The sequence below is a fragment of the Psychrobacter sp. UBA2769 genome (assembly GCF_002352555.1).
GTDB lineage: Bacteria > Pseudomonadota > Gammaproteobacteria > Pseudomonadales > Moraxellaceae > Psychrobacter > Psychrobacter maritimus.
Genome location: NZ_DEIR01000022.1, coordinates 1 through 115,343, shown reverse-complemented (window position 1 = coordinate 115,343; position 115,343 = coordinate 1). Strand labels below are relative to the sequence as shown.

The following is a 115,343-nucleotide window of genomic DNA, read 5'->3' as shown; positions in this document are numbered from 1 at the left end:
GGTTGGTGGTTCGGGTGTATTGGTCAGTGATGTGGTACTTATCTCACGTAAATCAGATACGGATTTGACGCGCTGGGTCTATACCGATGTGGGCTTATTCCAAGGCTTAATCGAGACTTTGGGTGAAGCCATTAAATACCCTGTTTATACGCCTAAAATGGAAACGTCAACAAGCGAAGGCACGGTTGTATTAGCCGGTCCAACTTGCGACTCAACCGATATCATGTATGAAGAAGCCGGTTATCAGTTGCCAGAAGAGCTTGAGATTGGCGATAAAATCTTTTGGTTAACCACAGGCGCGTATACCAACTCGTATTCGTCGGTTGAGTTCAATGGTTTCCCACCGTTAGAAGTGATTTATATTGATTAGTTTTTAAACAATCAATGTCAATAAAAAAGCGCGGTACTGTGATAAACAGTGCCGCGCTTTTTTATGTCTATTTTAATATGTCCAGCGAGGTGGCATTAGTAAGAACCAGCTACTGTACCAATAGCGAGATAGGCACACTATTGCTGCTATTTATCGCGCGGTTACTGCCATAACCTGAGCTTTGGCTTTGATTATTTTGTGAGATTTGTCCAATATTAACCCACTGTCCGCGTGGTACGATGATGGTGCTATGCAATCTTTGCCCTTGCACGCTATTATTATAACCATAGCGATTATAAGAAGGATTAGCGCGCACGAGCTGTTCTTCAACTTGGGATAATGTTACTTCAACTTGCCCATTTGGCAATAGCCTTGGGGTAACGGCAATCCCTTGCGTTGTTGGTAATAATACTTGTTGCTGAATAATAATTTGCCCCGACGGGCCATGATAAATCGGATAGGCTGGATAATTTGGATAGCTATTAGCAATATAAGTTTGATTCAGCGAATACAGGGTGCCTGTACTGATACTTGCAGCACTGCCAGACAACGTTTGTACTTGATATAAATTATTGCCTTGTTGCTGACTGCTACGTTGGTTAATTACACCTGTGCCCTGAATACCGCGATTGCTAATAATAACCTGACCTTGCTGGATATTACCTTGGGATTGACTACTATTACCGACACGTACTGCAACGGTCAACGCTTGTGGCTGACCATCAATCTGGCTTAGTAATTGTTGTATGGTTTGATAATTAGCCGCAGTGGTATGCAATACTAATTTATCTTGATAAGTCGATACCGTGCCGCCGTCGCGACTAGCATTTAACTGCTGACGAACGGCTGGTAATAACGCCTCACCGCCATAGGTATGAATGACATAGGTTTGATAAACAGCTGCTTGCACGACTATTGGCACTACGGTCAAACTTAGGGTAAATACTATCGGGCGTGCATAACTTATGGTTTTGGCCGTTTTGATATTTTTAACAGTGTTAAGTATAGCCACCGTGCGACCAAAACGCGCTATTAGATTTTCACTAAACTTATTCATAACTGACCTCTAGCAATAGTTAAACGCTATTAAAAGCCATATCAAGCAGCCATTAGGCAACAAGCAAAAAAAACCTTCATAATTCAAATATTGCTCGTTAAAGCCTAGTCATTTAATCCTAAAACATCTTGCATATTATATTGTCCAACTTCCTGCTTAATAACCCAAGTAGCCGCACGTACCGCACCAGCGGCAAAGGTCATACGTGCACGCGCACGGTGGGTAATTTCAACCACTTCACCATCAGCGATAAACATCACGGTATGATCGCCGATGATTTCACCACCACGTATCGCATGAATACCAATCGTACCGGCTTTACGCTCGCCCGTTTGTCCCTCGCGGCCATAAACGGCAACGTCCTTTAGGTTTTGCCCGCGCGCTTCTGCGACCGCTTCTGCCATCATGTAAGCGGTACCCGATGGCGCATCGATTTTATGCTTATGATGGGCTTCGATGACTTCTACATCAGCATCATTGCCAAAGGCTTTTGCTGCCATACCGAGCAATTTTAAGGACAGATTAACGCCTGTTGAATAATTACCGGCATAGACGATAGCGATTTGCTTACTTGCTTCTGTTAGCACTTGCTCTTGCTGTTCATTAAAGCCTGTGGTGCCAATCACCATCGCAACCTTATTCGCCGCGCAAATTTGCATATTTTGTTCGGTCGCATCAGGCAAGCTAAAATCAATCAGCACATCAATGTCATTAATAACGGCTTTTAAATCATCGACAATCTGCACATCTAGACGACCAATCGCTGCGACTTCGCCCGCATCGGCGCCAACGAGGCTTGAACCCTGACGTTCAATCGCCGCGTTTAGTGTTGTTTGCGGGTTTTCCTGTACCGCTTCGATAAGCATACGTCCCATACGACCACCAGCACCAATAACGCCGACGTTAATACTTTGTTTATTTTCTTGCTGACTCATATAACTACCTTAGATATTTTATTTTTGATAGATTAGTTTTTAAATTTATGAGGTTAAGTTTAACAAATATAATCTATAAATGGTTTTTTATAGCATCAACAAAAAGGCCTATTGTTTCACGTGAAACAATAGGCCTTAAAATTACGTAAACAGTCGAGCTTAGCTATCAATCAAATAAATCGCCAATCTTTTTAAAGAATGATTTTTTATGTGGTGACTGCTGATGCTTGCTATCACCATCAAGCGTATCTTGGAATTGACGTAACAAGTCTTTTTGCTCGCGCGTTAGGTTCACTGGGGTTTCGATGACCATACGGCAAATCAAATCACCTTTCATCGTCGTACGTACTGGCGTCACACCTTTACCGCGTACACGCAACAATTTACCACTTTGCGTACCTTCGGCAACCTTGATTTTCACTTTGCCATCTAGGGTTGGAATTTCAACTTCTTTACCGAGTGCCGCATCGGTGATGCTCACTGGCACGTCCATATAAAGGTCGGCGCCTTGACGGGTAAAGACATCATGCGGTTTCACGCGTACTTCGACGTATAAATCGCCGTTTTGTACACCAGCGCCACCTGCCTCGCCTTCACCTGCTAGGCGGACGCGGTCACCATCATCGACGCCCGCTGGAATAGACACTTCAAGCGTACGTGATTTGTCCTTAACGCCATTACCATGACAGTCAGAGCAAGGATTTTTAATCTGTTTACCAGAGCCGCCACACTGTGGGCACGCTTGCTGTACGGCAAAGAAGCCTTGCTGCATACGTACTTGACCTTGACCATGACAGGTCTGACAAGTGACAATATCAGAGGAATCTTTGGCGCCCTTACCATCACAAGTATCACAAGGCGCAGGAGCCGTAAAGCTGATTTCTTTTTTGCAGCCACGTACCGCTTCTTCTAGCGTCAGCTCAATGACATAACGCAGGTCTGAGCCGCGACGTGAACGTCCACCGCCGCCACGCGACTGACCAAAAATATCGCCAAAGTTGCCAAAGATATCGCCAAAGATATCTTGGAAATTGCCACCGCCGCCGCCGAAACCACCACCGCCCATGCCGTTTTCAAACGCAGCATGACCCATACGGTCATAAGCTGAGCGTTTTTCTTCGTTGCTCAGTACTTCATAAGCCATCGATGCTTCTTTGAACTTATCTTCAGCATCAGGATCTTCAGAGTTACGGTCTGGATGGTATTTCATGGCCAGCTTGCGGTAGGCTCGCTTAATTTCCTTGCTATCAGCAGTCTTACTGACACCTAATACTTCATAAAAATCGCGCTTACTCATGGGCTCTCCTATCGTCTTCACAGTCCACCGGTCGGTCGATTCATCACCCCAAGTCAATCACCCTACTTATCATTCTACCTACACTCGCACTAAAAGGTTTCACATGAAACACAGCGAAATACGTGGCGGCAAAGAGGATGATTTATGAATCTTGCAAGCGAATACGGCGGGATGCTGCTTAGCCAAATCAATTTATTAAAAGTTTGCGCTATTTATGGAGATGCCAACACGATTTATCAAGCGCTTGGATGCTGAAATTCTCACTTATGAGGTTTTAAGCCTGCTAAAAAAGGTTTTATTAAGAATTGAGCAAAGGTTTTTATACCTTTATAAAGGCCGGCCATGCTAATATTTAGCGCCATATTGATGGGATTTTAAATCCTATTTTTGAGATTTACCGCCATTCCGTTTGCGCTAAGGTAGCAATTTTTATGAAAAAGCTGATTGTTTTATTGATTGTCATTGCAGTCGCTGTCTATGGCGGCTCGCCTTACTATAGCGCCTATCAGCTGAAAAATGCCTATGATGCTAAAGATGGCGCGACTATCGCGGCGGCGATTGATTATGAACAGGTACGTCCAAGTATCCAAAATCAGCTGACCAGCCAGTTTGCGCTAACCATGACCAAATATCCATTGGTTGCGGAACTTGGCGGCGCGCCATTAACGGAAGCGGCCAATGGCTTTATTATCCAAGCAGTCGATGGCGCCATTACCCCGCAAAATATCGAAAAACTGATTAATACCCAAGGTCAGGCCAATACCGCTACCAAGGAGCTTGCCGCCGCATGGGCAATCGCCAGTAATCAAGTCGATTTAAAGAACCTAATTCAAAACTTAATCATCAATCACGGCGACGTTAATGCAGTCGTCAAAAACCAGATGCAGCAAATCATGCAAAAACAAGCGGCGGAACTGGAGCAACAAGCAGCGCAAGGTACGGATAGCGATAAGCCAACACTGAGCTATTGCGGTATTAATTGCTTTACTATTAGCGGTCAGGTTAAAGGTTATCCGCTTACTATCGAGATGCAGCGAGATGGTTTGATAAATTGGCAAATCGTTGATATCGTCTTGCCGCAATAGCTGTTGCTGCAATAGACTTATAGAATCAACTGTTAAGCGCAATAAAAACCACCGCATGAATATGTTCATGCGGTGGTTTTTTAATGTGTATTTATCATGCTATGGAATTCTTAATAATCAGAGTTCTTAATAACTACTCTACACCCAAAAACTCTAAAAACTCAGGGCTCTCAAAGCTTGCTTGATACAGCACACCATCTTCACGATAAATAGCAGGCGTTGCCATTACCGCAAGCCCTGCCGCTTTTTCACGGTTAGGAGTCACATAATCGACGTTACAACTTGCTGGTGCAGGGGTCATCTCTCCCTTTAACATTGCCTTATCAAAAGCGCTGCGACGACTATCTTCATTGCTCTGACACCAGATAGCGCGCATTTGCTTAGGTGACTGCTCATATATTGGATAACCGATGGTTTTCACCGTCACACCTTTGGCATTAAGCATGGGCAGCTGTTGATGCAAGCGGCGGCAGTATGGGCAATTGACGTCATTAGCCACATAAATAACTGCTTTTTCAGCGCCGGTCGCTGGATAATTAATCAGCTGGCTTTCATCTAGAGTCGCAAACACCGATTGATTTTTACGCTTTTCAAACTCTTGATCGAGGCCAATAAACTGACCGTTTTCAATCACGGATATCTCACCATCGGTAATATACTGCGCATCATCTGATAATAAAAAAGGCACGCCCTCCAGCGTTGCGCCCCAAATGACGCCCGGCACTGCGGTATAAAAGAACGGCGTCTTGGCACTCATGTTTTTTAGCGCATCCATATTGGCGAGGATCGCAGATTTGACGCTGGCGCTAACCGGTTTACCGACTTGTGCACTGCTGCTACGCGTTGGAATCTTAGTCACTACCCGTTTGCTTGGGTTCTTTTGCAGCTCGCCTTGAATGACATATTTGCCATCTCCGGTAATATGTAGCGGCGGCTGTCCTGCCAAATTCACCTGATACATATTGGGCAATTTAGATACTACGATAGAATTGATTTGCGTTTTGATACCAGCTTTAGTCAGCAGTTGGCGTAATTGACTATCGACAGCTTTGGTTATGCTGCCAGCCGCTTGGGCGGTCTGAGGCGCTTGGCTGGTATTTTTCTTGATAGCATCAGTGGCGCTTGGCTGCGCACAAGCGGTGGTCGTCAGCAATACGGCGCTGATTAAGCTGGCAGCTTTTAATACAGGTAATTTCACAGAGACAGTCCTATTGGTTTTTAATAATAGTTGCGTAGTAATCTAAAAAGAAGAACCGCTATATTTAATAATAAGGATTTTCAAATTCACCTTATTAATAAAGACAACCATATTATGTAAAAACATAGATTAAAAATAATAAACAGACTGTAGCACATGCGATGATTTTGCAAAGCCTTAAGCCGTCAATTTTGCAAAACTGCTACTGAGCTTTAAGAGATAGGCAACACAGACAGCTGACAGAAATAACCACGGCAAACGATAAGCAGCAAAAAGCAGCACACTTTTCAGTGGCTGCTGATTTTGGAAAAATATTTTAATAATTCATTTTAATGATTTAACAAAGCTTAAATTTAGAATTTAGCCACTTCTTCTGGCGTTAGGAAGCGACTGTCGCCTTTATCCAAACCATCTAAAGTGATATGACCAATACTGGCGCGATGCAGCTCGGTGACTCTGTTGCCAAAGTAACCCATCATACGTTTTACTTGGTGATATTTACCCTGCTCTAAGGTTAAACGCGCATGGGTTTCATCGATGAATTCAAGAATCGCAGGCTTGGTTTCTTCGTGCTCGCCTTCTAACAAGATACCTTCAGCCACTTCTTTAACAGCATTGGCTTGAGCGTCGCTATCCATTGCTTCAGCTAAGGTCAGCTCATAAATTTTGGCATGCTCATGTTTAGGGCTGGTGACACGGTGCAACCATTTGCCATCATCACTGATAAGCAACGCACCCGTGGTATCGACATCGAGGCGACCCGCAATACGTAAGCTACCAAGCTCTGGTACGGCAATCAGCTCAGTAACGATAGGATGTTCTTTAACCTTTAAGGTACATTCAAAGCCTTCAGGCTTATGCAGGAGGATATAACGATTGCCAGCCGCAACTGACAATGGCTCGCCTGCCCACATTACTTCATCATTGACGATATCGACGTGCAACCCAGGGTCCTTGACCACAGTGTCATTTACCGTCACTTCACCGGCGTGCAGAATCTTTTTTGATTCTTTACGCGACAGCTCAGTGGCTTTACTCAGAAATTTATCTAGACGCATACTATTTACTACCATCCGTTTTATGTGACCCACCCTAAATCAGAAGCCAACGTCATTAGCATTCAAGCGTGACCTGCTCGTTATCTTCACTGGTTAGAAATGGTACTATAATAAAAAATTAATGAACACTGTGCCAAATACGGACCACAGTGAAAGTCAGACCAGTTTACCATATCCAACCTAAGCCTGATGAAATATGAGCTATCAAACGCTAAAACATGCCGTCACTACTCGTTTGGAAATTAAAAAATCCGACTTTATTACTTATGCTTATCCTGTGACCTCGCGTGAGCAGGCGATGTTTCACGTGGAACAACTGCGTCAAAAATATGCCGATGCCCGCCATCACTGCTGGGCGTATATCATCGGTGACCCTAATAATACCACCAGTGCAGGCTTTGACGACGATGGCGAGCCCAATGGCACCGCAGGAAGACCGATATTAAATGTCTTACAGCATAAATCTATCGGTAACGTCATTATCATCGTGGTGCGTTACTTTGGTGGTATCAAACTCGGTGCCGGTGGTCTCACCCGTGCCTATGCCGGCTCAGCGCAAGCGGCCGTCGATGAGATGATTTTGCTGCCTTATGTGCCGATGACACAAGTACAAATATTGGCAGAATTCGCCACCGAAGCCCAGTGCCGCTATGTAGTAGAAAGTTTAAATGGCAGTATCGATGATGTGACTTATAGTAAGCAAGTGACATTGACCGTAACGCTCGCTGAGGCAGATATCGACAGTTTAAAAGAACGTCTAGCGATGGATGGGCGTGTCTTAGATAAGCCATAAGAAATGTATATTTTTATTAGCTGTTTTTAACGAACTATTTTGAGTAACCATGCGTTCACTGAAAATCATTGGTTTTAACCTTGGCAGTCGGTATGATAAGTCACTGTTTTTTATAACAACTCATATAAGACTGTCCTATGCCAACTTCAAAACCAACCAAACCTTTCGCGCCCGCGCCGTTTAAACCGCCCTTTTGGCTGAGCAACCCGCATTTGCAAAGCATCTTGCCGAAGTTTTTTGCGCCCAAGACGCCAACCTACCGCCGCGTGATTAAGCAAGATTCATTGTGTGAAACTGATATCGCTTATGACTTTTACGATGCCCATCCTGTCCAATATTTAGAAGATTCAGAAAATGGCAAACTTGAGCAAACGCCATTAATCGTGCTATTTCATGGCATGGAAGGCAGCAGCGACAGCCATTATGCGCGCGCTTTGGCGTATCAGATGCATGCGCAAGGCTGGCATTTTGTCGTTGCGCACTTTCGCAGTTGTGGCGGCATTCCTGCTAACGGGCGCGTATTTTATAACGCTGGCGACACGGGCGAGGTGCATCATATGTTAGAGAACTTGCGCGAAAATTACGCGCATATTTACGCAGTGGGCGTGTCACTTGGCGGCAATGCGTTGGCAAAATATATGGGCGAATATGGCGATAACGCGCTATGCGATGGCGCAGTCGTGATTTCTGCGCCGGTCGATATGTCGTCCGCTGCGATTACCATGCATAGCTTTTTGAGCCACCGGATTTATACACCGTATTTGCTCAATCCAATTATTAAAAAAGCACTGGCTAATGATTTAAGCCAAGATGAGATTAACTCTATCAAAGCGGCCAATCGCATCAGTGATTTTGACGATATTTTCACCGCCCCGCGTCATGGCTATCGCTCTAAAAACGACTATTATCACTCATCTTCTGCCTTGCCATATCTAAGGAATGTCACGCGCCCGCTACTACTCATTAGCGCCAAAGACGACCCCTTTATTGGTTTTACCGCCACGCCAAATGATGTCTCGGACAGTGTCACTATTTTAGATACCGAACACGGTGGTCATATCGGTTATTTGCGTTATCGTTCAGACAGTCAGGCAAAAAATGCCCAATCGACTAACGCCCAATCAACTAATGATAATGCTAAAACCAAGCAAGCGGGCAACAATGGTAAAAAAGCAAAAACCTCAAAATTCGATATCAATTGGATACCCGAAACCGTCAGTGCTTATTTTAAGCATATTGGTGTAGCCTCTAAGACTTATAATAACGATTGATAATCTGGCAAACCGCAATTCTATTATTTAAACTTTAACCCTTTGAGACTGTGCTATGTATCCATTTATCCGTTATGCCAGCACCATCGCCCATGCCGCGCTGCAAGTAAAAAAAGGCAATACCTTAACGTTTAAAGATACCAGCGAGATTACCTTTCGCTGTCGTTTGACGGACATTGATAATTTTTTAGAGATGAATAACGGACGCGTACTGACCCTTTATGATTTGGGGCGTACCGATTTTGCGGTACGGAGCGGGCTTGGTAGCCAACTGCTCAAGCAGCGTTGGGGTTTGGTCGTTGCTGGTAGCACCATCCAATATCGCAAACGCATTCGCGCCTTTGATAAAGTAACGATGAAAACTCATATCGTCGGTTTCGATGAGCGCTGGATATATATCGAGCAGTCGATGTGGGTAAAGGGCAAACCTTGCTCATCGGCCCTACTGCGTACCGGCGTCACCGAAGGCGGCAAAGTCATCGAGACCTCGCGTATCTTAGCGGCGTTAGACCAAGCGGATTGGCAGCTACCGCCGAGCGGCTATGTGGCAGAATGGATAGTCAGTGATGCCGACCGCCCGTGGCCGCCGCAAGCTTAAAGCCAATTATTCAACGGTATTGGTAAGTCACAAGCAAATATTCACAACTACGTAACCTTATAGCTACTGTATAGCTACTATTTTCTAACAAGACATTATATAAATACATATAGTAAATGTTAGGATAGTAGTGAGTTCCCTACTCAACTGAATACTTTTTAATTAAAAAACAGTCTAATAAGGAAAATAACATGGTTAATAATACGGATTATGTCGGAACATTATTTGATAATAGTGACTCAAACCCAAGTAAAATCACCTTAGCCTTTACTATGGCAGGTGTCGCGCTTAAAAAAGGTCACTCTGCCTCGGTGATATTGATGGTAGATGCGGTACATTTGGCCTTACCGAACGCTTTAGATGACGTCAATATTGGCGCGCCATTTGAACCTGCGGGCGAATTGCTAGAAGCCTTTATTGAAAAAGGTGGTCAAGTATTGGTCTGCGGCGCGTGTATGAAACACAATGGTGTAGAAGAATCTGCCATTGATAAACACTTTACCGTCATCAGTGGTGATGACGTGGTTGAGCTGCTAATGAATGCGAAAGGCTCTTTGCAGTTGAATTAAGCATTTAAGCTAAGCAAATAGTTTATAAAAATGGGTCGGCTTTCTTAATTATCTTTTGATAACTTAAGAGCTGACTTATTTTTTGGCATTAAATGCTAGATTTCTGACCTTATCCCCATTTTGAACGATAAGTATTAGCAACAGTCTTATAGTCAAACCCACCCTTCCTATTCAGCAACTAAATACACATTATCTCACACGTAATCCCTTCAGCTTTGCTAAAGTAAGTCATGCCAATTTTCTCATAAAATAACAAGGAAGCCGGTCATGACCTTACTAAATACCTTTGATTTAACCTATCCTATAGTGCAAGCACCGATGGCAGGGGCCACCACGCCTGAGCTGGCAGCGACGGTCAGTAACTTTGGTGGTCTGGGTTCATTGGGAAGTGGCACGACGGCGCCAGATGTTTTAAATGACCATATTAATACTCTCAAATCGCTCACCAACCGCCCTTTTATGATTAATCTAATGGTGTTATCCGAGCATGATTCTAATACCTTGGATAGTGAAATTCCTGCTTGGCTAACTAAGTACTATCAAGAAAACAATATCGAAATGGCGTTACCTAAACGTCCTGCGCTAAGCTTTGTAGAACAACTACAAGTGCTGTATGACAATCCAGTTCCTGTCGCTAGCTTCACCTTTGGGATTATCAGCGCCGAGCAAGTGCAGAGTTTAAAAGATTTAGGCACGCGCGTCATCGGTACTGCCAATCATCCATTGGAAGCAAAAGCGTGGGCAGATATTGGCGTCGATGCGGTATGTATACAAGGCGCAGAAGCTGGCGGCCATCGCGGTGGCTGGTTGCCACAAAGCGCAAACGATCCAATGGGATTATTGACGCTGATTAGTCAAACGCGTGCTTGCACTGATATTCCTTTAATTGCAGCAGGTGGGATTATGACGGGGCAAGCTATCAAGGCGATTCAAACAGCAGGTGCTGAGCTGGCGCAAATAGGCACGGCATTTTTGACTACCGATACATGCGGTATCAATGATATTTATAAACAAGCGCTACTCGATGCCAGTCAAGATAAGCGTAGTAGCGAAACACGTTTAACGCGGCTGTTTTCAGGTAAGCAAGCACGCGGGTTGTTAAACGATTATCTGCGTGACTTTAGCCAGTTTGAGAGCGCGCATGAGCTACCGCCCTACCCACAATTAAATGCCATGACCAAAGACCTGCGTGCCCATGCGAAAAACAACCTTGATGCAGAACATCAATCTTTATGGGCAGGACAAGGGGTAGCGTTGGTCAGGCAAGAGAGCACGATTGAATTGCTAGAGCGCTTAGTAAAAGATCTATAGTTTAATTAAGGTAGGCTAAGTTTTTAACCCAGCCTACCTTAATTTAAACCAACTTATTCAATCGAGATTATTACTTATTAAGCTTCTCACGAAACGCTTTATAGTCATCCGCAGTCTTATCAAGTGCTTCGACCATCGGTACATGACCAACTTCTGGCATCATAATCACTTCTGATTGCGGGATGATTTCTTTTATCAGCTTGACCGTTTCAGGCTTGATGATCTGATCTTTCTCGCCCCACACCACTAGCGTCGGAATCTTATATTGTGCGATAACTTTGGCACGCTCTTCGACATTATCGTTGACGATTTGCTCGAGAATTTTGGCGTGCAGTTCTTTATTAGCGATACGTTCTTGGGCAAACACCGCTTTGACCGATTTTGGCAGATATGGCGGCTTATACATGACAAAATCGTACATTTTATAGAAGTCTTCATTACTATTAATCAACAGCGGATTGTTCTCTAACGTTGCGCCTGCAAGTGCTTCGTGAATACCTGCCGACCAAAACCCCGCGCTATCGACGAGCCATAAGCTTTTGACCTCTTTAGGATAAAGCGCGGCGTAAGCAACACTGATAGCGCCGCCCATCGAGTTGCCACCGACATGAATATTGGCTGCTAGGCCTTTAGCTTGTAGCAGCTCATGCAAGCGCGTTGCTTGCGCCTCCGAGCGATAATCGGTGCCCATCGGTTTGCTCGACGCACCAAATCCAAGTAAATCAGGAATGATCAGATGATAGCCTTCTAACTGACGCGCGATACGGGTAAAGTTGTCTTTATTACCGCCGAAACCATGAATCAGTAATAAAGGCTCGCCAGTGACGTTGCCGTTTTCTGCATAGACCATCTTATCGCCAGAGGCTAGCGTTAGCGATTTGATTTCTAAATCAGACTTTGAGCGCTCATATTGAATAATCTTTTGCGTGGTATTGACCGCTAAGGTATTGGGCGCAGTGGTACAACCGACCATAGAAAGACTAAAAAGCGCGGCAAGGCCTAGGCGTTTTAATAGCATTGAGATTTCCTTGTTAGCAGCTGGCAGAATGAATTAAAAATCATAATCCTAGCACAAGCTTATTTTAGACTTAAGCAGTTATAGCAATTATCCTCACCTCTAAACTGTATGACAATCATATAAAAAATGACAGTTAAATAATCATAAAGTTTGCCGAGAGTTTACAGCTCTCATACAGCTCTAGTAAAGAAGGCACAAGCTTTCTGGTTTATGATAAGCATTTTCGTTCAGTCAGCCCTAGATAACGCAAAAGGATCAACATTGAGTAAAACAAATACCTCCACTGGTAAACAGCGCGACCTCACCGAGGGGTCAATTGCCAAAACGATGCTGCTGTTTGCCTTGCCAACACTTGGATCATCAGCCCTCCAGTCGTTAAACGGCTCGATTAATGCCGTCTGGGTGGGCCGATTTTTAGGTGAAGAGGCGTTGGCCGCGACGGCGAACGGCAATATCTTGATGTTTATCCTGATCTCCTTTGTTTTTGGTTTTGGTATGGCCTCTACTATTTTAATTGGTCAGGCCATGGGTAGTCGTGACGATGCCATCGTCAAGAAAACCATGGGGACGGCGCTGGGTAGCATTATTCCGATCAGTATATTGGTGTCGGCAGGAGGGTGGATATTTGCCCCGCTGCTTCTTGATCTGCTTGGTACGCCGCCAAGTGCGCTAGACCTTGCCCTGACCTATCTGCGGATGATTTTCATTGCCATGCCCGTCACCCTGACCTTTACGCTGATAATGATGGCACTGCGCGGGACGGGCGATTCTACAACGCCGCTTTGGTTTATCATTATATCGGTGATTATTGACCTGATTTTGACGCCAGTACTGATTTTGGGTATAGGACCCTTTCCCGAATGGGGCATATTTGGCTCGGCATTCGCAACCGCCGTCGCCAACACGCTAGCGCTGATTGGCATGGTCGTTACTATGTACCTGCGGGGCTCTGTGCTGACACTTAAATTGCCAGAGCTGCGCTTTTTGCGTGCAGACCGAGACATCTTAAAGTCAATGTTTGCAAAGGGTTTGCCAATGGGTCTACAAATGATCGTCATCTCCTCAGCAGCGTTGACGATGCTATCGTTAATCAACCGCGAAGGCGTACAAACGACGGCGGCTTATAGCGCAACCCAGCAGCTTTGGACCTATGTGCAGATGCCCGCAATGGCGCTAAGTGCCGCTGCTAGTGCGATGGTTGCACAGAACATCGGTGCCAATCAATGGCATAGGGTTGCAGGTATCACGCGTTGGGGGCTTATCTTTAACGTGATATTAACGGGCGCTATGATTGGAGTGCTGAGCATTTTTGATGACACTATTTTGGGGCTTTTCCTCGGTAGTGACAGCGAAGCGGTGCCGATTGGGCGACATATCCAATTAATGGCGACATGGGGCTTTGTCTTTTTTGGCATAGCGCAAGTGCTGTTCGGTACCATGCGTGCCAATGGCTATGTGATTTGGCCGCTGATCGTTATGGTGATTTCAATGTATCCGGTGCGTCTTGGCTTTGCTTTCGGGCTTTATCCCCTACTCGGCACCGATGCGCTTTGGCTATCGTTTCCAGCAGGTATGGTAGCGACCGCTGTGATGGGGGCGGGACTATATCTGTACGGCGGCTGGCGCAAAGGCAAACACTTGGCCGCAGAGGAAGCTGCGCAAAGGTCTGAGGAGTTTCGCGCGCATACCGGCACTAGTGCATCGTTTCGTGATATTTTACCGACGACTGTGTGGAAACTGTCCCCTATACGCCGTATCACAAGATTGCATCGTCGGCTACAAAAACGCCTGCAAAAACACCGTATGAGAAGAAAGCATAAACGCTCATCGCGTGGTTTATAGGGGTTTATAGATAGTAAATTCAATGGGTTTAAGCTCAAGTGTTTTAAAATCAATGACTGAGTAAAAAATCCACCGCCGCCGCGGCATGAATAGCGGTGGTATCAAATACGGCTATTGGGCTGTCTGCTTGCTGAATAAGCAGTCCAATTTCGGTACAACCTAAAATGACGCCTTCTGCACCTTTATTGGCTAAGTCTTTAATGACTTGGCTATAATACTGGCGTGAGCTATCAAGAAATTGCCCTTGGCACAGCTCATCATAGATAATCCGATGCACCTCTGCCCGTGCATCATTTTCTGGTACCAAAACTTGCAAACCAGTATCAATAAGGCGCTGCTTATAAAAGTCCTGCGTCATGGTGAACTGCGTACCGAGTAGCGCAATCTTAGTCAAACCTTGTGCTTGAATAGCTTTAGCTGTGGCATCAGCGATATGAATAATCGGCAGATTGGTCGCGGCTTGGACGTCATCGATGACTTTATGCATGGTGTTAGTGGCAATTAATAAGCCTTGCGCGCCAGCAGCTTGCAGACGTTTGCCACTATTGGCTAATATCACGCCCATCTCATCCCACGCGCCTTGTGCTTGCAGCTCGCCAATCGGCGCAAAGTCAACGCTATGAATCAGCAAATCCGCTGAATGCAAACTACCTAACTCTGCCTTAATGCCCTCATTAATCAGCCGATAATAGCTTTCAGTGCTCTCCCAACTCATCCCGCCGATGATACCTAAGGTTCGCTGTTTTTTAGCTGCCATTTCATTGTACCCTTTATTTTTTAATCTTATTTAGCGTAGCAAAACCAAACCTCTTTAGTCTGCTGTTTTTCGAATATTATTCTTTTTAAAAACAGCAGAGTCGTCGTTAAGATATAACGAATCTTATTATTTATAATAACCATTTTACCTCGCCCCCATCACGCGATATCATAGTCGCTGACAAGCACTAGCACTGCTGCATTTCATCCTTTCTCATCGCAACACATCACGTTTACAATACTATTTAAGCGTGGCTCTCATCATGCAGGACAACAGAACGTTATGGCAAAATTCCCGACCGTCAGAATACGCACGCGGCGCAAATACTATCGGCTGATTTTCACCTTTTTAATGGCGCTGATGATGTCGACGATTATCTCGACGGCGTTGCTACTGATTAACGTAGGATTTGTCGAAGGTTTCTTTACTACCCTGTTTCATTCATGGAAGTATGCCTTTATGGTTGCTTGGCCGAGCGCTTATATCTGTGCCTATTTAATCCAAGAGCACCTGCTAAGCCGCATTGAGTTTTATTAACGCCTTTATAAAGGTTAGTAAGTTATAAAAGATGCTAAGTTATAAACTTTAGTACATTATGCCAGTATAAAAACAGCTAAGATAAGCGACAAACTGTTTTTATTCAGAGGCGACTATGAGCCAAGCACGGCGTACTATCGAGCAGTTACTACACCAAGGTCTTCTCCCTCTCGAAAATACCGAGGCGGCAGCAACGCACCTAGAAGTCTATCCAAGCAAACGCACTTGGCTGATATTTTTTGATAAAGCGCTGCTGATTATTGGCACGGTGGCGCTGGTACTATCCCTTGTGTTCTTTATCGCCTATAACTGGCAGAACATCGGCAAGATGGGTAAATTTGCCTTGGTTGAAGGGGCGCTGGCGATTACCATCGCGCTTTACGTAGCACTGTCTTTTAGGAAACTTAGACAACGGTTTCAGCTGATTCGGCAGTTATTATTGCTCATTGCTAGCATTATCACCGGTAGCTTATTGGCGCTATTTGGGCAAGTGTATCAAACGGGCGCTGATACCTGGCAGCTGTTTTTTGGCTGGGCGCTATTGATTACGCCTTGGGTGCTTATCGCTCGCTTCCCTACATTGTGGCTGCTGTGGTTAGGGTTAATCAATGCCTGTTTGCTACTCTATTTGGATGTCGCAAATCTACAACTTATCGACCATCGCCTGCAAAACGTCTCTCAAGTAGCCATCCTTGCGCTATTTAATTTCATTGCCTTTTATAGTTGGCTTATTAGCTGCGACAATAAAAAACCTTACATTGCTAGCAAGTTTTTCAATCGTATTAATCCTAAAAAGTCCACTGCTGATATAACCGCTAATGACCTTAAACATCCTCTAAATAACTCTAAAACAAACAGCTCACAAACCAAATCCAGCTTGCAATGGAGTACTTATGTCGTCGGTTTATTAAGTACGTTTTTTATGACGTATCTGGCGATTGTCACAGTCTTTGATAATGGCGATATCTGGGCAACGCTTATCGCTATCCTAGTATGGTTAGGTTGGTGCGGCTTTATATTTTGGCACTTTTATCAGCGCCGTCTTGATTTACTGATGCTGACTTATTTGTCATTTTCTATCATTACTGTGGTGATGTTTTGGGTCGGTAAATGGCTGTTGGAGGGTTTTGACGCGGGTGGGTTTTTGATATTAGCCTTGGTACTTATTGGCATGAGCTCGTCGGCAGTTATGTGGCTACGTAAAATTGCCCGTATCAAGAACGATGACACTGCTCCTCATACTATAATCAAGGGGAACAGCGATGAACAATGAGATGAATAATAATATCAACCATAACGAACAACATTATGACCTTGTACTATTACAACAGCAGGGACTCATCGACGCGCAAAACGTCAATTATAAGCTTTTGAATAATGCAGCATCTGAAGCGCGCAGCCCATGGTTTATAAGCTTACTTTTTGGTATGAGCGGTATTTTAGCCAGTCTGTTTTTTATAGGGTTTTTAACCTTGTTATTAGATAACACCGGTTTGCTGGATAGTACGCTAGCGGTATTTATTATTGGCGGCATATTAAGCGGCATTGGCGGGTTTCTATTTTATAACGCCCGCTTGCGCCATAGCGCTTTTTGGAATAGTTTAGCCTTTGCGATTACGCTAGCAGGTCAAGGTTATATTGCCTATGCTTTACTGGCGAGTGGAATTACAGAGCCACTCAATATAGTGCTATTGCTCCTTGTACAACTGTTGATGACTGTTGTAATAGCCAATTTTATCTATCGTTTATTGAGCGCAACCTTAGCCTTAAGCTGCCTATTTTACTTATTAAATTATTATCACTTATCCGAAGTAAGCTTAGGATTATTGGCATTAATCACTAGCGTGACTCATTTACAACGCTATAGGCTAGCTGCATTTATCCCACACAAATGGCGAATGAACGCTCTAGAAATCATCAATGCTATTGGCTATGCGAGCGCCTATGTTTTGCTCAATATTTCCGTCTATTTTATTGCTGCTGAATATGGCAATAGCTTTGATAGCCTTGATAGTTACGGTGAAGCCTTTAGCTATAACTACTACCTAGCACAAGGGCTATTAACGCTTGCCAGTCTTTATGCCGCTTATTTCATTTTAAAGCGCTATCACATCAAACTACTATCAGCAGCAGGACTACTCATTAGCGCTGCGATTGTATTACTTGGGATAATGTCTATTTATGTCTCAGGCTTATTGGCCACCAGTTTGATTATCATTATCGCCACTGCCAATAGCCAACGCGTGCTGTTAGGAATGGGCATTATTGCCTTGGTCGGTTATATATTTTGGTATTACTATCAGCTCGATACTTCTTTATTGGTCAAATCCACTTCCATGCTTGTCATCGGTATCGCGCTATTACTGCTGCGCTGGGTGCTTATCAAAGGCTATTTTGCGCATATAAAACCGAATGCTAACGACAATCAGGAGCGGCTGTCATGAATAATAAAATTTTGACCAAGCGCTTGATTAAGGGCACATCGAGTGCGCATTGGCTACAAAAACCGGCAGTCACGATTATTATTGCCCTCCTTGGATTGGCGCTCGTATTGGTGGTGATGACGAGGAATATTATTAAATATGAAGCCCATCTTGCGACTGGCGATACTGTCTTATTAGCGCTTGCACCTGTTGATCCACGCGGCTTTATGCAAGGCGACTATATGACGCTTAGCTATGCGCTAGAGCGTGACGTATTTGCCGCCTTAAATAGAGACCCCGGTAGCTATCCTACTAATGAAGATGGCTATGTCATTGTTGCCTTAGATAACAATAAAGTCGCACAGTTTATGCGCTTAGCGGCTAATCAGCCTAAAAATCTAGCGACTAATGAGATGGCGATTCACTATCGTATCCGTAACGGCGCAATGCAGCTTGCGACCAATGCTTTTTTCTTCCAAGAAGGTCATGGCGAAGCGTTTGAGGCGGCAGAATATGGGCTATTTCGGGTTAATGATAAAGGGGAGCCGCTACTGACCAATTTGGTCGACGACGATTTTGCAGTGATTAGTCCAAAAAATGATTAATCCAAAAAGGGATTAATATAAAGTAGCCTAATATAGTTGATTCAAGTCAAAAAGAATACAGGGCTGTTGGGATAAATTTTGCGAAGCATCGAAAAGTGCGAAGCGCACAGCAAGCAAGAAAAATTTATCCCAGCAGCAGGCTATTTTTAACGTGCCTTTTTTTATATTGAACTAACTATACAGCGCAAACTGCTAATAACTCAAAATCAATGCTGCTGTAAATGCTACCAATTGTCGCGCTAAAACCTTTATAACTGTCAATCGATGACAACCCTGCTTTACCAAAGTGATATTGCGATAAGTAAGCAGGGTTTGTTACTGTTGATGGCTGCAAATTCACTAGCTCGTTAAAAAACATTTGGAAAAGACTTAAAAATTAAAAAAGGATTTATCATGCGTAGTGCAACTTATAACGAATTTGGCAAACCAACTGAAGTATTAAGCCTCGGCGACCGCCCTATCCCAGAGCCCAAGGCTAATGAAGTCCGCGTCAAAACCATTCTCGCCTCCATTCATAACCATGACTTACTCACCATTCGTGGTAAATATGGCTTTAAGCCTGAGATGCCGGCTATCGGCGGTAGCGAAGCGTTAGGTATTATTGACGCCGTTGGTAGCGACGTTAAAGACTTAAAATTGGGACAGCGTGTGGCTGCTGCCAGTGTGCAAGCAACGTGGGCAGAGTATTTTGTCGCCTCAGCCGATATGGTCTTTGCTGTCCCTGATAGTTTAAAAGATGAAATGGCGGCGCAGTTAATTGCCATGCCGCTCAGTGCTTTAATGCTGCTGGAATTCTTAGAAGTAGAAAGCGGTCAATGGGTTATTCATAACGCCGCAAATGGTGCCGTTGGTAAATCACTTGCGATGTTGGCTGCCGCGCGCGGCGTTAATACCATTAATCTGGTACGCAGTAGCGATGCGATTAAAGAGTTAGACACCCTTGATATCAAAAATAACATCAATACCGAAGATGACGATTGGAAAGAGCAAGTCCGACAAATCATCGGCGATGATAGCATCAGCGCAGCGGTCGACTCTGTCGGCGGAGAAGCAAGCGGTGACTTATTAGCGCTGCTCGGTCATGGTGGCACCTTGGCTTCTTTTGGCATCATGTCAGGTCAGCCAATGGTGCTTAATCCGACGCATCTAATCTTTAAACAAGCCATCGTGAAAGGATTTTGGGGCAGTAAAATTAGCCAAGAGATGAGTGTCGAGAATAAACAGCGCTTAATCGATGAGCTTATCGAACGGGCAACCAGTGACAAATTGCACCTGCCTGTCGAAGCCGTATTTGACTTAGCTGATATCACCAAAGCTGTCGATGGCAAATTGCAGTCAGGCAAAAAAGGTAAGGTACTACTAAAACCTTAAACTATCATTAATTTATCATTTAGCTAGCCTTCGTTTTATTCTTCCTTTTATTGAGATAATGGCAGCGTTCTTTCTAATAAGAACGCTGCCATTTTTTATGGCTTATTTTGCGGTTATAACTCTGCACCTTATTCAGCTTGCACCTTTTTATAACATTTTACCGTTCTAAACAGCGGGCAACGTTCATTTACCAAAGTCAGGTTGCGGGTATCAAGCCCTACTTGTTAAGGTTGATGAGTGATTAATCATCATCGTTTCAAAATGAACAATCAACGATATTTATCTAACAATAAAAAAGGATATAAAGATGCGCAGCGCAACCTATAACGAATTTGGCAAACCGTCAGACGTATTAACCATCACTGACAGCCCAATGCCAGAGCCAAAAGATAACGAAGTCCGTATCAAAACCATTCTAGCTTCTATCCATAACCACGACCTCATCACTATCCAAGGTCAATATGGCACCAAGCCAAAACTGCCCGCACTTGCTGGCAGCGAAGCCGTGGGTACTATTGAGGCTATCGGCGCTGGCGTCAAAGGTATGCAAGCGGGTCAGCGTGTGGTGGTCACCGGTGTCGAAGGCACGTGGGCCGAATACTTCACCGCCCCTGCTAGCAGTGTCATCCCTATACCGGACGCCATCGACGATGAAATGGCCGCGCAGCTTATCGCCATGCCGATGAGCGCCTTGATGCTCATTGAGTTTTTAGAACTAGAAAAAGATCAATGGGTCATTCAAAACGCCGCCAATGGCGCAGTTGGCGAATCGCTTGCGATGTTGGCTGCTGAGCGCGGCATCAATACCATCAATGTCGTGCGTAGTAAAGAGTCAGCAAACGAGCTGACTGAGATTGGTATCACTGAAAACAACGTGGTGAGCGATGATGACGACTGGAAAGATCAAGTCCGTCACATTATCGGTGATGCAAAAATAAGCGGCGCAGTCGACTCTGTCGGCGGTCAATCTGGTGGTGATTTACTAAGCTTACTCGGTCATGGTGGTATCATGGCAGCGGTAGGCGGGATGTCTGGTCAGCCACTCGCGCTGAATCCGACTCATCTCATCTTTAAGCAAGCGACACTCAAAGGCTTTTGGGGTGGTGCATTGATGCAAAAGATGGATGCGGATAATAAAAGCCGTTTGATAAAAGAGCTTATCGAGCGCGCTGCCAGCGGTAAATTAAAGCTACCAACAGGCGGCATCTATACGCTGGATAATATTAAAGAAGCGGTATCTGGTAAGGTGCAATCTGGCAAAAAGGGCAAAGTGTTGTTAAAACCTTAATATAGTTCGTTATAAATCCACTCAAATAAAAGAGCAATACAAAAGGATTCAGACAATGTCGAATAACAAAACCTTTAAAGCCTTAATAGTCGAAGAAACCAGCGACGGTACGTTCGATAAAAGCATCCAAACGCGTAACGTCAGTGACTTGCCTGAAAATGATTTATTAATCGAAGTGCATTACTCATCGTTAAACTTCAAAGATGCGATGTCAGCCTCGGGAAATAAAAGAATCACCAAAAACTACCCGCACACTCCTGGTATTGATGCCGCAGGCGTGGTGGTCAGTGATAAGTCTGGCACGTTTTCTGAAGGCCAAGAGGTCGTGGTCTTTGGTTATGATTTGGGCATGGATACCGATGGCGGTCTCAGTCAAATGATATCTATCCCTGCCGATTGGGCGGTCGAATGCCCATCTTCTTTAACGCTAAAAGAAGCGATGATTTACGGTACGGGCGGCTTAACCGCAGCCTTAAGCGTGCAAAAGTTAGAGAAAATGGGCGCAAAACCTGAAGACGGACCAGTCGCGGTCACGGGTGCAACGGGCGGCGTCGGTAGTATCAGCATCGCCATATTAAGTCAGCTTGGCTATGAGGTTATCGCCTTCTCAGGTAAGCCGGAGCAAAGCGATTATCTAAAAGAGCTTGGCGCAAGCGAAGTCCGTCATCGCGATAGCATCAATGAAATCGGTGATAAACCTGTCGGTCGTGAGCTATGGGCAAACGCTATTGATACCATCGGTGGCGATTATCTAGCCAACTTGCTCAAACAAACCAAAGCGGGCGGTGCGGTTACCTCTTGCGGCTTGGCGAGTGGTGCCGAGTTTTCGATGACGGTACTGCCATTTATCACCCGCGCGGTGTCCCTACTCGGTATCGATTCGGTCTATATTCCACTGGCTGATAAAAAGGCTATTTGGCAGCGTGTCGCTACCGATATGAAGTTGCCTAATTTAGAGAATTACTGCGAAGAGATTACGTTAGAGCAGACACCTGAGTATTTAGATCGCTTTATGGCGAGTCAAACGGTTGGGCGTTATGTGGTGAATGTGCGGGGTTAAAGCTTAGGTTTTTAACAGCTAAATTTTATAAGCAGTGGCGGTGTTCTTTACTTTGGAGAGCACCGCTATTTTTTTAAATCTTATAATAGACTTTTATAAACTCCAAAAATTGCGATTTAATGCAAGAACCATAAAAACACTTATCAACTATAGTAAACTCTATTAGCTTAATAAAAAAATAAGGAAGCCATAGTGTTTGAAATAGGAAAAATCTATAACCGTCGTTCTGATATACATAGTAAATATGGAGGACAGGAACGAGGGGGTATTTCTACCCCTGCCAAATTTCCTTATATATTCATCTTTACCGGCAACAACGGTGAACAGTATGGATACACTGATGGTTATAATAAAGAAGGCGTTTTTAACTATACAGGTGAAGGTCAAGAAGGTGACATGAAAATGACCAAAGGGAATTTAGCCATTCGTGACCATCAAAAAAATAGAAAGAGTATATATCTTTTTGAAAAGGTTGAAACCGGCTACAATTTCGTGGGTCTTTGCAATTACATAGATGATCGTATAGAAAAGCTAAATGATAGAAATGGTGAGTTACGTGATGCTATTGTTTTTCGCTTAGACGTTAAGAATATTGAAGAAATAACAAGTAGTATAAATTCAGTTGAAACCCCTAAAGCCGTTTATATCACTAAGCCTAGTAAAGGTAAGTCATTACAGCAATTACGAGAAATTGCCTTAAGTTCAACACCAACCCACGCAAGCACTCAAGAAAAAATTCAATCTATTCAAAACCGTAGTACAGCAATTAAGCTGTATGCCAAAAAAAGAGCTAATGGTATATGCGAGGGATGTAATGAGATAGCTCCATTTGAAACTAAATCTGGACCTTATCTGGAAGTCCATCATCTAACTAGGTTGGCAGATGGTGGTGCGGACTTACCTCAAAACGTCATCGCATTGTGCCCTACCTGTCATCGAAAAGCGCACTACTCTTTGGATTGTTTAGAATTTAATAATCAGTTAATAAACAAAGTTGCTACTATCGAAGTAGCTCTGAGCAAGTAATATAATTAAGAGTGAACCAAAAAAAAACACCCAATCAAGTTGAGTGTTTTTTTTGTTTCAGCTAAAGATTAAGTAGAGATTATTCCCACTCAATCGTCGCAGGTGGCTTGCTCGACACATCATAAGTCACACGTGAAACTTCAGCGATTTCATTCATGATACGATTCGATACCGTCTCAATCAAATCATACGGCAGATGGGCAAAGCGCGCGGTCATAAAGTCTACAGTCTCAACCGCACGTAGCGCAATCACCCACGCATAGCGGCGGCCATCACCAACCACGCCGACTGATTTGATTGGTTGGAATACCGCAAATGCTTGCGCAGTCTTATCGTACCAGCCTGATTTTTCTAACTCTGCCATAAAGATTGCATCGGCTTGACGTAAGATATCAGCATATTCCTTTTTCACTTCACCCAAGATACGCACGCCCAAACCTGGACCTGGGAACGGATGACGATAAATCATTTTTGCTGGTAATCCAAGTGTGATACCAAGTTTACGCACTTCATCTTTAAACAAATCGCGTAATGGCTCGACCAACTCAAACGCCAAGTCATCTGGCAAACCGCCGACGTTATGATGGCTCTTAATCACGTGGGCTTTGCCTTGATGCGACTTCGCTGATTCGATAACGTCTGGGTAAATCGTACCCTGTGCTAAGAACTCAACAACTTTACCATCGCTCTGCTCGCTCACTTGACGCGCACTATCAGCGAACACGTCGATGAAGGTTTTACCAATGATTTTGCGTTTTTTCTCTGGATCAGACTCGCCTGCTAGCGCATCTAAGAACAAATCTTCGGCATCAACACGGATGACTTTTACGCCCATGTTTTCTGCAAAAACTTGCATGACCTGATCGCCTTCATGCAGACGTAGCAGACCATTATCCACAAACACACAAGTCAGCTGATCGCCAATGGCTTTGTGCAATAGTGCTGCAACGACTGAGCTGTCCACGCCGCCCGATAGTCCGAGCAATACTTGCTTGTCACCGATTTGCTCTTTTAACTGTGCCACGCGCATATCGACGATATTGTCTGGCGTCCAATCACCCGCACAGTCGCAAATCTGATGTACGAAACGACCCAATAACGCTTGACCTTGTAGAGTGTGCGTCACTTCAGGATGGAACTGTAGACCATAGTACTGTTTGGCATCATCGGCCATAATCGCAATCGGACAGCTTGGCGTACTGGCGATAATATCGAAACCTTGTGGCGCTTCGATGACCTTATCGCCATGACTCATCCACACATCTAGCTTAGCGGTGTTGCTGTCCGTCACGCTATCTTCAATACCATCAGTGAGCTGCGACTGACCATTAACTTCAATCGTCGCGGCGCCAAACTCATGGATATCACTGGCATGAACCTGCCCACCGAAACGATCTGCCATCGCCTGCATACCGTAGCAAATGCCCAGTACTGGTACACCAAGCTCAAATACCGCATCGTTGATACGCGGGCTATTCTCAGCATGCACGCTCTCAGGACCACCCGATAGGATGACACCTTTGGCACCAAAATCATGGATACGCTGAGTGTCGATGTCATAAGGGAACATCTCACAGAAAACGCCAGAATCGCGCACACGGCGAGCGATTAACTGGCTGTACTGCGAGCCAAAATCGAGAATGAGGATACGGTCTTGCTTGATAGTAGGTAATGCAGGAGTGGCAGCGGCAGTGGTCATAAATCGATGTCCATCAAGAAAAATTAGTGCCCTATTTTAACAAGTTTGCGCCCATTAATGGCTATTAGATGGTTAATTATTCACGTTTTTTGCGAGTTATTGAGGGTTATGAATATTTATTGATAGCGAATACTGATATTAAGGATTATTTGAATGTTATAAAGACAAGAGTCAAAAGAGAAAGGTAGCAATTTTAAGAGTTAATAAAGGACATAACGAGAGTTTGTTAATTCATCAGAATGCAACAATCATGCTTACCGTATGAATTTTTATTATACAAATGACGAGTTTGTATAAATTTTTCGTTTATATTGTGCTATGCTCAGAGAATAAGCAATTTGGCTTTAACACGATAGATTTAGCAGGGTTGGTTCAAGCTAATTATCAGTCGTTCAGCTATCGTTAAATTGCTCCTGATTATGAAAACCAGACCTAAATCTCACCCTAAATAAAAGTGATAGTCGGTTCAAGATAATTTGGATACAGGGAAGACGAGTGAAATGACTACAGGATAGTAGACTGCGCGCGCCTGACCCATGTCCGATTTATATAAAGTTTGACTATATAATAAATTGACAGGTATGTCCCTATGAGCAAAATAAAATCCCTTATTGGTAAAAAACCCACCCCTACCGCAGCGACTATTAATGACGCTGACAGCCTCGTTTTAGATACCCCTGCAAAAGATAACATCCTTACTGATGTATCCAATAGCATGTCCGGCAATACCCCTATTGAGCAGACACGCTGGAACGGCTGGGGCAATGTCAGTATCAATAAGAAAGTCTCGTCACATGGCGCAAAGCTGATCAAATCACATATCGGCAAAACCAAAAAACTCTCCTCTGTCAGCTTACAGCATGTGCTAAAAACTGTGCCAAAATCGCGCCTGCCTGCTGCGATGACTAAGCTTGCAACCGTATCTATCGATAAAGAAGTGAGACTCAGACACGCACGCGGTCAAAGCTTCCCAGATTGGATAGCCATGCACAGCGGCGACTTTGAAGTGTTCCCTGACGGTGTTGCTTTTCCCGAATCGACCGCTGATGTCGAGACTTTATTGAAACTGACTCACGATCACGACCTTATCGTCATTCCTTTTGGCGGCGGCACCTCAGTCGTTGGACATATCAATCCACAAAAGGGCTCACGCCCAGTACTCACCATTGCCATGAGTAAGATGGATCAGCTTATCGATTTAGATACCGAGAGCCAAATTGCAACCTTTGGCGCGGGTACACAAGGGCCAGCGGTTGAAGCACAGTTGGACGCACAGGGTTACCGCTTAGGGCATTATCCGCAGTCTTGGGAGCTATCAACGCTTGGCGGTTGGATTGCCGCGCGCTCTAGTGGTCAGCAGTCATTGGGCTACGGGCGTATCGAGCAGATGTTTGCGGGCGGTACGTTGGTCACCCCGCAGGGTGTACTTAATATCGCTGATATTCCGGCGTCATCAGCAGGGCCTGATTTGCGCGAGATGTTGATGGGTACCGAAGGTCGTGCTGGTATTTTTACCGAAGTCAAAATGCGCGTACAGCCGCAGCCTGAGGAAGAACTGTTTAAAGTGGCTTTCCTACCCAATTGGGAAGCTGGTAAAGAAGTACTTAGACAAGCCGTGCAAAAAAATGTTCGCTTGTCCATGCTACGTTTAAGTAATGCTGTCGAAACTGATGCGCATCTACATTTAGGCACGTCACCGAGCCAGTTTTTAGCCATTAGCACTTATCTAAAAGCGCGCGGGCTGAGCTCAGATAAGGTTATGCTCACTTACGGCGTATCAGGCGATAAGGCGCAGAATAAATTGGCGCTAACGCAGTTTAATAAGCTGTTGAAGCAGCACGGTAGTGTCACTGGTAAAATCACCGATATTATGGGTAGCGTGTGGGCGCATGGACGCTTTAAATTCCCTTACTTGCGTGGCACCTTATGGGACAAAGGCATCATGGTCGATACCTTTGAGACGGCAACAAACTGGAACAACATCGACGAGCAGATGCAGCAGATGCAAGAAGCGGTGAGAAACGCCTTGTCAGATGAAGGCGAAAACGTTATGGCCTTTACCCATATCTCACACGTCTATAAGCAAGGCGCTAGTCTTTATACCACCTACTTCTTTCGCGCAGCTAAAGACCACGTCACAACCTTAAAACGCTGGCAAAAAATCAAACAGGCAGCCAGTTTAAGTTTGGCCAATGGTACAGCCACGATATCGCATCAGCATGGCGTTGGCCGTGATCATGCGCCTTATCTAGCTGCTGAAAAAGGGAAGCTCGGCATTCAAGTGACTCATGATATGCTCAAAAGCCTAGACCCTGAACAGCGTATGAATCCGGGCGTTTTAATCGAAGATTAAAAGATTGAGGATTAAAAGGTGGCCTTAGCCCCATTAATTAACTTACGCATTTTATGTCATTGATTCTTTTAAATGTCATGTGAGATAGACCGTTTATGAACCCTACTAAGCCCCATCAGCAACGCCAGCAACGTCAGCAAGCACTAGCGCCTTTATCTCATCGCTCGTCTCAAGTGAAACCTTGGGATATGCTGATTATTGGTGGCGGTATCACAGGTGCTGGGATTGCTCGCGAAGCGGCACGGCGCGGTTTAGCAGTATTATTAATTGAGCAAAAAGATTTTGCTTGGGGCACGTCCAGCCGCTCTAGTAAAATGGTACATGGCGGGCTACGCTACATTGCCTCGGGTGATTACAAAACCACCTTGCTTAGCGTGCGTGAGCGTGAACGTATGCTCAGTGAAGCGAGTGGCCTTGTGAATGAGATGCACTATGTTATGCCGCATTATAAAGGCAAGTTTCCACCGCCATGGATATTCAATACCTTGCTACGAGTTTACGATAGGCTTGCGGGTAAGCGTTATTTTACCTACTTTAAAAGAGAGGCTTTTTTAAGCCTAAATCCGCATATCAAGCAAGATAAGTTTTTGGGAGCCAGTCAATTTAGCGATGCGGTGACCGACGACTCGCGGCTGGTGATGCGCGTACTTGATGAGGCAATGAACGACGGCGCGCAGGCGATTAACTACCTAAAAGCAGAATCGTTGATTACCAATGAACAAGGCTTGGTGGTAGGCGCAACACTCAAAGATACCTCTTCTGAAGACAATGCTCATAGTAATGCTCAAAGTTACGATGTTTACGCCAAAGTGGTGGTCAGTGCCACGGGCGCTTGGGCTGACACCTTACGTATGCAAGCCAGCAAGCGAACCGAACAAAACTTTCATAAACAAATCCGTCCGTCACGCGGTAGCCACTTGGTCGTAAGCAAAGAGCGTTTGCCAATTAAGCAAGCCTATACCTTTTTGCATCCTGTCGATAAAAGAGCGGTCTTTGTCTTTCCTTGGGAAAACCGTACTGTCCTTGGCACTACTGATTTGGATCATCCACCCTTGGGCGATAGTGAAGTTGGTATTACTAATGACGAGGTCGACTACCTATTAGCTGCGACTAACGATCTTTTTAGTGATGCCGACCTTAATCGAGAAGATGTCATCAGTACGTGGGCAGGCGTGCGTCCGCTGATATCTGACGGCGGTGACGGTAAGCGCGTGAGCCCTAGTAAAGAAAAGCGCGACCACAGCGTGTGGCTCGATAGTAATCTGGTGACCGTCAGCGGCGGCAAGCTAACAACCTTTCGCCTTATTGCTTTAGATGTCCTTGAAAAGTGTCAAGAAGTGCTCGCGCTCGATAAATCTGTCATTCAAAATCAAACCATAAATGGCGATCACGTCTTTAGCGATACCACACCAACCAATCCTAAATTTTCTACTTTACCAAAAGCTCTACAACAACGCTTACAAGGGTTTTATGGTCGCCAGCTTGATACTCTCCTAGAGCTAGCGCATGACGAAGAGCTGGCTTATGTCACCGACAGCAACACCATTTGGGCAGAGATTCGTTTTGCCGCGCGCCATGAGCAGGTTATTCATTTAGATGATTTATTACTGCGACGGACACGCTTGGGTTTAATCCTGCCGTATGGCGCAATGACGCCGCTTATCAGCACAAGACTAAAGCAAATATGTCAGCAAGAGCTCGGCTGGAATGAGCAAAAATGGCAACAAGAAGTTGCTCGCTATCGGGACTTGTGGCAGCGCTACTACCATTTGCCTGCAGCTTAATTTATATGACTACATAGTTAAGGACGACTATGACCACGAACCTTGATAACCCTATTTATTTCTTAGCCATTGATAATGGTACCCAAAGCGTCAGAGCGCTTATCTTTGATCAGTTTGGCAGCGAGATTGCCAAAGCCCGCGTCCCTATCGAGCCGTATTTCTCTCTCCAGCCCAATTTTGCCGAGCAACATGCCGATTATTATTGGCAAAAGCTAAGCGAGGCTTGTCAGCAACTGTGGCACACCAGCGCTATAAGCCCTGAGCAAATCGCGGGCGTCAGTCTCGCCACCCAGCGCTATACCATGATATGTCTGGATAAAGACAAGCAGCCACTGCGTCCTGCTATTGTTTGGATGGATTTACGCCGCGGCGAAACCAACGATATTGGTTTTTTAAACCCACTAACCAAAATTATCGGCATGGGCGAACTGGTACAAGAGGCGCAGCAAAAAGCCCGCTGTAATTGGCTTGCATACCATGAGCCAAAGATGTGGGCAAAGACCGCCCATTACGTCAATCTATCTGCTTACCTGACCTATCAACTCACAGGCGAATTAGCCGATTCCACTGGTCATGCCCTAGGTTATCTGCCTTATGACTATAAAGCGCAAACATGGCTAAAACCTAAAGATCTTAAATGGCGTTTATTCAGCTGTCGACCTGAGCAAATGCCTAAGATAGTGCCGCCAGGTCAGCCACTTGGTCATATCAGCGCAAAGGCAGCTAAAGCCACGGGGATTTTAGAGGGCACGCCGATGATTGCTGCCGCTAGCGATAAAGCTTGCGAAGCTTTAGGCTCTGCTGGTCTGGCAGCCGACACTGCCTGTTTAAGCTTTGGCACTACTGCGACTATCAATACCACGTCAAGCAATTACGTCGAAATCCTTAAGCATATGCCCGCCTACACTGCTGCTGCGCCGAACTACTACAATCATGAGTATATGATTTATCGTGGCTTTTGGATGGTTAGCTGGTTTAAAGAGCAATTTGCTCACTATGAAGAGCAGCTAGCAAAGACGCAAGGCATCGATACCGAAAAACTCCTCGATCAGGCAGTCAAAGATATTCCGGCCGGTTGTATGGGGCTGATGATGCAGCCGTATTGGTCACCCGGCGTCCGTCATCCGGGACTTGAAGGTAAAGGCGCGCTCATTGGTTTTGGCGATGTGCACACGCGGGCGCATGTTTATCGCGCTATCTTAGAGGGGCTCGCTTACGAGCTAAAACTGGGCTTCGATACCATTGAAAAGCGCACGGGCAAAACCATTAAACACCTGCGTGTCTCCGGTGGCGGCTCCCAAAGTGACTCAGCGATGCAGCTTACTGCCGATATCTTTGGTATGCCCGCTTATCGCCCGCACACTTACGAGGCTTCAGGTTTAGGCGCTGCCATCAACTGCGCAGTCGGAATCGGCGTCTATCCCGATCATGCGGTTGCAAGTGAGGCAATGACTCATTTAGGCGATGAATTCTTACCTATTGAGGCCAATGTCCAACTCTACAAACGCCTTTATAATGAGGTTTATCTAAAAATGTATGAGCGCCTAAAACCTTTATATCAAAGCATTCAAGATATTACTGGTTATCCTGCAAAGTGAATAAAGCCTCTAAGTTAACTTTATTACTTCTATAGACTCAAGCTTAAGATAATAATAACGGAGACTAAGCTATGACTACACCAAAGTCTGCACTCAAAAACACTCAGCATTACGTCCTAACCAAATCCGATATTGAAAATGCCCCTGCAACCAAACACATCCATCAGTCTAACGACAATGCCATTCGCCATACAGTTTCATTAAGTGATATTGTCGGTCTTACCAAATTCGGTCTGCATCTCGTACGTGTTGAGTCGGGTGATGAAACCACGCAACACCACTATCATGAAAATTCAGACGAGTTCATTTATATGCTATCTGGCGAGCTTTCACTACATTATGGCGATGAAGTTTATCAACTACATGCAGGAGATTTTATCGGTTTCCCCGCACACGGTGCAGCGCATTCTATGCGTAATAATAGTGATACGGACGCTACCTACTTAATGGGAGGCAACAGACCAGCGTTTGATATCTGCAATTATCCAGACATCAAACGCAGAATGTATACTATCCACGGCAAAAAGGAGTTTGTAGACTTAGAGAATTTAGGTCAAATAGAGCCTTGAGAACATTAAATCTCGTCTCGCTTTATAAAGCCTTATTAACCACTAAACGCCGCAGAAACTCGATTTAATCCCTCGCGCAGCAGTGCCTCAGGACACGCCACATTCAGGCGCATTTTAAGATGTCCCTCCGCGCCATATTTAACCCCCGCATTGAGCTCAACCTTCGCCTCTCTTAACTTATCATAGAGCTTCTGATTATCTTGTGCATAAGCCGAACAATCCAGCCAAATTAAATACGAGGCTTCTGGGCGCATAATCTTAATATCGGGCAAATGCTGCTCTAAAAAGCTAATGGTTAAGTCAATATTGGCTTCAATATAATTAAGCGCCTGCTCAAGCCATTCATCGCCCTCTTCATAAGCACTACGCATCACTTCATAAGCAAATAAATTGAGCTCATACTCATCATTTAACTGCTGCTGCTTGCCGATTTTTTTGATTAATGCATCGTCTTTAGCAAATATCATCGAGCCTTTAATACCTGCTATATTAAAGGTCTTGGTCATTGAGGTCAGGCTGACGACTTTATGCTCGTAACCTTTTGCTAGGGTTAAAAGGGGTGTAAAAGTATAACCACTCAAGGTTAAATCTTGATGAATCTCATCACTGACAATCGCCACATCATGCTTTTTGCAAAGTGCCAGTAACGCTTCAAGCTCCTGCCTCGTCCATACGCGCCCGCCCGGATTGTGCGGATTGCATAATAAATATAGCTTAACCTTATGCTTGATTATCTTGGCTTCGATACCAGCCAAATCTAACTGATATTTACCGTCGAATTCTTTTAACGCTGACATCACAAGCGCGCGACCATTTTGCTCGACCTTGGTCATAAAAGGCGTATAAATGGGGTCATTAACCAGTACCGCATCGCCTACTTCAGTAAATACGTTCATCATCAGCGCTAAACTTGGCACGACGCCCGGCGAGAACAAGATATTCTGTTTATCTAGCTGCAAACCATAACGACTGCCATGCCAGCCAATAATCGCCTCGTACAATCCTGCAGTCTGTTTGGTATAACCCAATATGCCATGCTGCGCGACTTGCTCAATCGCCTTTAAAATAGGCTGGGCGGCCTTAAAGTCCATGTCCGCGACCCACAGCGGGATGGTATCATCGCTATAATGCCATTTGACTGACCCTGTATCACGTCTATCTATTATTTCATCAAAATTGTATTGCACCATCAGTCTCCTAAAGCATAGATCTTTGAATTATTAACGCCCCTTAAACTCAGCCTCCCTTCTCTCTACCATCGCCATCGCACCCTCTTTCGCATCTTCTGAATGAAATAAATGTGGCAAATAGCTATGAATATTAGCCAATGCGGCGGCAGTTCCACTACGACTGACATCTTGTGCTGAGGACAGTAACCCTTGTACACCAAGCGGTGCAGCTTGGCAAATCTCTTGCGCAATAGTCATTGCTCGTTCGTATTCTTCGCCATTCGGCACTACTTCACTGACCAAATTTAGTCTATCAGCAGTTTGCGCGTCAAATGCTTTACCAGTCAGCAAATACGGCATGGCTTTTTGCCAACCTGCTGCCTGTATGAAACGTACCGTTGCCCCGCCAAATGGCATGATACCGCGCTGGACTTCCATTTGTGCAAAGTTACAGTTATCACTTGCGATGACCACATCACTATTCAGCATTAATTCAATCCCCGCGGTAAAGCACGTTCCTTGTACCGCAACGACGACAGGTTTGCTGCGTAATTTACCACCGATACCCCATGGGTCAATCTCATTATCATTAAAATCAAACGCACCTTTATCCCATTTATCTTGTAGCTCCATTAAATCAAGCCCTGCGGTAAAGTGCTCACCATGGGCAAATATGAGCGCGCAGCGTAAGTTATCGTCACTTTCATAACGCGTCAGGGCAGCAGACAGTTGCTTAATCATATGACTATCAAAGGCGTTGCGTTTATCGGCGCGATTGAGCCCAATCAGGCAGATATAGCCGTCGGTTTCATAGGTGATGCGGTTATCGATGCTGTGGTTATTACTTTCCGTTGTCATATTTTTATCCTTTTAAATTATTATTGTCATCTGCTGCGCTTATAAAATAGCCGCTTTATGTTCATTTAGCTTAGTTTCAATATAGACACCCCTATGCTATAACGCAAGGACAGATATAAGCGCACAGGCAGATTGCTATTTTTTATTCGCTATAGGTAAATCGGTCGCAATGGATAAACAGATAGAGGGACGCGAAATCTGCTAAACTGGGTGATTATATTCAAACATTGCAGTCCGAAACTATGACCAGTAAGCCCATCACCAATACATCAAACGTCCGTAGAGCAAGTGCTAATAATCATCGCAACCGCTCACCTGAGACCGCCAAAAAACTCGGCAAGCTACATCCGCGCAATCCGCACCAAGGCCGCTATGACTTTGCGCTATTGACCCGTGCCCTGCCTGAATTGGCTAAGCACACCATCACCAACCCGAATGGCGAGCCAACCATTAACTTCTCTGATAGTGAAGCGGTACGCGTCCTGAATCAGGCGTTACTCGCTCATTATTATGGTGTTAAATTTTGGGACATTCCAGAAGGCTATCTCTGCCCGCCGATACCGGGTCGCGCAGATTACATCCATTATATTGCCGACTTATTGGCGCAAACCACGCACGTTAATGACGACAATACACCGCCGACTGGTAAAGAAATTCATGCCCTCGATATTGGTACCGGTGCCAGTGCCATTTATCCAATTATCGGTAGCCAAAGCTATGGCTGGCGTTTTACCGCGAGTGATATCGACCCTATTTCGGTCAATACCGCCGCGCTTATTTGCGAGTCTAACCCGAAGCTAAAAAGCGCCGTTAAAGTAAAGCTGCAACCTGAGCCTAAATTTATCTTTAAAAACATCATCGGTCGTCAAGATTACTTTGATGTGGTTATTTGCAACCCTCCGTTTCATGCGTCATTAGAAGAAGCGATGCAAGCGAATACTCGCAAGCAGCATAACCTGCAACGACATCGCGGTAAGAATGAAAACGAGCAAATCAGCCGACATTCAACCAAGGCTGGTAACGCTGCGCAAAATCTAAACTTTGGCGGTCAGCATAAAGAGCTGTGGAGTGAGGGCGGCGAGATTGCCTTTTTGACCAAAATGATGAAAGAAAGCCAAGATTTTGCCGAGCACGTTGGCTGGTTTACCAGTTTAGTGTCAAAGTCAGAGAACGTGAAACCATTACAACTGTTATTAAAGCAGCTTGATGTTGCGCAAATGCGCATCATCGAGATGAGCCAAGGGCAAAAGAATACCCGTGTTTTAGCGTGGCGCTTTAATACTGACGACGCGTAATTAATAAAAAATAACTGTCTGAAAAACATTTATTTAAAGTTTCACGTGAAACAAAAAACCGCTTTGATTATCAAAGCGGTTTTTTTTATAGCGTAAAAGCTAAAGGTTAATAAACTAGCTAAAGAACATGACCTTTAATCCAATTAATATCAGCACCAATCCACCTAACGCCTCTGCTTTATCTTCAAGATACGTCCCTGATTTCTTACCCAAATACACACCAAAGACGCTAAAAATAGCAGTGATAATAGCGATAATTAAACAGGCCAACCACGCATTAAGCGCCAACAAATTCAGCGTAAAGCCAGCCGCCATGGCATCAATACTGGTGGCAATCGCAAGGGTAAACATGGTGCGATGATTGATATTTTTCTTTAGGCTGTCATTTACAGACACTGTCTCACTATTTATATGCAGCGCTTTATCTACCGCCTCTTCTCCATCTCCTAAAAACACTTCATAAAGCATTTTGCCACCAAGACCGATAAGAATAAAGCCACCAATCCAAGGTGCAGCAGCAGCCAACCAGCCTAATAAAGCTGCGCCCAATAAATAACCAATCAGTGGCATCACGCCCTGCGCAATACCAAAATACAAACCCGCATAAATCGCCAAACGCAGCACATAATGACGATGCTGTTTTTGTGATTTAGCCCCTAGCCCAATCGCAACAGCAAACGCATCCATCGCAAGAGCAATGGCAAGTAATACAACTTCACTCATTTTATTCTTCGCTTATTTCTGCTTATTATCATAAGTTTCACGTGAAACAACTCTAACATTAAAAAACCACCGCCTTGATTGCCAAGGCGGTGGTTTTTATTAATCAATTAATAGTCATTAAGCAACTTTTTATAGCCTATTTAGATATCTAAATTAGATACTGTCAACGCATTCTCTTCAATGAAAATACGACGTGGCTCGACATGATCACCCATCAGACAGGTAAACATATGGTCAGCAGCAATCGCATCTTCAATCGTAACGCGTAACATACGACGGTTTTCAGGATCCATCGTGGTATCCCACAGCTGATCAGCGTTCATCTCACCCAGCCCTTTATAGCGCTGAATCGCCAGACCACGACGCGCATCAAGCATCATCTGTTGCCAGAGATAATCAAAGTCGCGTACTGGGATGTCTTTAGTCGTACCTGCGGTGGCTTCACGGCGGATAAAGGCATCTTCTGCAAGTAACGTATTCCATTCAGCTGATAAGCGCAGCAGCTTGGTATACTCGCCTGAATTGATAAAGCTGGCATCTAGCAAATAATGATGCGCCAATTGATGCACATAAACGGTGATACGTGGCAACCATTGGGCTTTAGCAGACTGTGCTTCACCGTCACTATCTAACGTAGCGCCCGCTTCAGGCTCGATGACAGGTTTCATACCCAATAAATCAGCAGCAGCGGCATCCATGTTTTTTGGTTGCGGCGCATGGATATTGACCAGTTCAATCTCAGGATTTAAATCACTGCCGAAGTGCTCAAGCTGCGTCTGTAAAGAGGCTTTCCACGCTTCCATCGCCGACTTATCATAGGTCATATCGGTGCTAAGCTTTGGCGTATGAGTCAACGCATCCAATAACACCGCAGGATAACGAATCTGTAAACGCGCTTTGATAAGCTGGGTTTGGTTATAGTCGTTTAACAACGTCTCTAACGCATGACCGGTAATGGCAGGCGCATCGGCACTGATATGCAGCCTGGTATTATCAATCGTTGATGATAATAAATACGCTTTTAAGGCTTCATCGTCTTTTAGATACAGCTCTTGACGACCTTTTTTCACCTTGTAAAGTGGTGGCTGAGCAATATAAATATAACCACGCTCAATCAACTCAGGCGTTTGACGGAAGAAGAAGGTTAACAGCAGCGTACGAATGTGCGAGCCATCAACGTCCGCATCGGTCATGATAATAATTTTATGATAGCGTACTTTATCAGGATTATATTCATCCGGACCAATGCCGCAACCAAGCGCCGTAATCAAGTTACCAACTTCCGCAGATGACAGCATTTTGTCAAAACGAGCGCGCTCAACGTTAAGAATCTTACCTTTTAGTGGCAAAATTGCTTGGGTCTTACGGCTACGACCTTGCTTTGCTGAACCCCCTGCAGAGTCCCCTTCTACAATATAAAGCTCTGACAATGCGGGATCTTTTTCTTGGCAATCTGCCAATTTACCCGGTAAACCTGCGATATCTAACGTGGTTTTACGACGGGTCATTTCACGGGCTTTACGCGCCGCATCACGGGCACGGGCAGCATCGATAATTTTACTGGCAATAGCTTTACCAGTACTTGGATTTTCTAACAAATAATCGTTAAACTTATCGTGCATCGCTGATTCAACAGCGGATTTTACTTCGCTTGAAACCAGCTTGTCTTTGGTCTGACTTGAAAACTTAGGATCTGGCACTTTCACAGAAACAATCGCCGTCAACCCTTCACGCGCATCATCACCAGTCGCGACCACTTTTTCTTTTTTAAATAAGTTTTCACGGTCCATATAGCTATTTAGACCACGCGTCAATGCTGAGCGGAAACCAGATAAATGCGTGCCGCCATCGCGCTGCGGGATGTTATTGGTAAAGCACAATACTTTTTCGTTATAAGTATCCGTCCACTGTAGCGCCACTTCGACACTGATGCCATCATCTTGCTCACTGACAAAATGAAAGACATCATTGATGCCATCTTTACCAGCATTGATGTAGCTGACAAATTCTGACAAACCGCCTTTATGTTCGAACTCATGACGCTTATCGATACGCTCATCCGTTAAGACGATGCGCACACCTGAGTTTAAGAAAGACAGCTCACGTAAGCGTTTGGCTAAAATATCGTACTCAAAGATAGTACCGGTAAAGACATCATTACTTGGGTAAAAACGAATCTGGGTACCGGTTTTATCCGTCGCTTCCATCTGCTGGATATCGCCGTCTGGTACACCATCGGTATAAGTTTGATGATAATGATACCCTTCACGCCAGATATTCATCTCAAGCGTTTTAGATAAGGCGTTAACAACAGAAACACCGACGCCGTGTAGACCACCCGATACTTTATAGCTGTTGTCATCGAATTTACCACCCGCGTGCAGTACGGTCATAATAACCTGTGCTGCCGATACCCCTTCTTCTGGATGGATATCCACAGGGACACCGCGACCGTTATCCATGACACTAACAGATTCATCTTCATGAATAATGATGTCAATTTGGTCACAATGACCGGCCAACGCCTCATCAATCGAGTTATCCACCACCTCAAAGACCATGTGGTGCAAGCCGGTACCATCGTCGGTATCACCGATATACATACCAGGACGTACGCGCACCGCTTCTAACCCGCGCAATACACGAATATCTTTGGAGCTATAATCAGAGGGTAATCCTTCAGGGACAGCAGCGGGGGCAATAGTATCTAGAGCGTTGTCTGGCATCATTTGCTCGTGGTCGGTAGGTAATGAATCACTCATGTGCATTCCTTAATCTAGCCATCATCAGCTATTTGTCATCAGCTCACCACGACGGCGATACTGAATGACGTTATCTTAGAGTTAACGTTTAGGGTTAAAATATTTAGTTATAGTATTCGCTAAAACGTTATCAGATGTCGTTTAAAGGCGTATAAAACCGTGTTAAAAAAGCAGCTCTAAACATAGCCTGTTTTTCAATCACTGTTTTTCATATTCGCTTCTACTTTTTTACCCATCATTAAAGTAGAGTAAAATTAAGCGTATAATTATCAAACACTTAGATTCTTATAAGTGTTGAGAAGTCTTTAAAAAATACTGATAAAAATTTGTAAGATAACTTGCTGAGAATAGGACAAAAATAAAGCTCTATTTTAGCATTTTTTCGTCGCTAAGTCACTGTTTACTGACAGTTTTATCGATATTGAGCAAGTATTTTGGGATGGTTATTACTTTGCTAAAAATATAAGTAATATAATGATAATTGAGGGGGGATATAAGTAACATGCGCTAAGAGTTAAGCGCAAATTCAGCTGATATTGGTCATTGAAAAGACTTTTTATAAATTGTTGTTTATAAAATTGTCAAACTTCCTTGTTTCACATGAAACATCTTAGGTTCTGACCAATACTCATGCACCAACGGTAAAATATCTTCGGTTAAGCTGGTCATAAACACCTGACATGGCAGCTGCGCTAACGTCGACAATAAAATATCTATCGCCCTATCATCTAGCTCTGCCGTAATATCGTCTAGCAACACCACTGGCGTGGCTCTCGGCTTGGTATGGCTGTTGAGCACGGTATCACTATTACCGTCTTTTCCTATAGCAAGCGTGGTCTTTTCATCATTAAGTAATAACGGCAATTGTGATAAACGTAAGGCGGTGATTAACAGCTTTTTCTCACCGCGAGACAATACATTGGCCGCTTGTTCTTTTAAAATTGGTAGTTTGGTATTGAGGTCTGTGTTTGCGGTGGAATTCGAATTAGCGTCCTTTACATCGTCACTGGTCGTTTCTGATATATCACTAGAGCGCCAATGCACATGAATATCAGCGCGGTGGTTACCGATACGGGTATAACCCAGTTGTAAATCTTGTTCTAAGCGCTCGTTAAGCTGCGCCTCAAGCGCCACACTGGTGTCATAGCCGGCATTATAGCTCAGGCTTAATTGCTCAGCGTAAGCAGGCAATAATTGCGCGATACTCTCAGCAAAATAAGGCTGCCATTCTGTAAAGATACGCTCACGATAATGATGAATAAGCGCAGCATGATTACTAAGCCCTTTATCCCATGATTTTAGCTCAGCAAGCTGTACTTGGGTTAAATGGCGACTCTTTTTTAGTAAACTATTGCGCTGTTTTAGCAGGCGTTGGTAAGCCACCCATTGGGGATGAAACCCTTGTTTCATGTGAAACACTAGCCAATCTAAGAGCTGCCGGCGACTGGCACTACCCTGCTCTAACATATCCATCGTCGAGGGATCTATCAGTAGCGTGGGTAGCTGTTCAGTTAAGATGCTTTGGTTATAAACCGTGGTTTGATTCAGACGTAGAACCGTTGTCGCATCGGCTTGTTTTTGGATAGCTAGGGTACTGCTATCATTGAGCCTAGCATGCACTGTTGCTGCATTTTGATGGTGTTGAATATAGCGTTTAGGCTGATGATGACGAAAACTTTTACCTCTTGAAAGCAAAAATATCGCTTCAAGTAAGGAGGTTTTGCCACTACCATTTGCGCCAATAATGACGTTGCAAGCAGCGGACTGCAGACTCACTTGGGTTAGATTACGCAGGTGTGAGATTTGTAGACGTTCAATCATAACAGTGACAGCCGCCTATATTACCACCTATTAATTAGTAGGCAAAAGTTTATTAAAAAATAATTTTATAATAGAATCGCACTATATACGCATTGGCATAATGACATACTGGTGGAACTCATCGTTGAGCTGATTAACCAGTACCGAGGCATTTGATTGGCTCATATGCATTTGCAAATCACCTTGAATCACACCTAAGACATCTTGCAGATAAGCGGCATTAAAAGACAGCTCCATCGGCTCGCCTTGATACTTCGCTTGTATCATCTCGACTGCTTCATCTTGTTCAGCGTTATTGGCGCGTACTTCTACCATACCATCGCTAGCAAAGTTAAATACTACGCCGCGAGACTTTTCATTACTCAAAATCGCTACACGGCGCAGCACATCGGTCATTTTTTCTTGGTTAAATAACGCCAATTTATCGGTATTACTTGGCATAACGCGGCGATAATCCGGGAATTTGCCATCGATAAGACGCGCGGTAAAGGTCACCATTAAATTATCACTCACCTGCCCTGTACTATCGACATCACCAAATGGCAAGCTTACTTGCAAGAACTCACGACCGAAGCTTAGTGTGACTGCATTGTCTTTATCACCCAGCATCTTACCAAGCTCAGAAGCCAAGCGCTCAAGCTCAATTACAGCTTTACGCGGTAAAATCGCCTGCATATTTAAATCAGCACTAACGTCAATAACGCTACGCGCTAACGCCAATCTATGACCGTCGGTGGCAACTGTAGTCAGCTGCTGCTGTGAAACATCAAACAGCATGCCTGTTAAATAGTAACGGACATCTTGAATCGCCATCGCAAATTGGGTTTTATGAATCAAATCCGTCAAACGGCTACGGCTAATGGTTAAAGGTGTAATATTTTCAGGATTACCAAGACTTGGATAGTCTTCGCTAGGTAATGTCCCTAAAGTAAAACGACTTTTGCCACTGGTCAACAAGCAACGCTCGTTTTCTTGCGTGGTAAGATTGACTTGCGCTTGCGACGGCAGTGATTTGCAAATATCTTTGAGCTTAGTCGCAGGTAACGTCGTTGTACCGGCTTCAATACAAGCACCGGCAGGCAATTTCAACGTCGATGTCAGCTCTACTTCTAAATCAGATGCGGTCAAAATCAGCGCTGATTCAGACAACTGTAGCTTAATATTACCCAAGATAACCATATTATGGCGCTTATCAGCAGCCTTGGCGATCAAGTTAATAGCTTTTAGTAACGACTCTCGATTAATCGATAATTGCATGCTTAGTTACTCTTGTTTATTAGTTGCTCTTATTAAAAGGATTTTTATATGGTTTTAATTTATATAATTTTAAAATAATGGCTTAATAATACCCTGTCTACTAACGATAATCCATACAGCTTGTGTCTACTGCTACTCAAAGTATTATAAACCATATCTGCTTACGACAACATTGCGATACCACAAGCCTCTAACCCGCTTGCAGCATTAAAGCCAAGGTTTTGTAATCCTTATCAAACGCCGGATCGGCAGCGCGTAGCTCATTTACTTTATCACAAGCATGCATCACGGTCGTATGGTCGCGTCCACCAAATGACTGTCCAATCTCAGGAAAGCTCTCACTCGTTAGCTCGCGTGACAATGCCATCGCAATTTGACGCGGTCTTGCGATACTGCGTGTACGTTTGCGTCCCATCATATCTTTGATTGTAATATCATAATATTCAGCAACCACTTTACGAATATTGTCCATATTTACGGCTTGCACGCGCATCGCAACGATATCTTTTAGCGCGTATTGCACCATCTCAAGTGTAATGGGCGCGCCCGTGAGATTGGCATTGGCAAATACCTGATTGAGCGCACCTTCTAAACGTCTCACGTTAGAAACCACATTTTGAGCGATAAATAAGGCACATTCTTTAGGGAGACTCATTCCGTACGATGCCGCTTTTCTCTGTAAGATTTGTACACGTGTATCAATCTCAGGAGGATCGACCGCGACCGTCAAACCCCACGAAAAACGCGACCTAAAACGTTCGTCAAACTCCGTCATCTGTGATGGATGGCGATCTGATGCCAAAATCAGCTGTTTATCACCACTGGTAAAATCTGCAAATAAAGTCAAAAACTCATTACTACTTTTTGTCTTTCCTGCTAATACGTGAATATCATCTACAATTAATAAATCTACTTTTTTTATTTTCTTTTTAAAATCTTCTATTTTATTATTTCTTAATGAATAAACTAATTGATTAATAAATTTTTCAGAAGTGAAATAATAAAAACTTAGATTATTTTTTAAATAGCGATGTGCTACAGAGTGCATTAAATGCGTTTTTCCCAAACCAGAAGGTCCGTATATAAATAAAGGATTGTGCCGATTTTTTGATTGGCGTTTTCCAAGCTCATAACAGGCCTTGTAAGCCAGGTTATTGGACTTACCAGTGACAAAGGTTTCAAAGGTGAAGTCAGGATTTAGATAGCTTAATGATTTGGCATCGGCAGACTCGATCAGTTCTGCATGACGCATATTGGCATCAATATCTGCTCTAGCAATATTATTATGCGTGGTTTGAAAACTGTGATCTGCCGGGGGAGGGGAGGGCTTATCGTCTTCAAACAATGAGCCTGACTGTGATTGATGGCTGTCATCCATGTCACGACCCGCATTATCAACACGAACAATCACCTCTTCGATACTACCTTGGCTATGTTTAGCGACCAGCTGTTGGATATCTTGCAGATGATTCTTTTTAATGTAGGTCACAAAGTAATCATTGGGAGCAAGAATAATCAAGCTATTGGCTTCTTGATGCGCCGATAATGGTCTTAACCACATCGTAAAGACGTTGTCTTTAACGTGATAACGTAAGTCATTTAGGCATTTATCCCAAATAGTTGCTGTATCAATCATGAAAAGTACTAACCCCATAGTCCAAAATAATTGGTCAAAAGAACAACTTTTTTATTGTTAAAATCACTGAATCTTTACCTATAGAGTGAATCGTTTCTTACCTAAGAGACTCTATGGTGAGATTACTTAAAACCATACATCAGCTAGGGGGCTAATCTAACACAAACGGCCTGTGGATAACACCTTGTTTTTTGTGGATAAGACTGTGGATAGTTTTGTGGATAAGTAAACAACACGAGTTATCCATATTTCACCCACAGGTTATCCACAACCTTACCCATAGTCTAATATTTTGATATTAAAGGAAAAAACTGAGTTAGCCACAGATAATACGGCTCCCAATAACAACAATACCTATACATATTAATAGTTAATTATTATAGAGACTGACAAAAATTGTGGATAACTTTTAAAATTCAATTATCAAAATAGATGTTTTCAGTAGGTAGATTGGTATTAGAAATCAGTGTTTTTTAACAATGAATCATTAAAAAGACTATTTTCTCTGTTATAAAACTTATCTGTATAAACACAGACTTAATTAGTTTATTGACCAAGATACTATGCGGTGGTATAATCCTCCGTTATTACGAATTTAGTCCATTATTTTGATAGGTGAGTTATGAAACGTACATTCCAACCAAGCGTGATCAAGCGTAAACGTACTCACGGTTTCCGTGCTCGTATGGCAACTAAAAAAGGCCGTCAGGTCTTAGCTCGTCGCCGCGCTAAAGGACGTCATCGCCTTACTGTATAATCAGTAGATTGCGATAAGCATGGCTCATAGTGCTTGTTGTGTTTCTATTATTTATAGATTGCGATCGTCAATCATCACAACTGACACTTAGCCATATATTAAAAGCGCCCACATCGGCGCTTTTTTTGTCTCTATACTTTATGATTATTTCTACGCTACTATTTCTGCTATTGTTATCAGCTCTTATACTAGGTTGTACTATGTCTAATACTGTTTCAGCGCCACCTAATGCTCGCTTCACCAAAGCGCAGCGCTTACTCACGCCTGCAGCCTTTCGTGAGGTGTTTGATGCACCTGAGCGTAAGCTTCATCAGAGCCATTTAATGGCGTTTGTGCGTACTAATACCCATGAGCAGCCTCGAGTCGGTATGGCCATTACTAAACGTAAAGTGCCTACTGCTGTTGCGCGAAATTTAATTAAACGTCAAGTACGTGAACAGTTTCGCGTAAAAGCTAATAACTTAGAAAATAAAGATATTGTTTTTATTGTTAAACAATCTATAAAAGGTTTAAGTAATAAAGAATTGATTAATGAGATTAATAATATATTTAAAAAAATAGAAAAAAAATAAAATGAATTATTTATTAAAAACAATAAATAAAATTTTCTATAATTTGTTTTATTTTTTTATTACATTTTATCAAAAAATAATTAGTCCTATATTACCTGCTCGCTGTCGTTATTATCCAACTTGCTCAAATTACGGTAAACAAGCTTTAGCTTGGCATGGCGTTTGGTCAGGTAGTTGGCTGTTATTAAAACGTATTGGCCGCTGTCATCCTTTGGGCGGACATGGCATTGATTTTGTGCCGTTACCTTTATCCACTTATTATTACCAATATTTAGCCCCTATCGCACTTGCTGACGTCAGAGGGCAAGGTTTATATGTTTTTAGAGATACGACAAGCTATGTTTCGCGCCTAAATCATATGATGAAACGGGCCTAAATCTTATTAGCGACAGGGCTGTTGTGGATATCTATTTAGTTACCCACAAGTTATCCACACTCTTGGTATCATTTAGAGTGGTTTTTTAGTAAAATGATGAACATTTTATGTGATTGACTACTGATATTGCCGCTAGGAATACGGGTTAATACTCTGTGGTGGTCATGACACATGCCTGATTTTTCATTCCCTAATTTTTTAATCTAGGAAAGGTTTATGCAAAAGATATTTCGGGTGATGATCATCATTGCGATGCTAATCACCGCTTATCTGCTGATTTTGGCATGGCGAGATGATTATGCCGATGCGCCAGCTGTAGACACGGTGCCAAAAACTGCAACATCGGTAGGAGCGGATATTCCTTCGACCAGCGGCGCAGCAGGCGACATTCCGGTACAAACGTTACCAGTAGATACGGGTGCGGTAGCAGCAACACCTGCTGCTAATACCGGTCTTATCATGGTAACTACCGATCGCTATGACATCAAAATCAATCCAGAAGGCGGCGATATCGTTTATGCTGCACTAAAGCAGTATGATGCGACGCTCGATAGTGATAAGCCTTTTGTGTTGTTAGAAAATAATAGCAATCGCGTTTATGTCGCACAGTCTGGTCTGATTGGTCAAAATGGTATCGATACCGCAGAAGGCCGCGCTAAATACAGCCACACTGCTAACAACTATGTGATGGAGAAAGGTCAGCAAACGCTGTCAGTACCGCTTACGTATAAAAAAGACGGCGTAACGGTTACTAAGACCTTTACCTTTACCCAAGACAAATATCCGATTGATATCAGCTATCAAATTCAAAACGCTTCTGCCAATGCCTGGCAAGGGCAGATGTTTGCACAGTTAAAACGTGATGATAGTAAAGATCCTGGGATGTCTGATAAAGGCGCGCTAAGCATGGCGACTTATTTGGGCGGCGCTTGGGGCACACCTGATGACCCTTATAATAAGCTAAAATTCGGCAAGTTTAATGATGGTGAATTGACCACGACCAGCGATAAAGGTTGGGTTGGCATCGTACAGCATTATTTCGTTTCAGCTTGGACGCCTGAAAACTTTACGGGTAAATTCTTTAGCCGCGAAACGGGTGATGAGTATTTTATTGGCTTTAACAGTCAACCTGTCAATGTTGCGCCAAATAAGCAAGTGACTTTGAATGCAACCTTATATGCTGGTCCAAAAGTACAGTCTGAGCTCAAAGAAGTCGCAGTAGGCTTGAATCAAACCGTCGATTATGGCTTGTTATGGCCAATATCGAAGATATTATTTGCCGTTTTGGATGGTATTCATAAGGTTATCGGTAACTGGGGTTGGTCAATTATTTTACTGACTATCTTAGTGAAAATTGCCCTGATGTGGTTCTCAAATAAGAGCTACTATTCAATGGCAAAAATGCGTGCTATCGCGCCACGACTAGCGGCATTGAAAGAAGAGCATGGCGACGATCGCATGAAAATGTCGCAAGAAATGATGGCAATTTATAAAGAAGAAAAGGTCAATCCGATGGCGGGTTGTTTGCCAATTCTGATGCAAATGCCAATTTTCTTAGCGCTATATTGGGTGTTGGTTGAAAGTGTTGAGCTGCGTCATGCGCCTTGGATTTTGTGGATTCGAGATTTATCAGCGATGGATCCGTGGTTCATTTTACCACTGCTCATGGGTGCGTCGATGTTTGTACAGCAGCAGCTAAACCCGCAGCCAGCTGATCCAATGCAAGCGAAAGTGATGAAGTTTTTACCGATTATCTTCACCGCATTTATGTTGTTCTTCCCAGCAGGTTTGGTTCTATACTGGACTGTGAATAACTTATTCAGTATGACGCAGCAGTACTTAATCAACCGCAAAGTTGAAGAAGAGCAAAAACGTCGTACCGTTAAAGTTCTAGATTAAATAGCTTTCAAACTGAGAAAAAACCATCGCTCCGGCGGTGGTTTTTTTGTGCTAAAAAATGGCGTTTTACTCCATTCATAACCGAGGAAAATAGGCATGCGTCACGGTTTTAAAAATTGCTCATTGAAGTTTGCTTTGTCAGTGTGCATCAAGCCGTCTATAATGGGGTTTTTGCTTATTGAGAGTGATTGTGGATTCTTTAGAGATGGCACTAGCCGCTGATAATTTAGATGAGTCACCTAAAAAGTCTAATCTATCTGGCCTTCCAACCATTGCGGCGATTGCTACACCGCTTGGTCGAGGTGGCGTCGGGGTTATTCGTCTGTCGGGCGCACGTGCTTATGATATTGCTTGTCAGCTCACCGGTAAGTCGGCTTTTACACCGCGTATGGCCAGTTTTTGCCGTTTTTATCAGGCTGATGGCACGACCATTGATGAAGGTTTGGTGCTTTATTTCAAAGGTCCGCACTCGTTTACCGGCGAAGATGTCATTGAGCTGCAAGGTCATGGCGGCATGATTTTGCAAAATCAGCTGTTAGCGCGGGTGTTTGAATTGGGCGCAAAACAAGCGGGCGCAGGGGAGTTCTCTTACCGTGCCTTTGATAACGATAAACTGGATTTGGTGCAAGCAGAAGCTATCGCTGACGCTATTGATGCCACCAGTGCCGCTGCTGCCAGTAGTGCGATTCGCTCGCTTAGCGGTGAGTTTTCACAAAAAATTAATCAATTGCTTGAGCAGTTGATTCATCTGCGCTTGCACGTTGAAGCGGCGATTGATTTTCCCGATGAAGAAGACGTTGATTTTTTATCTGATGGGGTTATCCAAGATAAGCTTGAGCAAACGCAAGCTAAAATACAGCAAGTGCTAGCGACTGCTAAGCAAGGTCAGCTATTACGCGACGGCATTCATGTGGTGCTTGCTGGTAGACCCAATGCCGGTAAATCAAGCTTGCTGAATCGCTTAGCAGGACAAGAGCGTGCTATCGTCACTGATGTCGCAGGGACGACGCGCGATACGCTGCAAGAAACCGTCGTGCTTAACGGTTTGACGCTGCATTTGACCGATACCGCAGGTCTGCGTGAGACGGAAGATACGGTCGAGCGTATCGGTATTGAACGTGCCCGTACCGCTATCACGCAGGCTGATATGCTGCTGATGGTTTATGATGTGACTCGTGACCTTGAGAGTGACAGCACACCATTACAGTTGGCTGAACAGCTATTTGGTGAGTTGCCAGAAGCCAAGCGCTTACTGATTATTGCCAATAAAAGCGATTTATTAAACGATAGCAGCAGTAATGAGATAACTTCTATTTCGCAAGCAGAAATCAAGAGTCGCGGCTACGAACAGGTCAATGTTTCATGTGAAACAGGCGCGGGTATTGATGACTTAGTCGAAACCTTATGTGCTAAAGTAGGTTTTCATCCGCCAGAAAATAGCTTAATCGCCCGTACGCGTCATTTAGATGCGTTAAGAAGAACGGCTGAATATTTAGCAGAAGCTCATGAGCAGCTGACAGTTTTTAAAGCCGGAGAGTTAGTCGCAGAAAGCTTACGCCAAGCGCAGCATAGTTTGGGTGAGATTACTGGTGAATTTAGCGCTGATGATTTATTAGGTAAGATTTTCGGTAGCTTCTGTATTGGTAAATGATGTCATTATTGATGTCTTTAAGTTGCTTAGCCTCAAATTGCTTAGCCTTAAATATGTTTCATATTAATCATTAAATCTATTGTTCAGATACTATTGTTTATGCCGTAATTGCTCCTATAGCGCTTAATATTAAGACAAGGAATAGAGTATGCATTGCCCCTATTGTAATGCGTCAGATACCAAGGTTATCGACTCACGGCTGGCTGCTGAAGGCGCGCAAGTACGGCGCCGCCGCTCATGTAATAGCTGTCAGGAACGCTTTACGACTTTTGAGGTGGTAGAAGTGGTGATGCCGCGTATTATCAAATCAAGTGGCAAAATCGAACCTTATGATAATGATAAATTGCGCCGCTCGATTTTATTACCTTTACAAAAACGCCCGATTACCATTGATGAACAAGAAGCGATGATTAGCCGTATTGAAAAACGCGTACGGCAAATGGGTGAGCGCGAAGTCAGTAGTAAAGTGCTAGGTGAAATTATTATGAGTGAGCTCAAGACGCTCGATGATGTCGCTTATGTGCGCTTTGCCAGTGTCTATCGTGACTTTCAAGATATCGACGCTTTTCATCAAGAGATTGCCAATATCCGTCCTAATGAGAAATAAGCATGACTCATGCTAAGTGTTTAGCCTGCTTGCAAGTTTATATTTCTTACTCGCTCTACTCTATAAAATCTTTAATAATAATTATCAATCATTGATTAAGTCCACCTTTATGCCAAACTCAAATCATTCTAAAGATGCCAAAGACCGCTATTTTATGATGCTTGCCATTGAGCAGGCCAAGCGTGGTTTGTATACGACGCGTCCCAATCCGGCTGTCGGCTGTGTGATTGTGCAAGCAGACGAGGTAGTGGGTCAAGGTTTTCATCCTAAAGCGGGGCAGCCGCATGCTGAGGTTTTCGCCCTAAAAGATGCCGGTACGCGAGCCATGGGTGCAACCGCTTATGTGACTTTAGAGCCTTGTAGTCATACTGGGCGCACACCACCTTGCGCGCGAGCACTTATTGAATCCGGTATAAAACGTGTCGTCATCGCTGGTCTCGACCCTAATCCTCAAGTGGGTGGTCGCGGTGTGAAACTGTTAGAAGAAGCGGGCATAGCCGTAACCGTTGGCGTGCTAACCGCGCAAGCAGAAGCCTTAAATAAAGGCTTTTTAAAGGCGATGCGCAGCCAAATGCCTTATGTCAGGCTTAAGATTGCCACCAGTCTTGACGGTCGTACGGCCATGGCGTCTGGAGAGTCTAAATGGATTACGGGCACGGCTGCGCGTGAAGATGTACAGAGACTACGCGCGCAAAGTGGCGCTATTATCACGGGTAGCGAAACGGTCATCGTTGATAATCCGCAATTAAACGTACGCTCAAATCAGTTAGGTGTCGCGCCTGAGCAAGTGCCGCCGCCTAAGATAGTGATACTGGACAGACGAGTGCGACTAAAACACGATTTGCAATCTGACTATCAGCTATGCCGTCGCTCAGATACATTATATTGGCGGGAAGAGAATTTAATCGAATTATTAAAAAGCCTAGTGCGCGACTATCAATGTTATGACGTACTGGTAGAGGCAGGAGCAAGTGTCGCTGGTAGCTTTTTACAACAGCAACTGGTAGATGAGCTCATTGTCTATCAAGCGCCTTGCTTATTAGGCACGCAAGCACGACCTATGGTTGCTATCAGTCCGTTATCGTTAGCGCAGCAGCTACGTTTCGATATTCACTGTCATGAGCAATTGGGCGCTGACCTTAAGCTTACCCTATACCCTTTATAAACCTTCTGCTAGATACTCTTGTTTTTCAATGTTTTATCCACAAGATTAGACCTATTGATAGGGTATGTGGATAAATATAGTGGTTTAATGAAGGTTTCACATGAAACTGTGTATAACTTTGTTTCACATGAAACTTATTAGTGGTTATTGATAATAGTGTTTATAATTAATTTATTTAAAATCAATAACTTATGTATATTTTTTTATTTCTAATAAAAAATTAGTAAGAAATAGACTTTCTGTGGATAACTCTTTAAACACCAAGGTTTTAACCCTGCTATGTCTTGAATTATCTTTAGTTATCCACAACTTATCCCATAATTCTTCTTATTCTCGCTAAGATTAATAAATGTCATAGCTAGCATAAAATCTAATAGTTGCCATTATTGACGGATTGATTGATGGATTCACATGAAACAATAGGCTTAAATAAATATATTCTGCCTTTAACGGCAATAAAAAATGAAAAGAGGTTGATATGTTTACCGGAATTATAGAAAGCGTCGGCAAAGTAAAGTCTATGCAGCCGACTGGCGGTGATATCCGTCTAACGATAGAATCTGACGGTTTGGATTTTAGTGATGTAAAACTGGGAGATTCGATTGCTTCTAATGGCATCTGTTTGACCGTGGTCGAGTTTGGTAGTAATTACTACTCTGTTGATGTTTCACGTGAAACGATTACTCGTACGGCTTTAGCGGAATTAAAGCCAGGTCATATCGTGAACCTAGAGAAAGCAATGTTACCGACCACCCGTTTTGGTGGGCATATCGTCGCCGGTCACGTCGATGGCGTCGGTGTGGTCAGTAAGCTGCAAAAAGATGCGCGCTCTATTTATATCGAAGTTGAGATACCACACGAGCTGGCGCATTATACGGCGACCAAAGGTTCTATTACCCTTGATGGTATCAGCCTAACCACCAATTTAGTACGTGACAATATCGTTGCGCTGAACATCATTCCGCATACCGCGCAAGTGACCAATATAGCGCAGCATTGGTTGCTAGGAGCTAAGGTCAATGTGGAAGTGGATATCGTGGCGCGCTATTTAGAGCGTTTATTGAATAAATCACAAGCAGATAGCTCAAATACAACCAGTCCACAGAGCAAGATTACCGAGGCGTTTTTGGCAGATAATGGTTTTATGAAATAACGGCTAAAGTCTAAATTTATAACTGTCCTTCTGGTGATTTAGCTGTGATGCTGTCCTGATAAGGCTGGCAAATATTGCAAACGCTTACTAGGGCGTGTCCTCAATTTAATCGATGGACATCTAAATGGTCTAAAAATGGCTAAATTTTGCTAAACTTCGTCAAATAGCTGGGTAATATCCCGATATTAACTGCACTATTTTCCTTGTTTGGCTACAATTTATCTCATTTTTATCACCATTTTTAAAATGAGGACATGACCTAGTTTTTAATAAACGTTTGCAAAATCTCTTGCAGTTTAAGTTTATTAATAGGCTTGGCTAAGAACTCATCCATGCCAACTTGCAAGCAGGCGCTGCGATCCTCTTCGGTATTATTTGCCGTCAGTGCCACGATAGGAATATCATCCCCTTGCGCACGAATCGCTTGGGTCGCTTGTAGTCCATCCATCACTGGCATCCGGCAGTCCATCAAAATAAGCGCAATTTCTTGGCGCTGTTCTTTTAACTTATCTAGCGCTTGCTGCCCATCTTCTGCAACCACACTACGATAGCCAAGTTTCGCCAATATTTTACAGGCTATTTTTTGGTTGGTTAAACTGTCTTCTACCACTAAAATCAATGGCGCTAGAGTTTCGCTGCTAGCTTCATCTGTAGATGTGACTAATTGGCTACTATTTTCTTTAGTGTCCTCTTCAATATTTTCTGGTTGACTCAAAGTTTGCCTAACAGCCAAGGTCAAACGCAGTAATTCAGAGAGTAACAATGCCACATCAATTGGCTTGTTTAAAAAGCCGTCACACCTATCTAATAGCATAGACGGAATACGGCGTTCAGCTTTCATGCTAACCAATATCTTTGGCAGCGCAGTATCGGCAAGCAAACTGTTTAAAGCCTGTTGTCTATCAATATAAACAGACAATTCATCTTCCGCTTTTTTATGCAAAGCTGCTATATTTTCTGTGTTTATGCTTTTTATTTTTTCAAAGTCTATATCTTTATCACTGGCTAAGGCTTGATTGGAAAGCGCGATATTTACCTCTTCATAGTATTCATAATCTAGCAGCAAGATAGGGGCGAGGCTCTGCTTCTCTTTTGCTAACCTCTCTCTCAGTTGCTGTAGCGTGCTTCTGTCTATAAAAGTCGAGATGGTGGCTGGTATCGATAAATAGGCGCATAAACGGCGCAGATAGTCAGCACGCAGCGGTTGTTTGATTACCGCAAGCAGATGAATCTGGGTCAGATGGGGATTAAGGTGGTAGACCGGCTGATAATTTGGCCGCTTGCAAGGCAGGTAAAGATTAAAAGTACTGCCTTTAGCTACCGTGCTTTTTATTTCAATAAAACCAACCAATAAGCGCGCAAAACTATTGGCATTATTTAACCCGAGCCCTTTCTCAGTGCTGTTATGTTGAATGTAGTTAAGGTTCTGGTTTTTGCTTGGGTTATTGACTTGATGGTTGTTTTGGCTGCTTTGGCTTTGGCGGTTATTTTGATTATTGTTTTGATTAAGATAAGTCAATAGCTGATGTTGCTTCGCTATATCGATGCCTATACCGCTGTCTTTTATACTAAATCGAACCCAATCATGTGCGGCATGACTGGCGTTTTCTTTATTAATTTCAGTGTTTTCAGGCGTGTTAGTATCTTTATTTATGTCTATCAAAGTTCGGTTCTTGATGGACAATACTTCTGTATTGCTCACCGTATCAATGGTCAATGCCACGTAGCCAGCCGTGGTGAATTTGACCGCATTGTCTAGTAAATTTCGTAATATTTGTTGCAGGCGTTTATGGTCAGTATCGATACAACGTGGGCTGTCCGGTGTAAAAAAGTAAAGGAGCTCTAGCCCTTGGTTTTTCGTCCTTTCTACGACTGATTGACTGACTTCTTGCCCAAGTTTATACAGGTCAACCGCCTCAATATTTAGGCGGGTTTTCCGCACCTCTATCTCACCGATATCTAGCATGTCATTAAGCATGGTAAGCATAGAATGACTGGTTTGAATTAAAGTTGTGACAGTTTTATTTTGTTTAGCGGTTAAGGTGCTAGGGTCAATCGGCTCTAAGGTGTCAATCATCGCCTCTAACGGCAGGCGTAAATCATGACCCATCGTCGATTTAAGGGTATTAAACTCATCAAGTTGGCGTTGTAGCTGCTGGTTTCGTTGTTGTAAGTCCACACTTTGATTGACCATCTCATTGATATTATTCAGCAGTACCGTAAAGCCATGTACTTGCCCGTGCTCACCAAACCACGGGGTAATATGCAACTGATAGGCTTTTTTATTATGTAATCCATACACCAATAAGGTACGAGTGACACGTAGCTCTACCAGTTTATATAATAGTGCCTGAGTTGTTTCGTCTTCTGCAAAGACAAAATCCGTCAATTGATAATTGCTATCGCTTTGAAAGGGCGTTGCAAATACTTGCTCAAAACGCTGATTAAAAAAGCTGATTTGACCATGTCTCATAATCATCAGCATGGGCAGCGGCGCATGATCAACCAAACGCTCGAGACGATGTTTTAGGGTGGTAATGCGTCGGTGATTATTATGCAGCTGATAACTGATACGGCTAAGTGCGTGCCCTAAGCGCAAAAACTCAGCCGTGGTTTTCTTTTCAATAAACGGCGGCGTGACGTAGGCATCTTTGGCATGGCTGCTTAACTCATCGGTATAAACGAGGAGCTGTTCCCAGTTGGCACGGCGTTTGAGCGTATAGAGTAATGCCATGGTAAAAAACATGATGGCTATCATTAAAGGCAGCCAATAGCGATACGATATCCAATTGATATCGAGCGGCTTATGACGCAGGATGGTATAAATCTTATGACCACTTTCAAGCTCAATGGTGCCGATTAAGGCATTATTGTTTACCGTAGAGGCACTATAATGATTGCTACTAGAAGGCAGTGAAGCGATGACCTTGGGAAAGGTAATACCCCTAAACTCACTCTCATTAGGACGGGTATGACGATGAATATAAGTCTGTCCAGATGGCATCATAAAAATAAGCTGATAGCTGATGTCTTTTAGAAACGGTTTTTTTAAAACCTTTTTAATGTCAGTATTGTCAGGGTTGGCAAGCTCAGAAATCTCATACTGCAATGCATAAAAGCTCTCTATGCTGTCTTGCTTATTATCCTGCCTTATCTCATAAAACATGGTGAAGTAATACACTGACAACATCGCCAATAATGTCAGCGTATAAAAAATCAGCAAGCGTTGTAGAGACTGGAACTGTTGCATAAAAGCATGACCCTAAATCGACCGTAAGTCGGTGTGATGGCGCATCGTAAAATAATGATAAATCTGACAGATTTGCTTGCTATGACTTATTTGATGAATAAGTAGCTGAGCCTGCTTACTATTATAGAGATAAATAGCACCATTAATAGCGCTGGATGGCTGCTATTACAATCATGGCACAACACCACAAACTCACCTATAATAGGCAAATTAACCATAAATAATGCCTGACTATGACCACACTTGCTGCACAATCTGATATATCTATTGACGCCAATCAACCTAAGCAAACTTTTATCACTGGGGCGCAGAGTGCCGCCAGCCCTTTAAGAGTGATATTTGCCGGTACACCGGAGTTTGCTGCTGTCAGCCTTGAGGCGCTTATCAAGCAGCAAGACGCATTGAATATAGATATCGTTGCGGTTTATACCCAGCCTGATCGCAAAGCAGGGCGCGGGCAAAAGTTATCAGCCTCTGCCGTCAAGCAAGTGGCATTGGCGCATGGTATTGCGGTTGAGCAACCAGTTACCTTTAAAAAATCTAGCACAGAAGGTATGGCAGCACGTGAGAATTTACGTACTTATCAGCCTGATGTGATGATTGTCGCGGCTTATGGTCTGATTTTACCAATTGGCGTATTGACCACGCCTACTTATGGTTGTCTAAATATCCATGCTTCGCTGTTGCCACGTTGGCGCGGTGCGGCGCCTATTCACCGTGCATTACTGGCTGGCGATGCTGAGACCGGCATTACTATTATGCAGATGGATAAGGGGCTTGATACCGGTGATATGCTCCACAAGGTCAGCGCGCCTATTGAAGCCAATGATACGGCTGCGAGCCTACATGATAAAATGGCTGAGCTTGGCGCTGCGGCAATTAAGACGGTATTAAAAGACTTGGCGCATTATCAAGCGCAAGCAGTAGCCCAAGATGACAGCCAAGCCAATTATGCTGAAAAATTGGTCAAAACCGAAGGCGAAATCGACTGGACGCAATCCGCTACTGAGATTGAGCGACAAATTCGTGGGCTGACGCCATGGCCAGGTGCTTACACTTTTTTAGCAGGGCAGCGGGTTAAAATTTTAGCCAGCTTACCTGTGAACCCATCACAGCAAACCAATGAGCCTGCTGGCACTGTCATCAGCGTCGGCCGCAAAGCGATACTGGTCGCTTGTGGCAAAGAAGATGAGACCAAACAAAAAAGCAATGAAGAATCAGCCACGACTTTGGCTATCACTAACTTGCAGTTCGCTGGTGGCAAGCCGATGACTGCTGAGCAAATTTGCCATGGTAATCAGTTAAATGATGGCGACCAGTTTACGACCGATTCGAAATAACCTACGCTAAATTAAATCTGTATATTTTAATATCGGTAATTTAATACCAAATAATCCAACTTTTATCAGACGCGATCGACCAGACGTCAAGGAAATCCAATTTAATGAGACAAACCAACACTGCGCCAAGAAACAATAAGCTCAAACCATCAAGCAACCTGATTATGAATGGTAGCGTACGTGTACGGGTCATTCGCACTTTACTGGCCATTCAAAACGGTCAGTCGCTTGCCAGCGTCCTTGATCCGTTACTCAACAGTCTACATGACGGCGATAAAGGTTTTGCCCATGCGCTACTACTAACGACATTACGTCAGTGGCATGCACTGGCGCGTTTGCTCGATACCTTAGCTGACAACCCTATCGATGAAGTTGAAGTTCGAACCACCATTCAAGTGGGCTTAGTGCAGTTGCTGTATTTGGAAGTCGCTGACCATGCGGCAATTCACGAAACGGTTGAAGCGGCAAAAGAGATTGATTTTGCCCATGCAACAGGTTTAATCAATGCTATCTTGCGTAAAGTGGCTAAGAATCCTAGTAAGTTCCGTAAGAAGTGCGATAAAAAGCATAGCCTACCGAATTGGCTCGCCTATCAGCTTAAGCAAGACTGGAGCGAGCAGTATGATGAGCTGACCCAAGGTTTGCGCCAAGCGGCACCGATGTTTTTACGCGTAAACTCAGCGGTTAGCTCAGTAGAGGATTATCAGCAAGCACTTGATGGGGCAGAAATTGATGCAGACATCGTTGAGCTAACGAGTGGTTTTAATTTACCTAACTCATCAAATACAGCTATAGCAACAACGCTATCCACAAAAGGTCTCCGGCTACATCAAAGCACAGCCGTGAACGCTTTGCCTGATTTTGCTTTAGGAGTTGCCAGCGTACAAGACATGCATGCTCAACTTGCTGCGCCGATTATTAATAAAGCGTTAATGGCTAAAATAAGCACTGATAAATCTAATACAGACATTGATTCAGAAGCCAATAATAATGAGCTGCATATCTTAGATGCTTGCGCTGCACCTGGTGGTAAATTGGCTCACTGGTTAGAGCTCATAAGCGCTAATGACGAATCATCGTTGTTTCACGTGAAACAAGACGATGCTAAATCGACGCCTGTGACTGCTGATATTAAGGTAACGGCTATCGATAATGAAGCGCCGCGTATTGAGCGTATTCGTGAGAACTTACAGCGCTTAAATTTAAGTCAGCACGATTTACAGCAAGCAGAGAAAAGTGTCGCACTGAATATCGTCTGTGCTGATGCCACCAGATGGCAGCATGGGAAAAATAAAAAAGCGGCTACCAATGAGCCGGTATTTGATGCAATATTACTCGATTCTCCTTGTACCGCGACAGGCGTGATTCGCCGTCATCCTGATATCAGTATTTTGCGTACCGAAGAAGACGTTGAGCAAACCGCATTATTACAAGCCGATATTTTGCATAATTTATGGCCACAATTGAAAGCGGGTGGTTATCTATTGTATGTGACCTGCTCTATCTTAAAGCAAGAAAACGTCGAGCAAATGCAGGATTTTATCAGTCATCATAATGATGCGGTAGCGATTGAATTTACCGAAGACTGCAGTTGGGGCATCACGCAAGCAATCGGGCGTCAGTGCTTGCCGATTGATAGCGAGAGTGGTGATGGTTTCTATTATGCATTGCTTCATAAGACAATCGCATAAAACTGCTGAATAAACCGTTTTAAATATTGAATAACCTCATTATAGACAGGACAATCTAATGAAATATATCAGTACCCGTGGTCAGACAGCGCCAATGGATTTTAGTGATGTACTATTGATGGGTCTTGCGCCAGATGGCGGTTTGATGCTGCCTGAGCACTATCCAAACATTGATAGCACGACCCTTGATGAGTGGCGTACGCTCAGCTATCCACAGCTTGCCATGGCGATTATGCAGTGCTTTGCCACTGATATTCCTACGGCTGATTTGCAAGATATCATCGAGCGTACTTATACCGCTGAGATATTTGGTTCTGATGAGATTGTCCCTGTCCGTAAGCTTGAAGATGACTTATATATTTTAGGATTATCGAACGGTCCGACATTGGCATTTAAAGACGTTGCCATGCAGTTCTTGGGCAATGCCTTTGAATACGTGCTGAAAAGAAAAGACGCGCGTATTACTATTATTGGTGCGACCAGTGGCGACACGGGCAGCGCGGCAGAATATGCCCTACGTGGTAAAGACAATATCGAAGTCTTTATGCTGTCACCGCACGGCAAAATGAGCGAATTCCAGCGTGCGCAAATGTATAGTCTGACCGATGATAATATCCATAATATCGCCATCGATGGTATGTTTGATGATTGCCAAGATATTGTCAAAGCGCTGCAACAAGATGCCAAATTTAAAGCGGCTTATAACCTCGGTACGGTTAACTCTATTAACTGGGGTCGTATCCTTGCGCAAATCGTTTATTACTTTAAAGCCTATTTTGCCGTGACTGCTAACAATGATGAAAAAGTCAGCTTTAGCGTCCCATCAGGCAACTTTGGTAATATTTGCGCCGGTCATATCGCTCGCGAAATGGGACTGCCAGTTGACCGTTTAATCGTCGCGACCAATGAAAACGACGTACTCAACGACTTCTTTAATCAAGGCGCTTATCAGCCGCGTCCGACCGATAAAACTTACGTAACGTCCAGCCCATCAATGGATATCTCTAAAGCCTCTAACTTTGAGCGCTTTGTCTATCTACTACTCGACAAAGACAGCGCCCGTGTCAGCGAGTTATTTGAAGGGGTGAAATCCGGTCAAGGTTTTGATTTGTCTGACTTGATGGAGGCGGTCAATACGCGTTATGGCTTTGCTGCAGGTAAATCGACGCATAGCGACCGCTTGCAAACTATTAAGGCACTTTATGAGCAGCATGGTGAGCTAGTCGATCCGCACACTGCCGACGGTATTAAAGTTGCTAAAGAATTACAGCGCGAAGGTGAAGTGATAGTTTGTGCCGAAACGGCATTACCGGTTAAGTTTGCCGATACGATTGTCGAAGCTATTGGTCCAATAGAGATTGCTCGCCCTGCTCATACCGAAGGCTTAGAGGACTTACCGCAGCATGTGGTGGTGCTAGATAACAAGGCTGAGCTGGTCGCTGAGCAAATCCGTCAGCACGTGACGCCAAATCTTGCGTAGTCAGCTTATTTATATAAAGTATTCATTGAAATTAATATCCAATTAAAGGTTACGCTATTGTAATAAAGTGTTTATGATTGTGTTATGGTAGATATAATTGTAATATTAGAAACAGCGTCGGCGAGTCATCATCATGCTCGGCGCTTTTTTAGCAATCAAACCCGTCAATCATATCAGTCGACAACACTGAACAGCTGCTCTAGAAGCTTTATGATGGTGATACTTAAGCCTTTTATGTTTTTACTTTCTGGTCATTGTTTAATGACTAGAATGAGGTTTTAAACCTAAGTAATAGACTTAAGTAGACCAGATTCGACGCTAATAGCGCTACATATTGTGGATATAACAATGAAGATGAGCTTAAAAAATATAGCAAAAGCACTATTGGTGACGACATTTAGTGGTGCAATGCTGATGACCACTGCCCACGCTAATAATCCACCGCCGACCATTAAAGCGGATGCCCCTAATCGCTATATCGTCAAAAAAGGCGATACGTTGTGGGATATCTCAGGGCGTTATTTAGACAGTCCATGGCGCTGGAAAGAGATTTGGGCGACCAATAAGCAAATCAAAAATCCCAACCTTATTTATCCTAATGACATTCTTATTTTATGTGTGATACAAGGTAAGACTTTAATTGGCGTTGATACAGGCGAGGGCTGTGCGGGCGTTGAAAAGCAGTTGACGGGTAATGTAGTGTCTAGCACAGTTTCGGTCACTTCGACCGCTAATAGTATTCCGCCTATTCCATGGTCTGCGATTCAGCATTGGCTCGATAAGACCATCATTGTTAATCCAGCAGATTTTAATACCACGCCCTATATTTTAGCTTCTAAAAAAGGCAATTTAATTACAGCAAGCGGCGATAAAGTCTATGCTAAAGGCGTACCACTTATCGTTGGACAGCGTTATGGCATTTACCGTGAAGGCGAGAAGTATGTCGAGCCTAAAACGCAAAAAATCATCGGTTTAGAAGTCACCCAAGTTGCTACCGGTTTGGTCACGTCTACAGAGACCAATGGTGTGACTAGCTTGCAGCTGATTGACAGTTATGGCAAAGAAGTCCGTGAAGGCGATCGCGTTTTTGTAGAATTAAACAATTCTATCCCGCCGGTATTTTATCCAACGCCTGCCACCGTCAACCGTGGCGGTATGATTGTCCGCGTCATGGACTCTATCAGCTCAGCTGCTAAAGGCAGTGTGGTTGCTATCAATCTAGGTAGCACGCACGGCGCTAAACCTGGTGATGTGTTGACCGTTTATCAAAAAGGCGCGGTCATACGCGATATCAAGGACAACGATACCCCGGTACGTTTGCCAAGCGAGCCTAGTGGCATGGTCATGGTGTTTAATACCTTTGATAATATCAGTTATGCGTATGTGCTTGACTCTGAGCTACCGCTCAACGTCGGTGATCAGCTCTTACCACCGCCTTACTTATAATTGACTTGAGCGTCTATTGAGTCATTATCCCCGTCAGTTACTATGAGTTAAGCGCTTATGACCGCAGTCTCCTCTCTTTTATCCGATGAGCAGCGCGCAGTATTGGCGCTGTGGACTGAGGTCAATGCGTCGTTATCGGCTTATCATAAGCTAGTTACTTATTTTGGTAATGCCGAGCTTGCTTGGTGTGCCAAAGTAGAGGCATGGCGGCAGCTTGGCATTCATAGTACGCATCTTAAGCGTCACGAACAGCCACAGCAAACGCAAGCCACTATCGATGCCATCCAACAGGCATTGCTAGATAACAAATACGGTCTGCTATTTGCCGATCAGTCCGATTATCCTCCGCAGTTATTAGATATCTATGACCCACCGCCTTTATTGTTTTATCGTGGCGATAAAGCACGCTTGCAACAAGCGCAAATCGCCATCGTTGGGAGCCGCAAACCTACCACTCATGCCCAAAAAATCACCTTTGATATGGCGCAATATTTAGCGCAAGCCGGTTATATTATCACTAGCGGCCTTGCTATGGGCGTCGATAAGCGTGCACATCTGGGTGCTTTGGCTCAAGTTGATACAGAATATCAAGGTCGTACGGTCGGCGTGATGGGTACAGGGATTGATGTCAATTATCCCAATCATCATGATAAATTATTTAGCCAGATTATCGAGCAAGGTGGCTGTATTATCAGCGAGCTGCTACCGCATACGCAGCCACATAAGCATACCTTTCCGCGCCGCAATCGCTTAGTTGCAGGACTCAGCCTCGCGACAATTGTCACTGAAGCGACGATTCAAAGTGGTTCGCTCATTACTGCGCGCCTAACCTCTGAGCAAGGCAAGCAAGTCTTTGCGATTCCAAGTCATATCGACAATAGTAATGCCGAAGGCTGTCATCATTTAATACGTGAAGGCGCAACCTTAATTTATCATCCGCAGCAAGTACTCGAAGATATTAACAGTCAATTAGGCTATCAAAGCCATAACTACAATTCATCGGATAACGCAGAACTTAATATTGAGCAAGCAAATCTTAGTCAAAGCTCTCATTCTATAAATACAGACAACATCTCTACCACCACTATTGGTCAGTCGCCGCAGTCTAGTCTCAAATCTTCTTCCAATGCTATCGTTATTCCCGAGAATTTAACGCAGGTTTATGAGCAGCTTGACTGGCATGGACAAGATTTGGATGCATTATTAATCACTACTAATCTGACACCACCGCAATTGATTGGGCAACTCATGGAGCTTGAATTGTTAGGGGTTATCAGTGTGCAAGGTGGGCGTTATTTGCGGGTTTAGAGTTATGTTTTCTTTACTGTTAAGCTCCTCTATTTGCTAGTTTTTGAGTCTTTAGCCGAAAAGATTTTGGCAGTTTTAAACGCTACTTTTCGAGTCTTTCCGTGTCCTGTGTTATTATAAATGCTTAAATCTCTATCCTCTCGAAGCGTTTAAACCATGAAAGAATCCCTGTCATTTATTACTCATTCTGTCGTTCAAGCTGCTCAGTGGCTAAAAGAAGGCGAGTTACTTGCTTATCCAACGGAAAGCGTTTGGGGTATTGGCTGTGATGCTTATGATGAAGCGGCAGTTCAGCGCATTTTGAATATCAAACAGCGTCCACAAGCTAAAGGTATGATTGTCATTACCGATAGTGCAGAGCGTTTAGCGCCTTTATTAGACGCTTTAAAAGATCGTCAGCGCCAGCAAATCATCAAGAGTTGGCAGGCAGATAGTGACAATATAGCGCTACAATGCAAGCAAGCCCATACATGGTTATTGCCCATTCCGAGCACACTTACCACAACCATTCCTTCTTGGATAACGGGCCAACATCAGACTGTCGCGGTTAGAGTTATCGCCCATCCTACTATTCGTCAGTTGTGCCAGCAGATGGTTAGTGCTGATAACCCATTTGGGTTATTGGTTTCCACAAGTTGCAACCCGTCTGGTCATCAGCCTGCCAGTACCTTTGATGAAGCCTATGCTTATTTCGGCGAGCAAATAAGCTACTTACAGACTGAAACGTTAGGTTATACGTTACCGAGCCAAATCCGTGATGCCACCACAGGTCTAATCGTTCGTTAGGGGGTAGCAATCATTCAAACAGACAGTATTACTACTTAGTTTCACTATTGACAGAAATAAAAGAATAGCGCACTATGAGTCAAGAAGGTAGTTATAAATTATAGAAAATAGTGAGTAGATATCAATCATGAAACTAAATCCTGTGACCGAAAAGTTTATCTTACATTGGGGCGAAATGGGTTCGCAATGGGGCGTTAATCGTACCATGTCACAAATTCATGCATTGTTATATATCATCGGTAAGCCGTTAGATGCTGAAGAAATTACCGAAACCCTTGGTGTTGCTCGCTCTAATGTCTCAAACAGTATTAGAGAATTACAAAATTGGGGATTGGTACAAAAGGTTTCGATATTGGGCGACAGGCGTGATCATTTTACGACCAATACAGATGTTTGGGAGCTCGCACGTATCATTGTAGTTGAACGCCAAAAGCGTGAGCTGGATCCAACAGTACAGTTTTTACAAGAACTGATGGATAGTCCTGAGTTTGAACATGAAAATAGCGCAGTAAAAGCACGTATTCGTGATACCCAAGAGTTCGTTGATACAGTCACCACTTGGTCATCTGAGATGCTTAGACTACCGACTAACGCCCTTAAAAAAGTTTTGAAACTAGGCGCGAGTATAAAAAAGGTTCTAGGGTAATCTAACTATGTAAAAATAAAAATTTTTCAGTATATATTTCTGTTTTGACAGAAATTAATGTAAGTATGTAAGGTTTATATAAACCCCCTTTATTAGCAGTAATGACAAATGGATGTGTGAAATGAAAGCAAATAAAACACATAGTAATAAAGAGCAATCGATCAAAAATGCTGTTAGCTCAGTAGAGTGGCAAGACTTACGCCAACTGACTCGCGGCCAAATTGCTTACAACCTCATTTTGCCTTATCCGTTTTTATTGCTGTCGTGGTGGTTTGCTAGTCAATCTTGGTATGTAATGGCGTGCGTCGCGTCGTATCTATTTTTTGCTGCGGCCTTTCGCCAAGCTCACGATGGCTATCATCATAGCTTAGGTACGGGTAAACGTACGACTACCGCCATATTGCTGTTGCTTAGTGTGCTATTGATGACCAGCTTGCATAGCATTCGAGCTACTCATATGGCGCATCATCGTGACCCTCTAGGCGATAGTGATATTGAGGGCAGTTTGGCAAAAGTGTCATGGTGGCAAGCGATGTTAGGCGGCATAACCTATCGGCTCAATATCTATCGTCAAGGATTGCGTCTAAGCAGCCGTCGCAATCAAAACTTGGCTTGGTTAGAGTTTGGCTTAATTACTTTAGCCGTCTTAGTTGCCCTTGTATTGACCGCGCTTACTATCCCAACTCTTGCTATGTTAGCGCAAGTGTTGATGTATCACCTACTGACCATGATGTTGGCGAATGCTAGTGTTGGAATCATTGCTGTTTGGGGTGTGCATCATGATTGTGATGAAACGATAGCCCGCACTGAGCGTAACCCATTGGTCAATATATTGACTTTTAACTTACTCTATCACGTAGAGCATCATCTATTTCCTGCTGTGCCATCCAATCATTTACCTGAGCTAGCCAAGCGTTTAGATGCAGTAGCGCCACACCTAACCAAGCAGCATGTATTGCCCAATATATCTGCTGTTATGAACTTTATAAATAATAGATGGAACAAACTAAAAGATAATTATCACCATAGCAACGATAAGAACGGGTGTCCTATTCGTAAGCGTTTTGCATAATAGGCAGGCTATATAAAACTGAGATAATTAATTATCTATCAATTATTCATAATGAATTCACCACCCACTACCGTAGCCATATTTATACTAAGTTAATCATTAACTTTTATAGGATAAATATAATGAAAATGAATGATAAGGTTGATGCTTATCCTTATTTACAAGTCATTATCTTATTTGCAGGGATTGGTAGTGTTATTGGTGGGCTAATTGTAGAGCTGTGCGTTTTATTGATATTTAGAAAAGTATACGTACATCTTTTTTAATTGGATTTATGACATCCGAATTTTACATGGGCTCAATTGTCATCTATTTAGGCATAAATTCATGGATGGAAATGGGAGTTTCGTTCGCTTTTATGTTTATCGTAGGTCTGTTCGGCGCTGTGAATGCTACTATCGCCAGCTGTATGGCTTTACCAAAAGTATGTAAAAGTGGTTTTGATATAACATCCGAAAAGGAAGAGGATAGTTACAAAGGATTAATTTTAATTGAATGATAAGCAAAAAATACAGGGAGTAGGGCATGAATATTCTAATCAGTGGTGGCTCAGGATTCTTAGGTAGCGCGTTCAGTGAAGCCTTTATCAAGCGCTATCGAAGTGAGAATAAGGAAGTGCATATTACGTGGCTGACCCGTGATAGTAATCAGCCACATCCTGTCGATATTAAGATGATGACTTATGATGAGCTGACGAAATCTAACCAGAGCTTTGATGTCATTTTAAATCTAGCGGGCGCAGGGATTGCGGATAAGCGTTGGAGCGATGCACGTAAAGAGCAACTGCTTGCCAGCCGTGTACAGCCTACCGAAGCGTTACTTGCTTTTATAGCGCGTAGTAGCACTAAACCTAAGCTGTTGGTTAGCGGTTCAGCGATTGGCTGGTATGGCGCTCAAGGTGATAAGCCTTTAATTGAGGGCAGTGACTTTAACACTGATTTTTCGCATAAACTATGTGACGATTGGGAACAGTTGGCATTGAAAGCTACCGATTATGGCGTTCCTGTTGTTATCGTGCGCACCGGTGTCGTTATCCATCCTGAGGGCGGCATGGTTAGTAAGTTATTAACACCCTTTAAGATGGGCGTTGGCGGTCAATTGGCTGATGGTAAGCAAATCATGAGTTGGATTAGCCGTGAAGATTGGGTAAGGGCAGTTATTTTTATCATTGAGCAGCATCTTACTGTTCAGCAGCAAGTTCAGTTAAATAATACCGGCAATACTTTAAACACAGCAAGTGATACGCCAGCCGTGGTCTATAATTTAACCGCGCCTAACCCTGTGACCAATCGTACTTTTACCAAGACGCTTGGCGCGTGGCTGCATCGTCCGACGTTTTTTAATTTACCAAAACTTTTATTAAAGTTGATGTTTGGTGAGATGTCGACCTTGCTGATTGATGGGCAAAAAGTATTGCCACAAGCGCTACTCAATGCAGATTTTAAATTCAAACAGCTAACCCTTAAGCAAGCGTTAGAGCAGAAAGTATAAGCAGCAACTATAAAAAGTGAGTAGCGAAAAAATTATCTCTTAAGTATAAGACGTATCAAATGATATAAGGCATTGTTTCATGTGAAACAATATGCGCCTTAAAATAAGCTGACTTTTCGAAAAACGTTTTGTATAACTGTGATTTCTTTTAAAACCTTTATACAGTTTCAATAAAAAATGATGCTGTCTATAACAGGTAAGAATATTGGCGTACTATAAGCCGGTCTTCGTCTGATTCAATTTTATTATGTGGCTTTTTATCATCCTTACCCAGCTGCTCGCGATGATGAGTAGCGGGATATTGTACTGGTTCATCAAACCAAAACAGCGCTTGGCTAAAATTGGCCTAGTCTTAAGCGTTTTTGTCATTAATAATGCTTTTCTTATCTACGGACTGAGTGAGTTTTGGCACGAGCGCTTCCATGTCTACTTGGTTGTCAGTATTTTACAAGGCTTTATGTTCTATGCAGGCTTAATAACCGCTGTCATTACCCTAGTTTATGTCTATATCCTGAAGAAAAAATATCATCCAAAGCTCATGAGAGCCGTTGCTGCTGTGGTTTATGCTAGTCTTGTAGGTTTAGCAGTATTTAATGCTTATTCGCCTGTCGTACATCATCTGAAAGTAACGACAGATAAGCCACTCAATAAGCCAATGCAGATAGCTTTGGTGTCTGATACTCATTTAGGTAGATGGTTTGGCAATCGGCAGATAGATAAGATGGTGAAGCTGATAGATGCCCAAAGTCCAGATGTGGTGGTTATCGCGGGCGATGTCATGAACGATTCCACTGACGCTTATGACAATACCAATATGCATGAGCATTTATCAAAACTAAGAGCGCCGCTCGGTGTCTATGCTACTTTAGGTAATCACGATTATTCAGGTAATCAAGTTGCTATTTCTAAAGCAGTCGAGCGGGCAGGTATTCAGGTGATTGATAATAAAAGTGTCTGGTTGGATGACTCAGTGTTGCTGATAGGGCGTTCAGATGAAACCGATCCTGCACGCCCTGCCGCCACAGAGTTACTTAGTGAAGTGAGGGCGGATAAACCGGTGATGTTTTTAGAGCATAGCCCTGCCGATTTAGCAAAAATCAAAGGTTTGCCCATTGATTTACATTTATCAGGGCATACCCATGGTGGGCAGATATTTCCTTTAACGACATTGCTAAAATGGTTCACGCCACTAGTTTATGGCGCCAAACAACTAGAAGGCACGCAGTTTTTGGTGACTTCAGGTTATGGTATCGGCGCGGTGCCATTTAGATTGGGTACGCGTTCTGAGATTTGGCTAATTACTTTGACAGGTCAAGCTGATTCGTAGTAGCTGATTCATAGTAACTGATTAATAGTAACTAGCCGTTATGGTTATCCGTGCTTTTTATCTATCTTTTTCCAATTGTCAGTTAATGCTAGCTTTTAGCTTGTTTTAATAGCTACCCGTATTTAGCCCGTAACCCACAGCCATTATTCAGCTATTCACGCAGCCACTAACTCTTGGGTGCTGATGACCTCACGTACAAAGCTAGCAAAACCATTAATAATATGACGCGTCTCTTGTCCAAGCCCTTGATGGACGCTCATAAAATGGATAAATCCATGCGGTGCGCCATAAACAGTATAGGTTTCGACCGCAACACCATGGCTTTCTAACTGCTTAGCATAAGCAAAAGCTTCATCACGCAAAACATCTAATTCGGCCGCGACAATATAAGTAGGGCAGATATGGCTATTGTCGCCAAGCATAGGTGAGGTCAAGATATGCTGGCGTGGTAACGGGCTGTTTTCCAAACACGCGGCGTCGAATACCGCCACATCGGCATGATCTAATAGTAAACCCTCGCCATATAATTCCCAGCTAGGATAATCATTTTCAACATCCGTCACAGGATACAGAGGCATTTGCGCCATTGGCGATGGCACGCGCTGCAATATCTCAAAAGTTTTTTGACCACTAATGCCCAAATCTTGCCATGCTTCTGCCGTTGGGGTGATGACTTGTTGAGCAACCATGGTTGATAACCCGCCGCCCGCACTATCACCTGCCAGTACAATACGCGAAGGCAAAGCGCCAAATGCTTGGCAATTTTCAGCCAACCATCCATAAGCAGCAATACAATCTTGTAACGCTGTCGGTGCAGGATATTCAGGTGCTAGACGATAATCAACACTGACCACTGGCCAGCCCGTTTGATCACAGACGGCATGACAGAATTCATGATGGGTGTCGACATCACCGATACAAAATCCGCCACCATGAAAAAACAGCATCACAGTTTCATCAGGATTGCGTTTCGGTTTCTTTTTAAAGCTAAAGCCTGTTGCACTTACTTGTTTTTGATAGCAACGCATGGTCATGTCACCATCATCAGCATTGGCAATGGTTTTGTCTGCCCACTCTACGGTAGGGCTATCTTTTTTGACAAAAGGTTTAATACTATTAAATAAGGTAGAGCTTGGCTGCTGCCAAACGTTTGGCGCTTGCATCGCAACGACGTCGGTCGCAAAGCGTTTGCGCAATTCGACCATGTCTACAAGGTGTAATGGGGTTTTAAGCTTGCTATTGACTGCAAGGATTAAACGTAAATGGGCATCAACGTGTTCGTATTGCTTAGCGGTCGGTCCATCCAAATAGCCGACCAAGCTTTCTAATACTGACTCTGGTAAGCAGCCGATGCCTTTCATAGCGTAATGCAGTAGGTGCGGCTGATAGCTGGTCATTAGGTTATGATAAAGCACCTTATCTTTGATGGATAATGGCTTATCATCAGCGCTGGTTACAATCTCTGCATTCTTTATTGGCAAAGTCGGTAAGTTTTCTGGTTTATGATTGTTTAAAGAGCTATCACGTGCACTTTCAGGCTTTTCTTGAGCCAAAGCGGTCAGGTTAAGTGACCTCACTGCTTTATTAAGTAAGGTGTTGATTGATAATACTGTTGAATTAGGCATAACACCTCCTATAAATGATAGATAATATTTGCAGCCATCATATGATAAGTGGAAATAAAGTTGAGTATTCTTTGGTAATGGTTTAGGAGTGAATAGTAATTTATTTGGAATAACTGACGGTATTTTGTTGGTTTTGTTAGCGAAATTAACCACTTATTGACGATAAGCGTAAAGGCAATGCGGTTATTTTAGGGCATAGTTGGTAGGTATTATCCCGACATTAATGAATATCGAGAAAAATTCCTCAGATTAGGCTTGAAATTTGCCCTCATCACCTTTATCAAGCAGCTATCAGAAGAGGTTAAATAAGCGATTGCTAAAAATCCGTGAGTGATAAAAAAGTGAGTGATAACGGCTAGATGATTGTTAAAAGCCGATAAACCTATTAAGTAAGCAATGGAGAAAAACACAGTTTGGCTAGTCAGTAGCCGCTTTATTGCGTTTTTCAATCCATTATTATTATGTTAACAACCCCATTAATAATTATATCCCTATTAAGGAGCTATCATGAGCGAGCAGAATAATAACCACGAATCTAATGAGCAAAATATGCCACACGACAACGTCTCACACGACAACGTTTCGCACGATAATGTCGAACACGACGACAGTATTTTAAATGAAACCTTGCAAGAATTTGATCCACAAAATAATTCAGGTGCAGAGAGCACGATTGCAAACGATATCGATTTAGATACGTTTAAAGCGCGCATCGCTGAGCTAGAAGGCGAAGTCAAGCAAGCTAAAGAAGGCACCGCTCGCGCCAATGCCGAAGCGTATAACGCGCAAAAACGCATGGAACAAGAAGCCGATAAAAGCAAAAGATTTGCCCTGCAAAAATTCGCCAAAGAGCTGTTAGAGGTGGTCGATAATTTAGAGCGCGCTATCGAAAACGCCCATGCAGATGACCCTGTTACCGAAGGGGTAAGATTGACTCATAAAGCGTTGTTAGACGTGTTGAATAAAAATGGCGTTGAAGTCGTCGAGCCACAAGGCGAGAAATTTAACGCTGATTTGCATGAAGCGGTCGGTATCGATGCCGATGCGCCAGCCGATACGGTAGGTACGGTCTTGCAAAAAGGCTATAGCTTAAACGGTCGTCTGTTGCGCCCAGCGATGGTACGCGTTGGCCAGTAGCAATCAAATATAGAAGATTTAAGGTATTAGTATTTAAAAAATAAGTCTTTAATTGTACTAAACCCTATTATTAATGGGGTTTTACACAAAAAATCACACAAAAGGCAATATTTAGCTGTGGATTGACTTGAAAAAACGAAGCCTTAAACCGATATAAAGCAACAAGTGACCGACTAGATGTCGATAGTTTTCATAATCTAGGGTCTGATGATATAGATATTTTTATTTAAAAATAAATTAGGAGCAATTAATTATGGGTAAAGTAATTGGTATTGATTTAGGTACAACTAACTCATGTGTGGCAGTGATGGAAGGTGATAAAGTTAAAATCATCGAAAACGCTGAAGGTACACGTACCACGCCATCGATTGTCGCTTATAAAGATGACGAGATCCTTGTTGGTCAGTCAGCCAAGCGTCAAGCGGTCACCAACCCAAACAACACCCTATTTGCCATTAAGCGTCTGATTGGTCGTCGTTTTGATGATAAAGTCGTGCAAAAAGACATCGGTATGGTGCCTTATAAAATCGCCAAAGCTGATAACGGTGATGCGTGGGTAGAAATCAACGGTAAAAAATTAGCGCCACCACAGGTTTCTGCTGAAATCTTGAAAAAAATGAAAAAAACAGCCGAAGACTATCTTGGTGAAGCCGTTACTGAAGCTGTTGTTACTGTCCCAGCTTACTTTAATGACTCACAGCGTCAAGCAACCAAAGACGCCGGTAAAATTGCGGGTCTTGATGTAAAACGTATTATTAACGAGCCAACCGCTGCCGCACTTGCTTATGGTATGGATAAAAAGCAAGGCGATAGCACCGTTGCTGTATATGACTTGGGTGGTGGTACTTTTGACGTATCAATCATTGAAATCGCTGACGTCGATGGTGAACAGCAATTTGAAGTACTAGCAACCAACGGTGATACATTCCTTGGTGGTGAAGACTTTGACTCAGCGCTAATTGACTTTTTAGTAGCCGAATTCAAAAAAGACCAAGACGTCAACCTAAAAGGTGACTCTCTTGCGATGCAGCGTCTCAAAGAAGCGGCAGAAAAAGCGAAAATTGAGCTATCAAGTGCTCAAAGCACGGAAGTGAACTTGCCATATATCACTGCCGATAGCAGTGGTCCTAAGCATTTGGTTGTGACTATCAGCCGCTCAAAACTTGAGAGCTTAACGGAAGAATTGGTACAACGTACCATGGGTCCTTGTAAAACAGCTCTAGAAGATGCTGGTCTAAAAATCGGCGATGTCGATGACGTTATCTTGGTAGGTGGTCAGACTCGTATGCCTCTGGTACAGCAAAAAGTACAAGAGTTCTTCGGTCAAGAGCCACGTAAAGACGTTAACCCTGACGAAGCAGTTGCCGCTGGTGCTGCGATTCAAGGTGCGGTATTGTCTGGTGACAAAACTGACGTCCTATTGCTAGACGTAACGCCATTGACGCTAGGTATCGAAACAATGGGCGGTGTTATGACGCCAATCATTGAGAAAAACACCATGATTCCGACTAAGAAATCACAGGTATTCTCAACGGCAGAAGACAACCAACCAGCAGTCACCATTCAGGTTTATCAAGGTGAGCGTAAAATCGCTAACCAAAATAAACAGCTCGGCCGTTTTGACTTGACCGATATTCCACCAGCACCACGTGGTCTACCACAAATCGAAGTGACTTTTGACATCAACGCTGACGGTATCATGAATATCTCAGCGAAAGATAAAGGTACTGGTAAAGCACAAAGTATCCAGATTAAAGCGGATTCTGGTTTGTCGGACGAAGAAGTCGAACAAATGGTGCGTGATGCCGAAGCGAACGCTGCTGAAGACGAGAAATTCGCTAACTTAGCACAAGTTCGTAACGAAGCAGATGGTCGTATCCATGCGGTACAAAAAGCACTGAAAGACGCCGAAGACAAGGTGACTGAAGATGAAAAATCAACAGTAGAAACGGCTATCTCTGAGCTTGAAGCAGCTGCTAAAGAAGACGATCATGACGAAATCAAAGCCAAGCTTGAAGCGTTAGACAATGCCTTCTTGCCAGTTAGCCAAAAGATTTATGCAGATAGTGGTGCAGGCGCAGAAGGTATGGATCCAAACCAGTTCCAACAAGGTGCGGACAATGCTGGCAACAGCAACCAAGCTGATGACGACGTCGTCGATGCTGAGTTTACTGAAGTAGACGAAGACAAAAAATAAGCCAGATTAAAAGCTAAAACTGACGTCTGATTTATCATAAAGAACGCACCTTTCGAGGTGCGTTCTTTTATTTTGCAAACTTAGCTCGGGCTAATGAGTAGGAAGTATTACCCAAAACTGGTGGTTGTAACAAAAGATTTCATATATCAGCCTTTGTAACCCGAGTGCTGACAAACACTTGCAAAACTTAACTTTCTTACCATTAAACACTGACAGAGTCTTTGACATAGTTTGTTACTATGTATACATCGTTAGCAAACAAGGCGATATGGCTAAAAAAGCCCACATAAATAAATAACTTGTTTGTCCAAATTGATTTTAAGGAGCTACATATGAAAACTCTACAAAAAACTCTACTTGCACTAGCCGCTGGTTCTTTAGTAAGCATGGGTGCACAAGCAGCTGTATCTTATGGCAACGGCTATACTGGTCAACCATACGTCGGCGTAAAAGTCGGTCAGTTTGACTTAGACGTAGACGGTGCTGATAAGCCAACCGCTTATGGCGTATACGGTGGTTATAACTTTGATCCTAACTTCGGTATTGAAGCTGAATACGTAGGTTCAGATGATGCTGATTACTATAACGGTGATATCGATGCTAAATCTTATGGCGCATACGGTACTTATCGCTATCAGTTCCCTAATACTGGTTTATATGCCAAAGGTAAGTTAGGTGTTGCTAAAACTGAAATCGAAGGTAACTATCTATCTTCAAACTCTAAAAGAAATACCATCTCTAAAGATGATACTAGTCTAGCTGGTGGTGTAGGTCTTGGATATTCAGTGAACCCTAACTTCAGCGTTGAAGCTGAGTATGACAAATTAGGTAGTGATGCTGATCTTATGACCGTTGGTGCACAACTTAAATTCTAATTATTTGAATCTTAAGTTCTTTAATTAGCAATAGCTTGAATAGTTAGTAAAATAAAAAACGATCACTGCGGTGGTCGTTTTTTTATGCGAAAAGAAAAAGTGCTGTAAGCGTCATTAAAAAACAAGCATTACAGGAATAGTTCTGTTAATATTGCGCGTTCAACAATAGTCTAACTAATTTGTATGCCTTGTAATACCCATCCAGACTGCATTTTAGTTTTATTTAACAGGAACATATATGAATACTTTACAAAAAGCTTTGATCGCATTATCAGTTGGTTCTTTACTGAGTGTGAGTGCTCAAGCAGCAGTTAATTATGCAGGTCAGCCGTATGTTGGTGTTAAAGTTGGTAAGTTTCTGGTAGATACTGATGGTTTAGATGATCCTACTGCTTACGGTATTTATGCGGGTTATAACTTTGATCCTAACTTTGGTGCCGAAATTGAGTATGTAGGCTCTAGTGACACTGATATTGAGACGGGTGTTAGGGGTGTTAATGCTGAATACAACCTTAAAACTTATGGCGCCTACGGCACCTACCGTTATCAATTCCCTGATACTGGTCTATACGCTAAAGGTAAACTGGGGTTTGCTAAAGCTGAGATTGATGTTTCTGCCAGCAATGTTTTAGGAGGCTCTGTTAGCGAAAGTGATAGCGATAGCGGTCTTGCTGGTGGTATCGGTTTAGGTTATAACTTTAACCCTAACATGAGCCTTGAAGCTGAATATGACTATGTTGCTGAAGATATTGCGCTATTAACTGTTGGTGCACATTTCAAATTCTAGTATGAGTTTAGAGTTTTAGCTTTGATATTTTCAAAGTTGGATCAGTTAAATAAATAAAAAAACGATCACTTCGGTGGTCGTTTTTTTATGCGTATAACTTTTAAGGCGCTGTTTGATAACAAAATGTGCTACATTGAAAGCTAGAATGGCAAGAATAGGGAATATGATAATAATGGAAATGCTTTGGATGATTGAACCTTGGCACTGGCTCGTATTAGGCTTTGTGCTGCTGATCGTCGAGATGTTTGTACCGACGTTTGCCAGCCTTTGGTTTGGGGCAGCCGCTATTATCGTTGCCGCCCTCTTATGGTTAATACCTATCCCTGTCTCCGTCCAAATCATTATTTGGTTGGTACTTTCGGCTATCTTTTTAGTAGCGTGGTTTAAATTTATCAAACCCTTGTCTGTCGATCGCACCAAAGCGGGATTAGGTGGCAGTGTGATTATCGGTGAGACTGGTATGATTATCGTCGCGCCGCAACCTGAGAGAGCTGGTATGGTACGTTTTAGCGTGCCTATCGTTGGTGCTGCCGAATGGATGTGCCGTACCAGAGGCGAGCAAGTAGCGGTTGGTGATCGGGTGGTGGTAACAGATATCGTCGGTAATGAGCTGATTGTCAGTACGATGACATCGCAAGCGGTCATTAATAAAAATAGTTAAGCAGAATAATAGGGGTGGAACATGGAAAGTTTTAGTATTGTGATGGTGGTATTGATTGCATTGGTGGTATTTACAGTATTTAAAGGGGTGCGCATTGTTCCACAAGGCTATAAATGGGTGGTGCAGAGACTGGGTAAGTATAGCCAAACCCTAGAGCCGGGACTCAATATTATTATTCCTTATGTCGATAATGTCGCTTATAAAGTCACAACCAAAGACATCGTGCTTGATATTCCCTCACAAGAGGTTATTACCCGAGATAACGTGGTGATTATCGCCAACGCCGTTGCTTATATTAATATTGTCCGTCCTGATAAAGCCGTTTATGGTATCGAAGATTATGAGTATGGTATTCGTAATTTGGTACAGACGTCTTTGCGCTCAATCATTGGTGAGATGGATTTGGACAGCGCTTTATCAAGCCGTGATGAAATCAAAACCAAGCTAAAACACGCCATCTCAGAAGATATTGCTGATTGGGGTATTACCCTAAAAACCGTAGAAATCCAAGATATTAACCCTTCTCAGACCATGCAAGCGTCAATGGAAGAACAGGCGGCGGCAGAGCGTTTACGTCGTGCGACCGTGACCCGTGCTGATGGTCAAAAGCAAGCGGCTATCTTAGAGGCTGATGGTCGTTTGGAAGCCTCACGCCGTGATGCTGAAGCGCAAGTGGTATTGGCGAAAGGTTCAGAAGAGTCTATTCGCCTTATTACCGCGGCGATGGGCAAAGAAGAAATGCCGATTGTATACCTATTGGGTGAGCAATATATTAAGTCGATTCGCCAGTTAGCAGAATCGGATAACGCGAAAATGGTGGTATTACCCGCTGATATTTTAAGCACTATTAAAGGTATGGTTGGCGATAAGCTTAAGGTTTAATCAAGCATGTTTTAAGCTGTTATAAAAATAACTCTTAAAAGTAGCCAACGAGTAAAAATAGTCAGTGAGCGTTTTACGTGCTGGCTATTTTTTTAACTTTAATTTGTCCGTAATCATGTCATTGGTTTTTTAGCGTACGATGTTCTTGTTGTTTAATAATAAAAATACGCCTATAAAATAAATGTATAAGGAAAATAATAATGACCACGAAAGATATAAATGCTGTAATTATTGCTATAAATGAATTTGCGCAAGGCAGCCTATTGCCTTATACCGTACTTGATGCGACGCATATTAATGCCGCTTATCCTGAGCAGAAGTTAGAGATTCGCGGTGGTGGCTACGGTTCAGATGCGGCGGCACATCCAACCAATGCCAATCAATTTTATGCCCTTACCGATCGTGGTCCTAATGCAGACTTTGATGGGGTTGCTGGTAAGGGTAAGCAGTTTCTCGTGCCAAATTATACGCCGTCTATTGGGTTGTTTGAATTGCAAGCTGACGGCAAAATTATCAAAGTAAAAGAGCTGCTGCTGAAAGACAGGCAAGGCAATCCCATCTCTGGGTTGCCGAATCCAAAGGCACTGGGCGGCACCAATGAAGTACCTTATGATATCGATGGGCAGCCGATGACCGTTAATCCAAATTTGCCTTTTGATGCGGTGACCAATCCTATTAAGACCGATATTAATGGTTTAGATCCTGAAGGGCTAGCGGCGCTCACAGATGGCAGTTTTTGGGTCAGTGATGAATATGGTCCACACCTTGTGCATTATGATGCCAATGGGGTAGAGATTGCGCGTATCAATGCTTTTGCTAGTGATGAGCGTAATAATGTAATTATCAATGGTAAGCAGATTCTGTTACCGCCAGAATTTACCAAGCGTCGTGCCAATCGCGGTATGGAAGCATTGACGATGACGCCAGACCAAACGACACTGGTCGGTATCATGGAGTCCTCTATGGACAATCCTGATAAGTCAGGGCGTTTGTCTTCTTTGGTGCGTATGGTAACGATAAATTTGGTTTCGGGGCAAATAGCGCAGTATTTATATCGATTAGATAAAGCGGAGCACGTGACTTCTGGTATCGTGGCCGTGAGTAGTCATGAGTTTTATTTGATTGAGCATGATCGCAAATTTCCACTCCAAGATAAGTCAGCACAAAAACTCATTTATAAAATTGATATCGCGCAAGCAACAGATATTGAAACTATTTTAGATAATAAAACTATTAAACAGGACGATAGGCTTGGTTTGACCATCAATGGACAAACGCTTGAGCAGTTGATTGCAGTAGACGAAAAAAACTGGCAAATGCTTGAAGAGATAAACATCATACCTGTTAAAAAAACTTTGGTTGTCGATGTGTTAGCTACTTTAGATTATCCGCATGATAAGCTTGAAGGCTTATGGTTACGGCAAGATGGCTCATTGGGTTTACTCAATGATGATGATTTCGCCATGACTGATTCAGAGGTCATCAACCCAAAAAGCACGGTTGAGCAAAAGTATTTCGATAAAGATAAAACCATTGAAGATGCCAATCGCTTATATATCGTGATGCCGACTGAATAGAGTAGCGTGATTTTTCGTAATTATTTATTCTTAACCACCTATTCTTAACCACCTATTCTTAACTACTTATTCTTACTACAGACAATAAAAAAGACCTCATACAAGTGAGGTCTTTTTTATTGTTAAATATTGACTCAGTGTATTTTAGATGACCTTGGAGAAGCGGTTTTTATGTTTTTTCTCAAGGTATTCATCAAATACCATAGCAACGTTGCGACCTAATAAACGACCTCTGGGTAATACGCGAATACCAGCAGCATCCATATCAATCAAGCGATCCTGTTGCATCTCACCCAACTGTTGGATTTCATTAATAAAGTAGGTAATGGCGTCGATACCAAATTTCTGATTGATGTCTCTAAAATCCATATAATCGTGACACAATAAATTCATAATCACGTATTCACGTAAGCGATCTTTAATCGAGGTCTTAATCACATTGACCGCGGGCATGACGGTTGGATTATTACGTGCTGCGTCGATATTATCTTTATATACCTGCAAATCGGTGTGGTTTTGTAAGATATAGCTGCTATTAGCATTAGAGATTTGACTGATTGACGACACCCCAAAACCCAATAAATCACAATCGCCCATGATGGTATAACCCTGAAAATTTCGATGTAATTTGCCTTCGCGCTGGGCGATGGCAAGCTCATCATCAGGTTTGGCAAAATGGTCAATACCAATATATTGATAACCGGCTTCGGTTAAGGTATTGATGGTATTGCCGAGCATCGTAAGCTTGGCGGCTGGCGTCGGTAAGTCTACTTCTTTAATCTGGCGTTGAGATTTAAAACGCTCAGGCAGATGGGCATAGTTAAATACCGATAAGCGATCGGGTGCCATCTCAATAATGCGGCGTACCGTTGTATCCAAAGTTTCAGGCGTTTGATGCGGTAAGCCGTAAATCAGGTCGACGTTGATAGAATGGAAGCCCAGCGCGCGTGCCTCAGCAAGCACATTTTCAATCAATTCAGCAGAATTTATACGGTTGACGGCAATTTGTACTTTTTCATCTAAGTCTTGTACGCCCAAACTTACGCGGTTAAAACCCAAGTTACGTAGTACTGTTAATGTCTCGTCTCCCAGCTCGCGCGGGTCGATTTCAATAGAGTAATCGCCTTGGTCTTCTGGCAAAAATTCAAACTGGGTTTGCAAAAACTCCCACAGTTGTACCAATTCATTATCTTGTAAAAAGGTTGGCGTACCACCACCAAAATGCAGCTGTTTGACCAGTGGTTTTTTGCCGTCTTTTGGTGTTTGTAATAAGCTACGTTTATGCTTAATTTCCGCCATCAAATATTCTAAGTAATCACCAGCATCGCTATTTTTTTTGGTGATGATTTTATTACAAGCACAGTAATAGCAAAGGTGCCGACAAAACGGAATATGAAAATACAGCGATAAGGGCGCATGGACTTCGCGCTCTTGTAGAATCTTAGTCTCGAGTCCTGCTGGCATCGGTGAAAATTCTAAAGCGGTCGGGTAGGAGGTATAGCGCGGCCCAGAACGATTGTATTTATTAATAATCTCTTCATCGAATGCTGGCAGCTGCTTACTGGTGATGCTGCCACGGGTACTGGCATAGGGATTGGGCATCTCAACCACAGGGCGTGCAGTAGTAGGCTGCTCGTCGGCATGAGCAAAAGACTTTTGGTCGCTATTGATATCGGATGGTTCTGACATGCGAGATTCCTCGGTTTAACTGTATAAATCGCCATTTAAGTAATAAGCAGTATAACAAATCATTGGTTATAGTGGCATGGATGGCAAGTTTTCGTATATACCCATAAAGTTGTATTGTTATCTGGAATAAAAAAAGACCTCAGGATTGACCTAAAGTCTTTTTTATAATGCTTAACGATTTGGCTATGACTCTTCCCTTAATTTAATCACTTCACCAACGGCTTTTTGGGAGATTTCGCTGCTGCTAAAAGGCACACGAATCCACTCTTTAGCTGAATAACGATGCGTCTGATCGCGATGATAAGGGCGCGTACTATCCCCTGCTTGTGAATAGGCAAGCAGCGCCTCTACGACAGGACCTTTAGCATCAAAAGTCACCGCTTGCATGTAGGTTGGCCCATTATTAATAATATAATTACCAACCTCATTAACTCCTTCACCTCGGGCAGCGTTAAAGATACCTTCGCTACCATAACCACCATGCATAGGGATACGCTGATTATTCTTGCCCGCATCTAGCACATATTGTAGCTCACCTAAGCTGGCATCAAGCGCTATGCCTTTATTTTGGAAATAGGCAATCGCATCGCCCAAAGCTTGGCGAGTTTGTGGCGTAATTTTCAGCTCGCGAGGCGTATTGATAGGGTCTGCCTCGTTAAATGGCACTTCAAATGCGGTATTTGTGTATTCGCTAACACCAGCCTTGCTCCAAAACTCTCTAAACACATGAGCGCCTCGGCTGTCGATATTGTTGCGACGATCCCAATTACTCAGGATGCTACAAGCTTGTTTGGCATCGATAGTTCCGCCACCCGTCAGAGGTAACATAGCGTTGGCGTTACAATCTGCTAAAACATCATCGAGAACCAACTCGGCAGCATAGCTACGATTGCTATAAACGACGTCTTGCATATTGTTTAAGGTAAAGGTAGTGTCACCCAAGCCATCTGAGTTATCAAGACGGTCTAAAACTTGCTGAAATGCCATGCGTGTACGCAGAGAAAGTGGCACGCCCTCTGGGCTAGTTGCACTAGGGAATGGCGTTAAACGACGACGTAGCAGCGGTGAAAACCCTGTTAAAGGCTCATCTAAGTTGCTCAACCAATAAGTATCGTTTGAGTTAAGCACATAGTCATCACGAATTAAGAAAGGCAGATTTGAGCGTCCAAAAATACCTGCTTGCGGGGAATCGGCATCATTACCCCATTCGCAATCAGCCTTGCTACCATCCAATGCTGGTAGACCAAAACTCACGATGGCTTGTAAATAAGGCTTACCAGCCGTACAGCTATTTAATTTATCTGCGGTGACATGCGGCACGGTTGAGATATCAGCATAAAGCGCTTTACCATAGCGGTCGGTGGCAATGGTATTAACAAATCCTAGCCCAACCATATCTTGCATTTTATCGACCAAATCCTCGACACTGGTGGCTTTATTCATGCTGCGCCATTGGTTTAATGAGCGGGCGTTTTCTGCGGCGGCATCACGGATAGTAAAGGCGATATTGTTCGCGCCCCAAGGTGGCAGTAAGCCATTGACTTGATTGACGGCTATCATAGGACCAAAATGTGACGAATAAACCGATCTTACCAGCGTCTTATTATCTGGCAGTTGGATGGTGACGTCATCCTTTTTAATATCACGTTGCTCAACGACGCCTGCACTATTGGTATAGTTGTACTTCATTGGGTCGCCGTCTACTAAGCTGAGCTGATACAGGGTAAAACGTTTGGCGGTAGAAACCGTATGGCTCCAAGCGACGTCTTTATTAAAGCCAATATTGGGGAAAGGCTGTCCTTGCTGTCCTGCTCCCATGACATCAAGCTCGCCTGGCATCGTCAAATGGAACTCATAAAAGCGCTGTAGACCATCCCAAGGCTCATGGGGATTGCCATAAAGGATACCGCTTTTGGTGCCAGTGACTTCACTACCAAAAGCATAGGCGTTACTGCCGCCATCAGTCACATTGATGGTTTTCATATCAAAATCAAAGCCTGAGGCCAAATCCGCTGCCGACTCTGGCGATAAGTCGTTCTCTGGCTCTATAGAAAGCGTACGCATTCGAGAGCTACCCATGATACCTTTTTCGACTGAAGGCGCCGCAGTGGCGATAGGCGTGACAAAGTTTGATAGACCACCGCGCAAATTGGCCTTGCCGTAAAGCGCTAGCAAATCATCGGTCGTGATTTCGCGAACCCATTCAGCACCAGCACAGTCAGGATCGATATTGTCGACACCTTTATCACGTAAATAGCGACTATAGCCCGCAGCATAGCCTGCTACCGCATCCAAAACCTCAGGCTCTTGTGCATCCAAAAACTGTTTACGCTTAGCGTCTGAGTTATACCAGGTATAAAAGACATCACTATCGACATCGCCTTTATCACCCAGATAACGCATACTCTCGCCCTTAGCGATTACGATTTCGCGCGCCAGTGAGCAGATATTGTCTTCAGCAAAGGCATAGCCGACGCCATAACCCAAGCCTTTATAGCTCTTGGCAGTGATGTGCGGTATCCCAAACTCAGTGCGCTGGATATCCGCCGCATAGCTGTCATCGTTATCTATATTGCCATTAAAATTATCGTTATCCGAACAACCAAACAATCCCAACGAGACTGCCATCGTTAATAGCGTGAGTGTGTGTACACGCCGATTCAGCATATTTATGCTCATAAGCTTACCCATCCATGGTTAATTACGATTTTATAAAGCGTCGACAAAAACCACCATCAAGCTTTATATATCAATAAATTCCTTTTATTGATATGCTTTTTTATGCCTTATATTGCATTTATTATGCGTGATGATAGATAAGATAAATTAAAAAGCATTTATCAATCATATAACACTTTCAAACCTCTATACTAGCGAATAAACCAACGTATTTAATGGCTGATATTTGGCTCAAAGCTAGGCAGAAATAATCTTTATCTATTTAAATAATAGGCTGGGAACAATACTGTTTAAACAGATTGATAAATAATAAAACACGACATTTGCGCACTGATTAATAATACTCTATTATCGATAAATATCTATATTAGGAAACGCTCATGTCGTTTGCCCAAGTCTATACGCGCTCAGTCGTTGGACTGCATGCCCCGCAGGTCATCATCGAGGTGCATTTATCACAAGGCTTGCCAGCGCTGACCATTGTCGGTTTGCCCGCTGCTGCCGTACGTGAAAGTAAAGATAGGGTGCGCTCGGCGATTCTAAATTCGGGCTTTCAATTCCCTAATCGCCGTCTGACGATTAATTTAGCACCAGCAGACTTACCAAAAGATGGCGCAAGGCTAGATTTGCCGATTGCTATTGGTATTTTAGCGGCAAGCGGGCAACTTGAGCCAGAAGTACTGTCAGGGTTTGAGTTTATCGGCGAGCTGGCGCTCAATGGTGAGTTGCGGCAGGTAAGTGGTAGCTTGGCGGTTGCACGGGCAATGAAAGCAGAGTCACTAGTGGCAAAGTCTGCAATAGCTGACGAACAAGCGCCGTGCCAGTTCCAGCAAATACGTCAATTACGGCAATTACGTCAATTAATAGTACCGATTGATAATGGCGCGGAAGCCAGCCGTGTTGAAGGCGTCGAGATATTAGGCGCTCAAAGCCTAAAAGCGGTTTGTGACCACTTACAATCGTTAGCTGACCCAAGCGTAACCACCGAGAGACTGGAGATAGTCACGCCCAGTCCGGCGCAGCAGCATATTGGTTATCAGGTAGATTTGGCGGATGTAAAAGGTCAGCATCATGCTAGGCGGGCGTTAGAGATTGCTGCCGCCGGTGGTCATTCACTATTATTTACCGGGCCACCCGGTTCGGGTAAGACCTTGATGGCGTCACGCCTACCGACTATCTTGCCTGATTTGAGTGATGAGGATGCATTAGAAGTTGCCAGTACCTATTCAGTAGCAGACAGCGACTATGATTATGGTACGCGGCCATTTCGCCAAGTCCACCATACCATATCAGCTGTTGCTTTGGTCGGTGGTGGTTCTCGTCCCAAACCTGGCGAGATTACCCTTGCCAATAAGGGCGTATTATTTTTGGACGAATTACCAGAGTTTGACCGTACGGTGTTAGAAGTGTTACGTCAGCCGTTGGAAGCAAAGCAAATCACCATTAGCCGTGCAAACTCACAGCTTACTTTTCCCGCAAATTTTCAACTGGTGGCGGCGATGAATCCTTGTCCGTGTGGCTATGATGGCGACGGATCAGGACGATGTCGCTGCCGACCGGAGCAAATTAAGCGCTATCAAGATAAGCTATCAGGGCCACTGCTTGATCGCATTGATTTGCATATTACCGTGCCAGCACTGCCAATAGCTGATTTGCAAAATGCTCAAGCTGGTGAAACCTCGGCACAAGTGCGAATTCGGGTCGCTGCTGCCCATAAGCAGCAATTAAAACGCCAAAAAAAGGTTAATAACGAGCTGAGTCCCAGCGAGATAGACAAATATATTCAGCTAGGAGAGGGCGAGCAGCAGTTATTACAGCTCGCTCAGCAACGTCTTAATCTATCTGCCCGTGGCTATCATCGTGTATTACGCGTCGCGCGTACCATTGCTGATTTAGCGGATAGTACTGATATTACCAGCGCTCATGTATCAGAGGCGCTGAGTTATCGTAGTAAGTAGCTTGCGTGATGTTCAATTATTCTTAAAGTTCAATTATTTATAATCTACTTTTTTAAAAGGTATTTAACCAATGCCGCAAAGTCATCAAATGCTGCGATAGGATTGAGCTCGCGAATATCTTGCCCGTAGTTATAACCATAAGACAGTCCAAGGGTGTCTATATTGGCATTTTGTCCGGCTAATATATCGTTTCTAGAATCACCAATCATCACCGCCTGTGCTGGAGTCACATTTAACGCCTCACAGACATGCAATAGCGGCGCGGGGTCAGGCTTTTTATGGGGTAGACTATCTCCACCCAGTACTTCAGAAAATAAATCCTGCCAACCAAAGGATTGCAATATCTTAGGGACAAAACGAATCGGTTTATTGGTCACTAATGCCAGCGTATAGCCCGCGGCTTTGAGCTTTTTTAGTCCGCTATCGACATTTGGATAAGCGACGGTTTTGCTGCCACTAATATTTTTATAAGCATCAAAAAATACTTGCTCGGCGTGATCCGCTTCCTCGACCGTTAACTCACCTTCTAGTACTTCTATTTTACCCACCAACGCGCGTTCGACCAGCATTCTTGAACCATTGCCAACCCAATTGCGGATGATGTCGAGAGAGTAGGTTTTTTTACCAAGCGTGGTTAGCATGGCGTTCGTCGCATCAGCCAAATCTGGTACGCTATCAATCAATGTGCCATCAAAGTCAAAAATTAAAAGCTGCTTATCCATTATTTCTCGCCTTTCGGGTTATTACGTCTGTTTCTTACATTCATGTTTTAACCATAGCATAAGAAGCCATTAAAGCGCATGCAAAGCGCATTTTTGCTCGATTATTTAACCTCTTTATAGCGCTCACGGTGTGCCGCTTTCATCTTTAGATAGGTTTCGTTTTTACGGCACTCATCCCATTTTTGTTTAAAAATACGCGCAGATTCTGCTTTGATAGGGTCTTCAATTTGCCGTGGTAATTCTTCGCGTCCATGCGCACCGCTTTGGCCTTTTTTATCATCGGGCACTGGTCCCTTGTACTTTTTGCCGCCTTTATGATTGGCATAGCGGCGGGCGCGGGTATAACCCATTTGAATAAATTTGCGCGCCATATCCGCACCAACAAAGTCATCAGCTGCTAAATAATCTAAAAACATCTGATAAATAATCTCGCTACTCTTAAGCGCGATATCAGGCGTCGCAAAGCGCCAGTGCGGCAGGATTTCGGACTTATAAGGTTCGACCAATAACACCCCTTGCTCACCGCGACCGACACGATACAGCTCAGGCTGCGCGCGTAAGTCTAGATTTTTATAATCTAAATCATAATCAAACTCTCTCATGGCTTCTACCTATTGCAGCTAATTGGTTGTTTTAGTATAGAGAGGATTTGCACTTCAAAAACAGCCTAAAAATGTTATGTATTAGTGTGGGTATCAGATGTTATTGATAGGTATCCCTGTAATGTTTATCAAATTTTAAGCATAAAAAAAGCCCCAAACATAAATATTCGGGGCTTTTTAGAATTCTTAAACGAATGGTGGCTCGAGGCAGGTTCGAACTGCCGACACACGGATTTTCAATCCGTTGCTCTACCGACTGAGCTATCGAGCCGTCTTCGTTGAGGCGCTATTAAACTAAATATCGGCGTTACTGTCAAGTGGTTTTTGCATAATATGCGATAAAAAGGCACAAATAGTCAAATATAAGCCAAATTCAAGCTTTTAACCTCACATTTAATCCTTAACGCGCAGTAGCTCATACTCGCTCATGATACGATGGATATCGGCATCGACTGGGACAAACTCACGGACGCCTTTTTTCACTTCGGCATCATAGACCAGTTTGATAAATTTAGCATCGATAGCGCGACCTCGATTTTGGGTGTGTACCGTGAGATATTGCAAGCGCTTGGCATCCGTTTGTCCATCATCAAAGCAGGCAACCGCGGCGATAGGCTTGTCATTAAACATACCGACATACAGGGTTTGACCACGCTTAAACCCTTGCTCAACGAGATTTAGTACTTCTGTGCCACTTGGCTGGTTCTCATCGCTGTCATATAAGGCATGCAGGCGCTCGGATAGTTCGTTTTCACGCGCAGGTTTTTTAATCAGTGGCGCATCCAAGCTGTTGATGGCGATTGCTTCTAAAGGCATAATCGGTTCCTATAAATAATCGGTTGCTATAAGGTGATACAGCGTGGCATCGAGTGTAGCATTGTAGAGTCGGTGCGGTTCATGATTGATAATACTGAACTCACTATTTTAGCAGAATGACAGGATTTTGTGCGTGGTTTACTGCTTGGTCGTGGCAGTAAATGCTAGGGTTTGCTATGATGAAGATAGACGATGCTTTTTATGCATAAAAGCTAATACTTTGGCTTTTATGCATAAGCTTTTGAATAAGCATTAAACCCATTTTTAGCTTAGCTTTTTATATTTTTTATTCATTGTTTTATCATTTGCTTTAGACGCTAGTAAGAATGACTTGGGCGCTTTTTCGCCCTATTTTATTGACCGCTTTTCATTTATAGAGAGTAGCCATGACTGCCAATTCTACGACGACAACCGATACCGCCGATGCAACTGAGCAAAACCAATCTGCCAATCTAAATTTACATGGTCGCCCAGCCCGCACCGCCACCGTTGAGCGTAATACTGCTGAAACGCAAGTGACTTGCACCGTCAATCTTGATGGAACGGGACAAGGAACTGTAGATACTGGCGTGCCATTTCTAGACCATATGATTGATCAAATCAAGCGTCATGGTTTGTTTGACTTAGACATCAAATGTACCGGCGACACCTTTATTGATGATCACCATAGTGTCGAAGATACGGGTATTACACTTGGGCAAGCATTCAATAAAGCATTGGGCGATAAAAAGGGTATCCGTCGTTATGGGCACTTTTACGCGCCACTCGATGAGTCACTAACGCGCGCAGTTGTTGATTTATCAGGCCGTCCCGGTTTACATATGGACATTCCTTTTACCCGCTCGCATGTTGGTAACTTCGATGTCGATTTATTTAGCGAGTTCTTCTATGGCTTCGTCAACCATTCATGGATGACGGTGCATTTGGATAACCTTAAAGGCAAAAACAGCCATCACCAGATCGAATCTACGTTTAAAGCGTTTGCTCGTGCGCTACGTATGGCTTGCGAATATGATGAGCGTGCGCTGAATACTTTGCCATCGACCAAAGAGGCTTTTTAGATGAGTCGAGCCACAAAAATAGCATTATTAGATTATGGCATGGGGAATCTGCACTCGGCCAGCAAGGCATTGTCAGCGGTAGGCGCGGAAGTCTCTATTACCAATGACCCAAAAGTGGTCGCGGCGGCTGATAAGATTTTCTTCCCCGGTGTCGGTGCGATGCGTGATTGTATTGCTGGCATGCAAGATGCAGGTATTGACGAGGTCATACGTCAGGCGATATTTAATAAGCCTGTTATGGCCATCTGTGTTGGCATGCAGGCGTTGTTTGAGCAGTCCGCTGAGAATGGTGGTACAAAATGTTTGGGCATCTTAGATGGCAATGTAGAAGCGTTTGACCCGACGTGGAAGGATGAGCAAGGGGCGACCATTAAAGTGCCGCACATGGGCTGGAATACTATTAACGGTATGGATTTCGAGCATCCATTGTGGAATGGCATCGAGGACAATGCGCATTTTTACTTTGTACATAGTTATTATTGCGCGCCTGCTGACAGCTCGCAAGTGGCGGCCGTTTGTGATTATGGTCAGCCGTTTTGTGCCAGTATTTTGCAAGACAATTTATTTGCCACCCAATTCCATCCAGAAAAAAGCCACACCGCGGGCTTACAGCTATTAAAGAACTTTGTCGATTGGAATATTTAACCAGTATGCTTTAAATGTTTGATTGGTCCGTTTCGATTAAACAGTTTCGATTAAACAGCTTCGATTAAACAGGAAGGTAGGTTAGCAAATGCATAATCTACCTTTTTTATTTTTAATTTATACTTAGTTGTTTTTTTTATTTATACTCAGCTATCTTCTATCTCTTATACGCGGAATAAAATCGTGGATTTTTATCTCTTCAAAAACGGTGTTGTGGCTGCCACAGGGTTAGACAAAGACGCCTTACATATGTATGTGGGCATCAGCGTGTACCTATTAAGTTTAATCTTGCTACGTCCAATTTTTAAAAAATACAGCGTCAGGGCGTTTATCGCTTTGATTATGGTGACCGCCATCGCCTTATTGGGCGAATATTTGGATAATCGCCAGACGATTACTGAGCTGGGTATCACAGCGATAGGCAGCACGGAGCTAAAAGCCAGTATTCATGATTTGATTAATACCTGTCTGCTTTCTTATATAATCTATGGCTTTACCGTATGGACAAAGACGTTTCAATCAATCAATACCGTCAAACCTATGATTAAAAGGCAGAAAAAAACGGACTATTCATAAGTCCGTTTTTTTATTTCTATCATTAATACTTTGCTTAATAACAACTTTAATAGTTCTGACTATTAGCCTCATCATACAGCTCGCGCACCACTTCACCAATGACTTTAATACCATCCGTTAAGGTCTGTTCGTCAGCGGCGATACTCATACGGATACATTCATGGGCATGCTGATAATTACTGACATCGACACCAGGGAAGAAATATTCACTTGGTACAATCAATGTGCCTTTTTCTTTAAGGCGCTCGTATAGCTCAAGCGTGCTAATTGGCAAGTCTTTAAACCACAACCATAAAAATATCGCGCCCTCAGGCTTATGAATCATTAACGGATAATCACCCAAAGCTTTTTTCAAAAGCTTTACTGCTAACGTGGCTTGCTTTTGATAAAAAGGTTTAATCTCATTATCAGCTAACTGTTTGATACGGTCATCGTTAACCAATGGCGTGGCAATCGCTGCGCCAAAGCGGGTCGGTGCTAGATTGACCACCGCATTCATCGCGCTGACTGCTTCAATCACTTTAGCATCGGCCACGATAATGCCGGTACGCATACCGGGCAAGCCAATTTTAGACAGGCTAAAGCAAAGAATCGTATTGTTATCCCAGTTTAGATGCGCGTCAGAGTAGATAATGTTAGGGAAGGGCATACCGTAGGCGTTATCGATAATCAGCGGTATCTCATAACGCTTGGCAATCTCAGATAAATGCGCCATTTCCTCATCGGTCAACACATTGCCCGTTGGATTGGTCGGACGCGAACAGCAAATCGCGCCAATGCGACCTTCTTTTAGCGCTGGCAAGTTCTCTAACGCCTCAAAATCCACACGATATTTGAAGAAACCTGCTTCGCCATCATGAGTCACTTCATCGATATGCGGCAACACGGCTGCGAAATGTTGACCTTCGACATGCACATCACTATAGCCAATATATTCAGGGGTTAATGGCAGTAGAATTGATTTATCGATAGACTGGCTTTCTTTATCTTGGCTGTGCTCATCAAGCTTATTATCACTGAAGGCCCCACCAAATAAATTAAACAAATAGAAAAAAGCATTCTGCGAACCATTGGTCAAAGCGATATTTTCTGAGGTTAGATTCCAATCATAATGACGGTTAAAGAAGCCGACCAACGCATCGATAAAGGCAGCATCACCCTGCGGATTGGAGTAATTTGCCATACTAATAATCGCGCTACTATTGGTTTCGCCTGCATCGTTATCATTACCAAGCGCTTTATAAGTCTCTAAAAACAGCTCATTAACGGCATCAATCTTGGCAGGATTACCACCGCCCAGCATATTGAGAGGCTGATCGCTTTTTAGCGCATCGCCCAAGTCATCCATCAATTGCGAGATGCCAGTTGGCTGGGTAAATTTTTGACCGAACTTTGAGAATTTCATAAGGTTACCGTACTTTTTTGAGTGGTTTATGAGGGCTATATCTGAATGCTGAGATGGGCATTAGTATAGCAAATAGTCAGTTTTAAACGAGCTTGAATATGAATACTGGCTGATATTGACAATATCGACCGTTATATCATCGCTCTTACCCGCGCCATAATCCCACGCCCAATCACCAATCGCACATAAATAATGGCAATAGCAAACAGCAAACCAACTAACGCCACACCGCCAATACCTAAACTTGCCCACGGCACACTAAAGCGCAGATTAAACCATTGGGTAATAGCAGCCCATGCTCCGATGTTGGCGATAATAACCGCAAATAAGGCGGCACTAATGCCAAGTATGCCAAGCTCTAAGATATTGAGCATATATAGGTCGCGCTTTTGCATACCGAGCAGCCTAAATGAAGCACTATCCGCCATGCGATCTTGTGAGGTGGAGAGTAGCGAGCTAATCAAAACCATAATACCCGTCAGCAATGCCAGTAAAGTAAAGACGTAAACCAAACGACTCATTTGTACGACCAACTCTTGGACTTGCTGCGCAATTGCCGTGCCGTCGATGGTCGTTACCGCAGGAAACTCGCGTACTAGCTGACCTTGGAGTTTTGGAATATCCTCTGCTGCGACATGAGCGGTAGCAAATTGGATTTGCGGAGCAGCAGATAAAACCGCTGGCTCAAATAAAAAGTAAAAATAGGTGCCGGGTCCTTTTTCATAGCGCGAGCGGATACTGGTGATTTGCCCGACAACCTCAATCCCTTGGATATTAAAGCGCACCTGATCACCCATGCCAACGTTTAGCAAACTGGCTGCCGTATCCAAAATCGATAATGGCGCAACGGTTTGCGCTGAGTCACTATCTACAGTATCAATAGGGGCATAAAGCTCGTTTTTTACTAGTGAATCAGTAATAAACTCAGTGTCCATCACTGTATCGGTATAGCTTAAATTAAAAACCCGCATCGGGTCATCAAAGCCGTCCGTAGGTTCGATATCTTGTACGGGTACATTATTAGCCGTGACGACGCGGGCACGAATGACAGGATAATAGCTGACAGGTGCAGCAATGATGTTATTAATCGCATCATGCTGGTCACTTTGAATATCGAGCAAAAATAAATTGGGCGCATCTTCAGGATACGCATTAATAAACTGGGTATTGATACTATGATTGAGCGTGGTAATCAGGGTTAAGACCGCCACTGACAGCGATAAAGTGACAAAGAATAATGCCGACTGATTGCCTTTACGGGCAAGGTTATGGATAGCAATACGCTGCATCCAGCTGATATTAGAATGCTTGGCAAACTTAGTCAGCAGCCATAACCATCCGCGCGCCAAGAGCAAAAATATTGCTACGAAACCGGTAAGTCCTATTAGTAGCTGCGCACCTAGTATCAGAGAATCTACTTCATAAGCAAAAAACGCATACAGCCCGATGAGCGTCAGTCCATACCATAATAACGGCAAACGTCGATACCAAGGCAGGTTTTGCGAGTTTGTGCTCGCACCTTGATTAAGTAAGGTAGCAGGCTTGGTCGTACTTAGGGTGCTTAAACCACGCTGAGCGATAAGCAACGTTAGCACTAGCGCGATAATAATGGTTTTAATGGCGCTGATAGGATTGATGGCTAGACCAACATCAGCTGGTAAGATAGCAATCAGATACGGCTGACCAACTTTCAGTAAGCCAAAACTTAGAGCAATTGCTGCCACACAAGCGATGATAGTGGTAACAATCAACAGCTGATAATAGCTGCGTTTCAGCGACTTAAGTGGCTCACCTAATGCCAAGCGAATGGCATTACTAGACTGCTGCTTGGTCACAAAAGCCGTAATGACGCCATACATCGCCACCGCAGATAATAACAGCACGGCGATGACGAGCAGCTTTAAAAACATCAAGACATTGTCAGAGATACGCGAGACAGAGGTATCTGCTGATTCTGCGTCAGACAGCTCAATATCAGGATAATTGCTTAGTATTTGCGTGAGCTTATCTCGCTGTACTACCATTAACTCTGGCTCACCGGCCAGCTCAATACGATAGTTTATACGGCTACGCTGACCCAATAAATTGGTCGCTACAAGCGCATCTTGATGCATCAAAACACGCCCGCCAAAACCAAAGGCGGTCAACGGACGGTCAGGCTCCTTAGTCAACACATCGCTAATAGTGAACTCAGCATCACCAATGGTGATTTGGTCACCGACACTTGCAGTTAAGCTATTCAATACTTCAGGCGCGACAACGACATTATCAGCGCTTAATTGCTCCCATAACGGTTGCCCTGAAGCAAGCTCAGCTTCTCCGTATAAGGGATAAGCCGGAGAGACGGCTTTGACGCTGGCAAGCAAGGTTTGCTCATCGGTCACCACCATCGCGCTAAACTGATAGTCATATACTATTTGCGTATCAGTAACCGTCTCTACCTGCGTTAATACTTCGCTTGGCCACTCTTGCTTACTGTTTAATATCAAATCGCCGCCAACGAGCGCGCGCTGATTATCATTGATATAGGTATCAACCGATTGCTGCACGGAGTCGAGGGTCAAGTAGGTTGCAAGCGATAACGTTAGCGTCAATAAAAATAATAGCGGATAAATCCAGCGTTGCCACCAACTGCGACTTAAGGCTTGCGCGCCCAATCCTTGTAAACCTAATATTGGCAAATTCAAAATACTGCTAAACAGCTGGCGCATGATACCGCCAGTATAATCTGACTCTTTTGCCATGTTGGTATCAGTCGTAGCAGTAGCATCGATGGCTGAATGGTTCTCTGTTTGCTTATTATTCTTTAAGTTATTCATTAAGAAATAATCCGCCCGTCGTGCATAGTAATAACCCGATCTGCCATCTCCGCAAGCGCGGCATCATGGGTCACAACAACCAGTGCTGAGCCAACTTGCTGGCGTAAATCTAAGAGTAATTGCATGACTTGATTGGCATTTTGCTCATCTAAGTTACCCGTTGGTTCATCGGCAAAGACGATTTTTGGCTGTGAAACCAAGGCGCGCGCAACGGCAGTACGCTGCTGTTCACCACCGGATAATTGGTTGGGTAAGCTATCACGCCTATGCCCCAAATCAACCGCTGCAATCAGCTCATTTACCCGTGCTTTATTCGGACGACGGGCAATATCAAGCGGGAAGGCAATATTTTCTGCTACCGTCAATGTCGGTAATAGATGAAACGACTGAAAGACAAAACCCATATCACGCTGACGAATGACTGCCAGCGCATCTTCATCAAGGCTACTTAAGGTTTGTCCCGCTAACTCAACCGAGCCACTATCCGGATAATCTAACGCCGCTAATAGACCTAACAAGGTGGATTTACCCGAGCCAGATTTACCCATAATGACCACAAACTCGCCCGCATTAACATATATATCTACATCTTTGATGATAGATAGCTTTTGCTCACCGACTTGCACGGTTTTATTCAGCTTGGAGGCGGTAAGTAGTGCTTTGTTATTGGGTGTAGCGGTCATTGGGTAGTCTCAGTAGGCGCGTTAGATTTCGTTGCCGTATTGGCGTGATTAGCTTCTAACTTTTCAATTTTAGGCTGTAAGATTGGCAAAATATTATCATTGACGATAATGGTATAGCCTTCTTTGGTTGGATGAATGGCATCGGCTTGGTTTAGCTTAGGGTCGCCGCCTACACCCTCTAAAAAGAAAGGAATCAGCGTCACATTCATATCTTTAGCCACTCTTGGGTATATCGCGGCAAACGACTCTACATAGTCCGAGCCAAGATTGTCATAAATCTGCATGCCACCTAATATAACCTCGCTACCATTATCCTGCAGGCGTTTAACAGCGGTGCGAATATTGGCTTCGACCGTTGCCACATCGATACCGCGGATGGCGTCATTGGCACCAACAGTCAAAATCGTAATATCAGGTTTGGTTTGCAATACCCAATCTAGGCGATTGACAAGACCTGTACTGGTTTCGCCACTTAAGCCTGAATTGACTACTTTGACATTTTTATAGCCAAGCTCTTGTAAGCGTGCTTCTAGCTGAGCGGGATAATTGGCATCATTATCGACGCCCAATCCTTCGGTTAATGAATCGCCCAATGCCAATATCGTTAATGGCGCTTGCTGTTGCTCAGTTGCATCTGTTATTTTCTGAGTTTCATTAGTTTGGGCGCTAGTGCTTTGAGTGCTGGTAGTTTGCGTACTATCATCAGTTGTATTGCTATCAGGCTCTTTTTGACAGCCGCTAACCACAAGGGTAACGCTTAATGCCGCCGCTATTATTAAAGGTTTAGTCAAATAAGAAGAGATATTTATCATGATTTTGCTGTCCTATTTACAATCAAACCAGTGTAGCAAACTAAGCTTATGAGCAATATGGCGCGACAGTTAACGGTATTGCGCGCCTGTCAGTTGACATTAACGGTAAAAATTAAACCTTCTTACCATCGACCATCACTGGACGGCTGACCATCCATGCAAAACCCACGTTTACCACCATCAAAACCAACATGATTAATAAGGGCAAATCCCAGCTGTCCGTGGCTTCATGCAACCAGCCGGTACTCAGAGGACCAAAGAACGCAATCAGATAACCGACTGCTTGCGCCATGCCCGACAGCTCGCTTGATTGATTGGCCGTATAAGTCCGCATCGAAAACAGCATCATACTTAAGGTAAAAATCGCTGAACAACCGATGCCCATCAGCGCCGACCATAACCACGCCAAATCAGCTGATAAATAACTGACTCCTAAAATGCCAATCACGTTTAAGACCGCAGCAAGTACCGCTAGCGCCTGAATAGGACGTCCGCGATTGACCAGCCAGGTTAAGCTTAAAATCGCTACCGGTGCCATAAACTGGAAGACTGAGTTCATCTGCCCCGCGCTTACCGCCGATAGCCCTTTACTGAGCCAAATCGAGGGTAAAAAACTGGCAACGGTATAAAAAAGCAGTGACTGTAAGCCCATAAATACCGCAATTTGCCAAGCAAAAGGTGTACGCCACATAGAAATAGGTGATGGTGCTTGCACCCCTTCAGCAAGCGGTACTATTGGTTGATGGTTTGATGAACCCAAACGCAGTCGTAACAGCACCCAAATCATTAAGGCAAACACGCCCAAAATCGACCAACCACCAAGCGCCCATTGCCAGCCAACTTGCTCAGATAATGGCAGAACAACACCTGCGACAATCCCTGCCGACACCGTCATGGTGAGACTAAACAGACCCGTAATCAACGGAATATGATTCGGTGTGCGCTGCTTGATAACAGGAGCGGCAAGGGTATTGGCAAAACCAATCGCTAACGTTAGCAATAACGTGCCGCCTAAAAAGCCAATCCAAGTAGGAATAACGCTGCGAATAATCATACCCGTCGTTAAGAGGGCAATCATCGCAATCAAGGTGTTTTCAAGGCCAAAACGCTTCCCAATCGCTGGCGAAATAAACGCCCCAAGCGCAAAGGTTAGCATCGGCACCGCGCCAAGCCAGCCAATTTGGGTTTCGGAGATATTAAGCGCCCCTTGAACCACCGGCGCAATAGAACCCAGCGCCACAATCGGCGAGCGCATATTGGTCGCCAATAAAATCATGGCACATAGCACCAGCCAAAACGTAAAGCGCGAAGAGGGTAGCTTAAAGTTTGACGGCGCACCCGACTGAGACGTGGGAGACTGGGACGGCAAATCAGTTTGCAAATTAGGAGAGGTAGACATAGCAGCACGACTATCAGCATAAGAAAAAGGACACGTCATTAAAAAGCGCTGGCGCACCATCGCTTATAAAATAACACCGGAGTACGTCACTAAGACGGCAATTAAGACGCTAATTAAGGCTAAGACAATATATTAGAATGTACGAGTTTAGGATATAAAAACACTAGCAGAAAGCCCGTCATATAAACTTGCTACTCATTTAATTTAGCAGGGCAAGCTTAGTATATGAGTAGTGATTTTTAGTTTTTGCTTATAAGTCGATTTTGCTTATCAAGCGCTTATGATAGAAATTGGCTTATAAAAAGTATTCTATACAGATACTAAGCGCTAAGCGCTAAGCGCACAAAAAAATAGCGCCAGTCACTGTTAGCTTGCAACGTTAAATTGCAAAGGACTAGACGCTATTATAGGAACAGAGGTTAGGCAAATACTACCAGCATATAGTAACAAATAAGGCGTTTATACAGACTTACCTAGTTGGGCAGCTTTAAGGGCGGTTTCTTGCTGTTGGTCGACCAGTGAATCGCATTTATTGGGATCGTTACCACAAAATGAGCAATGCTCGTCGCCCATCAATTTTGCCACACCGCCGCAAGAACCTCTAAGCGGCTTTTTCTTGACCATATAACCGATGCCCATGAAGATAAAAAACAGCATGAAGACGGTAAAGGTGATAGCAAGCATGGGGAGCAATTGGTTAAGCATAGAGGGAACCTCTCGTTTAAAATATAGGACAGTCATCTAGTCGATAACTTGCTTATAGTATAGCAAAATTTTGCCTGCTCCGTTTGTGCTTAGCAGGCATAGTAAAGCCCATGCTCTTGATATTAGGACTTTTTGTCGGCACGTAAGGCTTTCATCGCGGGGGTTTCTACTACTTGCCAATCATCGATACTGTCGGCCGCTGCACCGAGATTTACATTATCAGCCAAGATAACAAATAAGGCGGCGATATTGTGCTCTTTGGCAGTGGCAAGGGCTTTCTCATAAGGCATCGCGGTCAAAGCAGTTGCCCAAGCATCCGCCAGTGCGACTGTTTCTGCTGCCACAGTCACTGATGGCGCGCCACCAACAATGGGCTCACCCGTTGTCGGGTCAATGGTATGGCTGTAATGCTTACCATCAAAAACGACGGAATTGCGATAGTTGCCAGAGGTTGCTAGCGACATAGTAGAGCCATTATTAATAGGTTGGCGAATCACTGCCATGGTTTGGCGTGCGCTTACGGTGCTGCCTTCGATGGGTGCATCAATGGCGATTTGCCACGGTTGCTGCTGAGCGCTGACCCCAGAGGTCGCCACTTCGCCGCCAATTTCAACCATGTAATTGCGAATCTGATAGTCATCTCGGAGTACATCGGCAATGACGTCAACGCCATAACCTTTAGCGACCGCCGAAAAATCAAGCTCGACGCCGTCTTTGGTTTTATAAATGCTGTCATCTTTTTGAATGACACTGTCAAAATCGACCACGGCTTTCGCTTGCGCAATCTCAAGCGCCGTTGGCGGACTTTGTAAGCGCTCAACCGTCATGGTACTGCCAAAGCCCCACGTTTCTATCAAAGGCATTACCGTTGGGTCAAAAGCACCGCCCGACAGCTCATAAACTCGCCTTGAGGTTTTTAATACATGGCTAAAATCGGCGTCGATAGCAATCGGCGTATCTTTGCCTAATTGGTTAAATTTAGAAATAGTAGAGTCGGCTTGATAGGTCGACATGCTGTCGTTTATATCTTGCAAGCGCTTATCAATTGCTGCTTGTATGGCAGCTTCATCAGCGCCTTTGGGTAATTGATAACTGATGTGGTAGCTGGTGCCCATGGTCTCGCCGCTAAGATTGTCGTAATCGGGCTTTTGCTGGCAGGCGCTAAGCATGAGTACAGAGCTGATAGCAATAATGGTTAAAGAGGCGGATTTTAGGGGTTTGTTAGGAGTAAGAAAGGTGGTTAAATTTGTCATATAAGTCATCACAGCTTGATAAAGCGAAGGGGTGAGTGGGGACGTTAGTTTGCAGGTAATAAACTAAGCAAGCTAAGCGTCGCCTATTTTACACCCCTTGTTACCGATAAGGCCAATTTACGACTAACGTACGACTTGAATAACTACGACTCGAGAAGATACGATTGAACCTGCCTGTTTTTATTTAACCTGTGACTCCCGAATAAGTTTATATAGCTTTGGCGGCGATAAACGATTGACTCTAGTGGCAAGTTTTTCTTTATTGCCAGCAACGATGATATATTCTTCACCCTTAGTCAGAGCTTTGACGACCTGCTTTGCAAAGGCGGTCGCAGTAAGACCTTTATTGGTGGCATCGTCCATCGTCCCTTGCGCACTACCATCACCAGTTAAAGCATTGATAGAAATATTGGTTTGAATAAATCCTGGAAATATCGTCGCCACCTCGATACCTTGGTCGTGCAATTCTGCACGCAAGCTGTTTGCCCACATATGAATCGCGGCTTTGGCAGCACCATACGCGCCGCGATATTGGGTACCCAGTAAACCTGCCACGCTCGATACCATGACAATTTTACCGCCGCCTTGCGCAATCATATCGGGCAATACCAGTCTGGTCAGCCGCGTTTGCGCGAAATAATCTATCTCCATCAGCTTACGCTCAACTTCCTCTGTCGTTTCCATAATAAGCGCCCGTTGACTGATGCCCGCATTATTAATCAACCAATCCACTTTTTCAGTTTTAGCCTTGACCGTTTCATAGGCAGCTTTTGCTTGCTTGGCATCGGCGATATCAAAGGGAACGACGATATGTTTTTTGCTATTTTTGCAGCGATTTTTGACGATCTCTAATTTATCTTTATCACGGCCACTTAAAATAATGCTGGCACCACGTTTGGCAAAGGCAATTGATAATGCTTCGCCGATACCGCTAGACGCGCCGGTAATCCAAATGGTCAAATCTTTCACTTTGGTTTTCATAAGAATCCTTTCTGATTGAAAATGGTTGATTTAGCGCATAAAAAAAGAGCCTCCATTGAGACTCTTAATTTATCATATATTTTTAGCTTAACGATACTTGTTGAATAAATAGGTGTTATCAACCGATTTAAATAACTCGCTTAGCCACCAAAGTCATCAAGCATGATGTTTTCATCTTCCACGCCCAAGCTGTGTAGCATGTCGATTACCGCAGCGTTCATCATCGGTGGCCCACACATGTAGTATTCACAGTCTTCTGGGTTTGGATGGTCTTTAAGATAGTTTTCAAGCAGCACGTTATGGATAAAGCCGGTTGGACCTTCCCAATTGTCTTCAGGGAGAGGGTCAGACAAGGCCACATGCCACTCAAAGTTATCAAACTCTTCTTCTAGTTGATCATAATCTTCAACGTAGAACATCTCACGAATCGAGCGCGCACCATACCAAAAGCTAATCTTACGGTCGGTATGTAAGCGTTTAAGCTGATCGAAGATGTGCGAGCGCATCGGTGCCATACCCGCACCACCACCGACGAAAATCATTTCAGCGTCAGTCTTTTTGGCAAAGAATTCACCATAAGGACCCGAAACTGTCACTTTATCGCCAGGTACGAGACTAAATACCCAAGAGGACATTTTGCCAGGTGGAATACCGTCAGGACCACGTGGCGGTGGACTGGCGATACGGATATTAAACTTAATAAGGCCTTTTTCTTCAGGGTAGTTGGCCATCGAATACGCACGAATCACCGGCTCATCAACTTTTGACACATAGTTGAAGATACCAAATTTTTCCCAGTCTTCGCGATACTCTTCGTCAATTACAAAGTCTTTATAATGCACTTCATGCGGTGGCGCCTCTAACTGTACATAACCACCGGCACGGAAGTTAACTTCTTCGCCATCTGGAATTTTAAGCACCAACTCTTTAATAAAGGTGGCAACGTTATCATTAGAGATAACTTCACATTCCCACTTTTGTACATCAAAGAATTCAGGGTCAATCTCGATTTTCATGTCTTGCTTTACCGCAACCTGACAGGCAAGACGCATGTGGTTACGGATTTCACCTTGGGTAAAGTACCCTTCTTCGGTGGGCAGGATAGATCCGCCCCCTTCAATAACGCGGCAACGACACTGCGCACACGTACCACCACCACCACAGGCTGAAGATAAGAAAATACCTTCGCTCGCCAGTGTTTGTAGCAGCTTGCCGCCTGCGGGTGTCACGACGTCATTATCGGGATTATCATTAATATGGATAGTAACATCGCCTGAACTGACCAGTCTTGAGCGCGCCGCCAAAATAATGGCAACGAGTCCCATGATGATCAAGGTAAACATAGCAACGCCACCAATCGCCGTAGCGTAATCCATGGTAGGTATCCTTAATCTATGGAGTAGGGGTGCGAAAAGACGTCATTGCGTGTTTCCTAAACCCCTACCGAATAAATGAATTAAATAGGTCAAATCGCTAAATAGGCTTTTAAGCGTAGCGGTTTAAATTGACATACCGCCGAAAGACATAAAGCCAAGTGACATCAGACCAACCGTGATAAAGGTAATACCAAGACCACGCAGCGGTGCTGGAATGTCTGAGTATTTTAGCTTTTCACGGATACCCGCCAAGGCGGTAATTGCCAATGCCCAACCGAAGCCTGCGCCGACGCCATAGACGACTGATTCGCCAAAATTATAATCACGCTCAACCATAAACAGTACGCCACCTAAGATGGCACAGTTGACGGTAATCAGGGGTAAGAATACCCCTAGGGCGTTATACAGACTTGGAACGAACTTATCCAAGAACATCTCTAGAATCTGTACCGTGGCAGCAATCAAACCGATATAACTGAGTAGGCCTAAAAAGCTTAAATCGATATCAGGGAAACCTGCCCATGCCAGCGCACCATCTTTTAGGATGAACTGGAACAGCAGATTGTTTAGCGGTACAGTAATCGCCATGACGACGACGACGGCTACCCCAAGACCGATAGCGGTTGAAACCTTTTTTGATACCGCTAAAAAGGTACACATGCCTAAAAAGTAGGCCAGCGCCATATTCTCGATAAAGACCGAGGTTATAAATAAACTGACATAATGTCCCATTAGTGACCGCCTCCTTGTGCCATGCCTTTAGATTGCGGCTTCATTACAAATTCAGCTTCTTCGACCTGTTCTGGTTTCCAAATACGGATAATCACGATAAACAGGGCGATAATAAAGAACGCTGACGGTGGCAATAGCAATAGACCGTTTGGTACGTACCAGCCACCATCGGTTGCGGTTTGCAAAATAGTCATGCCAAACCAGCTGCCTGCGCCCAAAATCTCACGAATACTGGCGACAAATAGCAATACTGCCGAGTAACCAAGACCGTTACCAATACCATCTAAAAAGCTTGGTACTGGCGGATTGCTCATCGCAAATGCTTCAGCACGGCCCATTACGATACAGTTGGTGATAATCAAACCAACGAATACCGACAGACCTTTACTGACATCATAAGCGACCGCTTTTAAGATTTGGTCAACCACAATAACCAATGACGCAATAATCGTCATCTGCACGATAATACGAATGCTTGATGGGATTTGCTTACGGATAATAGAGATAAAGAAGCTCGAAAATGCCGTGACCAAGGTCAACGCCACACTCATTACCAACGCATTCGCCACACTCGTAGTAACTGCCAATGCCGAACAAATACCTAAGATTTGTAGCGCAATAGGGTTATTATCAAAAATAGGCGAGGTTAAAATACCTTTTGTATCAGCCATGTTATGCCTCCTTGCCGTGTGCTGCTGGTACTACTGCGACCAGTTCGGTTACGGGATGCGTCTGCTGTTGATGTAAGTTCTGACCCAGCTTTTTATATGGGCTTTGACTGGCTTTGACTTCTGCACCCGCCAGTGTCTTACCGCTTTCTTCACGCAGCTGGTCTAAGTACGGCTTATAGCCTTGCTCACCGAGCCAAAACTGAATCATGTTACTTACGCCGCGACCGGTTAAGGTTGCACCACTGATACCATCAACCCAGTTATCTTTTGGATTACCGGCTTTGGTCACACCAGTAGCAACTGCACCGTTTTCGTCATAAGAGTGAATGCCGCTCCACATGGCGCGCCACTCAGGCTCCTCGATACGAGCGCCTAGACCTGGGGTTTCTTTATGCTCATAGAAACTGATACCTTTAATGGTATTCATGTCACTTTCAAGCGTTAAGAAACCATAAATCGTACCCCATAGTCCATAACCTTGAATCGGCAGGACCACCATTTCAGCCTTTCCAGCGTCATCACTTTTAACATAGACCTTGGCGTATTTAGGAACACGACCGATACCGGCAGGGTCGTTGCTGCCCAAGTCTTCACTTAAGGCTTTGTTCTTGGTCGCTTGACTGGCATCGTAAGCGTTACGATCAGGAATACCAGCGGCTTTTAGCGCGTCGTCATCGAGGTAGTTACCTTTACTTAGGTCAACGATTTTTACCTCAAAATCTTTAAAACGCTCAGCCACATCTTCATTGGTATCTGACGCCGGGTCAAACATACCGGCTGCAACTAAGATGTTTTTGTTACGGTCTAAGCGCGCGTTTTCAACTTGCGCTGGTTTTAAACCAACAGCAGCGGCTGAGACCAATACAGAACACACCAAGCATAGCGTCAACGCCACACTGATGGTTTTTGCATTATTACTTTTGGGCTTGGACATAGCGAACCCTCCGTGCTGTTTGGCGCTTGATATTTGCTTGCGTCACAAAATAGTCAAATAGTGGCGCAAATAAGTTGGCGAATAAAATGGCAAGCATGATGCCTTCTGGAAAGGCTGGGTTGACGACGCGAATCAATACGGTCATAAAACCAATCAAGATACCATAAGCCCAGCGGCCTTTATTGGTGTGCGCAGCTGATACAGGGTCGGTTGCCATAAACACCGCACCAAAGGCAAAACCGCCGATGACTAAATGCCAATAAAACGGCAGGCTCATCATCATATTGTCTTCAGAGCCAATCATGTTAAAGACTAGCGATGTGGCAATTAGACCAACCACACAACCTGCCATGATGCGCCATGAGGCAATGCGCGTCCAAAGTAGAACGACTGCACCCATTAAGATAGCCAGTGTTGATACTTCACCGATACTGCCTTGCATATTACCTAAGAAGGCATCAGTCCACGTAATGGCATTGCCATAGACATCAACGAAGTCTTGTGGGACGACGCCAAGTGCAGCCAAACCAAGTGGTGTTGCACCCGAAAAACCATCAACCGCGGTCCATACTGAGTCGCCAGACATATAAGCTGGATAGGCAAAGTATAAGAAAGCACGACCCGATAGGGCAGGGTTAAGGAAGTTTTTACCCGTACCGCCAAAGACTTCTTTTGCCACGACCACACCAAAGATAATACCTAAGGCAACTTGCCATAAAGGAATATCTGGTGGTAGACAGAGCGCAAATAGGACAGAAGTTACAAAGAAACCTTCGTTAACTTCATGACCACGGACGACGGCAAAGATAATCTCACAGAGAATACCGACCCCAAAGGTGACCAGATAAATCGGTAAGAATTGCATCGCCCCGTAGACAAAGCTTGCCCAGATACTGTCTGGATTATAGCCTGCCATACTAGTGATAACCGTGCGCCAGCCTTCAGGCTGCAAGCCTAGCGTTGCAATCGCCGTTAATGCTTGATGACCGATATTGTACATACCCCAAAACATCGCAGGGAAAGTACATAACCAAACGGTAATCATAATACGCTTAAGGTCAATACCGTCGCGTACGTGTGATGATGCGTATGTCGTTGAGCCTGGTTGACGTAAAAACGTATCAAACATCTCAAAGATGGCATAGTATTTTTCGTGTTTGCCACCCTTGGTGAAAGACGGCTCCATACGATCGAACATATTGTGTAAAAATTTCATCGTGGTTAGCCCTCCAGCTCAATGCGCGTTAAGTTATCACGCAAAATATCGCCGAATTCATATTTGCCAGGAGATACGAAGGTGCATAATGCCAAATCTTCTTCGTCCAATTCAAGTACGCCCAAATCGACGGCGCTAATGATGTCTTCGACAATCAAGGCACGTAATAGCTGCGTTGGCAGGTAGTCTTGTGGCATGACTTCTTCATAGACACCGATTGGCACCATTGCGCGCGGCGAACCATTGCTTGAGGTGGTAAAGTCGTATTTCTTACTACCAAAGAACTTAGAAATATAGATAGGCAGTTTTGAGAAACGGTTGCTACCGATACTTAAGAAATGGAACGCAGGGCGCTCACGACCTTCGGTTAGCACACTGACTTGATTATGGAAGCGACCAAGATAAGCGGTATTACCAAACACTTTGCGACCTGATAGCACAGAACCTGAAATCACACGGTTCTCACTTGCTTCAAGCTCACCTTTAGTCAATGCTGTGATATCAGCACCGCGTTCGGTGACGATTAAATGCGGGTTTTTAACCGCAGGACCGGCAAGGCTAAGCATACGGCGCGTGTATAAGCGACCGGTGGTAAATAGCTTACCGATAGCAATCACGTCTTGATAGCCAATCGTCCAAACCGTCACACCGCGCATGATAGGATGCAAAAAGTGAATGTGCGTGCCAGCCAGACCAGCGGGATGTTTACCGGCAAAGCTATGATACTCAGTGACATTATTAGCCGCCGTTTTGGCAACTGGCGTCAACTGGGCATCACCGTGATGGCAGACAAAGGTCTTGGGGCTGAGCGTTGATAATACGGCAAGTCCGTCATTAAACGCCTGCAGTTGCTCATTAATCAGCAACATCGGGTCAAACGCTAATGGATTGGTATCCATGGCGGTGACAAAGATGGCGTGAGGACGGGCACCGATTTCAGGAGAACGGCTATAGGGACGCGTACGGAACGCGGTCCATTCACCAGAGGCAAGCAGTTGGGTTTCAACGACTTCAGAATCTAGGTCAGCAAGTTGCTGGGAGTCGTAGCGCTGAAATTCTACTTCTTCACCGTTTGGGTCGACCGCAATCACAAGACTTTCGAACACACGACGCTCACCGCGATTAACGGCGATGACCTTACCAGCAGCAGGGGCGGTGTAGATAACGCCGACACGTTTTTTATCTTCAAAAACGGGCTGACCTTTAGCTACGATGTCGCCTTCTTTGACATTCATCGTGGGCTTCATGCCCACATAATCATAGCCAACAAGTGCCACATGGGCGGGTCTGTGCTCAGATATCTCGCGGGAGGGTTCACCAGTGATGGGTAAATCCAAACCTTTTTTGATGGTAATCATAAGCGAAAACTTAGTCCATAGTCTAAAACGATACCAGACGTCCTGTTTGGTATATCGGCAGCATGAATAACAGCGTCATCAATAAAGTCCTTAATCAAGCCCCAAAAAGGGCGTGAAAAAGCGCTCTAGACATAACACATCATCATAACTACAAGTAAGAGTATTAACGCTGACCTTAGACTCCTTAACAACACGTTAATGTCTTATTCGAATGACCAAAGTGACGACTGGCTACCAAGGTGTACACTAAAACCTTTAAATCTCATGCCATCCTCAACTAGGATGACGTTAGATAAAAGACAGTTTTACCATACGATTTATTAAAATCTTAAAATTTGTCGTATTCAAAATCCTAATAGCTATAAATCTTAATAACGATAAATCAGAACATCTGTAAACCATAGAATCTTTAAATCACAGGATCTTTAAATCACAGTATCTGTGTGTTTTAAGCAGCGCTATTCATTCGAGTGAATATAAATGAGGAATAAGTGACTTGTTTATGTTTTGTTCAAGCCATCTTTTAAAAAACTATCCAAGCGCTGTTTAACGAACTATGGTTACAGGGTAAACTCAATTGCTTGATAAGCGCAATTTGTAAGCGTAAGCATTAATCTGGTTGTTAATACTTAGCTCATATTTACCTTGTGCTGATTGAAATCGTCGATAGGTAGCAGACGATTAGGTTTTATCGCACAAATACAAATTTACCTAGGATTATACGCTAAACTGACCTAAAATTGCCAGTTGGTAATTGAATTTACCTAATGTTGCTAGTGAATCCACGTGCTAAAACTTATGGTTATGATTATCGTTTTTTTGCCATTATCCAGCCAAATTTTAAGCAATTTTTATATTTTCTACTGTCATTTTAATATTTAACGAATTTCTCCTAACAGCCGCTTTTAATTTGCTATGCTAAATGACTTTATAAGCAGTCGCTTTTAAGTAGCCATTGATTAAGTGGCTATTGATTAAGTGGCTCTTGACGCTTGTTTCACTTTTTAATGGTTTTTTTATTGTTCATATCGTTTTTATAAGGAATGCTATATGTGTGCTGTCCCTGTCATTATCCCTGCTATTGATTTAAAAGATGGTAAATGTGTGCGCTTAAAACAAGGTCGTATGGAAGACGATACGGTATTTTCTGATGATCCGGTCGCCATGGCGGCGCGTTGGGTCAATGAAGGCGCACGGCGCTTGCATTTGGTCGATTTGAATGGCGCATTTGACGGGATTCCTGTACATAAGCAAGTGGTCAATGACATTGCTAAAGCTTTCCCTAAGCTGCCGATTCAATTGGGCGGCGGTGTGCGCAATATGAAAACCATCGAGCAGTATATTAGCGCGGGTCTCACTTACATTATTATTGGTACCAAAGCCGTTGAAGAGCCTGATTTTGTGGCCGAAGCTTGCCGCGAATTTGCTGGACATATCATCGTCGGTATCGATGCCAAAGACGGCATGGTTGCGACACACGGTTGGGCAAACGTGACCGATACTAAAGCGACTGAGCTTGCCAAGCGTTTTGCTGATGTTGGCGTATCGTCAATCGTTTATACCGATATCAACCGCGATGGCATGATGCAAGGCGTCAACGTCGAGCAGACCGTCAACTTAGCGCGTGAAGGCGGCTTACCGGTGATTGCATCAGGCGGCGTCACCGATATGAAAGATATCGAATTGCTAAAACCTTATGGTGATTGCATCGAAGGTATCATCACTGGTCGCGCTATCTATGAAGGCACCTTAGATTTGGGTGAAGCGCAGCTTTATCTGGATGGTAAGTAGTTTTAAATAGCTATATTTGCATAGCATGCTTGCAAATGTAGCATAGAGTTAGAATAAAAAAGGGATGCTTATGGCAGCGTATTTTGACCAGCCTGAATTACCTAGGTCAAGCTGGCTAGGCAAGTCACGCATAACGACAAAGGCGTGCGGTCAGTTACTATTGCTCTTAAGCATCGTTTTAAACCTGCCCACTTATGCGGCTGAAAAAAGCAGTACAAGTGAGAATGTTGCACTCACTGATGCGTTTGCTGATAATAATGCCGTTAATAATGAACCAAGCGCTCAGCCGACTACCGCACCAACTGTTAATGACCCAGCTATCAACAATCCAGCTACGAGTGATTTAAATAACGGGCTAAATAGTAATATAACTATCACGCCTGAGATTCCGAATACTTCTGACACTGCACCGCCGACGCCCGTCCAGCTACCACCTGTTATCAGCGGTGAAAGTACCAACAATGCTCAAATCGAAACCACCCCAACACCATTAAAAGACAATGACATTCGTCAACGTATCAGTGGCATTTTTTCCGAAATTGACGGCTTACAAGCAGTTAATGTTAGCGTCAACCAAGGCGTTGTTACCTTAACCGGTGAGACGCCTAATGAGAAAAAAGCCCAGCAAGCCATTAATTTGACCAATCGCTTAACGGACGTGGTGACGGTCGAAGATAGAATCAATCGCACGCTTGATGTGCAAGATAATGTTTCGACCGTTTATCAAAGCCTCAAGGCACAAACCAAAAACCTAGTCAAAGCTTTGCCACTATTACTGGTAGGGATTGTTTTATTTGCCTTGGTCACGTGGTTTGGCAGCTGGCTATCCAATCGCAAAAAAATGTGGCAACGCCTTACGCCCAATCCTTTTGTTGCAGAGTTGCTTGCGCAGACCGTTAAAGTCATCTTTATCGTTTTTGGTCTTATTTTAGCGTTAAGTTTGATAGGTGCTGAGACTATCTTGGGCACGCTACTTGGCGGCGCAGGCGTTATTGGTATCGCCGTCGGTTTTGCGGTCAAGGATACGATTGAGAACTATATTGCCTCGCTCATGCTCAGTATTCGGCAACCGTTTCGCGCCCGCGATCATATCTTGATTAATAATCAAGAAGGCATTGTGGTACGCCTAACCTCACGTGCGACTATTTTAATGACTTTAGATGGTAACCAGTTGCGGATTCCTAATGCCGAAGTCTTTAAAGCAACGATTTTAAATTACACCAAAAACCCTGAGCGCCGTTTTACTTTTGAATTAGGCGTAGATGCCAATGATGATCCGCTCGCTGCTATCAAAGTAGGTATCGATGCGATATGTCAGTTGGGTTTTGCTCTAGATAAACCAAAAGTCACAGCGGTCATTAAAGAAGTGGGTGACTCAAATATTATTTTGCAGTTTCAAGTATGGGTTAATCAATTGGAAGCTGATTTTTCTAAAGCCCGCAGTATTGCCATTCGCGAGACTAAGCATGCGTTGGAAGACGAGGGCTTTAGCTTACCGGAACCCATTTATCAGCTGCGTTTTAACCATAAGCTAGAAAAAGCGTTTGAGCAGCTCCAAAGCAGTCAAACCAGCGATAAGGCGCAAACGCAAGTAATAGTACCGCCAAATATTGCTAAAGCTTCTGAGACTTCTAGCGCTTCTCAAATATCTAATGAGGCGCAAGCTCCTGAAACCACAATGGAAGATAAGGATAAAAAACAAGCCAAAGCGCGGGCAAAACATATCCTGCAAGGTCGGAATGCCGATGAAGTGCTTGATGCGCGTCCTGATGAAAAATTGATGGAAAAGGTCGAGCAAGAAATTGCCGAAAATTCAGATGAGACGGATTTATTAAGTAACAATAGCCCGCAAGAATAGCCTACAAGAGAAACGTTGAAGATTACCTATTAAAAGGTGAATACTAACTATAAAAGTCGGTATAAAAAATGCAGTGAAACGTCTATCTACATTTTATCGAAATAGACGAGACATTTTTTATGCAAATCAAACATCTGATTATTTTCGCTTTAGCAGGTATCGTTATTTTATTAGGGTTTAATATGATTAACGGCAGCCAACGTGAAAAAAATAGAGAAGTAATAGCCGCTAGTAATGAAGTAGAACAGGTTAGCAATGTGAATAGCAATACAGCAGATATCGCAAGCCAGCCCTTAGGACAGCAGCCAAAAGCCATTATCGATAAGGCAACCACTCAGATAGCGCAAGCAGAGCAGACGAGCCAACAACGTGCCGAGCAAATGACGGATACGCAGTAGTTTTTTTAGTGCTTAGAGTTCTTAGTGACTAAAGTTCTTAGTGACTAATTTTTTTAGGGTTTAAATAAGCTACGTCTCAAAATAGCGGTTTAATTAAGCGCCAATTAATCGATACACATAAAAAAAAGACTAACGATAACGTTAGTCTTTTTTTAATCTTAAGTTTTAGAAAGCCTTAGCTTTTCTTGCTAGCGCCTTTACCACGGCTGCTGCTTTTCTTAGCAGACGCTTTGTTAGCCGGAGTTTTGCTAGCAGGGCTCTTCTTTGACTGATCTCGTTTGGTTTGATTCATTTGGCTTGCTTGTAGCTTGGCTTTGAGGTCAAAGTCGATTTGTAGCAGGTCCATATTGACGCCTGCTACTTTTACTTTAACCGAATCACCGAGACCAAATACTGTGCCTCTGTCTTTACCGATAAGCTGTTGTTGCTGCTCATCATAGACAAAGAAATCGTCACCAACGTTAGAGATATGCACTAGACCATCGATATATAAGTCGGTCAAGGTCACAAATAGACCGAAGCTCGTCACGGTAGTCACGACGCCATCGAACTCTTCGCCGACATGATCTTTCATATAATGACATTTGAGCCAGGATTCTACATAGCGCGATGCTTTTTCGGCGCGGCGCTCAGTATCTGAGGTTTGCGTGCCAGCACCGTCAAGCGAGAAATCCATCACTGGCTGCTGACTATTGGTCACTTTTGCTTTAATCGCGCGATGCAGCATTAAGTCAGGATAGCGGCGAATCGGCGAGGTAAAGTGGCTATATTCGTCATAAGCGAGACCAAAGTGCCCGATATTGTCAGGCGCATAGTTCGCTTGCATCATCGAGCGCAGCAGCATGCTATGGATGCTAATCGCGTCAGGACGGTCTTTAGTCGCTTCGATAATCCGCTGATAATCTGCTTGGGTTGGGCTTTCTTCTGGGAAGCTTAGACCAAAGTTTTTTGCATATTCATGGATACGCATCGATTTTTCGCCATCGGGCTTATCATGGTTACGATATAAAACAGGCAGCTCATTTTTCAGTGCAAAGTTTGCCGCACAAGTATTGGCAAGCAGCATGCACTCTTCGATAAGCTTTTGCGCATCACCGCGTGTACGCGGTAAAATCGCTTCGATACCACCTTTTTCATTGAACTTAATATAAGTTTCAACCGTCTCAAACTCCATTGCATGGCGCTCTTCACGCTTTTTCAGCAGCAGCTCATACAATTGATGTAAGGTATCGACCGATTTTTTGACGTCTTTATTACCAGTTAATGATTCAGGCACGCTGTTATCGTTTGGATCAGCAAGATAAGCGTTCACTTGATTGTAAGTCAGACGCGCTTGTGAATGCATAACTCCAGGATAGAACTCATAGCCCGTAACCTTACCTGCACGCGATATCTTAATATCGGCAACCATACAGAGACGGTCGAGATCAGGGTTCAATGAACACAGACCATTAGATAATACTTCTGGCAACATCGGAATCACGCGATGCGGGAAGTAGACTGACGTGCCGCGCTCATAAGCATCTTTATCGAGTGGCGAGTTTGGCGTGACGTAATAACTGACATCAGCAATCGCCACTAAAACACGATAGTTACCGCCCGAGCGTTTTTCTGCAAATACTGCATCATCAAAGTCGCGCGCATCTTCACCATCAATCGTAATTAGCGGTAAATCACGTAAGTCTCTACGACCTTTTAAGTCTTTTTCGGTTGGTTCTTGATAAGCATTGGCTTGTTCAAGTGCCGCTTCACTAAAGTCTGATGGGATATCATAGTTGAGTAAAGTAGTCTCAATAATCAACTCACGGTCATTATCATCTGATAGCACTTCAGTGATTTTACCGGTGGCAAATTCATGCTGGTTCGGCCAATCGATAATATCGACTTTAACCGGCGCACCTTGTTTTGCATTAAACGCTTGCACGTTTTCTTCAGTAACGGTAATCGGCTGATGGTTGTTTGGGCTACCAAGCTCAACACAATAACCATCTTCATCATGCGCCAATGTCCCAATAAAGTTGCTTTGGCGGCGTTCAACGACATCGACAATACGCCCTTCGGTACGACCACGGTTATCCGTTGATGTGCCAACGGCTTCTACCGTGTCGCCGTTAAAGACCCAGCGCATCTGCTTTTCATGCAAGAATAGGTCAGGCATATCACTTAGTAATACAAAGCCAAAACCTTTTGGATGCGCAGTCACCGTACCTGTAACGATATCGTGCTTGGTTACCGTACGATAGCGATAAGGACGCCCGTCACGGTTTACTTGGCCATCGCGCGCCATTGCTTTTAGGCGATTGCCCAAAGCATCAAATTGGTCAGGGTCATCAATATTAAAGGCTTTTGCCAATTGTTGATGGGTGACTTCGACATGTTCGTTAATCGTACTGAGTATCAGTTCGCGACTAGGAATAGGGTTGTCATATTTTTGTGCCTCAGTTGAGGCGTTTGGATCGTTCCAACTCATAAATTACCGTATCTATTTTTAAAATTATTAATAAGAGCTATCTTAACACGAACAACGTCGCAATATCTTAGGTCAATTGTCTTATCTGTATCAGATAGCAAGTAGCTGTCAGCTTTTAATAGCCAGCAGCATTCGCCATTCGGAATAAACCAAATATCAAATATCGATATCGACCGTATTTGATTGATTGGTTATTTTTTTACTGTCTAATTCTTTGGATACCTCAAGTACCGTCGTTTGATTCGACTTATCGAGATACTTCTGGGCTTTATCCACTTCAGTCGTCAAGGTATTGACCGTCTGCTTCATATTTTCTAAGGCTTCGATTTTATAATTGCTAATCATATCCATCGTATCATAGACATTATTAAAGGCATTTTGCAGTTTATCAAGCTCAATTGTGCTGCTAGTTGCTTGCTCGTGAATTTCCAAGGACTGACGCTTAAGCATCGCCGACGTTGATTCAATCAAGCTGCTAGTCGTTTTATTCAACGCCGTGATTTGGTCGAGTACCAGTTTTTGATTGGTCATCGCTTGGGCAACGACAACCGCCGTACGTAATGCAGAAATAGTTGTCGTGGTCGCGCGGTCTACGCCTTTAATTAACTCTAAGTTGTTTTTACGGATGGTATCAAGGGCTAAGTAGCCTTGGATATTTACCGCCAATTGGGTTAAGAAGTCGGTATTTTTTTGACGCACATAAAACAGCATCTCTTCTTTAATGATACGCGCTTTTTCAGGGTCAGTCGCTTCAACGGCATAAACCTTTTGTTCAAGCTGCTCATCGATTTTTTTACCGACATAGATATATTGGCGAATCGATTGCATCAACTCCCACATATTGACCTTTTCTTGCTCAATCATGGCATTGTCTTTGAGTAGCTCGTCTTTGCCATTATAAAGGCTAGTCACCACCGCGTTGATATGCGATTGCGCCGATTCGTACTGACGGAAATAATCTTGGACTTTATTGCCAAATGGAATGAGACCAAACAACTTACGTGAGCTGGTCAGCTCTTTTTTGCTCGGATCTAAATCTTCGACAATCCCGCGCAGCTCAGTCAATGATTTGGCAATAGGGGAGTTATCAAACAAGCTGTTATTAAGACTTTTCGCTGGTAAATCGAGCATACGATTAGACACTTGCGCCGATTCGCGAATCTCTTTATTACCCAAATTATGGATAGATTGTACGTTTTGCTGAAACTCAGAGCTGTGTACTGAGTTATTAATCACATGATCAACAAAGGCGTCGACCTTGGCATCAAGTTCTGGAATTTGGCTTTCATCCAACTTCACCATTTGATCGGCTTCGCTTTTTTGTATTTCTTTCACCGGTTCAGGCGCGGTCAAAGTGATACTTGGCGTCGAGGTATTTTCGGGTGGGGTTAATTCTTGCATGGAATTTCCTATAATAGCTGAAAAGGGCGTTGTTGGTTACCAACGACATTAGGTTTTGATGAGACTCTTAGTTAGTCGTGGTATCGATTGTTTTTATGCCCTTAATGGTTTTATTCGAATTATATTTAAGAGTGATAGCGCTGACCTTTAGATTAACTGGTAATGAAAAGGTTGAGAAGATGGATTTTGTAAACTGCGGTTTATAAAAGGTTTATAAATAATCGTCACTGATTATAGTCAACTTATCATATGCAAGAATAAGCATTTAGGGGTCTAAATATTAAAAAACCACCAATATCCCGTAGCATATTGATGGTTAAGATTATAACTATCTCTATCAACGATCTGTCTATGTCAGTTAATTATTTATATTAACTAACAGGCACATCGATTTACAGCCACCACTAGCAGCAATCTGTAAGCAGATTACTTTTTCTTAGTAGGCCCAAGCAGCATACCCATTTGACGACCTTCCATCTTTGGATATTGCTCGACGTTTGCAATCTCAGCGGTGTCTTCGATAATGCGATCTAGCTGTTTACGACCAATCTCTTGGTGCGCCATTTCACGACCACGGAAACGGATACTGATTTTAACTTTGTCTTGGTCTTCTAAGAAGCTGACGATTTTTTTCAGTTTTACCTGATAATCGGCTTCTTCAGTACTAGGACGCAACTTCATCTCTTTCAGCTGAGTTTGCTTTTGGTTCTTTTTAGCTTCTTTCGCCTTTTGCTTTTGATCATAGAGGAAATGCTTATAATCCATGATTTTGCATACGGGCGGTTTGGCTTCAGGAACCAATTCGACCAAATCTAGACTGTCCTCACGTGCCGCTTTCATCGCGGTTTCGATATCCACCACGCCCATCTGTTCGCCGTCTTCTTTAACGAGACGGACTTCTTTAGCTGTGATATCTTCGTTGATGTTCAAACGGTTTGACTGTTTAATAGGTATTACTCCTCATCTGTTTTTGGGGTCTGTCGGCCTTTTTTACCAACAGCAGTCTGTACTAATGTAATAAATTCTGCAACGCTCATCACGCCAAGGTTTTCACCTTCACGAGTACGGACATTGACACTGCCCGATTCGACTTCTTTATCCCCTAATACTAGCATATAGGGAACGCGTTCTAATGTTTTCTCTCGTATCTTAAATCCAATCTTTTCGTTACGCAAGTCGCTAGTGGCTCGTAAACCCGCATTTTTCAGCTGACTGACCACATTTTCACAAGCATCCGCTTGTTTATCAGTGATATTCATCACCGCTACTTGCTGCGGTGCTAACCATACTGGCATCCAACCAGCGTAGTTTTCGATCAAGATACCGATAAAGCGCTCAAACGAACCTAGAATTGCACGGTGCAACATAATAGGGGTTTCGCGCTCGTTTTGCTCATTGACGAATTCAGCATCAAGGCGCTCAGGCATATTTGGATCAACCTGAATCGTACCGCACTGCCAGACGCGACCTAAACTGTCTTTCAGACTAAATTCAATCTTCGGACCATAGAACGCGCCTTCACCGGGTAGATATTCCCAATCAAGACCCGAACTATCTAGTGCATCTGCCAAAGCTTTTTCGGCAAAGTCCCAAGACTCATCGCTACCAACACGTTTTTCAGGACGGGTCGAGAGCTTCATGATGATATTATCAAAACCAAAATCTTCATAAACGGCAAGGGTCAGTTTAATAAAGTCCGCCACTTCTTGCTGAATTTGCGCTTGCGTACAAAAGATATGCGCATCATCTTGGGTAAATCCGCGCACGCGCATCAAACCATGCAATGAGCCTGATGGTTCGTTACGATGGCACGAGCCAAACTCTGCCATACGTAGTGGCAATTCACGGTAAGATTTTAAACCTTGGTTAAAGACTTGCACGTGACACGGGCAGTTCATCGGTTTTACCGCATAATCACGGTTTTCACTCGAGGTGGTAAACATATTGGTGGCATAGTTACCCCAATGGCCTGAGCGTTCCCACAAGCTGCGATCGACGATTTGCGGCGTTTTAATCTCTTCATAGCCATTATCATTTTGTACTTTACGCATATATTGCTCAAGTACCTGATAAATCGTCCAACCATTGGCATGCCAAAACACCATACCCGGCGCTTGCTCTTGCATATGGAACAGATTTAACGCTTTACCAATTTTACGGTGATCACGTTTTTCGGCTTCTTCAATACGTTGGATATAGGCTTTTAAATCTTTTTTATCCGCCCACGCTGTACCATAAATACGTTGTAGCTGTTCGTTCTTAGCATCGCCGCGCCAATAAGCACCTGACATTTTGGTCAGTTTAAATACTTTTAAGAAGCGCGTGTTTGGCACGTGTGGACCACGGCACATATCAACATACTCTTGATGATGATATAGACCAAAGGCTTCTTCGCCCGGCATATCATTAATAAGCTTAAGCTTATAGTCTTCGCCGCGCTCTTCAAATATCTTAATCACTTCATCACGTGGCGTGATTTTTTTAATAACGTCATAATCTTGCTTAATCAGCTCCATCATGCGTTTTTCAATTTTTTCCATGTGCTCAGGGGTAAATGGCGTTTCACTATAGATGTCATAATAAAAGCCATCTTCGATCACAGGGCCAATCACCATTTTTACGTCAGGATATAGCTGCTTAACCGCATGACCTAATAAGTGGGCAGCCGAGTGGCGAATGATATCGACACCGTCAGCGTCTTTTGGCGTCACGATTTCAACTTTAGCATCATGGGCGATAGGGTCGTGCGCATCGACTAACTGACCATCTACGCGCCCAGCGACCGTCGCTTTCGCCAATCCTGCCCCAATACTTTGCGCCACTTCCATGACGGTGGTATTGCCTTCGAAGTTTTTTACGCTACCATCGGGTAAAGTAATCGCTACCATAATCTATTCACCTTTTTGCGTCCGTTGGCAGTGATGATTGCAACCATCAATCATATAATCGTAAGACTGCGTCAATTATATCTAACCGCTATGATATGTTGGATATGTAAGAAATGAGCATTAACTACAAGCACTGCGCTTAAACTTATATAGCATCATATATAGTGTGATAATTATTAAGTCATCTGATAACTGATAATTAACTTACTATGATGTCAAATAAGCACCCTTCTAATAAAGGTAAGCAGACATGCTATGCAGTAATGTCATAAAAGCAGCTATTATAGCAAAAACTGTCTATCAACACTAGATAGTAAGGGTTAGCTCAGCTTCTATATCCAGTTGCCATATATAAGTGCATATAAGTGAGTTATTATATAGGTGCACTTAGCACTAATATCAATAGAGATGAATATAGACATCATTAATATCGATTAATAATTGCACTAAATCCTATATTTATAGGCATAATAAGTTGACATGCAGTTTTTAAATAGCAGATTGAATTGAGTAAGCAGTAAAAAGCAGACGCTAAAGACGGTTTATAGAATAGAATCTTAATGTTTTGATAAATGGTTTTACTCTAAGTTATTGAAAGATATGGCTTGTTTATTATCTTCTAAAATTAATTAAGAAATCTATCGAAAAGCAGTTGACACCCAGCTCAAACCGTCTATAATACGCACCTCATTAA

General features: G+C 43.7%; 93 protein-coding genes and 1 tRNA gene (1 of these 94 running past the window's edge). 53 read left to right on the top strand and 41 right to left on the bottom strand.

Annotated features, from left to right (window positions below):
* A protein-coding gene (locus tag B3Q63_RS11055) for a type III PLP-dependent enzyme (protein WP_201620081.1) crosses the window boundary here: on the top strand, window positions 1-370 show its 3' portion. It extends 806 nt beyond the left edge of the window; 370 of the gene's 1,176 nt are visible here — the last part of the coding sequence; its start codon lies off the left edge, out of view; it ends in the stop codon at window positions 368-370.
* A gap of 109 nt (window positions 371-479) precedes the next feature.
* On the opposite strand, the gene B3Q63_RS11050 is transcribed toward B3Q63_RS11055, so the two are convergent.
* The 3 genes from B3Q63_RS11050 to dnaJ form a co-directional block, all read right to left on the bottom strand.
* Window positions 480-1,427 carry a hypothetical protein gene (locus B3Q63_RS11050; protein WP_296176653.1) on the bottom strand — a complete coding sequence of 316 codons (948 nt, stop codon included), beginning with the start codon at window positions 1,425-1,427 and terminating at the stop codon, window positions 480-482.
* Window positions 1,428-1,531: 104 nt separating this feature from the next.
* Window positions 1,532-2,362, bottom strand: a complete 831-nt coding sequence (dapB, locus tag B3Q63_RS11045; protein ID WP_296176648.1) for a 4-hydroxy-tetrahydrodipicolinate reductase — start codon at window positions 2,360-2,362, stop codon at window positions 1,532-1,534.
* 166 nt (window positions 2,363-2,528) lie between these two features.
* On the bottom strand, window positions 2,529-3,659 hold the full coding sequence (gene dnaJ / locus B3Q63_RS11040; RefSeq protein WP_296176647.1) for a molecular chaperone DnaJ: 1,131 nt from the start codon (window positions 3,657-3,659) through the stop codon (window positions 2,529-2,531).
* A gap of 431 nt (window positions 3,660-4,090) precedes the next feature.
* Between dnaJ and B3Q63_RS11035 the strand changes: the two genes are divergently transcribed.
* Window positions 4,091-4,744 carry a DUF2939 domain-containing protein gene (locus B3Q63_RS11035; RefSeq protein WP_296176645.1) on the top strand — a complete coding sequence of 218 codons (654 nt, stop codon included), beginning with the start codon at window positions 4,091-4,093 and terminating at the stop codon, window positions 4,742-4,744.
* A 133-nt stretch (window positions 4,745-4,877) separates the two neighbouring features.
* On the opposite strand, the gene B3Q63_RS11030 is transcribed toward B3Q63_RS11035, so the two are convergent.
* Window positions 4,878-5,942, bottom strand: a complete 1,065-nt coding sequence (locus B3Q63_RS11030; protein WP_296176642.1) for a thioredoxin fold domain-containing protein — start codon at window positions 5,940-5,942, stop codon at window positions 4,878-4,880.
* 353 nt (window positions 5,943-6,295) lie between these two features.
* Window positions 6,296-7,000, bottom strand: coding sequence for a pseudouridine synthase (locus tag B3Q63_RS11025; protein ID WP_201564218.1), 705 nt, complete (start codon window positions 6,998-7,000; stop codon window positions 6,296-6,298).
* Between the two features lie 196 nt (window positions 7,001-7,196).
* On the opposite strand from B3Q63_RS11025, the gene B3Q63_RS11020 reads away from it, so the two are divergent.
* From B3Q63_RS11020 to B3Q63_RS11000, 5 genes are all read left to right on the top strand, one after another.
* Window positions 7,197-7,793 (top strand): YigZ family protein, encoded by a 597-nt coding sequence (locus tag B3Q63_RS11020; RefSeq protein WP_296176634.1) that lies wholly within the window; start codon window positions 7,197-7,199, stop codon window positions 7,791-7,793.
* A 137-nt stretch (window positions 7,794-7,930) separates the two neighbouring features.
* Window positions 7,931-9,064 (top strand): YheT family hydrolase, encoded by a 1,134-nt coding sequence (locus B3Q63_RS11015; RefSeq protein WP_296176632.1) that lies wholly within the window; start codon window positions 7,931-7,933, stop codon window positions 9,062-9,064.
* Window positions 9,065-9,119: 55 nt separating this feature from the next.
* Entirely contained in the window at window positions 9,120-9,662 is a 543-nt protein-coding gene (locus B3Q63_RS11010; protein WP_201564213.1) for an acyl-CoA thioesterase, read from the top strand.
* Between the two features lie 191 nt (window positions 9,663-9,853).
* Window positions 9,854-10,231, top strand: coding sequence for a DsrE family protein (locus B3Q63_RS11005; RefSeq protein ID WP_296176625.1), 378 nt, complete (start codon window positions 9,854-9,856; stop codon window positions 10,229-10,231).
* 267 nt (window positions 10,232-10,498) lie between these two features.
* Window positions 10,499-11,542: an NAD(P)H-dependent flavin oxidoreductase gene (locus B3Q63_RS11000; RefSeq protein ID WP_296176621.1), complete on the top strand. Its 1,044-nt coding sequence runs from the start codon at window positions 10,499-10,501 to the stop codon at window positions 11,540-11,542.
* Between the two features lie 70 nt (window positions 11,543-11,612).
* On the opposite strand, the gene B3Q63_RS10995 is transcribed toward B3Q63_RS11000, so the two are convergent.
* Window positions 11,613-12,560 carry an alpha/beta fold hydrolase gene (locus B3Q63_RS10995; protein ID WP_296176618.1) on the bottom strand — a complete coding sequence of 316 codons (948 nt, stop codon included), beginning with the start codon at window positions 12,558-12,560 and terminating at the stop codon, window positions 11,613-11,615.
* 261 nt (window positions 12,561-12,821) lie between these two features.
* On the opposite strand from B3Q63_RS10995, the gene B3Q63_RS10990 reads away from it, so the two are divergent.
* Window positions 12,822-14,402, top strand: a complete 1,581-nt coding sequence (locus B3Q63_RS10990) for an MATE family efflux transporter (protein WP_296176616.1) — start codon at window positions 12,822-12,824, stop codon at window positions 14,400-14,402.
* A gap of 49 nt (window positions 14,403-14,451) precedes the next feature.
* On the opposite strand, the gene B3Q63_RS10985 is transcribed toward B3Q63_RS10990, so the two are convergent.
* Entirely contained in the window at window positions 14,452-15,159 is a 708-nt protein-coding gene (locus B3Q63_RS10985) for an aspartate/glutamate racemase family protein (protein WP_296176613.1), read from the bottom strand.
* Between the two features lie 282 nt (window positions 15,160-15,441).
* Between B3Q63_RS10985 and B3Q63_RS10980 the strand changes: the two genes are divergently transcribed.
* The 8 genes from B3Q63_RS10980 (at window position 15,442) to B3Q63_RS10945 (ending at window position 23,469) form a co-directional block, all read left to right on the top strand.
* Entirely contained in the window at window positions 15,442-15,696 is a 255-nt protein-coding gene (locus tag B3Q63_RS10980; protein WP_149490298.1) for a DUF2798 domain-containing protein, read from the top strand.
* A 115-nt stretch (window positions 15,697-15,811) separates the two neighbouring features.
* Window positions 15,812-16,969 (top strand): DUF2157 domain-containing protein, encoded by a 1,158-nt coding sequence (locus tag B3Q63_RS10975; protein WP_296176609.1) that lies wholly within the window; start codon window positions 15,812-15,814, stop codon window positions 16,967-16,969.
* The gene (locus tag B3Q63_RS10970) at window positions 16,959-18,140 is read left to right on the top strand and encodes a DUF4401 domain-containing protein (protein ID WP_296176606.1); all 1,182 of its coding nucleotides are present in this window, start codon (window positions 16,959-16,961) and stop codon (window positions 18,138-18,140) included. Before B3Q63_RS10975 ends, B3Q63_RS10970 begins: the two co-directional genes overlap by 11 nt.
* Window positions 18,137-18,724, top strand: a complete 588-nt coding sequence (locus B3Q63_RS10965) for a GDYXXLXY domain-containing protein (RefSeq protein WP_296176604.1) — start codon at window positions 18,137-18,139, stop codon at window positions 18,722-18,724. The genes B3Q63_RS10970 and B3Q63_RS10965 overlap by 4 nt, the downstream gene beginning before the upstream one ends.
* A 393-nt stretch (window positions 18,725-19,117) precedes the next feature.
* Window positions 19,118-20,095 carry a zinc-binding dehydrogenase gene (locus B3Q63_RS10960; protein ID WP_296176602.1) on the top strand — a complete coding sequence of 326 codons (978 nt, stop codon included), beginning with the start codon at window positions 19,118-19,120 and terminating at the stop codon, window positions 20,093-20,095.
* Window positions 20,096-20,402: 307 nt separating this feature from the next.
* A complete protein-coding gene (locus tag B3Q63_RS10955; RefSeq protein WP_296176598.1) occupies window positions 20,403-21,383 on the top strand; it encodes a zinc-binding dehydrogenase in 981 nt (326 codons plus the stop codon).
* Window positions 21,384-21,438: 55 nt separating this feature from the next.
* Window positions 21,439-22,443, top strand: a complete 1,005-nt coding sequence (locus B3Q63_RS10950; RefSeq protein WP_296176596.1) for a YhdH/YhfP family quinone oxidoreductase — start codon at window positions 21,439-21,441, stop codon at window positions 22,441-22,443.
* A 192-nt stretch (window positions 22,444-22,635) separates the two neighbouring features.
* A complete protein-coding gene (locus B3Q63_RS10945) occupies window positions 22,636-23,469 on the top strand; it encodes an HNH endonuclease (RefSeq protein WP_296176594.1) in 834 nt (277 codons plus the stop codon).
* Between the two features lie 79 nt (window positions 23,470-23,548).
* On the opposite strand, the gene guaA is transcribed toward B3Q63_RS10945, so the two are convergent.
* The gene (guaA, locus tag B3Q63_RS10940) at window positions 23,549-25,168 is read right to left on the bottom strand and encodes a glutamine-hydrolyzing GMP synthase (RefSeq protein ID WP_296176592.1); all 1,620 of its coding nucleotides are present in this window, start codon (window positions 25,166-25,168) and stop codon (window positions 23,549-23,551) included.
* A 589-nt stretch (window positions 25,169-25,757) separates the two neighbouring features.
* Here guaA and B3Q63_RS10935 point away from each other — a divergent pair.
* The 4 genes from B3Q63_RS10935 (at window position 25,758) to B3Q63_RS10920 (ending at window position 31,472) form a co-directional block, all read left to right on the top strand.
* Window positions 25,758-27,521: an FAD-binding oxidoreductase gene (locus B3Q63_RS10935; RefSeq protein WP_296176590.1), complete on the top strand. Its 1,764-nt coding sequence runs from the start codon at window positions 25,758-25,760 to the stop codon at window positions 27,519-27,521.
* Between the two features lie 95 nt (window positions 27,522-27,616).
* The gene (locus B3Q63_RS10930; RefSeq protein ID WP_296176588.1) at window positions 27,617-29,305 is read left to right on the top strand and encodes a glycerol-3-phosphate dehydrogenase/oxidase; all 1,689 of its coding nucleotides are present in this window, start codon (window positions 27,617-27,619) and stop codon (window positions 29,303-29,305) included.
* Between the two features lie 29 nt (window positions 29,306-29,334).
* Window positions 29,335-30,903 (top strand): FGGY-family carbohydrate kinase, encoded by a 1,569-nt coding sequence (locus B3Q63_RS10925; RefSeq protein WP_296176586.1) that lies wholly within the window; start codon window positions 29,335-29,337, stop codon window positions 30,901-30,903.
* A 71-nt stretch (window positions 30,904-30,974) separates the two neighbouring features.
* Window positions 30,975-31,472: a cupin domain-containing protein gene (locus tag B3Q63_RS10920; RefSeq protein ID WP_296176584.1), complete on the top strand. Its 498-nt coding sequence runs from the start codon at window positions 30,975-30,977 to the stop codon at window positions 31,470-31,472.
* 35 nt (window positions 31,473-31,507) lie between these two features.
* Here the strand turns inward: B3Q63_RS10920 and B3Q63_RS10915 are convergent, their stop codons facing one another.
* Entirely contained in the window at window positions 31,508-32,659 is a 1,152-nt protein-coding gene (locus B3Q63_RS10915; RefSeq protein WP_296177048.1) for a MalY/PatB family protein, read from the bottom strand.
* Between the two features lie 33 nt (window positions 32,660-32,692).
* The gene (locus tag B3Q63_RS10910; protein WP_296176581.1) at window positions 32,693-33,499 is read right to left on the bottom strand and encodes a crotonase/enoyl-CoA hydratase family protein; all 807 of its coding nucleotides are present in this window, start codon (window positions 33,497-33,499) and stop codon (window positions 32,693-32,695) included.
* Window positions 33,500-33,741: 242 nt separating this feature from the next.
* Between B3Q63_RS10910 and rlmF the strand changes: the two genes are divergently transcribed.
* Window positions 33,742-34,794, top strand: a complete 1,053-nt coding sequence (rlmF, locus tag B3Q63_RS10905) for a 23S rRNA (adenine(1618)-N(6))-methyltransferase RlmF (protein ID WP_201629510.1) — start codon at window positions 33,742-33,744, stop codon at window positions 34,792-34,794.
* Between the two features lie 114 nt (window positions 34,795-34,908).
* Here rlmF and B3Q63_RS10900 read toward each other — a convergent pair whose 3' ends face one another.
* The 5 genes from B3Q63_RS10900 to dnaA form a co-directional block, all read right to left on the bottom strand.
* Window positions 34,909-35,517 (bottom strand): manganese efflux pump MntP family protein, encoded by a 609-nt coding sequence (locus B3Q63_RS10900; RefSeq protein ID WP_296176578.1) that lies wholly within the window; start codon window positions 35,515-35,517, stop codon window positions 34,909-34,911.
* A gap of 140 nt (window positions 35,518-35,657) precedes the next feature.
* On the bottom strand, window positions 35,658-38,243 hold the full coding sequence (gyrB, locus tag B3Q63_RS10895; protein ID WP_296177045.1) for a DNA topoisomerase (ATP-hydrolyzing) subunit B: 2,586 nt from the start codon (window positions 38,241-38,243) through the stop codon (window positions 35,658-35,660).
* Between the two features lie 606 nt (window positions 38,244-38,849).
* Complete coding sequence (gene recF, locus B3Q63_RS10890) at window positions 38,850-40,100, bottom strand: DNA replication/repair protein RecF (protein ID WP_296176575.1); 1,251 nt, start codon at window positions 40,098-40,100, stop codon at window positions 38,850-38,852.
* An 81-nt stretch (window positions 40,101-40,181) separates the two neighbouring features.
* Window positions 40,182-41,357, bottom strand: coding sequence for a DNA polymerase III subunit beta (gene dnaN / locus B3Q63_RS10885; protein ID WP_201620257.1), 1,176 nt, complete (start codon window positions 41,355-41,357; stop codon window positions 40,182-40,184).
* 190 nt (window positions 41,358-41,547) lie between these two features.
* Complete coding sequence (dnaA, locus tag B3Q63_RS10880) at window positions 41,548-42,993, bottom strand: chromosomal replication initiator protein DnaA (RefSeq protein ID WP_201563823.1); 1,446 nt, start codon at window positions 42,991-42,993, stop codon at window positions 41,548-41,550.
* Between the two features lie 622 nt (window positions 42,994-43,615).
* On the opposite strand from dnaA, the gene rpmH reads away from it, so the two are divergent.
* From rpmH to B3Q63_RS10840, 8 genes are all read left to right on the top strand, one after another.
* Entirely contained in the window at window positions 43,616-43,750 is a 135-nt protein-coding gene (gene rpmH / locus B3Q63_RS10875) for a 50S ribosomal protein L34 (protein WP_007394757.1), read from the top strand.
* A gap of 200 nt (window positions 43,751-43,950) precedes the next feature.
* Complete coding sequence (gene rnpA, locus B3Q63_RS10870; protein WP_296176571.1) at window positions 43,951-44,322, top strand: ribonuclease P protein component; 372 nt, start codon at window positions 43,951-43,953, stop codon at window positions 44,320-44,322.
* 1 nt (window position 44,323) lies between these two features.
* Window positions 44,324-44,698 carry a membrane protein insertion efficiency factor YidD gene (yidD, locus tag B3Q63_RS10865; protein ID WP_296176568.1) on the top strand — a complete coding sequence of 125 codons (375 nt, stop codon included), beginning with the start codon at window positions 44,324-44,326 and terminating at the stop codon, window positions 44,696-44,698.
* Between the two features lie 216 nt (window positions 44,699-44,914).
* On the top strand, window positions 44,915-46,597 hold the full coding sequence (gene yidC, locus B3Q63_RS10860; protein ID WP_296176565.1) for a membrane protein insertase YidC: 1,683 nt from the start codon (window positions 44,915-44,917) through the stop codon (window positions 46,595-46,597).
* A 205-nt stretch (window positions 46,598-46,802) separates the two neighbouring features.
* Window positions 46,803-48,248 carry a tRNA uridine-5-carboxymethylaminomethyl(34) synthesis GTPase MnmE gene (gene mnmE / locus B3Q63_RS10855; protein ID WP_201626080.1) on the top strand — a complete coding sequence of 482 codons (1,446 nt, stop codon included), beginning with the start codon at window positions 46,803-46,805 and terminating at the stop codon, window positions 48,246-48,248.
* 148 nt (window positions 48,249-48,396) lie between these two features.
* Window positions 48,397-48,855 carry a transcriptional regulator NrdR gene (gene nrdR / locus B3Q63_RS10850; RefSeq protein ID WP_149490272.1) on the top strand — a complete coding sequence of 153 codons (459 nt, stop codon included), beginning with the start codon at window positions 48,397-48,399 and terminating at the stop codon, window positions 48,853-48,855.
* A 109-nt stretch (window positions 48,856-48,964) separates the two neighbouring features.
* Complete coding sequence (ribD, locus tag B3Q63_RS10845) at window positions 48,965-50,020, top strand: bifunctional diaminohydroxyphosphoribosylaminopyrimidine deaminase/5-amino-6-(5-phosphoribosylamino)uracil reductase RibD (RefSeq protein ID WP_296176561.1); 1,056 nt, start codon at window positions 48,965-48,967, stop codon at window positions 50,018-50,020.
* Between the two features lie 478 nt (window positions 50,021-50,498).
* A complete protein-coding gene (locus B3Q63_RS10840; RefSeq protein WP_296176558.1) occupies window positions 50,499-51,173 on the top strand; it encodes a riboflavin synthase in 675 nt (224 codons plus the stop codon).
* A gap of 259 nt (window positions 51,174-51,432) precedes the next feature.
* Here the strand turns inward: B3Q63_RS10840 and B3Q63_RS10835 are convergent, their stop codons facing one another.
* The gene (locus B3Q63_RS10835) at window positions 51,433-54,423 is read right to left on the bottom strand and encodes a response regulator (RefSeq protein ID WP_296176556.1); all 2,991 of its coding nucleotides are present in this window, start codon (window positions 54,421-54,423) and stop codon (window positions 51,433-51,435) included.
* A 233-nt stretch (window positions 54,424-54,656) separates the two neighbouring features.
* On the opposite strand from B3Q63_RS10835, the gene fmt reads away from it, so the two are divergent.
* From fmt to B3Q63_RS10785, 10 genes are all read left to right on the top strand, one after another.
* On the top strand, window positions 54,657-55,763 hold the full coding sequence (gene fmt, locus B3Q63_RS10830; protein WP_296176554.1) for a methionyl-tRNA formyltransferase: 1,107 nt from the start codon (window positions 54,657-54,659) through the stop codon (window positions 55,761-55,763).
* A gap of 104 nt (window positions 55,764-55,867) precedes the next feature.
* Window positions 55,868-57,454, top strand: a complete 1,587-nt coding sequence (locus B3Q63_RS10825; RefSeq protein WP_296176551.1) for a transcription antitermination factor NusB — start codon at window positions 55,868-55,870, stop codon at window positions 57,452-57,454.
* A 58-nt stretch (window positions 57,455-57,512) separates the two neighbouring features.
* Window positions 57,513-58,934 carry a threonine synthase gene (thrC, locus tag B3Q63_RS10820; RefSeq protein ID WP_296176548.1) on the top strand — a complete coding sequence of 474 codons (1,422 nt, stop codon included), beginning with the start codon at window positions 57,513-57,515 and terminating at the stop codon, window positions 58,932-58,934.
* 348 nt (window positions 58,935-59,282) lie between these two features.
* The gene (locus B3Q63_RS10815) at window positions 59,283-60,380 is read left to right on the top strand and encodes a LysM peptidoglycan-binding domain-containing protein (protein ID WP_201563847.1); all 1,098 of its coding nucleotides are present in this window, start codon (window positions 59,283-59,285) and stop codon (window positions 60,378-60,380) included.
* Between the two features lie 57 nt (window positions 60,381-60,437).
* Window positions 60,438-61,688: a DNA-processing protein DprA gene (dprA, locus tag B3Q63_RS10810; RefSeq protein ID WP_296176545.1), complete on the top strand. Its 1,251-nt coding sequence runs from the start codon at window positions 60,438-60,440 to the stop codon at window positions 61,686-61,688.
* A gap of 156 nt (window positions 61,689-61,844) precedes the next feature.
* A complete protein-coding gene (locus B3Q63_RS10805) occupies window positions 61,845-62,474 on the top strand; it encodes an L-threonylcarbamoyladenylate synthase (RefSeq protein WP_296176543.1) in 630 nt (209 codons plus the stop codon).
* 127 nt (window positions 62,475-62,601) lie between these two features.
* Window positions 62,602-63,120 (top strand): GbsR/MarR family transcriptional regulator, encoded by a 519-nt coding sequence (locus tag B3Q63_RS10800; RefSeq protein ID WP_271133669.1) that lies wholly within the window; start codon window positions 62,602-62,604, stop codon window positions 63,118-63,120.
* A 121-nt stretch (window positions 63,121-63,241) separates the two neighbouring features.
* Window positions 63,242-64,192, top strand: coding sequence for a fatty acid desaturase family protein (locus B3Q63_RS10795; RefSeq protein WP_296176539.1), 951 nt, complete (start codon window positions 63,242-63,244; stop codon window positions 64,190-64,192).
* Between the two features lie 525 nt (window positions 64,193-64,717).
* Window positions 64,718-65,683, top strand: a complete 966-nt coding sequence (locus B3Q63_RS10790) for a TIGR01777 family oxidoreductase (RefSeq protein ID WP_296176537.1) — start codon at window positions 64,718-64,720, stop codon at window positions 65,681-65,683.
* A 247-nt stretch (window positions 65,684-65,930) separates the two neighbouring features.
* The gene (locus B3Q63_RS10785) at window positions 65,931-67,010 is read left to right on the top strand and encodes a metallophosphoesterase (RefSeq protein WP_296176535.1); all 1,080 of its coding nucleotides are present in this window, start codon (window positions 65,931-65,933) and stop codon (window positions 67,008-67,010) included.
* Window positions 67,011-67,165: 155 nt separating this feature from the next.
* Here B3Q63_RS10785 and B3Q63_RS10780 read toward each other — a convergent pair whose 3' ends face one another.
* A complete protein-coding gene (locus B3Q63_RS10780; RefSeq protein WP_296176532.1) occupies window positions 67,166-68,635 on the bottom strand; it encodes an alpha/beta hydrolase in 1,470 nt (489 codons plus the stop codon).
* A 507-nt stretch (window positions 68,636-69,142) separates the two neighbouring features.
* Here B3Q63_RS10780 and grpE point away from each other — a divergent pair.
* From grpE to B3Q63_RS10745, 7 genes are all read left to right on the top strand, one after another.
* Window positions 69,143-69,772 (top strand): nucleotide exchange factor GrpE, encoded by a 630-nt coding sequence (gene grpE / locus B3Q63_RS10775; protein WP_281490689.1) that lies wholly within the window; start codon window positions 69,143-69,145, stop codon window positions 69,770-69,772.
* Window positions 69,773-70,025: 253 nt separating this feature from the next.
* On the top strand, window positions 70,026-71,969 hold the full coding sequence (dnaK, locus tag B3Q63_RS10770) for a molecular chaperone DnaK (protein WP_201563864.1): 1,944 nt from the start codon (window positions 70,026-70,028) through the stop codon (window positions 71,967-71,969).
* 332 nt (window positions 71,970-72,301) lie between these two features.
* Window positions 72,302-72,844, top strand: a complete 543-nt coding sequence (locus B3Q63_RS10765) for a porin family protein (RefSeq protein ID WP_201625831.1) — start codon at window positions 72,302-72,304, stop codon at window positions 72,842-72,844.
* A 238-nt stretch (window positions 72,845-73,082) separates the two neighbouring features.
* A complete protein-coding gene (locus B3Q63_RS10760; RefSeq protein WP_296176521.1) occupies window positions 73,083-73,631 on the top strand; it encodes a porin family protein in 549 nt (182 codons plus the stop codon).
* 172 nt (window positions 73,632-73,803) lie between these two features.
* Complete coding sequence (locus B3Q63_RS10755; RefSeq protein WP_281490691.1) at window positions 73,804-74,292, top strand: NfeD family protein; 489 nt, start codon at window positions 73,804-73,806, stop codon at window positions 74,290-74,292.
* Window positions 74,293-74,313: 21 nt separating this feature from the next.
* The gene (locus B3Q63_RS10750) at window positions 74,314-75,174 is read left to right on the top strand and encodes an SPFH domain-containing protein (protein ID WP_201563875.1); all 861 of its coding nucleotides are present in this window, start codon (window positions 74,314-74,316) and stop codon (window positions 75,172-75,174) included.
* 200 nt (window positions 75,175-75,374) lie between these two features.
* Complete coding sequence (locus B3Q63_RS10745; RefSeq protein ID WP_296176508.1) at window positions 75,375-76,751, top strand: esterase-like activity of phytase family protein; 1,377 nt, start codon at window positions 75,375-75,377, stop codon at window positions 76,749-76,751.
* Window positions 76,752-76,895: 144 nt separating this feature from the next.
* Here B3Q63_RS10745 and hemN read toward each other — a convergent pair whose 3' ends face one another.
* On the bottom strand, window positions 76,896-78,440 hold the full coding sequence (hemN, locus tag B3Q63_RS10740; RefSeq protein WP_296176506.1) for an oxygen-independent coproporphyrinogen III oxidase: 1,545 nt from the start codon (window positions 78,438-78,440) through the stop codon (window positions 76,896-76,898).
* Between the two features lie 183 nt (window positions 78,441-78,623).
* A complete protein-coding gene (locus tag B3Q63_RS10735; RefSeq protein WP_296176503.1) occupies window positions 78,624-81,119 on the bottom strand; it encodes a penicillin acylase family protein in 2,496 nt (831 codons plus the stop codon).
* Between the two features lie 380 nt (window positions 81,120-81,499).
* On the opposite strand from B3Q63_RS10735, the gene B3Q63_RS10730 reads away from it, so the two are divergent.
* Entirely contained in the window at window positions 81,500-83,077 is a 1,578-nt protein-coding gene (locus tag B3Q63_RS10730; RefSeq protein WP_296176501.1) for a YifB family Mg chelatase-like AAA ATPase, read from the top strand.
* A 44-nt stretch (window positions 83,078-83,121) separates the two neighbouring features.
* Here B3Q63_RS10730 and B3Q63_RS10725 read toward each other — a convergent pair whose 3' ends face one another.
* The 4 genes from B3Q63_RS10725 to B3Q63_RS10710 form a co-directional block, all read right to left on the bottom strand.
* Window positions 83,122-83,799, bottom strand: coding sequence for a phosphoglycolate phosphatase (locus tag B3Q63_RS10725; protein WP_296176499.1), 678 nt, complete (start codon window positions 83,797-83,799; stop codon window positions 83,122-83,124).
* Window positions 83,800-83,900: 101 nt separating this feature from the next.
* Window positions 83,901-84,401: a DUF4385 domain-containing protein gene (locus B3Q63_RS10720; RefSeq protein ID WP_296176496.1), complete on the bottom strand. Its 501-nt coding sequence runs from the start codon at window positions 84,399-84,401 to the stop codon at window positions 83,901-83,903.
* A 195-nt stretch (window positions 84,402-84,596) separates the two neighbouring features.
* Window positions 84,597-84,672, bottom strand: a tRNA-Phe gene (locus tag B3Q63_RS10715).
* A gap of 122 nt (window positions 84,673-84,794) precedes the next feature.
* Complete coding sequence (locus tag B3Q63_RS10710) at window positions 84,795-85,217, bottom strand: hypothetical protein (protein ID WP_296176494.1); 423 nt, start codon at window positions 85,215-85,217, stop codon at window positions 84,795-84,797.
* Between the two features lie 386 nt (window positions 85,218-85,603).
* Between B3Q63_RS10710 and hisB the strand changes: the two genes are divergently transcribed.
* From hisB to B3Q63_RS10695, 3 genes are all read left to right on the top strand, one after another.
* A complete protein-coding gene (hisB, locus tag B3Q63_RS10705) occupies window positions 85,604-86,278 on the top strand; it encodes an imidazoleglycerol-phosphate dehydratase HisB (protein WP_296176492.1) in 675 nt (224 codons plus the stop codon).
* Window positions 86,279-86,923 (top strand): imidazole glycerol phosphate synthase subunit HisH, encoded by a 645-nt coding sequence (hisH, locus tag B3Q63_RS10700; RefSeq protein WP_201625652.1) that lies wholly within the window; start codon window positions 86,279-86,281, stop codon window positions 86,921-86,923. It begins immediately after the preceding gene.
* 183 nt (window positions 86,924-87,106) lie between these two features.
* The gene (locus tag B3Q63_RS10695) at window positions 87,107-87,499 is read left to right on the top strand and encodes a hypothetical protein (RefSeq protein ID WP_296176487.1); all 393 of its coding nucleotides are present in this window, start codon (window positions 87,107-87,109) and stop codon (window positions 87,497-87,499) included.
* Window positions 87,500-87,545: 46 nt separating this feature from the next.
* Here B3Q63_RS10695 and B3Q63_RS10690 read toward each other — a convergent pair whose 3' ends face one another.
* From B3Q63_RS10690 to B3Q63_RS10625, 14 genes are all read right to left on the bottom strand, one after another.
* Window positions 87,546-88,904 carry a valine--pyruvate transaminase gene (locus tag B3Q63_RS10690; protein ID WP_296176484.1) on the bottom strand — a complete coding sequence of 453 codons (1,359 nt, stop codon included), beginning with the start codon at window positions 88,902-88,904 and terminating at the stop codon, window positions 87,546-87,548.
* A gap of 131 nt (window positions 88,905-89,035) precedes the next feature.
* The gene (locus B3Q63_RS10685) at window positions 89,036-91,648 is read right to left on the bottom strand and encodes an ABC transporter permease (protein WP_414706351.1); all 2,613 of its coding nucleotides are present in this window, start codon (window positions 91,646-91,648) and stop codon (window positions 89,036-89,038) included.
* A gap of 74 nt (window positions 91,649-91,722) precedes the next feature.
* On the bottom strand, window positions 91,723-92,406 hold the full coding sequence (locus tag B3Q63_RS10680; protein ID WP_271133653.1) for an ABC transporter ATP-binding protein: 684 nt from the start codon (window positions 92,404-92,406) through the stop codon (window positions 91,723-91,725).
* Complete coding sequence (locus B3Q63_RS10675) at window positions 92,403-93,218, bottom strand: arylesterase (RefSeq protein WP_296176478.1); 816 nt, start codon at window positions 93,216-93,218, stop codon at window positions 92,403-92,405. The genes B3Q63_RS10680 and B3Q63_RS10675 overlap by 4 nt, the downstream gene beginning before the upstream one ends.
* A gap of 112 nt (window positions 93,219-93,330) precedes the next feature.
* Window positions 93,331-94,656: a CynX/NimT family MFS transporter gene (locus B3Q63_RS10670; RefSeq protein WP_414706345.1), complete on the bottom strand. Its 1,326-nt coding sequence runs from the start codon at window positions 94,654-94,656 to the stop codon at window positions 93,331-93,333.
* 420 nt (window positions 94,657-95,076) lie between these two features.
* Window positions 95,077-95,322 carry a (Na+)-NQR maturation NqrM gene (gene nqrM, locus B3Q63_RS10665; protein ID WP_201563905.1) on the bottom strand — a complete coding sequence of 82 codons (246 nt, stop codon included), beginning with the start codon at window positions 95,320-95,322 and terminating at the stop codon, window positions 95,077-95,079.
* 122 nt (window positions 95,323-95,444) lie between these two features.
* On the bottom strand, window positions 95,445-96,575 hold the full coding sequence (locus tag B3Q63_RS10660; protein ID WP_296176469.1) for an FAD:protein FMN transferase: 1,131 nt from the start codon (window positions 96,573-96,575) through the stop codon (window positions 95,445-95,447).
* A gap of 180 nt (window positions 96,576-96,755) precedes the next feature.
* A complete protein-coding gene (locus B3Q63_RS10655; protein ID WP_296176466.1) occupies window positions 96,756-97,556 on the bottom strand; it encodes an SDR family NAD(P)-dependent oxidoreductase in 801 nt (266 codons plus the stop codon).
* A 140-nt stretch (window positions 97,557-97,696) separates the two neighbouring features.
* Window positions 97,697-98,932: an NADH:ubiquinone reductase (Na(+)-transporting) subunit F gene (gene nqrF / locus B3Q63_RS10650; protein ID WP_201625644.1), complete on the bottom strand. Its 1,236-nt coding sequence runs from the start codon at window positions 98,930-98,932 to the stop codon at window positions 97,697-97,699.
* A 123-nt stretch (window positions 98,933-99,055) separates the two neighbouring features.
* Complete coding sequence (nqrE, locus tag B3Q63_RS10645; protein ID WP_011281361.1) at window positions 99,056-99,664, bottom strand: NADH:ubiquinone reductase (Na(+)-transporting) subunit E; 609 nt, start codon at window positions 99,662-99,664, stop codon at window positions 99,056-99,058.
* The gene (locus B3Q63_RS10640; RefSeq protein WP_201563913.1) at window positions 99,664-100,335 is read right to left on the bottom strand and encodes an NADH:ubiquinone reductase (Na(+)-transporting) subunit D; all 672 of its coding nucleotides are present in this window, start codon (window positions 100,333-100,335) and stop codon (window positions 99,664-99,666) included. The genes nqrE and B3Q63_RS10640 overlap by 1 nt, the downstream gene beginning before the upstream one ends.
* A 1-nt stretch (window position 100,336) precedes the next feature.
* Window positions 100,337-101,269, bottom strand: coding sequence for a Na(+)-translocating NADH-quinone reductase subunit C (locus B3Q63_RS10635; RefSeq protein WP_296176461.1), 933 nt, complete (start codon window positions 101,267-101,269; stop codon window positions 100,337-100,339).
* Window positions 101,250-102,485, bottom strand: coding sequence for an NADH:ubiquinone reductase (Na(+)-transporting) subunit B (locus tag B3Q63_RS10630; RefSeq protein WP_296176460.1), 1,236 nt, complete (start codon window positions 102,483-102,485; stop codon window positions 101,250-101,252). Before B3Q63_RS10630 ends, B3Q63_RS10635 begins: the two co-directional genes overlap by 20 nt.
* Before the next feature lie 5 nt (window positions 102,486-102,490).
* Window positions 102,491-103,843 (bottom strand): Na(+)-translocating NADH-quinone reductase subunit A, encoded by a 1,353-nt coding sequence (locus B3Q63_RS10625; RefSeq protein ID WP_201563919.1) that lies wholly within the window; start codon window positions 103,841-103,843, stop codon window positions 102,491-102,493.
* Window positions 103,844-104,893: 1,050 nt separating this feature from the next.
* Here B3Q63_RS10625 and hisA point away from each other — a divergent pair.
* The 3 genes from hisA to B3Q63_RS10610 all read left to right on the top strand — a co-directional run bounded on the left by hisA (window position 104,894) and on the right by B3Q63_RS10610 (window position 107,890).
* Window positions 104,894-105,634 (top strand): 1-(5-phosphoribosyl)-5-[(5-phosphoribosylamino)methylideneamino]imidazole-4-carboxamide isomerase, encoded by a 741-nt coding sequence (gene hisA / locus B3Q63_RS10620; protein WP_183619188.1) that lies wholly within the window; start codon window positions 104,894-104,896, stop codon window positions 105,632-105,634.
* A gap of 70 nt (window positions 105,635-105,704) precedes the next feature.
* Complete coding sequence (locus tag B3Q63_RS10615; RefSeq protein ID WP_296176458.1) at window positions 105,705-107,492, top strand: mechanosensitive ion channel domain-containing protein; 1,788 nt, start codon at window positions 105,705-105,707, stop codon at window positions 107,490-107,492.
* Between the two features lie 119 nt (window positions 107,493-107,611).
* Complete coding sequence (locus B3Q63_RS10610; protein ID WP_296176457.1) at window positions 107,612-107,890, top strand: hypothetical protein; 279 nt, start codon at window positions 107,612-107,614, stop codon at window positions 107,888-107,890.
* Window positions 107,891-108,065: 175 nt separating this feature from the next.
* Here the strand turns inward: B3Q63_RS10610 and rnr are convergent, their stop codons facing one another.
* From rnr to thrS, 4 genes are all read right to left on the bottom strand, one after another.
* Window positions 108,066-110,360: a ribonuclease R gene (gene rnr, locus B3Q63_RS10605; RefSeq protein WP_296176455.1), complete on the bottom strand. Its 2,295-nt coding sequence runs from the start codon at window positions 110,358-110,360 to the stop codon at window positions 108,066-108,068.
* A 156-nt stretch (window positions 110,361-110,516) separates the two neighbouring features.
* On the bottom strand, window positions 110,517-111,761 hold the full coding sequence (locus tag B3Q63_RS10600) for a toxic anion resistance protein (RefSeq protein WP_201563925.1): 1,245 nt from the start codon (window positions 111,759-111,761) through the stop codon (window positions 110,517-110,519).
* A gap of 426 nt (window positions 111,762-112,187) precedes the next feature.
* The gene (infC, locus tag B3Q63_RS10595) at window positions 112,188-112,691 is read right to left on the bottom strand and encodes a translation initiation factor IF-3 (protein WP_045447656.1); all 504 of its coding nucleotides are present in this window, start codon (window positions 112,689-112,691) and stop codon (window positions 112,188-112,190) included.
* Between the two features lie 23 nt (window positions 112,692-112,714).
* A complete protein-coding gene (gene thrS, locus B3Q63_RS10590) occupies window positions 112,715-114,649 on the bottom strand; it encodes a threonine--tRNA ligase (RefSeq protein ID WP_201563927.1) in 1,935 nt (644 codons plus the stop codon).
* Between the last annotated feature and the right edge of the window lie 694 nt (window positions 114,650-115,343).

Coding starts and splice junctions, on each gene's coding strand:
- B3Q63_RS11050 (WP_296176653.1), bottom strand. CDS start 1,427: ATGAATAAGTTTAGTGAAAATCTAATAGCGCGTTTTGGTCGCACGGTG.
- dapB (WP_296176648.1), bottom strand. CDS start 2,362: ATGAGTCAGCAAGAAAATAAACAAAGTATTAACGTCGGCGTTATTGGT.
- dnaJ (WP_296176647.1), bottom strand. CDS start 3,659: ATGAGTAAGCGCGATTTTTATGAAGTATTAGGTGTCAGTAAGACTGCT.
- B3Q63_RS11035 (WP_296176645.1), top strand. CDS start 4,091: ATGAAAAAGCTGATTGTTTTATTGATTGTCATTGCAGTCGCTGTCTAT.
- B3Q63_RS11025 (WP_201564218.1), bottom strand. CDS start 7,000: ATGCGTCTAGATAAATTTCTGAGTAAAGCCACTGAGCTGTCGCGTAAA.
- B3Q63_RS11020 (WP_296176634.1), top strand. CDS start 7,197: ATGAGCTATCAAACGCTAAAACATGCCGTCACTACTCGTTTGGAAATT.
- B3Q63_RS11015 (WP_296176632.1), top strand. CDS start 7,931: ATGCCAACTTCAAAACCAACCAAACCTTTCGCGCCCGCGCCGTTTAAA.
- B3Q63_RS11010 (WP_201564213.1), top strand. CDS start 9,120: ATGTATCCATTTATCCGTTATGCCAGCACCATCGCCCATGCCGCGCTG.
- B3Q63_RS11005 (WP_296176625.1), top strand. CDS start 9,854: ATGGTTAATAATACGGATTATGTCGGAACATTATTTGATAATAGTGAC.
- B3Q63_RS11000 (WP_296176621.1), top strand. CDS start 10,499: ATGACCTTACTAAATACCTTTGATTTAACCTATCCTATAGTGCAAGCA.
- B3Q63_RS10995 (WP_296176618.1), bottom strand. CDS start 12,560: ATGCTATTAAAACGCCTAGGCCTTGCCGCGCTTTTTAGTCTTTCTATG.
- B3Q63_RS10985 (WP_296176613.1), bottom strand. CDS start 15,159: ATGGCAGCTAAAAAACAGCGAACCTTAGGTATCATCGGCGGGATGAGT.
- B3Q63_RS10980 (WP_149490298.1), top strand. CDS start 15,442: ATGGCAAAATTCCCGACCGTCAGAATACGCACGCGGCGCAAATACTAT.
- B3Q63_RS10975 (WP_296176609.1), top strand. CDS start 15,812: ATGAGCCAAGCACGGCGTACTATCGAGCAGTTACTACACCAAGGTCTT.
- B3Q63_RS10970 (WP_296176606.1), top strand. CDS start 16,959: ATGAACAATGAGATGAATAATAATATCAACCATAACGAACAACATTAT.
- B3Q63_RS10965 (WP_296176604.1), top strand. CDS start 18,137: ATGAATAATAAAATTTTGACCAAGCGCTTGATTAAGGGCACATCGAGT.
- B3Q63_RS10960 (WP_296176602.1), top strand. CDS start 19,118: ATGCGTAGTGCAACTTATAACGAATTTGGCAAACCAACTGAAGTATTA.
- B3Q63_RS10955 (WP_296176598.1), top strand. CDS start 20,403: ATGCGCAGCGCAACCTATAACGAATTTGGCAAACCGTCAGACGTATTA.
- B3Q63_RS10950 (WP_296176596.1), top strand. CDS start 21,439: ATGTCGAATAACAAAACCTTTAAAGCCTTAATAGTCGAAGAAACCAGC.
- guaA (WP_296176592.1), bottom strand. CDS start 25,168: ATGACCACTGCCGCTGCCACTCCTGCATTACCTACTATCAAGCAAGAC.
- B3Q63_RS10935 (WP_296176590.1), top strand. CDS start 25,758: ATGAGCAAAATAAAATCCCTTATTGGTAAAAAACCCACCCCTACCGCA.
- B3Q63_RS10930 (WP_296176588.1), top strand. CDS start 27,617: ATGAACCCTACTAAGCCCCATCAGCAACGCCAGCAACGTCAGCAAGCA.
- B3Q63_RS10925 (WP_296176586.1), top strand. CDS start 29,335: ATGACCACGAACCTTGATAACCCTATTTATTTCTTAGCCATTGATAAT.
- B3Q63_RS10920 (WP_296176584.1), top strand. CDS start 30,975: ATGACTACACCAAAGTCTGCACTCAAAAACACTCAGCATTACGTCCTA.
- B3Q63_RS10910 (WP_296176581.1), bottom strand. CDS start 33,499: ATGACAACGGAAAGTAATAACCACAGCATCGATAACCGCATCACCTAT.
- rlmF (WP_201629510.1), top strand. CDS start 33,742: ATGACCAGTAAGCCCATCACCAATACATCAAACGTCCGTAGAGCAAGT.
- B3Q63_RS10900 (WP_296176578.1), bottom strand. CDS start 35,517: ATGAGTGAAGTTGTATTACTTGCCATTGCTCTTGCGATGGATGCGTTT.
- gyrB (WP_296177045.1), bottom strand. CDS start 38,243: ATGCCAGACAACGCTCTAGATACTATTGCCCCCGCTGCTGTCCCTGAA.
- recF (WP_296176575.1), bottom strand. CDS start 40,100: ATGATTGAACGTCTACAAATCTCACACCTGCGTAATCTAACCCAAGTG.
- dnaN (WP_201620257.1), bottom strand. CDS start 41,357: ATGCAATTATCGATTAATCGAGAGTCGTTACTAAAAGCTATTAACTTG.
- dnaA (WP_201563823.1), bottom strand. CDS start 42,993: ATGATTGATACAGCAACTATTTGGGATAAATGCCTAAATGACTTACGT.
- rpmH (WP_007394757.1), top strand. CDS start 43,616: ATGAAACGTACATTCCAACCAAGCGTGATCAAGCGTAAACGTACTCAC.
- rnpA (WP_296176571.1), top strand. CDS start 43,951: ATGTCTAATACTGTTTCAGCGCCACCTAATGCTCGCTTCACCAAAGCG.
- yidD (WP_296176568.1), top strand. CDS start 44,324: ATGAATTATTTATTAAAAACAATAAATAAAATTTTCTATAATTTGTTT.
- yidC (WP_296176565.1), top strand. CDS start 44,915: ATGCAAAAGATATTTCGGGTGATGATCATCATTGCGATGCTAATCACC.
- mnmE (WP_201626080.1), top strand. CDS start 46,803: ATGGCACTAGCCGCTGATAATTTAGATGAGTCACCTAAAAAGTCTAAT.
- nrdR (WP_149490272.1), top strand. CDS start 48,397: ATGCATTGCCCCTATTGTAATGCGTCAGATACCAAGGTTATCGACTCA.
- ribD (WP_296176561.1), top strand. CDS start 48,965: ATGCCAAACTCAAATCATTCTAAAGATGCCAAAGACCGCTATTTTATG.
- B3Q63_RS10840 (WP_296176558.1), top strand. CDS start 50,499: ATGTTTACCGGAATTATAGAAAGCGTCGGCAAAGTAAAGTCTATGCAG.
- B3Q63_RS10835 (WP_296176556.1), bottom strand. CDS start 54,423: ATGCAACAGTTCCAGTCTCTACAACGCTTGCTGATTTTTTATACGCTG.
- fmt (WP_296176554.1), top strand. CDS start 54,657: ATGACCACACTTGCTGCACAATCTGATATATCTATTGACGCCAATCAA.
- B3Q63_RS10825 (WP_296176551.1), top strand. CDS start 55,868: ATGAGACAAACCAACACTGCGCCAAGAAACAATAAGCTCAAACCATCA.
- thrC (WP_296176548.1), top strand. CDS start 57,513: ATGAAATATATCAGTACCCGTGGTCAGACAGCGCCAATGGATTTTAGT.
- B3Q63_RS10815 (WP_201563847.1), top strand. CDS start 59,283: ATGAAGATGAGCTTAAAAAATATAGCAAAAGCACTATTGGTGACGACA.
- dprA (WP_296176545.1), top strand. CDS start 60,438: ATGACCGCAGTCTCCTCTCTTTTATCCGATGAGCAGCGCGCAGTATTG.
- B3Q63_RS10805 (WP_296176543.1), top strand. CDS start 61,845: ATGAAAGAATCCCTGTCATTTATTACTCATTCTGTCGTTCAAGCTGCT.
- B3Q63_RS10800 (WP_271133669.1), top strand. CDS start 62,602: ATGAAACTAAATCCTGTGACCGAAAAGTTTATCTTACATTGGGGCGAA.
- B3Q63_RS10795 (WP_296176539.1), top strand. CDS start 63,242: ATGAAAGCAAATAAAACACATAGTAATAAAGAGCAATCGATCAAAAAT.
- B3Q63_RS10790 (WP_296176537.1), top strand. CDS start 64,718: ATGAATATTCTAATCAGTGGTGGCTCAGGATTCTTAGGTAGCGCGTTC.
- B3Q63_RS10785 (WP_296176535.1), top strand. CDS start 65,931: ATGTGGCTTTTTATCATCCTTACCCAGCTGCTCGCGATGATGAGTAGC.
- B3Q63_RS10780 (WP_296176532.1), bottom strand. CDS start 68,635: ATGCCTAATTCAACAGTATTATCAATCAACACCTTACTTAATAAAGCA.
- grpE (WP_281490689.1), top strand. CDS start 69,143: ATGAGCGAGCAGAATAATAACCACGAATCTAATGAGCAAAATATGCCA.
- dnaK (WP_201563864.1), top strand. CDS start 70,026: ATGGGTAAAGTAATTGGTATTGATTTAGGTACAACTAACTCATGTGTG.
- B3Q63_RS10765 (WP_201625831.1), top strand. CDS start 72,302: ATGAAAACTCTACAAAAAACTCTACTTGCACTAGCCGCTGGTTCTTTA.
- B3Q63_RS10760 (WP_296176521.1), top strand. CDS start 73,083: ATGAATACTTTACAAAAAGCTTTGATCGCATTATCAGTTGGTTCTTTA.
- B3Q63_RS10755 (WP_281490691.1), top strand. CDS start 73,804: ATGGAAATGCTTTGGATGATTGAACCTTGGCACTGGCTCGTATTAGGC.
- B3Q63_RS10750 (WP_201563875.1), top strand. CDS start 74,314: ATGGAAAGTTTTAGTATTGTGATGGTGGTATTGATTGCATTGGTGGTA.
- B3Q63_RS10745 (WP_296176508.1), top strand. CDS start 75,375: ATGACCACGAAAGATATAAATGCTGTAATTATTGCTATAAATGAATTT.
- hemN (WP_296176506.1), bottom strand. CDS start 78,440: ATGTCAGAACCATCCGATATCAATAGCGACCAAAAGTCTTTTGCTCAT.
- B3Q63_RS10735 (WP_296176503.1), bottom strand. CDS start 81,119: ATGAGCATAAATATGCTGAATCGGCGTGTACACACACTCACGCTATTA.
- B3Q63_RS10730 (WP_296176501.1), top strand. CDS start 81,500: ATGTCGTTTGCCCAAGTCTATACGCGCTCAGTCGTTGGACTGCATGCC.
- B3Q63_RS10725 (WP_296176499.1), bottom strand. CDS start 83,799: ATGGATAAGCAGCTTTTAATTTTTGACTTTGATGGCACATTGATTGAT.
- B3Q63_RS10720 (WP_296176496.1), bottom strand. CDS start 84,401: ATGAGAGAGTTTGATTATGATTTAGATTATAAAAATCTAGACTTACGC.
- B3Q63_RS10710 (WP_296176494.1), bottom strand. CDS start 85,217: ATGCCTTTAGAAGCAATCGCCATCAACAGCTTGGATGCGCCACTGATT.
- hisB (WP_296176492.1), top strand. CDS start 85,604: ATGACTGCCAATTCTACGACGACAACCGATACCGCCGATGCAACTGAG.
- hisH (WP_201625652.1), top strand. CDS start 86,279: ATGAGTCGAGCCACAAAAATAGCATTATTAGATTATGGCATGGGGAAT.
- B3Q63_RS10690 (WP_296176484.1), bottom strand. CDS start 88,904: ATGAAATTCTCAAAGTTCGGTCAAAAATTTACCCAGCCAACTGGCATC.
- B3Q63_RS10685 (WP_414706351.1), bottom strand. CDS start 91,648: ATGGCAAAAGAGTCAGATTATACTGGCGGTATCATGCGCCAGCTGTTT.
- B3Q63_RS10680 (WP_271133653.1), bottom strand. CDS start 92,406: ATGACCGCTACACCCAATAACAAAGCACTACTTACCGCCTCCAAGCTG.
- B3Q63_RS10675 (WP_296176478.1), bottom strand. CDS start 93,218: ATGATAAATATCTCTTCTTATTTGACTAAACCTTTAATAATAGCGGCG.
- B3Q63_RS10670 (WP_414706345.1), bottom strand. CDS start 94,656: ATGACGTGTCCTTTTTCTTATGCTGATAGTCGTGCTGCTATGTCTACC.
- nqrM (WP_201563905.1), bottom strand. CDS start 95,322: ATGCTTAACCAATTGCTCCCCATGCTTGCTATCACCTTTACCGTCTTC.
- B3Q63_RS10660 (WP_296176469.1), bottom strand. CDS start 96,575: ATGACAAATTTAACCACCTTTCTTACTCCTAACAAACCCCTAAAATCC.
- B3Q63_RS10655 (WP_296176466.1), bottom strand. CDS start 97,556: ATGAAAACCAAAGTGAAAGATTTGACCATTTGGATTACCGGCGCGTCT.
- nqrF (WP_201625644.1), bottom strand. CDS start 98,932: ATGGATTACGCTACGGCGATTGGTGGCGTTGCTATGTTTACCTTGATC.
- nqrE (WP_011281361.1), bottom strand. CDS start 99,664: ATGGGACATTATGTCAGTTTATTTATAACCTCGGTCTTTATCGAGAAT.
- B3Q63_RS10640 (WP_201563913.1), bottom strand. CDS start 100,335: ATGGCTGATACAAAAGGTATTTTAACCTCGCCTATTTTTGATAATAAC.
- B3Q63_RS10635 (WP_296176461.1), bottom strand. CDS start 101,269: ATGTCCAAGCCCAAAAGTAATAATGCAAAAACCATCAGTGTGGCGTTG.
- B3Q63_RS10630 (WP_296176460.1), bottom strand. CDS start 102,485: ATGAAATTTTTACACAATATGTTCGATCGTATGGAGCCGTCTTTCACC.
- B3Q63_RS10625 (WP_201563919.1), bottom strand. CDS start 103,843: ATGATTACCATCAAAAAAGGTTTGGATTTACCCATCACTGGTGAACCC.
- hisA (WP_183619188.1), top strand. CDS start 104,894: ATGTGTGCTGTCCCTGTCATTATCCCTGCTATTGATTTAAAAGATGGT.
- B3Q63_RS10615 (WP_296176458.1), top strand. CDS start 105,705: ATGGCAGCGTATTTTGACCAGCCTGAATTACCTAGGTCAAGCTGGCTA.
- B3Q63_RS10610 (WP_296176457.1), top strand. CDS start 107,612: ATGCAAATCAAACATCTGATTATTTTCGCTTTAGCAGGTATCGTTATT.
- rnr (WP_296176455.1), bottom strand. CDS start 110,360: ATGAGTTGGAACGATCCAAACGCCTCAACTGAGGCACAAAAATATGAC.
- B3Q63_RS10600 (WP_201563925.1), bottom strand. CDS start 111,761: ATGCAAGAATTAACCCCACCCGAAAATACCTCGACGCCAAGTATCACT.
- thrS (WP_201563927.1), bottom strand. CDS start 114,649: ATGGTAGCGATTACTTTACCCGATGGTAGCGTAAAAAACTTCGAAGGC.